This is a genomic window from Candidatus Hinthialibacter antarcticus (genome assembly GCA_030765645.1).
GTDB lineage: Bacteria > Hinthialibacterota > Hinthialibacteria > Hinthialibacterales > Hinthialibacteraceae > Hinthialibacter > Hinthialibacter antarcticus.
This window is the reverse complement of record JAVCCE010000057.1, coordinates 1-115343: the sequence shown is the minus strand read 5'-3', so window position 1 is coordinate 115343 and position 115343 is coordinate 1. Positions and strand designations below refer to the sequence as shown.

The window sequence follows — 115343 nt, the reverse complement described above, 5'->3', positions numbered from 1 at the left end:
CCGAAAGGCGAGTCAGACGCAAATCCTTCCGCATAGGCGGCGCCAATCTGTGCGCCCAGCGAACGATTAAACGCTTCGACTTGCTTCAGATAATCGCTGATGCCGATGTGTTGATAATCCGGCGGCAGATCGGGATTGATAAACTGGCTGGAGTAAGCCGCCATCGCCTGTTGTTTGAGATCGAAGTAGTCGCTGATATCCACGGCGAACGATACGTTGCGCATATCATGGATAAAATAATACAACAACCGCTTCGGCGAAAACGCAGGCGATTCGGTTTCATACTTCGGCAACCGCGCCAAAAAATATGCGCTTTGCACCAGTTTTGATGCGCCCTGATGGTCGGGATGTCGGTCATAAGGCGGGCAAACAAAAATGTGTGGCGCCCGCCATTGGCGAATGACCTCGACGACTTTGCGCCGATTGTCTTCCGTATCCGCAACGCGCCCATCGCCCAGGTCTAAGTTGTCGCGCAGATCCAGCCGTAAAACGTCGCTGGCGGTTTTCGCTTCCTGTGCGCGGATCTCGGCGTTGCCTTTGCTGCCCAGTTCGCCGCGCGTCAAATCAACAATCCCGCAGCGTTTGCCTTGCGCGATTGCTTTGGCCAGCGTTCCGCCCATCGCCAGTTCGGCGTCGTCTGGATGCGGCGCAAAGACGAGCAGGTCTAATGCGTTTGATTTAGTCTGATTCATAGCCTCGCGCCTTCAAATTGCGTCAGTCTCTATCGTATGCCCACGCTGCGGCCCGGCTAAGATAGATTTAAGTTTTAGCGGGTTGCGGCGACGTACGGTTTCGCGCGACGGCGGTTTCAGCCGTCTCTCCCGTTTGCTGCAGCGCGTATTTCATCAGTATCGGGCCAACGATTTGGTTGATGGCAATGCAGGCGATTAACAGCGTCACAACTGGCGGCGCCCAATCAAACCCTTCTTTTTCTAACACCGACGCCAGCCCTAAACTCACGCCCGCTTGCGGCAAAAACGCCATCCAATAGGTTGACGCCTTGGCGTTAGGCACCCGCGCAACCGCCATACTCGCGCTGGTGCAACCCCATAATAACGCCATCCGCACAATGACCAACAAGGCCGCCAACCCCACCATACTCCGCAAGGCCATCAAGTCTAAGGCAGCGCCCGCCACGCAAAAGAAGATCACATAAATCACCAGCGAACCGTGCTGAATAATCGAAAGGAGGCGTTCTCCCTGGTTGGTGGTATTGGTAATCACAAGCCCCGCCGCAACGCAAATCAACACCGGGTCAAGATGGATCGAATGGGAGCCGACATTCACCAGGTACGAAAATGCAAGCAAAAACAACACCGGGTCGCTGCGGACTTTTTTCAAATAAAACGCGACCCCCCAGCCAGCGACGACGCCAAAGGCAATCGAAAAGAACAACTCGCCGCCCAGTTCAACAAACGGCTCCATCGTCAATTCGCCGCCGTCTAATAGATGGTTCATGCTAAGAATTAAGGTGAATAAAATAATCACCAATACATCTTTCAAGACAGCCGAGCCTAAGACCGATTCCGTCGCAGGGCCTTTGGCTTTGAGATCGGTAATAATCGCAATCGTTGTTGCGGGCGACTGGGCGGCGGCAATCACCCCAAAGACCAGCCCGGCCTGCAAGCGCACGATTTGGCTGCCGTCTTCAAAGAAAGAAAACCATCCGCTCAATAGCCAGAAGGCAGCCGTCCCCAACGCAAACAACCCAATCGTTTGAAACAGCGTAATCGAAACCACGCCCTTCCAATGATGTTTCAGCTCGCTGAGGCGCAACTCGCAGCCCGCCGAAATCGCGATAAGAGAGAGCGCGATTTGGTCGATCAAGGTAAGATGCTTAACCGTCTCTTTCGTCAACCAGCCGCCCATATACGGCCCGACCAGCATCCCCGCAATTAAATATCCGGTGATGCGCGGCAATTGGATGCGGACGACGATCTCACCCATCAAAAAGCCTACGATAATCACAAAGCCCAGCGAAAACGCAGTCATGCCCTGAATGCCCGACGCTTCACCGTACGGATAGGTCTGCACGATGCTGACAAAAGCAATCACCAAAAAGAGGGCGCTAATTCTCGTAATCAATATTGTCGTCTCTCTACAGCGTAACAACAGGCTGGCTTCAGCCCGTGACTCCGTCTACCACTGCTGCTGAATTCAATGCGCCATTGCGCTCTTTCGACGAGCGTATCACACGGCCCATCAACGCAGGCCCGATTAGCTGATTAATTAACACGGCCAGGATAATGACGCCCAAGGCCGTTTCCGCCAGGTCGCCGGGGCGGATCAAATGAAAATCGACCGCCATCGCGATCGACAACCCGCCAAAGGGAAACATCGCCAGCCCCAACAAAGCGGGCGGGCGCATGGGGCCTTGCGGCCACCACAGGCGTCCCAACCAGGCGCTGGTGATTAGGCTCACCGCGCGGACCGCCACATAGATTCCTGTCAGCAATAACACCACCGGCGTAACCGGCGGCCACATCGCCCCCACAAGAATCATAAAGATGACAAAGAACGGTTTTTCGGCGGTCAGCAATACTTTCGTAATCCGCCCCAAAGAAAAGTTCGGCAAATTGGCCAAGGTCACGCCCATGACGAGATTCACGAACAGTGGAGATAGGTGCATGTAGGATGACAGCCCGCCCGATAAAATCACCGAACCCGCCACTAGCAAAAGCAGTTCTTTTTCGCGCAGACGCTCGCTGGTGAGATAGTGCAACATCCACCCCAGCGCCAGCCCCAGCAGCAGCGTGACAACAACCCATCCGGCGCCGCTCATCACAGGTTCGATGACGCGAGTCGATTGCGTGTTGTTTGATATCGCGTTTTGTATTTCAGTCGAGGCGTGAAACAACGCATACCACAGCCCCATCCCCGCCACCGCCATGGGAGAACGAAGGTCGGTCAAGAGTTGAAGAAGTTTTGAGGTACGGCTTCGCACCGGAGCGTCCCGTTGGATTAACGCCAACGCCGAGTACGTCGAAACCGTCGCCGCCGCGCCGAACAAACACGCAACGCCGATCAAAACGCTTTGGTCTTGGGTCATTTCAGCAAGACCAATCAACCCCATGTCTCCAGCTGCGTAATAACAGAGGGGAATCAGAAAATAGAGAGAGGCAAAAACAACCACAAACGTAATGCTGGATACGGTGAGCGCCATCTGCCAGGCGCGCAATGATATCGGGGCCAAAATTTTGCGGTCGAACTGCAAGCCGACCAAAAGACCAATCCAGCCCAGACACAAACTTAAAACCGGCGAGAGTTCATGCAACGTCTGTTCGGTCAAAAAGCGGGTCGCGCCCGGCCCCAGCATGAGACCAATAAACAAAAACTCCGTCCCGGCGAGAAAGACATATTGCAGGCCCAGCGAAAAACGCTTTTGGAACAACGCCAAACGCGACCCCGCATAACCAAGCAATACAATCAAAACAAAACCAATGACGACGTTCATATTCGACCGTTTCCGTTAGAGTAAGCAGCCATGATGACGCAACCAGATTTGAATGCAATAGTTAAATCTAAGATTTTTGATTTCATTAAAAAAAGCGGTAGGCAGGCGAACCAACCGATTATCCCCAGCGTTGGGTTAAAGCGATTTGACCAAACTAAAATCGACGGGAATCGTAAAAATAGCCCCAATCGAAGGGTCGCTTAAATCAATCTCGAGTTCAATCAATATCTCAACCAATTGTTGGGCGGTTTCTTTTTTGGGGATCAAAGCGAAGATGTTTTTGTTGTACGCCCGCGAGCCCCGAGTCGATTGAAGCAACCCCGCAAAAATCGGCACGTCTTTCGCCAACACGCGCTCCATCGCAACGCCGTCAATTACGGTCGCGTTCGCAACTTCTAATTCGATGAGTTCAGCGAGAATATCATCAAGAAAGTCTTCTTGGTTCAGTATAATAACGAGAAGGTGCATGGAGGATGGAACTCAGTTCTCTTCGCGGGCTTGAATGAGAGATAGTATATCGACGGCCGTTTTCGCTGCGCATACTTCTTTACGAAATTCTTCTTTTCGGAAAAACCGGGAAATTTTGCTCAAAATACTCAAAAAAGAGGTCTGCAGCCGAGGCTCGCCGCCAAGCAGAAAAATTAAATGGACGGGTTTATTGTCGAGTGAATCATATTCGACGCCCTCGCGGGAAATCCCCATCGCCAAAACCAGCCCGCGAATGCCTTCCGTCGTCGCATGGGGAATCGCCATCCCGCTGCCGATCCCCGTGGTTTGGATGCGTTCACGGTCTAAAATCGCTTTGACGAGTTTGTCCGTATTCGCGATTTTGCCCGATTGCGAAGCCAATTCAACCATCTCTTGAATCGCGCCATTCTTGGTTTGATGGCTCAATTCAAGCGAAATACATTCCTCGATCAGAATTTCAGAAAGATTCATCCCGAAGGCCTCACCGCTTCCATTCCGCATTTTGATCCTAAAGGAATTATTATAGTTACGCTTTCCCGGTCAAGCAAACCGTGTAAGGCAAAAACTTGATTTCTCTGGCATGAATATGCGCGCCAATGAAAAATGTCTTGATTTTTTTCTCTTCGCTGTGAGAATTGGGGTAGAAGGTGAGGAATATGAATTCAATGTTGAAATGGGCAGGCATCATCGTATTACTGATTGTGGTCATCGCGGCGGCAAACGGCGCACGCTATATCTGGGTCAACACCGCCCCCGATTTAGTGTCGCCTGATGGAAAACACACCGTCCTCGACGGTATGACCGGAAAACTCGCGGTTGACAAATATCTTGAAATCAAAGAACAAAAAACAGAGTTTAACTTGCCGACCATTCGCACTGGCGTGATGATGTATCAAGCGCAAAACGGGCGGTATCCAAAATCGCTCGAAGAAGTCGTACAATCCGGTGAACTATCGCCGGACATCATTCGCGACAATAACGGCGTCGTATTTCAATTGAAAATCATGCAAAATCAGATCATCTTGAATGGAGCAGGCAGCGATAAAATTCACAGCACAACTGATGACGTCCAATATGTATTGAAATAAACGCAACCGCCAAGCGAATAAAGTTTTCAGGCGGACCGAATGAAGTTCGCTACGTTGGGGAGGATGGCAATGATGGAAACGGTACTAATCGAAGAAGAACAAATATCGCTTCTTGGTAAGATGCTATATTACTCTGCAGGCCACCTCACCTCGCGCGAACGCGAAGTGTACGACCACTTAGTTGAGCAACAATTGCGCAAGGTCAACCACCATCGCCAGCGCGAACGCGCCACCCAGACCGGCCTCAAAGAAAGCCAATCGGCGGGCGACGCGCAGCTGGTAGCCAAGAAAAACGCCATCCGAACCCTGCGCCCCGACGATGTCTGCAAGACCTTTGTTGACTCGTGGAACAAACAAGATTTTGAAACCGAGTTTTTCTGCCTGGCGCAAACGTTCCCGATTCATAAAAAAAAGACCGATAACATCCGCGAGTATGTGTTGAACCGAATGGGGAAATACCAGGACCGCCTCAACCTTGGCCCCATCACCAAGCGGGTGATGGAAGTTTCGTCTGCAGAAACCCATGGAAACAAGACCGCTGTCTATTGCATCGAAATGCACAAAATGCCGAGCAAGAACTTAACAATGCACCGGCAATATGAGATGATCTTTGAAGATGGAGCGTGGCGTATCGCTGACTTTGAGACGCTGAAAAGCCACGATAGCCCAACAACTGCAAAATCACCTACGTAATTCATTCAAGCCTGTCACTTTGGCGCAATATATTTGTCTCGATTTGATACGAAAGTGTGTCATTTCTCTGTTTTGAGAATTATTTTGATTATTTTCATGCACGACAGAGGTTGGCTTCTCTTTTTGGGGCGTTTTTCTGCGGGTTTGATACCATTGAAAAGAGCTTTCTCTACACCTGAGGCGTCTTAGCATTCGAGAATACATAACCAGTTTAAAGTATTAAACTACTGAGCAATGCAACAAGATGTATATACAACCGAAATAATTAACAACGTAACAAAAACCATCCAGAATCGTACTAGTAGATGGTTTTAACGGTCTAAATGGAATACCAATTGCTTCTTTATATCTCTAAATGAAATTCCTATTATGGAATTAAATGATTGGCAACACACTGAGGGAACAAAATGAACACTGAAAATGCCCCGGTTTCGGCTGCTCCTCCGCCGAAACGCAAGGAAGCCTGGCTAGTCCGCCTTCCCGCCCATTTGGTTTTACTGGTTTTTCTGACGACGGTTGCTTATGCTGGCGGATCCATGTATTGGATCGTCCGCAAAGACAACGAGATCGAAAAGTTTCGTCGTCTTGAGATCGACTTACAGAACCAGATCAAAGAACGCGACCTGAGACTGCAACAAAGCAACCAGAAGATCGAACAACTGGGACGCCGCGTTGAAATTTTAGACGCAATCAAGCAACTCAGCAGCGCGGATGTTTCTGAAGTCGAACAACGAAAAATTGCGTTGTTGGTGGATGAACAAAGCGAACAGTACGGTCACGACCCTTTTTTTCTGCTCGCGCTCATGGCAGCTGAATCATCGCTGCGGCCATGGGCGCGTTCTAACGCAGGCGCCCGCGGCCTCATGCAACTCATGCCAAGCACAGGCAGAGCGCTGGCGCAACAAGTCGCCGACGACCCGACTTTAATCGGTCTCGATGAGAACGAAGAAATCACATCGCTCAACTTTCGCGAGATTGAAGGCAATATCAAATTAGGTACGCTGTATTTGACCCAGTTGATGGTCAAATACCAAGACCTCGAACAAGCGGTCTACGCTTACAACCTGGGGCCGTCGATTTATGACAAGCGCATCAAAACCGGCGGGACTATGCCGCGCCGCTATTACCGCAAAATCATGAAAACCTACCAGCGCTTGCAAGACGTACGCGAACGCAAAGAAAGCGCCCCCATCCCGATGGTCTTTGCGCAAATGCCGCCCGAAGACATCGTCGCGCAAGCATCCAAAAAACTCACGTACGCCAACTAATTACGCCAACCCTCAAAATACAAATCCACCGCTTCGCCGCGCCAACGTATACGAAATTACAAAAAACGCGATACACTATTTGAACTTCCATTTGCTTGATTGGACGCCATGCTTGTATCGTTGCGCATCTCAAATTTCATCCTCATAGAGGAATGCCGCATTGAGTGGCACTCACGCTTCAATGCGCTGACCGGCGAGACCGGCGCGGGAAAATCCGTCGTCATCTCCGCCCTCAGCCTGCTCTTGGGCGAACGCGCCTCGTCTGAATCGGTGCGCGACGCCAAACAAGAATCCGTCATCGAAGCCGAATTTGAACTCCCGCCCAACCACGCGCTGACCCAATCCATCTGCGCCAATTTAGAGCAATGCGGCGTCTCGATTGAAGAAAACCGCGTGCTTATCTCACGGCGCTTTTCATCGAATGGACGCAGCCGGACGTTCATTAATAACAGTTCATGCCTACTCAAAACCTTGCAAGAAATCGGCGAGCGCCTGGTTGACCTTCACGGTCAACACGAACACCAATCGCTATTGCGAAAAGCGGCGTACCTGCCCTTGCTGGACCAATGCGGCGACCTGGCGGCGCGCGTCCAAACCTACCAAGAGGCGTACCAGCAATGGCAAGAGGCCCAACGCGCCCTGCATGAACTTGAAGCCAACGAACGCGAACGCAAACAGCGCGAAGACATGCTGCGCTATCAGCGCGATGAAATTGACGCCGCCGAATTACAACCCGGCGAAGACGCTGAAATCGACAGCCGCTTGAACGTCATCCAATTCGCCGAAAAACTGAGCGAGCGCTGCCAGACGATGATTCAATCGCTGAGTGAAGGCGACGAGGGTCGCGAACCGCTGCTAGACGAGCTCGACCGCCTTGAAGCGGCGCTCAACGAAATGCAGTCGCTCGACCAGCAAGTCAAGACCATCTCTGACGTATGGCAATCCGCCGTCATTTCGCTGCGTGAAGTCTCGCGCGAAATCGAGCGTTACGCCTCCGGGTTGGAGTTTGACCCAAACGAACTCGACCGCCTGCAAGAGCGCCGTTACGTTTTAAAAGAACTCAAAGGAAAATACGGCGAGACCATTGAAGATATTTTGGCCTACCGTGAACGCATTCATGAAGAACTCGACCGCATCGAACACGCAGACGAAGAACGCGAACAGTTAACGCTCGCCGTGAACGAAAAACAAAAAACGGTCGCGTCATTAGGGGCGCAGTTGCACAAGCAGCGAACTAAAACCGCCAAAGCCGTTACGAAATCCGTGCAAAACGAACTCGCCGCTTTGGGAATGAAAAACGCAAAATTCCAAATCGACGCGAACTACCGTTTCTCGCCGGACGGCATTGACGCGGGAGAAAAACAGCCTGTCTTGTTTGGCCCCAACGGAGGCGACGAAATTGATTTCTTAATCACCACCATCCCCGGCAAGCCGTTGCGTCCATTGCGCGACGTCGCGTCCGGCGGTGAAATTTCTCGTATCATGCTGGCGTTGAAATGCGCCTTCGGCGAGGCCGACCCCGTCCCATTGATGGTGTTCGATGAAATTGACGCGGGCGTCGGCGGCGAAACAGCGGAAGCGGTCGCAGACCGGTTGTCGAAACTGGCGCAATGCAAACAGATCATCTGCATCACGCATTTACCTCAAATCGCGTCTAAAGCAGACCGCAATTTGCGCGTGGAAAAATCAGAAAGCGAAGGCAACCTGCAAAGCCAAGTCGTTGCGCTGGAAGGCAAAGCCCGCGAAAAAGAACTGGCGCGTATGCTCGGCGCCCAAGACTCCACCGCCTCTCAACGCTACGCCCGCGAACTCTTACAAAACAACAAGCACTAAGCGCTAAACCGCCGGGTTTCCCAGGTCGAGCACAAACGGCCCGCCTTTTTCTTTGAGAAAATCATAGGTCGCGTCGAGATAGTTTTGAACGTCATCAAAATTGACCAGCGGATCAAAGAACTGCGAACTGTTTTCTAAAAAGAACATTTTATTATCGCGAAAATACGGCTCAATGCGTAAATGAAACGTCGAGCGGTTTTCGTTCGTCGGCGGAAACACCAGCCTCAGCCCCACTCCTGAGGCCGCCCGGCCAAAGCAGGAAAGTTTTGACGACGCTGATGACAACAAGTGTTGCTGAAAATATTCGAAGGTCGTCTCCGCCCCGGCGTGAGGCATCAACAACCGCACCAGCACCTTGCAATGCAACAACACCGGAATCTGAAACACGTCGCGTAGTTCGCGCAGGATGCGCCGCGCATCTTCGCCAAACGTCGAAAACATCGCTTGAGTATAATCGTCGCGATACACCAAACGGTCGTGCGTCACCGTCAGATGGCGGTTGGCGCCTTCAGCGACGCGGGCGCCCTGTCCTTCGCCCAGTTGTTTGTATTCCGTAAAGCGGCAGGGTTCCGCCAAACGAATGTAAAGAGCGCGCAATTGCGCCGCGTTCAATCCCATCGGAGGGAACAAGGCTTCAAAGCCAAAGGCTAAAGGGACGTAGTCCGGCATGGTTTTAAACTCCGTGATCGGTTTGTGTAAGCGTCGGCGTAGTGTTCCGACATTTTCGCGCATCGCATGGCAAGAATGCGGCGCAATTCGAGCGGCTGCATGACTTCGGCGTGCTCGCCGTATTGCATGATCCACCAACTAAATTCATCCAGGCCGGAAACCAGCGTTTGCATATACACCCATTGGTCTTCCTGCCAAACGCGGCCGTGCGCCAATTTTTTTTCGAGAATCAACCGCCCAACGCTCTCGTCAAAACGCGCCAGCACCACATTGGGTTTGCCCGCCATGATGTTCCAACTATACAACAGATAGTCATTCGGGTCATATTCAGGGTCTTGATAAAACTCGTTCGCTGATCGCTCGACCTGCTCCATTCGCGCCGCTTTAAAAGTTCTCGCTTCGCCGCGCAAGTGACAATAGGCGATCACATACCACGAGGAACGGCGATGCACCAACGTATAAGGGCTGATCTCGCGCCCGGTCGTCTCATGGCTCTCGCGGGAACGATACGACATGCGCAAGCGTTGTTGTTTCCACACGGCCTTCCGCAAGAGGCCCAACGCGCCGGGCGCAACCGCCGTATGAATGTGCGCATCATCGCGTATGTGTGCGCGCCCGTCATCACTTTGTGGAAACAACTGCAACCGCAGCGCCTCCAGGGTTTCGCCGTCAACGCCGTCCTGCTCTTCCAGCAGACGCAACCCCATCGACAGGATGATTGATTCACGCAAACTAAAATCCGACTCGCGTTCAATCAGCGCAGAGGGAATACAAAAACCGCTTGGAGTCACATCAACCGGGACGCCAATCTCATTCAGGTCTTGAATGCACGCATACGCTTGTTTGGCGGTTAGATTGAGCGAACGGGCAAGCCGCTCCGGCGTCACAACGGCGTCAGAGAGCAGAAGTTCAAACGCTTGGATGGTTCGTTGCAGGCGGGCGGTTCGCCAAGATGCCATTGTCTCTGTTCCCTTCGCCCGTTCAATCAGAAACGGCGTGAATCAACCGTTCAACGCCGCAGGAGTTTTGATATGGTGCAGCGTCTCGTTCATGCTGCCGCTGCGAAACCCGATCAAGTCCAGCGAAACAAATGTAAACCCGGCGGCCTTGATGAGCCGGTACAGTTCTTCCCGATTCGATAACACCCGCTGCATGTCTTCGGCGGGCACTTCGATACGCGCTAACTGATTGTGATGGCGCACACGGTATTGTTGGAACCCAAAATCGCGCAGCACCGATTCGGCCCGGTCAATCTGCTCGAGTTTTTCGCGAGTCACCTCTTCGCCGTAAGGGATGCGCGACGACATACAAGCGAACGATGGCTTGTCCCATGTCGGGACGCCCAAGCGCTCCGACAACACCCGCACATCATCCTTGCTCAGCCCCGCTTCCGCCAATGGAGCGCGGACGCCCGCTTCTTTGGCGGCCTGTTGACCGGGGCGGTGGTCATCGAGATCGTCAACAATCGTCCCAATCAAAATATGGTCGATGTCGCGTTCTTTGGCCAGCGCAGCCAGATGATGAATCATTTCTTGCTTGCAATAATAACAACGGTTCGACTCGTTTTTCCGGTATTCAGGATTGTCAAGTTCGTTGGTGTTGACTTCGAGATAATTCAATCCCATATCAAGCGCGAATTGTTTGGCTTCCTGGTGTTCATGTTCAGAAAAACTCTCGCTGATCGCCGCCACCGACAAGGCGCGTTCACCGAGAACGTCAGTCGCGACTTTGGCAAGAAAGGTGCTATCAACGCCGCCTGAGTACCCGACGATCACGCTGCCCATCTCTTTTAGGATATCTTGCAATCGCTGATATTTTTGCTCTAATTCGCTCATGGGGGCCTTACCCTTGGATAAAATTGACGCCTCCCCTACAGTCTACGAATGCGTCCAATCAACGTCAAGGAACTGCTAGCGGGCCGTATGTGAGCCGCTAGACAACGCGCCCACAATCATGCCGCTTCCATCCTCTAATATTGTTTATGCAAAGACCATCGCGTTCCGCGTTTTGCTAACGCTGGTTCTCGCCGCCATTTTATTTTGGCTAGGCCAATGGACGCCCTATAGCCGCGACAGCCTTCACATGGCTGACATGGCGGGCTCAGGTTGGCGCGTCACCATGCACTCGGTTCTCACTTCGATTGTTCACCGGACGGTTTACCTCACGCTTTCTCCATTCGGGTGGGACGCATGGAATGCGCTTTCAATGAGTAGCGCTCTCGCGGGCGCGATTGCCTTGCAAGTGTTATTCGCCTTTCGACGTGACCCGCTATTTTTAGCGGCCAATATCCTGGCGGGATCGTTCCTCGTGTTTGTCGGTGAAGTTGAGAACTACGCTTGGGTTAACTTGTTTTTATTATTGACTTTTATTTGGATGCGGCGTTTTTTACAAAACGGCGCCCCGATCTGGCCTGCGCTGACGTGTTTCTTTATCGCGGCGCTGTTTCACATGCTGGCGTTTTTTTATCTGCCTGCTATTTTCTTGGCAATGAGAAAACGTCCCATACGCGCAGGGGAATTTCTAATTCCATTCGGCGCCTACATGCTGCTGCATTTTGCCTGCGTAACATTGCTGCCGCACGAAGGCATCGAACTCTCGCTGACCCGACTGGTACCGCTATTTGAAACTCAACGCAAAGACCAATGGTTTACGTTTTTGAGTTGGGCGCATCTTGAAATCAAAACATATTACCATTTTCAAGCGGGCGTCTTGTTTCTTCCGTTGGGTTGGCCCATTGTGATCGCCTTACGCAAACGCATTAATTCACCATTTCGCCGATTCATGCTGCAATGCGCCCTGTTGGGCCTCGCTTGGAACACGCTCTGGCACCCTGACCTGGGCTGGGAAGACTGGGACCTCTTTAGCCAATCCTCGATCCCCCTCCATTTTTTAGCGGGCGACCTTTTGGCAGACTGGAGCAAACAATATTATCGGTGGAGAAAAACAAAAACGCCCTGAATGAAACCATCCAGGGCGCGAATTGATTTAACGGTTGTGAAATTAACGTTTCTTCTTACCTTTATTGCCTTTATTGCCTTCGCGTTCTTCCAGCGAATTCCGTAAGTGACCGACTTTCTGGTTCAATGAAATCGAAACCTCGTGCCACATATTACGAAACGCACTAATACGGATTGGAACCTCTGTGCGTAAAATTTCAATCGAAGGCGTCTCACCGATTAATTTCTTACAATCTTTCCAAAGGTCGAAAATGCCGTCCGGCACAGCGACCGAAAGAAATTGCGCCCGATGCGTCACTTCGATCATGAGTTTACGAAATTCGACTTCCAACTCAGGATCGACAGCGTCGCTCTCTAAACCTTGCATAAACAATTCCATGTATTTCTGCCAAAGTTTGATAAACTCCTGCATGCGCTGCATGAGTACCTCGGCGGGAACTTCTTTAACCATTGACTCGGTTGCTCGTTTCTAGAGTAGATCGCGCGCCCGTCAGGCGGCGTATTATTCGTCTTTATTAAACAGCCCTAACGATAAGGCAAAGAAAACGACATAGGCCAAAACAGCCAACCCACAGATTATTTCAATGTATTCAACGAAACCCATTATATCTTCCTATGCTCCTGTGGCGACCCGCAACCCTGTGCGGGCCACTGTACAACTCTTGTGAATCAGTTGCTTAGCGAATGACCCAAGAATAATACGAGTCCCAAGCCTTAACTTCAAGTCGCCGGAGATTACGGACAAATTTATCCCATTTGCTCATCTTGCGGGATGTTTCAATCGCAAACGCCAAATCAGAATTGACCGTTTGTGCTTTCAACAAGTATTTATAGCCTTGTTTCAAGGATTCTTCGCGATAACCCAAATCATAAATTTTGCTGCGACCATAGATATCAAAGCCTTCGGCGCTTCGCAAGAAATAGGTAAACGACTTGATTGCGTTTTTGTGGACCGATTCAAGTGTATGCGGAGGCGTGAGGTCTTTCACTCGCTCTAATAAAATTTCAGCGTTAATACGCATCGCCTTGGTGGTCAGTTTTGATTGAAGAGACTTGAACATATCCGTCGCCGTCTCGTCAAGTTTATATTCCGTTGTTCTCGCCGCTAGGAGTTGGTTGGGAGGCATAGAAGAAATTGCACTAAAGTCATGAATCAAGTTGTTGACATCGCGTAAGAAACCATCAAGGTTGGTCAGGTACGCGTCTTCTTCAACCGCCAACTGGGTGGCTTGCAACATTTGAGGCGCTTCTTTTTCTAACTTCTTGAGACGGTTCGCAATCATTTTGTAATCATCGCCTTCGACGGCGTTACGCAACCATTGCAAGTCAGAAGTCAATTCACGGAACTTATCGGGGAAGTAGGTACGGCCTCCCGCGTCTTGGGCTTGTTGAAGAACGACGTTGATTTCTTCGGTGCGTTGCAGCGCTTGTTGGGCGATTTCATCTGGAAGCGTCTCGCTGGCGGCAACGGCTTGTTCATAGGCGTCAACCAATTCGGCATACGTCAGGTCGCCCGGCTGACGCAAAGTTTTAATGGTGTTTTCCACCATTTCTTTTTGGTCAGGCGTAATCGCCAACGCGTTTTCTTCTGTAAACGGTTTGTATGTTTCTTTTAACATCTCGCGGAAACGATAGCGGTTTTGCGTCTGCAACGCGCCTTTGGCGAAGTCAGCCTTTTTACTTACCGCGTCGGCTTTCGCATACGCTGCGCGCCATTCTTTCAATTGGATCAAGCGCTCGAGTTCAGAAACAGAATCCATCAATTCCATTTTCAACTCGCGGCCTTCTTCTACTTCCGCATTTTCGCCTAACCAGTCGGCGGTTTGCGAGGCTTCCATTTTGACGCGGGTCAGGTCAGATTCCATCGCCAACCAAATCTGGTTAATGGTTTGTTCGGCGCCAGCCGCCTGCTTGTAGGATTCGGCGTAATTTTCATCAATCTGTTGTACGCGCGCTTCGGTGAAATGATCGAGCGTCTGACGATACAACGCAGGCGTTTCGATTTGTGCATTCTCGCCTTGCAACATTAGTTCAGCGCCTTCGAGGTTTTTCAAAAGGCTGAATGTGCGTTGTTTCCAGGTGAAGTGCTCTGCGCTTTGAGCGATGCGAATCGCTTCTGCAGCGGCTTGATTCGCGGCGGGGTAATTGCGCGCCGCTTGCGCCGCCTGTGCGTCATTCAATAAGGCCGCTGATTGTTGCGTTTCGGGTTGCGCATAGGTTACGCCCTCAGCGAATAAGAGCGAGTCAACCGATTCCTGCGCGGTCAACACGATATTATTCAGTGCGCGGTCAGCCTTCGCGGCGGCGTCAAGAGAAACCTTGTAGGCTTCTTGATAGGAACCTTTGGAAAGCATTTCCCCGCCGTCCTCGGTCGCATAAAGCGCTTTGCGATACGCATTCGGGCTCAGATCGTCTTGTTGTGCGCGACGCGCTTCGGCAATTAAATCGTTCGCTTTGCGGAGATTTTGCTCAGCCTGTAATTGATAGGCGCGGGATTCTGCGCTTTTGGCGGCTTCGATTGCATCTTCTGACTTCTGAATACTAACCAGGAAACGGTTCTTTTCGAGTTCACCCTGCGCCGCAGATTTCATATTGATTGAATTTGCGAATTGCATCGAAACCCAATCTTTGGCGTTGGCTTTTTCAGCTGCGGTGATGGCTTGTTCGGCGCGACCAATATACTGCTTGGCCGATTGCCCTAATGATTTCAAGCCGGATTCAGCGATTTCAACCGCAGCAGGCACTTTTTCTTCAACCTGAGCGTATTGACCCGCTTGCATAAGAGCGCGAAGTTCTTTGACGGCGTCAAGCGCTTTCTCATACGCTTCGGGCGCATATTTATCGCCGCCCTGGCTGCGGAGGACGCCAAACGGCCCCTCTACTTTACGCAATGTTTGTTCGGCTTTACCGCGCTTTGCGGCTTCGGGAGCGTTCGCGCTGGCTTGGGCCGCTTTTTGCGCGGCGGTGTAAGATTCGGCAAAGCGTTGTTGGCTTTTCAATTCCTGCGCGCTAGCGATTGCGTCGCGCACTTGCGACACAACGGCGGGCGCATAGGTTTCAGCCTGCAACTGGATCGCCTGGTTCAAATTCTCGTTCGCAACCGACAACTGCACATCGGCTTGCTCGCCGAGGGTTTGGTAGCCTTGTTGCAACAACGCCTTGGCTTCATCAGCAGCGGCAATCGCGCCGGAGAAGTTTTCTTGACCCAACAGGTCTTTGCCGACTTGCAACGCGTCTTTGGCTTGCGTGACTAAATCGGTAAACCCGGGCACGTCTTGCACATTCAATTGACCGGCTTGGGTCACTTGATTTTGCGTATCGGCGATAATATCACCTGCGGCGCTTCGTTGCGCGGAGGTGATCGCCTGAGTCAGCGGCTCATTCATTTGAGCAGCGACATCAATAATTTGTTGCCATTGACCATCGCGCTCGGCGGAATCGAGTTGCATTTGCAAGGTAGTAATTTGCGACCACAATTGCGGTTCGGCGGTAGGCGCATTCAGTTCTTGCGCTTCTTCCATCATCGCAACAACGCTATCGCGGGCCTGTTCGGCTTCGGGGCGAAGGTGCGCGGTGGCAAGCGACTCTGACTTTGGCAAGGCGCCCTTGGCTTCTTCCAGGAAGGCGTTGAGGACATCCATATCAACGCCCAAGTCGCCGTCAAGGCGGGAGCGTAGATCATCAACCGACGTCGCAACCGCATTGATTTCTTCTGACGTCAAAAAACCCTGACTGCGAGCGGTTTCCACATTTTGCTCGGCGGTGGTTACGGCATCGCTAATTTCGGCCAATTTATCTTCAACCGCCCGGCGCAATTCAGGCACGGCGGTGATCGCCGAACGAAAACGCGCTTCGGACTGCTGGGCCGATTCGGCGGCTTGTTTATAGTTGCCCGCGTCAAACTCCGACTGCGCGAGACCAAACAGGCGGTTGGCGTCTGAATAAATTGTTTCGGCATACTTTGGCGCCAAGGCGGCTCGCGCCTCATCTTGCGCCTGGACAGCCAAATCAACGGCCTTTTGCGCGTCGCGTTTTGCGCAGCCTGTGAACATTACAACAGTAATGAGAATAAGGCTCGCGAGTTTTATCCAATTTGACTTTCGCGGATTCATCAACCTACTCCTTAGCGATCTTCGCATTGATGCGGATCAAATATCAGTTTGAAATATGCCCTTTACCCAAAAAAACAAACAGACGCAGCCAGTTAATCCAGCGCCGCCTCTAACTCCAAACGCGTACGCAGGTACCCCATCGCTTCATGCAAGCGCAAGAAGGTGTGGTGCCATTGCAAGCTCAATTTTTTATAAAAATCGACGTGAATCCCAATCATTGCCTTCAGGGTCACGGTGTCAGACAGATACGGGGTAATTTGCTCAGCCCCTTTATACTCGACGCCCAAATACTCCATCAGATATTGGTGACGGCGGGCGCATTGGCTTTTCAATTTCAAAAATTCTTCATCCGATTCCGCGTCGGCTTTTTGCTCGTGATAAGCGGTTTGAAACAAGCCGTCGTAACGCGTCCAAAGATCAAGAAACTGCTTTATGAATTTAATCCGGTACTCAATCTCGTCTTTTTCTTTTTCATTCCATGATGCCATCTGTCGCTACTCCATCTCATGGGACCGCCGCCCTGCATTGCTTTTCGCCTTCTATGCGGGCGGCGCCATCACGCGAATCAATCGCTTATTCTGTATATCTACTCACACTGAGTTGCTCGATTATTTTTCACTCGCTCTAATTGAGCGAATTCATTGCTTCTACAGCGCCCAGACTTGGCGCGCCGCCAAGGCCGCCCACCGCGTCGCGGGTATTCTGGACAGGATTATAAGCGCCTGAATCTTCTGTGTCCGCAGCATCTGTGCCGTCATCAACCCTGAACTGGTCGCCGGGTTGAGGCAAACCGGGAGGAGGAGGCAAGTCAGGCAAAAAGCCGCCAGCCCCAAACCCGGAATTCAAACCGCCAAATCCTTCAAGCGATTCAAACAAGGAAGGATCAATTGATTTGATATACGTTGTGTCGTCATAACCCTCAAACTGCGCCACGGTAGCCCGAACATCTACCAATTGGTTTTCAAGCGTCCCGCGCCAATCTTCGAGCGAGGCGACTTTTGATTCGGGATCGTCTGTGGCAACGCCCAAGTTATAAAATGAGAGGGCGCCCATGTCTTCAGCTTTATCAACCGCTTTTGAAATCCAGTGTTTATATTTTATGGCGAAAGGCCCAAGGTATTGATCGCGGATCACATTAATATTGCTCGGCATACCGTCGTAGGAAACTTCATCGCCCATGGTGCCGTCATCGAAATAGTGGACGCCGATCGCATCAGCGGGCACTTGAATGTAATAAACTTTGTAGTCAATCAAGTCGCCGAACATGGCGCAATAGATTTTTTCGCCGTACTTGACCGTAACGGCGCCGGGACCGTCAATGCCGCCGCCGCCGAAACCGCCGCCGCCAAAGCCGCCGCCGCCATAACCCATGCCACCCATACCCATTCCGCCCATGCCGCCCATACCGTATTGAGCATGGCTTATGGCAGGAAACAACAACGCAGCCGCAACGAGAATTGTGGGAACAAGCGATTTGTAAGACATAATATCTATCCCTAATCTTCTTGGATTTTCGGTATTTAGACGCTATTCCCCATCGGGAGACAGTCCGATTGGGGAAAGTATCATGAGACTAAGGCCGTGTCAACTTGCACGACCAAGTATCTGGCCTGGATCAATCGCGGCTTCGACAAGCCCGCAGGCTTAAAATCAGGCCAAAAAAAACACAATTCCCGATTAATATTGGTACACTATAAACCGCTTTTATCCCTGGTTCAATTCGCGGGAGCGCTCAGCGGCGTGATGAACAACATCTATTAAAATTTTTGGAGTTTGATTTTTGTCTAAAACCGACAACCCCGCCTCGGTGGTACCGCCCGGCGTCGCCACTTTTTTGACCAGCGTCTCAGGCGAATCGCCGCCCTGCTTTAATACTTCGGCCGCGCCCACAAACGTATGTATCGCAAGTTGGCGGGCGGTGTCTGCGTCAAGCCCTTCGGCCTTTGCCGCTTCGATAAAATGATGCACTAAATAGAAGACGTATCCCGGCCCGCTGCCCGAGACCGCCGTCACCGCGTCCTGCATCGGCTCCTCGACTTCAACAATCGCGCCGACGGAGCGCAGTATCGTCCGCACCCACTCGCGCTCGTCGTCACCCATTTCATCAGGAAAAGTAATCGCGCTGACGCCATGCCCCACCAATGCGGGCAGGTTTGGCATAACACGAACCATGCGCTTTTTATCGCCCAGCGCCTGACCGAGTTTTTCGCGCGACGCGCCCGCCAGGATCGAAATCACTAGATGCTCACGGGTTAACGCTGCGCGGAGGTCTTCTTTGGCTTCATCTAATTTAAACGGCTTAATCGCCAACACCAGCGTTTGCGCTTGTTGGATCGCGTCTTGGTTTGATTCAACGGCTTCGATTTTATAAACTTCGGTAAGTTCCTGGCGGCGTTCGGGGCGGGGTTCAGAAACAATAATCTCATTCGGATGCAGCGCTTGAGTATGGATCAGCCCCGCGAGAATGGCTTCGGCCATATTGCCGCCGCCGATAAAAGCCAACCGTTTCGGGAACTCAGACATGCGGAGGCGCTCCTAAATTTGCGCGTGATAGTCTTGTAGCGCCTTGACCTGTAGATTATTGGTCAAATCAGCTTCGATGCCGTCGAGCGCCGCTTGAGCGCCCGCAGTGGTCGTCGCATAAGGGATGTTCTGTTCAACTGCGCATCGGCGCAGCGCAAGTTCATCATAAGCCGATTCGCGGTCTAACGGTGTATTAATCACCAGAGAAACACGCCCATTTTTCATCAAATCAACGATATTGGGGCGGCTTTCTTTGACCTTGTATACCTTCTGGCAATCGACAGAATTTTCTTCAAGAAACGTAAACGTACCGCCAGTGGCGTAAAGATCAAATCCAAGTTCGACCAAACGCTTTGCAACAGGCAGAAAGACCGGCTTATCGTGGTCGTTTACGCTAATGATGATTTGTGAATGTTCTTTGGGTGGATTCGGCCCCGGCAAGAACATGCCTGCGCCCGCCTGCGCCTTGGCGTACGCCCGACCAAAGTCGGTATCAATGCCCATGACTTCCCCGGTCGAGCGCATTTCAGGGCCGAGAATGGTATCAACGCCAGGGAACTTCACGAACGGAAGCACGGCCTCTTTGACCGCGACATGCGCAATCTCAAGACGTTCGGGTAGATTAAAATCTTTCAGCGGCTTGCCGGACATGACCTGCGCAGCAATTTTCGCCAGCGGGACGCCCTTCGCCTTGCTAACAAACGGAACCGTACGCGAAGCGCGCGGGTTCACTTCGAGAATATAAACTTTCTCGGTCTCGCCGCCTTTAGAAACAGCGAACTGAATGTTCATCAAACCTTTGACTTTGAGCGCGAACGCCAACCGTTTGGTCTGCTCGATAATGGCGTCAATCGTTTCGGGAAGCAGGGTACGCGGCGGGATTACGCAGGCGCTGTCGCCTGAGTGCACCCCGGCGAACTCAATATGCTCCATGATGCCGCCGATATAGACCGTCTCGCCGTCAGCAATGGCGTCAACGTCAACTTCGATGGCGTCTTCTAAAAATTTATCAACCAGAATGGGGCGCTCCGGCGAGGCGTCAACCGCCTTCTCCATGTAATGGGCCAGGCTTTCTTCGTCGTAGACAATTTCCATGGCGCGACCGCCGAGAACGTATGAAGGCCGTACCAACACGGGATAGGTCAAACGATTGGCGATTTCAACAGCGCCTTCGACGCTGGTCGCGGTGCCGTTGGGCGGCTGGTGGATGCCCAGTTCTTCAATCAAAGCGCCAAAGCGCTTGCGGTCTTCGGCCAGGTCGATGCTATCCGGCGAGGTTCCCAAAATCGGAACGCCCGCTTCTTCAAGCGCGACGGCCAACTTGAGCGGCGTCTGTCCGCCGAACTGCACGATAACGCCCTTCGGTTTTTCGACGTCGATGATGCTCATCACGTCTTCGAAGGTCAGCGGCTCAAAATAGAGGCGGTCGGCGGTGTCGTAGTCAGTCGAAACCGTTTCGGGGTTTGAATTAACCATGATGGTTTCGTAACCCAATTCTGACAGCGCATAGACCGCATGGACGCAGCAGAAATCAAACTCAATCCCTTGCCCGATGCGGTTGGGGCCGCCGCCGAGAATCATAATCTTCTCGCGCTCGCAGGGACGCACTTCGGTCTCTTGTTCGTAGGTGGAATAGTGATAGGGGGTGTAGGCTTCAAATTCCGCAGCGCAAGTGTCCACCGTCTTAAAGACCGGCTCGACGCCCAATTTTTTACGTAGTGCGCGGATTTTTAGTTCATCCACGCCCCAGATATATGCGAGTTGGCGATCGGAGAACCCCATCGCCTTGGCGTCGTGTAATTTGATTTTTAGTTGCGCTTCGTTCATACCACTATCACTTTACTCCCTCTCCCTATGGGAGAGGGTTGGGGTGAGGGGGCGGCATCGCCGCCTTTTGTTTTGTACTTAAATATCTCTAATTAAATTAATACTTTTTTTGTTTCTATCGCTGAGCGCTTCGCGCGCGCTGACACTCAGTTTTTCAGACTACCATGCAATTTTCTTCGGTGGGCTGCTTCGCGAGCCCACCCTACCCGGCTTGCAAAAACGGTGGATCAAGAGCCCACCCGACAAATCATCCGCAGCCTGCTCCCTCTCCCTATGGGAGAGGGTTGGGGTGAGGGGGCGGCATCGCCGCCTTTTGTGTTGAATCAAGCGGGGCTTTTCTTATGCCAACCATTTTTTTACTTACCGCTTGGCTTCGCTACGCTAACGCTGCTTCATCCGGTGGGCTGCTTCGCGAGCCCACCCTACCCTGATTTATTCACCCCTCCCCCAAGTTGGGAGAGGCTGGGTGGGGGTTGTCGTAAATCCCCCCTGCGTCTTCGACGCTTCCCCCCTTAACAAGGGGGACTAGTACAAGCGGTGGGTTAAGAACCCACCCTACAAATCATCCGCAGCCTGCTCCACCCCCCTATGGGAGAGGGTTGGGGTGAGGGCAGAGTATTCTAAAGAAACGCTTGCACTTCGTCTTTCATCGACCGCAGCTCGTCTTCCATAGCGATGATTTCTTCCAGGTTCGCCAGGAACCAGCGGTCAATCTTGGTCAATTCAAAAATATCGTCAATTGAATACCCCGCCTGAAACGCATAACGCAGATAAAACATGCGGTCAGGATTGGGCACAGTCAGTTTTTCTTCGATTTCGCGCCGCATGGCAGCATCACTTTTTTTGCGATAGCGCGGGTGGCCCGAGTCATGGAAAATGAATTTATCTTTGCCATCGGCGCCCAAGCCATAGCGGTCGATCTCAAGCGAACGCAACCCTTTTTGCAGCGATTCCTTAAACGTACGCCCTATCGACATCGCCTCGCCGACGGACTTCATCTGCGTCCCTAACGTCGGGTTGGCGCCGGGCAGCTTCTCGAACGCCCAGCGGGGAATCTTGGTCACAACATAATCAATCGTCGGCTCGAATGACGCCGGGGTTTCACGGGTAATGTCATTCGGAATTTCATCAAGAGTGAAACCAACCGCCAACTTGGCGGCGATTTTCGCGATGGGGAACCCGGTCGCCTTCGACGCAAGCGCCGAACTGCGCGAAACCCGCGGATTCATCTCGATCACCACCATACGCCCATCGTCAGGGTTGACGGCGAACTGAATATTCGAGCCGCCAGTTTCGACGCCGATTTCGCGAATGATATCAATCGAGGCGTCGCGCATCAGTTGGTATTCTTTGTCGGTTAGGGTTTGCGCGGGCGCAACCGTGATGCTATCGCCGGTATGGACGCCCATCGGATCAAAATTTTCAATCGAACAGATGATAACGACGTTGTCTTTCAAGTCGCGCATCACTTCGAGTTCGTATTCTTTCCAGCCCAGCGCCGATTCTTCCACCAAAATGGTGTGAACGGGGCTGCACTCCAACCCCCAGCGCACCGTCTCTTCATATTCTTCGCGGTTATAGGCGGTGCCCGCGCCAGAGCCGCCCATTGTAAACGACGGGCGAATAATCACCGGGAAACCAATCTCGTCAATCGCGTCGAGCGCTTCCTGCATATTGCTGACAAACGCGCTTTTGGGCAAATCGAGGCCGATTTTGGTCATCGCTTCTTTAAATTCTTCGCGATCTTCGGCCTTACGAATGGCGGGCATCTTTGCGCCGATTAACTCGACGTTGTATTTATCGAGAATACCAGCGTCAAATAGCGAAACGGCCGCGTTGAGCGCCGTCTGTCCGCCCAAGGTCGGCAGCAGGCAATCGGGGCGCTCGGTTTCGATGATGCGCTCCAGCGCCTGGGGGATAATCGGTTCGACGTAGGTGCGGTCGCCGAATTCAGGGTCGGTCATAATGGTGGCGGGGTTGCTGTTGACCAACACCACCTCATAGCCTTCTTCACGAAGCGCCTTACAGCCCTGGGTTCCAGAATAATCAAACTCGCACGCCTGCCCGATCACAATCGGGCCGGAGCCAATCACCAATATTTTATGTATATCGTCGCGGCGCGGCATTGCGGGTTGTCTTACCCTTTCTGGTTTTTAATCATGTCGAGAAAACGGTCAAAATGGTGCGAGGCGTCATGCGGGCCGGGTGAGGCTTCGGGATGATATTGCACCGAGAAGCACTGCAAACCGGGCGACTCCAAGCCCTCGACCGTATTGTCATTCAAATTAACGTGAGTCACTCGAACATCTTCTTGCTGAATGCTGTCAAAATCGACGCAGAATCCATGATTTTGCGACGTGATGTCGATTTTTCCGGTATCAAGGTCTTTCACGGGCTGATTGGCGCCGCGATGACCGAATTTTAACTTATAGGTTTTTCCGCCCAGCGCCAGCCCTAAAATCTGGTTGCCCAGGCAGATGCCAAACACAGGGACTTTACCCAGCAGCCCCTTCACCGACTCAGCGGCGTAGGTCACAGGCTCGGGGTCGCCGGGGCCGTTTGAGAGAAAAACGCCGTCAGGCTTTAATTTCATCACATCTTCAGCGGATGTAGTCGCTGGAACGACATGCACTTCTTTAAAGCGCCCTGCGAGGTGGCGCAAGATATTCTGTTTAATGCCGAAATCGTAAGCGACCACGCGAAACGGCGCAGGCGTGAGGTCATATTGACGATAAACCGGGTGCAATGGCTGATCCCAGACGTACGGCTCAGAAGTAGTGACGCTTTTGACCAGATCGGAGCCCGCCATCGACGGAACCGCTTGCGCCTTGGCGACCAGGTCGGCTTCGGAGCCGCCCTCACTGCAAATCACGCCGCGCATCACCCCATGATTACGCAACTTACGAACTAACGCACGGGTATCAATGCCGCATAATCCGGCGATGTTTTGCGCTTTTAGATAGTCTTCGAGGGTGGACGAACTGCGCCAGTTGCTATGCAGCCGCGCCGGTTCTTTGATGATGAATCCCGCCACCTGAATCTTGTTCGATTCGACGTCTTCTTCATTGACGCCGTAGTTACCGATCAATGGATAGGTCATGGTGACGATCTGTCCGTAATAGGACGGATCGGTCAAAACTTCCTGATAACCGCTCATGGAGGTATTAAAAACAACTTCGCCGCCGCTCTCGATGGGAGCGCCGAACGCACGTCCTCGATAGAGCGAACCATCCTCTAAAACGAGAACTGCCGGGGGACGGGAAATGGTGGAATAAGTCGATATAACCATGTTGAGATGACATTATGTCTCGACCCGGCGCAACACGCAAGCAAGACGGCGCCAATTAGACAAATTTGGTGAATTACTCACAACAAAATCCAAGAAAATTGCTTACAAATTGAGATATCCATGATATTTTTACCAAAACGATGGCACGTTGGGGGCAAAAAACAATGAGACAAATCATCTTATTACTAGCCGCTTATTTGTTTGCATTTACGCTGGTTTCATCCGCGCAAGCGCAGCGTCCGGTCTTGGTTTCGGATGGGGGAGTATACATTGCAGACCCAACCAATGATCTAACCTGGTTGTTTCATTACATTGAATTAGACGTTTATCTCTATCCACCAGCAAATATTCAACGCGTCATCGCAACCATTGAACACACAATGGGAGAAGGCGACTTTGAGATTACGCTTGGCGATAATGTGACTGATTCATCCATCATTCCGTCTGCGACGAAAATTTCTTTCGATATTCAGATCACCCCGGACTCAAGCCAGGAGCGAATGGCTCTCTTCACCGCCAAGCCGGTTCTCCACCCATCCATCCGCCGTCCGGGCAGCAACATGTACCCCTATGCGCTACAAAAATGGAAATCGTTTGCTTTTTATGATGCTCTGGGCAATCAGGTATTCGGAGACAGCCATGCAAACCCGATTCGAGGCTCCGGCGACCAACCGATTCAACTTACGCTGGCCTTCGAAGGGTTTTCTCATCCAGTAGAAAATGTCTATCGGATAGCGATAAAGGAAAACAGTATTTATCCGCCGAACCCGATGTATCAATCTGAAGAGGGCCAGTACATGATTTTCGCTGACGGCTCATTTTTGGGAGAAGAAACCTTTCTGGTGCGCTTGGTAGACGGCAGTGAATACCGCATCAAAAGAGAGATCAATTGGTTCCCCAGTGAACTGATTCTCTCGCCCAATTCCAGCGCCGCGCAGTGGGAGATTTATAAGTAAAATTCGCAGAATAGCAAATTCGATGGGCTGCTGAGCGAGCCTAACCTACAACGAGTTTTTCTAAACGTCTCAAGTAGGGTGGTGTTGAGCGAAGCGAAACCCACCAATAAAAATCTATCACAAACCAATGGCGGGATTCATTGCATTCATCCCACCATACATTAGGTTTAAGGCATTCTGAACACTTCTATGAAAATTCATTGTATTCAAAAAATTGACTTACTGAGCGCCTGTGCAAAAGGCAATATCATCGACTTAAGGGGTGGCAAGCCAAGGCGTCGCGAAGTGAGGGCAGACTTTGATGCAACGAAATCAAAAAATATCAGCCCTGTAGGGGCGCAACGTGTTGCGCCCGAATCCCCCCCTGGCGCTTTCAGCGCCGTCCCCCCTTAAAAAGGGGGGCTAAAAGTCTTAAGTCAATGACATTACCACCCAGCCCTGCCTGCGGCACCCAGGCTCCCCCAACTTGATGGAGGGGCGGGTTATCACATTTTCATCCGTACCAACACAGCGCCCAAAGTCAGGCTCTTACCCGTCCGCCTTGCGAAAGCGCATTCCCGCCTCGCGGTCGGCGAGGCCTTTCAGTTCGAGCAACCCCAGCGCAGACGACACCCGCGCAATCGGCCAGTCTAACTCACGGCACAACGCATCAATCTGGACCGCATCCTCCGTCAATTTTTGTAGAATCACATTTTCGTCATCGCTCAGGTTTAACGCCGCGAGATTGACGGCGGCGGGTTTTTGGGTCGGCGCAGCGGGCATTTCTTTCTTTTCTTGTTTTGGTGGCTCCGTTGCCTCAGGCTCGATTGGTTCTTCGTCGTCTTCAATCACAATCGGCGGTTCTTCCGGCGGCGGGACGAATTTCTGAATATCGCCTTTCATCTCGTGCACGTAATACGCAATCTTATCTTCCAACTCGCGCAAGATGTCATCCGCCGAAGTCACCAGCTTCGCCGCGCTGTCAGAAATGAGTTTATTGGCGCCTTCCGCGTTCCATTGGTCGACGGCGCCAGGCAGCGCGAAAATCTCGCGCCCCTGTTCGAGAGCATAGTTAGCGGTGATTAAAGCGCCGCTACGGGCGGGGGCTTCGGCGACTAACACGCCCAGCGAAAGCCCGCTGATGATGCGGTTGCGCGGCGGGAAGTTGCGCTTATCAGGAGCCACGGCAGGAAAAAGTTCCGTAATCAATGCCCCTCGTCTGAACACCTGCTCATAGAGCGACTTGTGCTCTTTGGGGTAAATATATTTCAATCCGTTGCCTAACACCGCCAGCGTACGCCCTGTCTTACATTTCAACGCGCCTTTATGCGCCGATGCGTCAACGCCCCAAGCCAGTCCGCTAACAATCGTCAGCCCGGCTTCAGCCAATTCGCGGGCAATCTTGTTGGTGGTGCGTTTGCCTGCGTCGCTGGCAAGACGGGTTCCGACGATGCCGATGGATAATAAATCCTGCGGGAGAATCTTTCCCTTCACATACAACAACGCGGGCGCTGCGGGAATTTGTTTCAGCGGTTCGGGGAATCCCGGGTCGGATTGCAGCATGATTTTAACGCCGTTGCGCTCGCACCAATTCAGCTCGCGCTCAATCTCATCGTCATATTTCCCCCGGGCCGCTTCGCGCACCGCGCGTCCCATCTCTTCATTAAAACGCGGCACGGACGCGATTGCCTCAACGGACGCATTCAACGCGGCGTTGATCGAACCAAAGCGTTCAACCAAAACTCGCGCCCGACTGCTTCCCATAAATTTAGCGCGTAAAATCGCCAGCCATGGATATAACGTATCACGATCTAACTTGCTCATACCGTCTCCTTGTGCGTGGCGCCATCTTATAAAACGAACGCCGTTCCGGCAAGCACAGCGGCCCGGGCGCCTGAAACCAATAACCAGAGAACCTCTCTTTCATAATGCCCCCTCTACCCAATTGCGCACAGGCGCAGATTGACCTGGAGACCGGTAGCGCATTTAATCGCCGGGATTAGATAAATATCTGACTATGCAAGAGATAGGTAATAAAATATCTGTTGCTATTTTCCCTCAATTCCGTTACCGTTCTGTTACTGCATCATGGAATAACCTCATTGAACAGCGAATTCCTCCAATAAAGGGAGACAATTATGGTTGGAGTTGAAGCGGTGCAACCGCTGCAATGTTTTAATGGACTCAGCGAAAAACAGTTGGCGCAATTGTGTAATATCGCAGAAGAGCGCCGTTTTCAAAAAGGCGATTATGTCCAGAAGGAAGGAACGGAATGCGACGCGATGCATGTCGTGAAAGAAGGCCGCGTGTTAGTCGAAATGACGCTGCCGGGCAACCATGTCATCGCGATCCATACTGTCACACCCGGCGATCTATTCGGCTGGTCGGCGATTGTACCGCCGCATAAAGTGACCGCCGCTTCGCGTTGCCTGGAAGATTGCGTCACCATTGCGCTGCCCGGCCCGGCCTTGTTAGAACTCTTTCAACAAGACGTCGGCATCAAAGCCGAAGTATTCGAGTTTCTCACGCATGCAGTCGGAAGGCGGCTGACCGAAACCCGAGAACAAGTTTCTTACTTATTGGGATAAAAACCCAAACGGCATTCAAGAAGAAAGCGCACTCATTGGTGCGCTTTCTTTCATTTTGACTATCACGTTCGCCTTAGGGTTTCTTATATTCTTTCAGTTCGCTTAGACACGTATGCTCCCCCCACCCCAGGCCGCCAATCTGCATCGCTTTGAAAAAATATTTTTCTTTCACCAGAAAATTCACGCGGGGATGATACCAAACCTGATGGTCAATCGGCAAATGCAGCTCGCCGAAATGGATCTTCATATCAATCTTCACATGGACGCATTGCTCAAACGTCCCGGCGGGGACGACCACGTCCTGGTCGGGCAACCGCTTAGCGGTAACGGTGCATTTCATTGCGCTCTCGCCGAATTTTATCATAATTTCATCGGTCTGTTCTTCGCCCGGTTTGAGTGAGGTGTAATCCATCGGCAAGGCGGGTTCGTAGGCGATATCATCATCGCCCCACAACAGGCGATGGACTTTGCGGTCTGCATCGACCCTAAACGTACGCGGCGCGTCATCGAGGTCACCCCAGTTTTCTTTCAGCGTCCAGCGAACGTCAGCGGCGCCTTCTTCCACATTCAACACCTGCATCACCCGGTCACCAACGACTTTAGATTCTTCACCGCGAAAGGGGACGGGGCCTTCATGCTGATAGTTCCAGGTTTCGCCTTTGACCCAAGGGGCCATTTCTTCTGCGTATGATTGAAGACTGGTGGATATCAGCAATAAAGCACTGAAAAAAATTGAGGCCTTTCTGTTCATCCACTCTCTCCTCTAATAGAAAATTCTAAAGCATTTAAGAAAAAGCCCGATTCTAGTGTATAGCATTGTTCTGTATTGGTTCCTAATTAAAATTCATTGAGCGAAGCAGGCCCGAATGAAAAATCAATCGTCTCAGCCGCTGCAATTATCCGACTCAAAAACTGCATGGGTGGAGCAAACTCTCGCCTCCATGTCAGACAGACAAAAAATCGGACAATTGTTTTGTCCTTACTTAATGCACGAAACGCTGACAGCGCAACAGCAGATCGAAGAATACGCTGTGCGCGTCCGCAATGAAATTGGCGAATACGCCCCGGCGGGCTACTACCTCAACCGCTATTATCTGGGCGCAACGCCATTGTTAATTGATTTGATGCAATTGCATTCAGAGATACCGATGTTCATCGGCGCCGATATGGAATCGGGCGCGGGCGGCGGCTTTGGCGGGGTGATTGCGCCCTGTTTGAGCGTGTTTCCTCCCGCGATGGCGATTGGCGCCACCGGGTTTGAACCCTACGCCTATCTGACCGCTTACCATACGGCGGTCGAAGCGAAAGCAATTGGCGTCAATTGGGTGTTTGCCCCGGTGATGGATGTGAACATAAATCCAGTCAACCCCATCATCAATACGCGATCTTATAGCGGCGACCCTGAATGCGTCGCCGCCATGGCGCAACAGGCGATCCGCGGCTTGCACAAAGGCGGCGTGATTTCTTGCGGCAAACACTTCCCGGGGCACGGCGACACCTCGCTTGATACGCACTTAGTGTTAGACGTAATCGAAGCCGACCGCGAGCGTCTCGACAGCGTCGAACTGCTTCCCTACCGTCGCGCGATTGAACAGGGCGAACTGCCAGCCATTATGACCTCGCATATTTCCGTCCCGGCGCTCGACCCGGGCGAAAAACGCCCGGCAACGGTTTCGCCGCCGATTATTACGGGGTTGTTGCGCGTAGAGATGGGCTTTGACGGCTTGATTGTGACTGACGCGATGTTAATGGGCGGCATCACCACCTTATATGAAAGCGGAGAAGCCGCGATCCTCGCGCTCGAAGCAGGCGTCGATCTGATACTCATGCCCGCAGACTTCGCGGCAGCATACGCAAGCGTTGAGCAGGCGGTTCAATCAGGCCGATTATCGCAAGAGCGCATTGACGCCTCGATTCGACGCATTCTCTCACTGAAAGCGCGCTTCGATCTACACGAACAACCGCCCTGTTCGATGGACGCCATCGACCAGCTCTTACAGTCGAACGAAGCCGACAACGCATGCGCCTCCATCTGCAGCGACGCCGTCACCATCATTGCCAATCAAGACGGCCAGTTGCCGCTGCCCTCTGACCGCCCCACGGCGGCGCTCGCCTTTTTTGATACGACCGATGAATTTAGCGACTTTGGCGAAGCCTTTTTTGAAGAAATGGAAGAACACAGCCAATGCGTCTCAAGCATCGCCATCATGCCGACCAGTAATGAGACCGTCTACGAGACGGCGCGCGAGTGCATTGAAGCGAACGACGTGATTGTCGTTGCAGTCGCGATTGACGTATTGCCCGACAAAGGAACCGTTCAACTGCCGGAAAGCATGGCGGAACTAATTGACGATATCCTCGCCAGCGGCAAGACGGCGGCCATCATCGCATACGGCAGCCCGTACTTGTACAACCGCTTTCCTGACGCCCCTGTGTTTTTGTGTGGATACGGTTATTTGGACCAGATGTGCGCCGCGACGGTTGACGTGTTGTACGGCGCCCGCAAAGCGCGCGGCGAGGCCCCGGTCAAACTCAAATAATCACCCCAAATTGGGGCCGTCCGCTTCGGGAATCAGATATTCCTGAATCCAATTGACTACTATATCGGTCATGCGCTCGTCATAGGCGTGTCCCGCATTCAATAACATCGCATACGCCAGACGGTCGGCGGCGCCCGCGTCGCCATATTCGATTTCTAACTCCTGAAACAAATCGCTGGCAAAGCGCGGCTCGGCGCGTTTGTCTTTTTCTCCCGTGATCATTAACAACGGCTTGGGCGCGAGAGATTTGATGTAATTTAAAGGCTCGAACTCTTTAATGAGCGGGTGCTCTTTCATCGCGCGAAACTCTAACAAACTGCCGATGCTACATACCGGCAATAGCGAAATGCCGCAACGAATGCGCCGCTCATTTTTCAAGGCATATAATACATGCGTCCCGCCCCATGAGAGGCCAATCACGCCGATCTGTTGAGGAAGAGCGATTTTTTTCTCAATCACAAAATCAACGGTGCGCTTTACGTCCGCCAGCGCGCCTTCAAAAGGGTTCTTTTCTTTATCGGACAGCAGCCGGATAAAATTCTCAACCGCTGGCACGTTCTTATCGGCGCGCCGCTCGCCGTGCGCCCGCAAGTCGACCGACAACAGATTGCAATTCAACGCCTGAATCGCTTCGGCTAAAATCAAATAGCGGTCTTGAAACGCCTGATTGCGCGAACCGTTAAGCCCGTGATAATAAATTAACGTCGGCAGGGTACGGTCTTTCGCGCTGGGGCGCGACAATAAACCATGAATGGGCGGTGAAATCTGGCCAATCGTAACAGGATACACATGCAAAGCCATGAGCAAACGTCCCCTCAATTCATATACGCAAAGCGCTAAATCCGCCGGGATGGAACATCGACGGAACCGCTGTCCCGTATGATAGATGAGTCTACACGTTGACGCAAAACATAAAAACCGCTTGTCTGATTGCGGTTTTTCACATACCCGAAGGAGCCGCCATGTACGAAGACATATTGTATACATTGAACAACCACAACAAACGCCTCGAAGAGCTCGGGAGGCATCTTTGACGTCGGGGGAAAACGCGCCGACATCAGCCGCCTCGAAGAAGAGATGAACGCTCCCGGCTTTTGGGACAACCCCCAAAAAGCCCAAGAACACGGCAAAGCCATCCGCCGCATTAAAAACCTGATAGACCCCTATCAAGATTTACACAGCCGTTTTTCTGACGCAATCGAACTGGCGCAAATGGCCGAAGAAGAGAAAGACGAAAACCATCTGTCTGATTTTCAATCGGAACTGGATGCTCTAGTCAGCGAACTCGATGCGCATGAGTTGCAATGTACGCTCAGCGGCGAACACGACGACGCCAATTGTTATCTGAACATTCACCCCGGCGCAGGCGGCACTGAATCGTGCGACTGGGCGTCGATGTTAATGCGGATGTATTTACGCTATGCGGAACGAAAAGGCTGGACGTCCCAAATCGTCGATCTACAAGACGGCGACGAAGCAGGCGTCAAAAACGTCACCATTTTCGTCAAAGGCGAATACGCCAACGGGCGCCTCAAGGCCGAATCCGGCATCCACCGCCTGGTGCGCATTTCGCCCTTCGACGCCAACAAGCGCCGCCACACCTCGTTTGCGTCTGTCCATGTCTTGCCCGAAGTCGAAGAAGACCTCGAAGTCGAAATCGACGAAGGCGACCTGCGCATCGACACCTTCCGCGCATCGGGCGCGGGCGGACAGCACGTCAACGTGACCGATTCCGCGATTCGCATCACTCACCTGCCCACCAATATCGTGGTCAGTTGCCAGAACGAACGCTCGCAACATCAAAACAAATACACGGCGATGAAAATTCTCAAAGCGCGGCTATTTGAATTGATGGAACAAGAACAAGCCCAAAAAGTCAGCGAACTCAGCGGCGAAAAGCGCGACATCGCCTGGGGAAACCAGATTCGTTCGTATGTGTTCCACCCCTATAACATGATTAAAGACCACCGCACCAAAGAAGAACGCGGCGATATTCAAAACGTGATGGACGGCGATCTCGACAATTATGTTGACGCGTTTCTGCGCGCCGCGCTGGTCGGACAAGACCTCACGCCGTCTGATGACGACTTGCCAGACTAACCGTTTTCAAGATTGCCCCGAAAACGGCTTGACTGACACACGTTGCAAGGGATAATGACACAAGCAATAAGGGCGATTAGCTCAGTTGGTTAGAGCGCCAGTATCACAAACTGGAAGTCACTGGTTCGAATCCAGTATCGCCCATTTCTTCTTTTCTGGGCCTACGCGCATCTAGTAGAAGCTAAACGCCCCATCGGGCTGTGATGAGTACATTTGTCCAACACTATAAATCCGGCCTCAACTTCTACTCCGGCGGTCACTACGACCAGGCGCTGATTGCGTTGAAAAAAGCTCTGGTCGAACAGCCCGACTTTCCTGACGTCTACTTTCTGATTGCCCGCATCTACGACGACATGGAACGCCACGCCGATGCGCTCTCCATGTATGAAAAAATCATGGGGCTGTTGCCGAATGACCTTGAGGTCTTGTGCTCATTTGGGCGCACTCTTCTCAAAACCGGCGACGAGCGCAAAGGCGAAAAGATGTTTCGCAAAGCGCTCAAACTCAACGCGCGCGACGTGAAGGCGCGCACCGAGTTGGTGCGGCTGCTCACCCGGCAGCAACAACCCGCCAAGGCGCTGAAAGCCGCCGAACAAGGCATCAAAGCCATGCCCGACTACGCCCCCTTCTATTGCACGGCGGGCGATATTCTGCGCAAGCAAAACAAACTCAACAAAGCGCAGGATTATTACGAGCAGTGCCTCGAACTTGATTCCAGCCAGGAAGCCGCCAAACGCGGCATCGACGCGGTCATGCGCGGGCTGGAGAACGACGGCGCCGACGCCCGCCAACGTACGCCGGAACAAGAAGCGCGCGAAGAGATGCTCGAAGCCGCCAACCTGTTTTCCGCTGGCGAATTCGACCAGGCGATTTTGCGCCTGATGGACATCAAAGACATGCCCGGCATCGAGCGCGAAGCCACCCTGCTGTTAGGATTTGCCTTCGCAAAAAAAGGCCTCTACAAGCGCGCGCACGATGTCTTTGTTTCATATCTCAGCCGCCACGATCCCGATATCCGCGTACTATACAATTTAGGCAAAGCCCTCAACCGCATGGGCCGCTATGAAGAAGCGATGGCCCATTTGCACGACGCCTTAGAGATGGATTCGGATTACGAAGAAGCGCTGGTCGAGATGGGCATCGCCTGCCAAATGACCTCCCATCACAACGACGCGCGCGAATGCTTTGTCCGCGCTCTCAAGATGGACAGAGAAAACCCGCGTCCCTACGCCTATCTGGCGTTGCTCGCGCATGAATATAACGACCCAAAAAAAGTAAAAGAGTTTTTGAAACGCGCTAACGCCAGCGATCCCGATTGCCCGGAAATCGCGTTAGTACGCGGCGCCATCGCCGTGCGCGACTGTGAATACGAAACCGCAGCGGAGCCGTTGCAAGCCTGTTTAGAGAAAGAGCCCGACCATTTTGAGGCGCTCAAACTGCTGGGCTTTATCCGCGCCCAAACCCATGACATCGAAGGCGCCTATGATTGTTACCGCGCCGCCGTTACCCTGAACCCCTCGGACCAGGAATGCAGCCAGGTCCTTGAAGAACTCACAGGACACTTAAACCCATAACTCATGAATGCTAACGATTATTTTCAACTCGCCCTCGGCGTAGGTTTGTTTGGTTTTGGCTGGATGTTGTTTCGCTTCGGCGTCAACGCCGTCGGTTTCGTGATGGGCTTTTTGTTTGGCTACAGCCTCTACAACCTGCTGCAATCGCTGCTGCCCATCTTTGATATGGACCCCAACCAATACATGCCCGACAACCCCTGGATCATCATTTTGTTTAGCATCGTCTTCGCCGTGGTCGGCATCATCCTCGCCAAGCGAATGTATGTTGCGCTGGTGTTCGTCGGCGTACTCGCGGGACTCTTGTATGTGCTATACACAGACCAAACCCAAATGGGATACCTGCGCGGGTTCTTCGCCGAAGTCGGCGTTCTTCAGCACCTCGACCGCGTGTTGGGCAACCTCTGGCCTGCGGTGTTATCATTCATCATCGCCATCCTCGTCATCTATATGGAAAAACAGGTCATTATTTTAGTCACCGCTTGCGTCGGCAGTTACTTGATTGCGAGTTCGGTTGCGCCGATTCTGTTCTTGCCGCTATGCTTCATCGGCTACCTGCTCCAACACAAACAGCGTCCGCTCAAAAAACAACCCGAGAGTTAACATACCGCGTATCCGCAACACCGTTACAATAAACACACCATGATAACCCGCGAACAGATTGCGTTGCTTCCCAATCAACCCGGCGTCTACCTGATGCACGACGCCCAGGGCCGGGTTGCCTACGTCGGCAAGGCCATCGACATTCAGAAGCGCATCCGCTCGCACTGCGCGCGCAAAAACGGCGCCTACGCCTCGCCCTTTGTTGAAGTCATCCAAGAAGTCAAACCCATCATCACCGACAGCGACGAAGAAGCATTGCTGCTCGAATATAACTTGATTAAAAAATACCATCCTGAATTCAACATCAAGCTCAAAGACGACAAGCGCTATCCCTACATCAAAATCACCAATGAAGAATTCCCCCGCGCCTATCTGACCCGCAGCGTTGACTCAGACGGCGCCCAATATTTCGGCCCCTATCCGCACGTCACCCAAGCGCGACGCGCGCTTTCGGCGCTGCACGAAATTTTCCCGATTCGTCCCTGCAAGTATGAATCGAAAAAATTATTGAACGTCCGCCCCTGTCTGGATTACGAAATGGGAAGGTGTTGCGCGCCCTGCGGCGGCGTGGTGACGAACGAAGAGTACGCCAGTTTATGCAACGGCGTTTCGGGATTTCTGCGCGGCAAACATGACGATGTCATCCATCGCCTGAAAGCGCGTATGGAGGAATGTTCGCGCGACCTCTATTTTGAAAAAGCCGCCTTCTATCGCGACATACTGGAGGCAGCCGACCAGTTCGCCATCCAGCAGAAAATGCTACGCAACACGGTCGAGAACCAGGATTTCATCGGCTATACCCGCGTACACGAAACCGCTTGCATCGGTGTGATCCGCCGCCGCAACGGGCGCGTAGTCGGCACGTCAAACCACTTACTCGACGGCGCGTCCCACGCCGAAGCGCCCGAAGCGCTCTATGCGTTTTTGATCCAGTTTTATGCGCGCAACACCGACGTCCCCAGGGAAATATTTCTCCCGGCGTCCATCGGCAAGGAACGCTTGCAGAGTTTAGAAAATTCATTATCGAAGATCAAAGAACGCACCATCGCCATCAAGACGCCCCATCGCGGCATGAAACACGCCATGCTGCAACTGGCGGAAAAGAACAGCCGCCATCACGCCGAAAACCATTATCGAAAATTACACGGCGTCAAACACAGCGTCGCCGACAACGTCATCACCCTGCAAGAATCGCTCAAACTCGAAGTGCTGCCGCTGCGCATCGAAGGCTACGACATCGCCAACACCCAGGGCGACCATTCCGTCGGGGCGATGGTGGTGTTTCAAGACGGCCAGCCGCAGAAGTCGTCCTACCGCCGCTTCAAGATCAAAGACGTCGAAGGCCAAGACGATTACGCCTGTATGCAGGAGATGCTGCGACGCCGTTTCTCTCATGGAGACGGCGACGACGCCGAGAAAAAGCGCTTCGCCAAACCGCCCGACCTCATCATGATCGACGGCGGCAAAGGGCACCTGCACGCCGCCATGGAAGCGCTCGACGAACTCGACATTCCCAACTTCCCCATCTGCGGCCTCGCCAAAAAAGAGGAACTGATTTACCTGCCGGGGCTGAGCGAGCCGGTGCGCCTTGAACGTCGTAACCTAGGCTTGCGCTTGTTGCAATTCGTCCGCGACGAGGCCCATCGTTTCGGTAACGCTTACAACGCCAAACTGCGCGGCAAGCGGGTGCAACATTCGTCTCTGCGCAACATCAAAGGCGTCGGCCCCGCCAAAGAGCGCGCCTTACTCAAACATTTTGGCTCTGTTGCCAAGATCAAAACCGCCAGCCCGGACGAACTATGCAGCGTCCCCGGCGTCACCGAAGAGCTCGCCCAGCGAATAATCAATTCATAACAATTGGCGTCTGAAGACAATGCCGCTGCGAAGGAGGAGCGTGGGCGTTGATTGAGCCTGGCCCTTCTCAGGTTGTTCGTATTGCATTCAATATCCGCCGTTCGGTTGATCAATCAAAAAAATTGGTTAAAAAAAATTGTCTCGTAGACTGCGAATAAAATGGCTTCTTGTGCTATAAATTTTGAAACGCATTAAAGGACGCTTTATGTATATCCGCACCCGCGCCAGCGCCGCGATGGGCGTTGACGCCTACCTGATCGACGTTGAACTCGATATGGCGCCCGGCCAACCCGGGCTGACCATTGTCGGGCTACCTGACCTGGCTGTACGTGAAAGCCGCGAACGGGTCCGCTCGGCGTTGACCAATTGCGGGTTCTCATACCCGGTCAAACGCATGACCATCAACCTCGCGCCCGCTGATATCCCCAAAGAAGGCTCATCGCTCGACCTGCCCATCGCGATTGCATTGATCGCCGCAGCGGGCCTGATTCCTGAAGACGTGTTGAACGATACCCTGCTGCTCGGCGAACTGGCGCTCGACGGTGGATTGCGCCCCATTCGCGGGGCGTTGCCCGCCGCGCTTTCCGCCCACGGCAACGAACTCAAACAGATGCTGCTGCCGTACGACAACGCGCGCGAAGCCGCCGTGGTTGACGGCCTAGACGTATATGGAATCAAGACGCTGCCCGAAGCAGTTGAAATTCTCTGTGGGCAATCCAACGCGGCGCCGGTGTCGGTGGACGTACAAAAACTATTTGAAGCAAGTAAAACCATTGACGCCGATTTCGCCGACGTCAAAGGCCAGGAGCACGTCAAACGCGCCTTGGAAGTCGCAGCCGCAGGCGGACATAACGCATTACTCATCGGCCCGCCAGGCTCCGGCAAAACCATGATGGCGCGACGACTGCCCGGCATCCTGCCGCCGATGTCGTTTGAGGAATCGCTCGAAACAACCAAGATTCATAGCATCCACGGATCGCTGTCAGCAGAGCAAGCGCTGGTCGCGGTGCGTCCGTTTCGTTCGCCGCACCATTCCGTTTCGTATGCAGGGCTGATCGGTGGCGGGGCGTATCCCAAACCGGGCGAAGTCAGCCTGGCCCATCACGGCGTTTTATTTTTGGATGAACTGCCCGAATTTCAGCGCGATATTTTAGAGAACCTGCGCCAGCCGTTAGAAGACGGCGTCGTCACCATCTCACGCGTTGCGGGGTCGCTGACCTTCCCGAGCCGATTTATGATGATTTCTGCGGCGAACCCGTGTCCGTGTGGATATTACGGCGACGGGGCGCACCAGTGCCAGTGTACGCCCAACAAAATCCAACAATACATTTCAAAATTGTCCGGCCCGTTGCTCGACCGCATTGACATTCACGTCGAAACGCCCAGCGTCACCTTTGACGAAATGCACGCGCCGCCCAAAGGCGAAACTTCGACGCAAATCCGCCAGCGGGTGATCCGCGCCAGAGAGCAGCAAAGCCAGCGCTTTAAAGGCGCCAACGTGTTTTGCAACGCCCACATGAATTCAAAAGAATTGAAAACCTATTGCGTGATGGACGAGCCGACGCGAAACATGCTGCGCATCGGGATGGAGCGCCTCAACCTTTCCGCCCGCGCTTATGACCGCGTCATCAAGGTCGCCCGCACCATCGCTGACCTGGAATCTAACCCTGAAATTACCCCCCAACACATCGCCGAGGCGCTGCAATACCGCACGTTAGACCGCAAATTGTGGTTGCGGTGAGGATAGAATTCTAATCTCTTATTTTTTTTACAAATTCATTCAAGCGATTGATCAATGTTGAGTTCTTTTCAACATGGCAAGCATAATAAATCATTGATTCAACAGCAATTCTTTGTTTAGATGGATCCCAAAGGCTGACAATTTGAATTAAATCTGCTAATGACAATGGCTTTAATCCCATATCCAAAAATGCTTGCTTTGAATTAATTTCAAAATTGGGTGCGACAACTAATCCAATCGAAGCTCGCTTATTTATTTCATTGGCAAAATTACTAAATGCTGCTAATTGCTTTTTCTTTAATTCATAACTTTTTACTTCAGCCGAAATTGCTAATCTTTGTCCATCCCAAGCATCAATATCACCTACTCGCTGCAATCTCTTTGATCCAGTACGCACTTTATCAATTTCAACTTGTAAATGTGGATTGTCCGCCCGAATAAAACCAAATATTGCTCCTTGGAAAGAAGCCCCAGTGGGCTCACTTGGAGGTGCTTTAAATTCAAATTTTTCTAAAAGTAATTTGAAAGAATGTACAATATTATCGGCATCTTCTGGATTATAACTTTGGTCAGGTAATTCTAGTAAAACATGGTCAATTATTTCAGAGCGCAATTCAACTAGTTTCTTTCTTGGCAGACGGCAGACATCATCAAAATAATCAACATAATCTGACCATGCCTGAGTTGCATGTGGAGCGCAACTTGGATAATCAAACCTTTTATGCTCTGATCGAATCAAACTTTCAACTGTGTTATAAAATGGTCTAAGACTAATTGTTTTATCATCAAGTTGAACAATTAGAGTATTCGCTTTTTTACCTGTAGATGTATTTTCCACCTTTGGGAATCGTTCAATCATTGAATTAAAAGAAGAAAAATCTGGCTCTACGCTTTTTAGATACTGAACAAAATCTATGATTGAAATCAATAACCCTGCGAAAAACTTCCGTTTCTCAAACTCTAATTTGAATTTCTGAATAATTTCTTCTATCATGATTTTAGCACCAATTAGACGTCAATTTATTGACGTCTAAAGAAGAATCAAGTATAGTCAATCAAATTAGGAGATTTTAATGTCGTCAAGGCCTAAAGGCGATTTGACTACTGAACATGGTATTAAATTTAATGAATTCAAGGTTTGGCTCAGGCAAAATACTGACTTAACTGAACGCACTGTTTGTGACATGATTTCACGCCTTAAAAGATTAACTGCTTTCATTAACCCGTTGTCCGCACCTGATAGCGAAATGCTTTACTATTTAATTCGTACAAATGAACATTTTAAAAATAGCTCTCCATCAGTGCGATCACAGTTGAAAAGAGCGGGCACTTTATATAGAGAATTTTATTTTAAAAAAGGAGTAGAACAGTGAGTAATACTTTTGTTGACCTGTTTTGCGGAGCTGGAGGCTTGAGCCATGGATTAATAAATGCAGGATGGCACCCGGTAGCAGCAATTGATAATTGGCAATTAGCAATTGACACATACCGACATAATATGAATAGTCATTCTGCATACTGCTTAGATATTTCAGATATAGACGAATATGATATCTTTAAAATTTTGAATAGACCGCCTGATTGGGTAGTGGGTGGGCCTCCATGCCAGGGTTTCTCTACTGTTGGAAGGAGAAGGCGCGAAGATCCGCGTAATAGTTTAGTTAAATCTTTCCTCAAATTCGTTCAAGTTGTAAATCCCAAAGGAGTGATAATAGAAAATGTAATCGGTCTAAAAGATATGAAATTTGTTGAGGAAATATGCCTAGCATTTTTGGAAATTGGATTTTACTTAACTCCAACAATTATTAAAGCAGCGGATTACGGGGTTCCTCAACTTCGTAAACGAATTTTTTTTATTGGCACAAAAGAACCATTAGCTTTTGAAATGCCATCGCCACTTTTAAGACCTGAAAGCTATGTTTCTGTTAAAGATGCGATTGGCGATTTACCAGAATTAAGCCCAGGTGGGTGTGCTGACTCTTACAACAAAGAACCTTTTTCTAAATACCAAAAAATGCTGCGCAATGGTTCAAAGTGTATTCAAGGGCATGAAGCGAGCAATCATCCGAAGCATTTAGTCAAAGCAATATCTTTCATTCCTGATGGTGGTAATAGATTTGATATTCCTACAAAATATCAACCGGCGAGTGGTTATCATAATTCCTATTCAAGACTTCATAGCAACTCCCCAGCAGTTGCAGTTACCCAAAATATGGGGAAACCATCAGGAACGAGATGCATTCATCCAATCCAAAATAGAGGTTTAACCGCTCGTGAAGGTGCAAGACTTCAAGGCTTTCCAGATTCATTCCACTTTATGGGAGGCATAACATTACAGCGTCTACAAATCGCAAATGCTGTCTCTCCAATTCTAGCAAAATTTATTGGAGAAAGCATCAGTAAATCAAAATCGTGGCATCCTTTTATATTACAAGACAAAGATAGTTTTGTCCCTGTAGTAAATTTCTAGTTAACAACTTTAAAAAAACGGGGCAGGCGTTTTCGCCTACCCCGTCGTGATCGTTTGATTGAGTGACGCTTAGTACAGCGAGAATTCTCCAACATCGCTAGCGCCGTAAAGCACGATGTCGTCAATCACAACTGCGTTGCCATGAACGTCGCCGTTGCACCAAATCGCGATGCAATTCACGCCCAAGGTTTCTTCCGAAGCGATGCGGCGAAAACCATAGTCATCCGCTAACATGATTTCTTCGCCGCCGTCATAGGATGCATACGCATCATAGATTTCTTCCAAGGCGTTCACTTCAACGCGCATTGAGATTAATTCACCGCCGCGATAATCCAGCGGATTCACCGATGTATACGTACCGCCGCCAGCCCAATCGCCATCACGGGCGTCCAAACTGATTGGGTTCGCGTTCATGCGAATCATCATCCCGCATTCGTTAAAATTAATGGCGGGATTGCCGTCTGTTAACTCAAAATTGACTGAGTCGCTGAAAGTGAAACCAAAGTCAACGGTATCTGACACATCGTCAACATTTTCAGCGGCGCGAATAAACTGCCAGTCCCATGTGGCTGAAAAATCGCCCTGAAGCGTAGGCATAAAGAGATAAATCCATTGGCTGTCGTCAGGGTTCTGCGTTACAACTAATTTTTCATTGACCACTTCAAAGCGAGAGGTTCCGTTGCTCGCCGTACCGGTGATCCATACGCTGTCACCGTCGCCCTGGTCTTCAACGGGGCCGTCGACATAACCAGATGCAGCGGAAAAATCAACAGCCTTAATCACTTGCGCTTGCGGCGAAAAAACAAAAACGGCGGCAATAAGACAGACTACAGGTAAACAAAAATACGTTTTCATACAAACATCCTCCCAAAAGGTTTGGTGAAAAAAGTGTATACAAATCTAATTGTTACGCTATAAAAATGCCGTTACCCTGTCAAGCCTATTAATTAGATTACGATTTAATAATGTTTAGAAATGAAACATTGCATGATATAAGACATTTTTGTAGCCATGGCGTCCTACTCTTACATTGTTTTGTATTGTCTCAAGGATAAATAGCGCTAGGATGCTTGCACTTACCGATTTTTTATATTTTACGCAAAATCAGTAGGAGCCACTCATGCACACCAGATTACAAGGCTCATCATTTCAGGCATTTACCCTTATTGAACTCTTAATCGTCGTCGCTATTATCGGCATTCTCGCCGCCATAGCTGTCCCCAATTTTCTGAATGCACAAATCCGCGCCAAAGTCGCCCGCAGCCACTCCGATATGCAGGCGCTGGGAACAGGGTTTGAGATGTACAATATGGATAATAATTCCTATCCGTATTTCGGCGGCGACCTGTGGTACTCGGCGGTTATTTATCCTGCATTGACCACGCCCATTTCATACATGGGCGGCATCCCACGTGACGGGTTTGTCGATAACGCCCCAAAAGAGACGATCCATCGCTATGGCGGCGGACATCTCGATTTTTATCCGGGTTGGAACATCAAAGAAGTGGTAAAATCCGGCTCCGCCTGGGGCGGCTTGCCCGTGCGCACCGCAGTGAGCAAAGGCACTGCGATGCTGACCGTCAGCCGGGGCCCGGACGGTTTGGAAGACATCGGCGGGGCGCCAGCAACCGGCGTCTTGGTTTATGACACGTCAAACGGCGTCATCTCGGCGGGCGACATCTATCGCCTCACGCCCGGCGGGATACTGACCTCCGCGGATCAATACGGCGGCCGCGACTAACCGCAATTGCATATCGTTTCTTCTTTCTTTATGATAAAGTCTCATCATCTTTTTGGGGAGAATGAATTATGTCTGCGAACCGTCGCTCGTTTTTGAAAGCAACCGCCGCGTCCGGCGCGGGGGTATTGATCCAACGCAAAGCCTATTCCGCCAATGACGTTGTGCGCATCGGCGTGGTCGGCCTCAATGGACGTGGACAAGACCACGTCAAAGAACATGCAAAACAAAAGAATGTCGAAGTCACCGCCATCTGTGACGTAGACGAAAACGTATTGCGCGAACGTCGCGAAAAGCTCGGCGAACATCTTCCCGACAACGTTTCGCTTTATACCGATTTCCGCAAGATGCTCGAGAACAAGGATATCGACGCGGTATCAATCGCCACGCCCAACCACTGGCACGCCATCATGGGCGTGTGGGCCTGCCAGGCGGGCAAAGACGCCTATGTTGAGAAACCCTGCTCGCATGATATTTTTGAAGGCCGCCAACTGGTCGCCGCCGCGCGAAAATATAAACGCATTGTTCAACACGGCACCCAGAGCCGCAGTTGCGACGCGTTCCGCGAAGCGATGGATTTAATCCACAACGGCTACCTGGGCGACGTGTATTACGCCAAGGGCCTTTGCTACAAATGGCGCGACACCATCGGCACAACCCCGTCGCAACCGAAGCCGCCCGAAGGCGTCCATTACGACGAATGGATCGGCCCGGCGCCGGAAAAACCCTTCAGCCAAAACCGCTTCCATTACGACTGGCATTGGCAATGGAACTATGGCAACGGCGACCTTGGCAACCAGGGCGTTCATGAGATGGACGTATCCCGCTGGGGGCTGGGCGTGAAACTGCCGCGCTCGGTGATGGCGCAGGGCGGACATTTCATGTTCGACGACGATCAAGAAACGCCCAACACGCTGGTCGCCGCTTACAAATACCCCGACGACAATAAGATGCAGCAATTTGAAGTGCGCCATTGGATCACCAACGACGAACTCGACGTCGGCGGTGACGGCAACGTCATCGGATGTATGTTTTATGGCGAAGAGGGTTACATCAAAACCTGGGGCTACGGCAACTACAAAGCCTACATGGAAAAAAACCGCCAGGCGGACAAATCCGGCAAGAGCGGAACGCACCATTTTGAAAACTTTATCAAAGCCGTACGCAGCCGCAACCGCGAAGACCTCAATGCGGAAATTGAAGAAGGCCACTTGTCCTGCTCGTTGATTCACCTCGCCAATGCAGCATACATCCTGCAACGCACGCTGCATTTTGACCCGGATACGCAACGCGTCATTGATGACAATGAGGCCAACGATTTGTTATATGGAAAAGTGCGCGGCTTCCGCCGTCCGTATGACATGCCGGACGAAGTGTAGAAAAACGTTCACATAAAAATAAATGTAGGGGCGCAGCGCTACGCCCCTATTTTTATGCTTACTTCAGTCGCCCGATGATTGCGTTTGGATCGCCGAAAGGCGTGTCCAATTTTTCAATCTCAATATCAGGGAATTTTTCACGCAAAAACTCTTCGTAATCCGCCGGCATTAAAAACGTCGCAGGCCTGGTCGGCTCCGACGGCAAGCCCTGCTTAATGTCCTTCGCCATATAACGGGTCGATTCTTTCAACTTGGCCTCGCGCAGGCTTTTGTTTTGCGCTTCGAGAAATAGCATATAGATATTGAATGTGCGGTTTGAATATTTGGGATGCACAATCAAGCGGTCGCGCCCGACATCGTCTTTGGTCAAATGCTGATAGGCCAGGTGTTGTTCTTCGCCATAAGTAACAGGCCAATTTCGATTATCAGGATACTGCACAAAATAGCGGTAATAGTTCAGCCCGATCATCCCCGCAAGCAACACCACAACCAATACAGGTACCCACAGGCGGGCTTTGTCATCATCCTGGTTTTGTTGTTCGCGACGGTGCAAGAGCGACGCCAGCGGCAACGCCGCCCACAGGCATACAATCGGCCCCACCACGCCTAGACGAAATGTATTAGGCGCTTCGACGCTCATGCTGAGAATTCCGCCCGCCATCGCCGCGCCCATCGCGATCAACAACATGCGTTCGCCGGGGCGGTAAAAACGATACGCCGTCAGCAGCAATCCCGCAAATAGCAACCCGCCCGTAATCGGGTCCAGCATCGGTTTGCCAGGGACATTATGCCGCCCGATGCGGTCGCCTTCCCAGTGAAGAGCGACTACATAACGTCGAATATTCTCTTTCAGCGGGTCCCACGAGTCTGCTTGAAATACGTCTTTGGTAATGCCCGCCGATTGCGCCCTGACCATGAATACGCCGGGGTGTGCGCGGTAGTGGGCGAACAGCGGCGCGAACACGATCATGCACAACAACGCCGACAAGACGCATTGTTTCACGCGCAAGCGGCGGTCTTCTTCAAAGAAAGAGATACACCAAAGCAGAGCAATCGTCGCGGTGGTAATCACAATCGGCAGATACGTAAAGAAGCCATAGCCCAGCCATAAACCCGACAACGCCGCCGAGCGCGCGCACTTGTAACGATAAGCGCGAATGAAATACGCCAGCGCGAACAAGGCGCACATAACATAAACCTGTTGCAGCCAACCCCAACGCGCGAAGGTCACCTGCCAACTGTTGACCGCGACCACCAGCGCCGCCAGCCGCCCCACCCAGGCGCCGTACGACCATTTGCCCAGGCAATACGTCGCGAGAACTATTCCCAAACCAGGCAAAATTGAAAACCACTTTACGGTCAGATAAGAAAGACTGAGATACTTCGCCACGCCGCCGATGATGAGCAGATACAGCTGCGTGATCTCAAATTCATTCACGCGCACCAGCGGCATGGTTTCAAACGGGCGCAGGGTATGGTTCTCAAAACTGAGCAGCGCGTTCCACAGCGAATAGACTTCATCCAGCCAGAGGCCGTAAGGGATTTCGTCAATGCGGTAGGCGCGAAAAAACAGCGCCAGCGCTAGAATCGCCGCGCCCCAGGCAATATTGGCGGGACGAAACGCGGCTTGGTATTCTTTCCGCACTGCCAGTACGCACAGCAGCGGGCCAATCAACCACGGCGCCACCGGCCACAACGAAGCGCCCCAATACTGCGACCAGACAAACGCCATCCATGAAAGCAGCAGCCCGGCGATCATCAGCCACGGCCAGCGAATCACGCCTGTTTTTTTGTCTTCGTCTTCCAAATTCTCATCTTCAATGGTTGCGGGCAGCGCGTCAAACCACCACTCGCGGCGACAGCGCGAAAGCCAAACCAATGGCAAGCCAATCACTAAAAACGAGAAACCCAAAACGGCGAAATGATACGCAAACAACAGCGCCGCGCCGATGCACATCAACAGGCCTAAACTCAGCGGCCAGTGCGAATATTCGGCGAGAATGCGAACCGCCCAACCATGCGCAGCGGCGCCCGCCCCGCCTAATGGATCGCGAAAACGGCGCCAGAGCGCGAAGCCGAAAATCAACAACAGCGACGGAACCAGCCAGATCGCGAAGGTCATGCCGTATCCCTGCCAGCGCCCCAGCGTTGAGAGTTTGACTTCTTCGGGCGGATCAAAAAAATTCTGCGCGCCCACGAGCAGGCGTTGCTTGAGCGGATCATACGCAACGCTCAGCGGGCGGTTCAAACCATCCGCCATAGAGAACGTCTGACCGTCCGGCGTCAGCGCCATCACCCGCTTCATGTCAGAGTCAGCGATGACGTAATAGCCTTCCGCCACCCGTTGAATGCGGCGGGGGTGGTTAAAGCCTTCGATCTCTTTCAACACATTGTTGTCGCGGTCGATTTCAACCACGCGGTGACGATCAAAGTTGGCGATCACAATGGTGTCGCGTTCGGTCAGAATCGCCTCGTATGGGTTCAAAAGCGGGACGGTCGAGCGCCAGACTTCTTCTCCGCTCAACGTGACTTCAACGACGACGTTCTCTCGCGCGTCCACCCGCAAGAGGTTGCCGTTGGGCAGCAGGTCAACGTCGTGAACGCCCTGCGGCGCGGGGATTTCCTTCAACGTCCGTCCGTCTTGGTCCAGCAGCCGGACCACCTGTTCAAAATACGAAGCGGTGATGTAGTAAGGATGAACGCCAAGCGCCTCGCGCCCGTCAATCACGTCAAACTCGGTGATGCGGTTATGACCGATGTATTTTCCCGTCTTCCCGGTTTCGGGGTCGAAGATGGTGATGCCAGCGTTGTCCGCCGCGATGGCAGCGCGCCCGTCCGGCAGCCATTCGATATCCATCGGCGCGCCGCGCAAGGGAGGCGACTTACGCAAAAAGGCGCCGTCTGCGGTAAAGACCAACACCTCGTTGTCCATCGAGAATTTGGGATCAATCTCGTTGGGCATACTGCACGATTGCAAAAGCAGCATGACGGTCAAGCCCGCCAGGAGGCTCCAGATTGAATTCGGTCGCTTCATCAATATCCCCTCATCGTTCATTGGGCCGTCAAACTTATTCTGTTCTTCAAACCGATGCTACAATGGCGGCGTTTACAATTCAACGAATGGAGACGGAGGAACCCAACATGCCAGTTGAAGAAGGAAAAGCCGCGCCCGCCTTCACCCTGCCCGCCAGCAACGGCGAAAAAGTATCGCTGAAAGATTTTAAAGGCGAAAAACAAGTGGTGTTGTATTTTTATCCCAAAGACAATACGCCCGGCTGTACGCGGGAAGCATGTAGTTTTCGCGACAATCAAAAGGTGTTAGACAAAGCCGACGCAGTGGTGTTAGGCGTGAGCCGCGACAGCGTGGCCTCTCACGAAAAGTTTATCAACAAGTTTGATCTGCCGTTTCTTTTGTTGAGCGACGAAAAAGAAACCGTCTGCAACAAGTACGAAGTCATCAAAGAAAAAAACATGTACGGCAAAAAATCCATCGGCATTGAACGCAGCACTTTCGTCATCGGCAAAGACGGTAAGATCAAAAAGATTTTCCGCCGGGTGCGCGTCGACGGCCATACCGAAAAAGTGTTAGCCGCGCTGGAAGAGTAAATTCTTATAGTGGTTGCCAGAATTATATGCGGATTGAGTTTGCATATCTGTATTAATCGCTGAGCCCTACGGGCGCGCTTAACGCACAGTTTTTGTCAAACGCTCTAGATGAAATTACCCTATCACAAGTACAAAAAAACGGGTGGTCATAAGACCGCCCGTTGCGTATTGATATCGCTTGCTCTTTTCAATACGACACTGCGCCTTCGTTGCCTTGAAAGCCCTGCCCGAGGATGCCTTTGTCGCATACGACAATGTCGCCGGCGCTGTTTAAACCGTTGCTTGATTCATACGCCATCCATGTCATCAGGCGTTGCGGGTTCACAATATACCAGCGGTCCGGCCCCGGGCTGCGGGCGACATAACGCGCCGTCGGGTCGATGTTGGCCTGTCCGCCTTTACGAATGGTCACAATATTTCGGAAATGGTAAACGCCCACTTTGACCGCTTCCCAGGCGGCGCCGCTGAACTCGTTGGTCTCAGGAACAAATGGATCAAAAAACGCGGAAGAAGAAATGTACCCCGTTGGCGAGGTCAGATAGCGCCACACCCACATACCATCATTCTGTCCGCCAACCACGCCGATTTCGGTCGGGTCGGGAATCACCGAATTATGGTCGAGGCTATACATTTCGAGCGCAGTCCGTATCGCGCGTAAATCCGCCAGCGAACGCGCCGACTTGGCTTTGACCTGCGCATTCAAGAAATTGGGCACAGCAATCGCCGCGAGAATGCCAATAATGGCGACGACGATCAACAGTTCAATCAACGTGAATCCACGTTTCATTTCGCTTCTCCCAAAAAGTAAAAGCACGAATTTCTCGCTTACATGATAGTAAAATTAAAATAACAATTGAATTGCGTTTTTTTGACGCTTTTTCGTAAATCTTTGATCTTTCGCTCTATCAGGCATGGGCGCAACTCTGCTCGCTTCAGTGCGGGCTTTCAAGCCCTTATGCACAGGCGCTCCCAGAGTTCCACCCACGCCTGATTGGTTTGTCAATTTGTGAAATGCCGGAGCCTGTTTCTGAATAAGTATTATGGCCATCCACCAATATCTTTTGCACAATAGCATTCACCATTTATTTCTGATATGTTTACTGCCAATCACATTGAACGGAGCAATTGATACAATGCGCCTAATGATTGGAGACGTAACATGGATCGTCGCCGTTTTTTAAAAACCTCTCTATCGGTATCCGCATCGGCTTTGTGCTCTGTAAAAAGCATCAATCCAGTTGCACATGCGGCAGCGCAATCCACAACAAAATCCCGGCCCAATATTGTATTCATTCTTGCCGACGATCTCGGCGTAAAAGACTTGAGCAACGAAGGCTCGAGTTATTACGCAAGCCCGAACATCGACCGTATCGCTCAAATGGGGATGAAGTTCAAGCGCGGGTATGCAACCTGCCAGGTATGCAGCCCGTCACGCGCATCCATCCTTACGGGCAAGTATCCTGTCAATCACGGCATCACAACTTGGATCGGCGACCCGTCCGGTGAAGCATGGCGCAAGACCAACCGTCACGACAGTCACTTGCCGCCTGAATACAGTCACGCATTGCGTTCCTCGGAACATAACCTCGCCGAGGTGTTGCGGGATGCTGGCTATCAAACCTTTTTCGCCGGAAAATGGCATTTGGGCGACAAAGGTTCCTGGCCCGAAGACCATGGCTTTATGGTGAACAAAGGAGGTTGGAAAGTCGGCAGCCCCAGCGGCGGCTTCTTTTCTCCCTACAAAAACCCGAATTTAGAAGACGGCCCGAACGGCGAACCGCTTCCCATTCGCCTTGGCCAGGAAACAGCGGATTTCATTGACCAAAACAAAGACCAGCCATTTTTGGCGTATTTATCTTTTTACTCCGTACATGGCCCAATTCAAACCACGCAAGCGCTTTGGAAAAAATACCGCGACAAAGCCGCAGCCTCAGGCCTAAGCAAAGAACGCTTTCTCTTTGACCGCAAACTCTCCGTGCGCCAGGTACAAGACTGCCCCATCTATGCAGGAATGATCGAAAGCATGGATACTGCTGTCGGCATGGTGTTGGACAAGTTAGAAGAACACGGCCTGACGGACAATACGATTATATGTTTCACTTCAGACAACGGCGGCGTCTCATCCGGCGACGCTTTTTCGACCAGCAATCTCCCCTTCCGCGGCGGCAAAGGGCGCCAATGGGAAGGCGGCATCCGCGGACCGTTTTATATCTCCGCGCCAGGAGTCACCACCCCCGGCGCCGAAACGAGCGTCCCTGCAAGCGGCATTGACTGGTATCCCACCTTGTTAGAACTCGCCGGCGTTGCCGCACCCAAAGAGCAGGCAGTTGACGGCGTTAGCCTCGTCCCCGTGTTAAAAGGTGGTTCGATTCAAGACCGCCCGTTGTTCTGGCATTATCCCCACTATGGAAATCAAGGCGGCGACCCGTCCTCGATCATTATGGAGGATCAATGGAAACTTATTTATTATCACGAAGATGAACACAGTGAGTTATACAACATTAAGAAAGACGGCGGCGAAAAAAATGATCTCTTCGCCGCCAGGCCGCGCCGGGCAAAAGCCATGCTCGCCAGGCTCAAACAATGGCTCCGTTCAACATCCGCAGCCTTCCCGACGAAAGACCCGCAATTTGATCCGGCGCTAAAAAATGCCTATTTGGAAAGGCAACAAACATCAGGCAAAGAGCGCCTCGAAAAGCAACATGCGAATTTCCTCAGTGAAGACTTCGAACCGAATAAAGACTGGTGGGGCAGCGCACCCGCAGACTGACGCATCACAGGCGCTCATTTTTGCATAAAGCATCGCTGCAATTTTCTTTTTTGGTTCTTTAGAAAATTGGGTACTTTTTATAAATTCAATTGAGATTTCACTGCATTAGGCATCAATGTCATTGACACTTTTAGCCCCCCTTTTTAAGGGGGGACGGCGCTGAAAGCGCCAGGGGGGGATTCGGGCGCAACACGCTGCGCCCCTACAGGGCTGATATATTTTTGTTTGGTTGCATCAAGGGCTGCCGTCGCCTGCGCAAGTCTCACTTTTCGATTGGTGAGATTGCCGCGTCGGCCTTCGGCCTCCTCGCAATGACACTGACTTTATATTTCAAGACAGCCACACGCGATGATTGATATGATATATTTTACAATGTCTTGAAGGCTTTGCCCGCAGCGCGGAGGTAGGGTGGCAAGGGCAAGGCCGCGAAGCGGGCAGCCCTTGAAGTTGGATGAATAATCGTTGAGGTATGGAGCGCCTCTGTCCACAGAGGCGAATGTCATGCGCGTGTGGACACGCGCGCTCCCATACTTACAATGTCTTGAAGGCTTCGCCCGCAGCGCGGATGTAGGGTGGCAAGGGCAAGGCCGCGAAGCGGGCAGCCCTTGCAGTTGGATGAATAATCGTTGAGGTATGGAGCGCCTCCGTCCACAGAGGCGAATGTCATGCGCGTGTGGACACGCGCGCTCCCATACTTACAATGTTTTGAAGGCTTCGCCCGCAGCGCGGAGGGTGCGTTCGGTTTCGATGTTCGAATGGGCGGCTGAGACAAACCACGCCTCAAATGCGGAAGGCGGTAGATACACGCCATGTTTCAACATGCCGCGCCAAAACGCGCCAAAACGCTCGGTATCCGACGCAGCGGCGCTGTCAAAATCGGTCACTGGCGTTTCGCTAAAGAACACCGTCATCATCGACCCCACCCGGTTGATCTGAATGGGGACGCCTGCTTCTTCGGCTTCGTTGAACAAGCCCGCTTCGAGAATGCGGCTTTTTTCTTCCAAGGCGTCATAAAAACCGCCCGGCTTTAACATTTCCAAGGTTGCAAGCCCGCACGCAGTCGCGACCGGATTGCCGGACAGCGTTCCCGCCTGATAGACCGAACCTTCAGGCGCAATATTCTTCATGATATCGGCGCGTCCACCGTAGGCGCCCATCGGCATTCCGCCGCCGACAATCTTGCCCAGGGTGCATAAATCCGGCGTAACGCCATAGAGTTCTTGCGCGCCGCCGTACGACACGCGGAAACCCGTCATTACTTCATCAAAGATCAATAACGCATCATTTTTGGAACACAGCGAGCGCAAGGCTTGCAGATAACCGTCTTTCGGCGGCACAACGCCCATGTTGCCCGCGACCGGCTCAACAATCACGCAGGCAATTGAATCAGCGTATTCATTAAACGCGGCCTCGACCGCAGAAGCGTTATTGAATGGAACCAGAAGGGTATCTTGCACGACCGACGCGGGAACGCCCGGCGTACTCGGAATCGCCAACGTCGCAACCCCCGAACCCGCCGACGCTAAAAGGGCGTCATGATGACCGTGATATCCGCCGACCATTTTGATAATTTTATCGCGGCCTGTGAACCCACGCGCAAGACGAATCGCGGACAGGGTCGCTTCGGTGCCTGAATTGACCAGTCGCACCATCTCGACCGATGGAACGGCGTCAACAATCAACCGCGCCAGCGTTACTTCGCGCTCGGTCGGGCAACCAAAGGTCAGCCCATCGGCTGCGGCTTCTTGCACCGCTTTGACAACGACCGGATGGGCATGGCCCAAAATCAGCGGCCCCCATGAGCAAACATAATCAACGTATTGTTTGCCCTCAGAATCAAACAGCAGGCAGCCTTTGCCCTTCGCCGCAAAAAACGGATCGCCGCCGACCGCATTCCATGCGCGAACGGGACTGTTCACGCCGCCGGGGATGAGTTGTCGAGCTTCTTTGTGTACCGCAGTCATTTTTGTCATTGGGTTGAATGAAAAACGGCGTACTTCATCTAAATGAAGCCGCCGGTTGGTTTTTCTTGGTAGCGGCGCAGGGACTTGAACCCCGGACGCCACGGATATGAGCCGTGTGCTCTAACCAGCTGAGCTACGCCGCCATAGAATCCTGTACTGGCAAGCAATAAGTATAGCCAAACGCCGCGAAAAAGCAGAGAGGCGTCTCGCGATTTTTTGCGTTATCCGGCCAATTCGTTGTCTGAAAAAAACAGCGCAACTTCACGCTTGGCGCTTTCGGGCGAATCGCTGCCGTGCACCATATTGCGGGTGAAGTTGTTCGCCAAGTCGCCGCGAATGGTTCCCGGCGCCGCTTCGATGGGGTTGGTCTTGCCCATCATCGTGCGCATGGCGGTAATCACTTGGTCGCCGCGCCACGCCATCGCAACAATCGGGCCTTCGGTGATGTAGTCGATCAGCTCGCCGAAGAAGGGTTTTTCTTTGTGTTCGCCGTAGTGCTCTTTGGCCAATTCCGGCGTGACGTGCATCAGTTTCATGCCGACCAGGTCCCAGCCGCGATTTTCGAGACGGGAAATAATTTCACCGACGAATTTGCGTTGGACGCCGTCGGGTTTGATTAACAGTAATGTGGTTTCCATGTTTCCTCTTTTTTCGATTTCAATTCTTCATAATCGGTTTATTGCCGAAGGGGAAAATAGCAGCCCCTCTCAGCGCAATCAAGCAGCGTAGGCTACCCCAAGGGTCCATCCGCTACAGGTTACTCATTTTCGTCGTCTTCACTTATTGAATGGTCCGCAATTGACGCCATCTCCACCTTGCGGACCCGATCAATAATTTTCTGCAGCCGTTCATTTGAAACGGGGCGGATCGAAATGATTTCATAGACGCCGGTGTGCATGGGCAATTCGACTTCAATGGTTTCTCCGGCGCTTTGCCCGACAAACATCCGGGCCAACGGCGCCTGGTAGGAAAGCACATTATTGTCAGGGTCAGATTCCCACGGCCCCAACAGGAGATATTCTTCGGTAAGTTCCGCCCCGGCGGGCTTCACGGTAAATTGCATTCCAAAGCCGATGGCTTCATGGTCCATATCGTCAAAATCAAACGATTTGGCGACATGTAATTGCTCTTGCAACTCCGCCGTTTGTGACGCCAGTAGTTTCTGTTTGTCGCGTGCAGCGTGGTATTCCGCGTTTTCGCGAAGGTCGCCGTCTTGGCGCGCGGTTTCAATTTCACGCACCACTTCGGGCAGTTCAATCTCGACCAGACGCTTTAACAGGGCCTTTTTCACGTCAAGCGTTTCACGCAAACATAACAATCCATCGGGCGCAATTGAATTTTCTTCGAGAGTGACGGTCTGCATCAAATTCGGGAAGCGCCCGCGAATGATGGCTGTCAGATCAGACGAGGTGCGGCTATCAAGCCCTTCATTGGCTTGTGCGCGTCGGTAGACGGCTTGCGCCAATCCTTCATCCGCTTCGGCAATATTGGCCTTAAAGAGAGCGTAATGGTTGCGGCGAATAATCTCCCGCGCATCGCCCGCCACTTTGCGCAGATCAAGCGCTTCGTCTTTTTCGCGCCGTTTGGCCTGGCTGGTCAAGAAGTCAACCAACAACAATAAGCGCTCAATAATTTGCGGCCCACTCACTTTTCCGTCTAACCAATTGGCGGAGTTGGTCAATTGGTTCTCTGCCAACCAAATGAAGGAATGGGGATATTCGCGGTAGTTGGCGGTGATTTTTTCGACCAGGACATAATAGTCCGACTCATGGCCGCCTTCGACCAACGCCTGGGCCAGTTCGTCGCGAATCATCAATTCCGGCGACAACAGCCACTCCTTAAACAAGCCCGCCCACTCGTCGGGGTGCAATTCACGCACATACTGGGCGAAGCGATGTTCATGCGACTTAAACCGCAAGCGCTCGACCACGCTGCTTGCTTTCGCTACATCAGACGCAATTGGCTCTAACACGCCTTCGGCGGCGGACTCAATCCCTTCCGCATATTCTTTCAGGTCTTCGTTGGTATACCACATTTCAACCCGCTCGCCAGCGCCTTTGCGCCGGTTGATGAGCGAGATGAGTTTGGCGGAGAAATGTTTAATAATGGCTTCGTTAATATCGTTGCGCTTGGTGGTGCGCAGATATTCATAGATGCGCTCGACTTTAACGTGAGGAATCTTGGCGATATCGAAGCGCTTAATCATATCGTCTTCTTCGCTGAGCGCTTCTTTCCGCATGGTATAGACTTTATTCGAGCCGGAACTAACGGAAATATAGGGGTCTTTGCGTAACGCCGAGTTGGTATTTGACCACCAAGTGGTCCAATGGCGGTCGGCCAAAACCGCAGGCACCATGTGTTCTTTCATCAACTTGCCGTTGAGGCAGCCGCCAAAACTTTTCAAAACAATTTTGACCAATTCAACGGGATTTTCTTCTTTCAGTTTCTGCAGCCCCTCTTTGTCAACCACCGCCAAGACGCGGAAATCGTCCGGCGACAGACGGTCGAGGGCGGTTTGCGCCAATTCCAACCCCATGCGGTGGTTGCGTTTGCGCTGAAAATTAATTTTGACCCGCCGGGTAATGATGTCGAGTTCTTTGACGCGGCCCACGCCCCAATCCGGGTGACGAACGAACCGGTCCGGCAAAAACGCTAATAATGAATCCATCGCTTCGAGCGCTTCTTCGAGCGGACGGTTTTCGAGAATATTGGTATGTTTCACAATGCGGTCAAACAAAGGCGCATCGCCGTGAATGTGTTTATAGGTATCAACAATCGCCTGGCGAATTTCGGCATGTTCGGGCATGTAATGCAGAATGTGCTTGTAGAGAGTAAGCCGCCCCTCCCAGTCTTCGCGTTGTTCAGTCGAAGGCAACAACTGCTCAAGCAACAGCGCCGCTTTTTGTGGATGTTTATGCTCAAAGAGCATATTCGTAATCGAGGTAAAAAAGTAAATGTTTCCCGGCTCGATCTCAATCAGAATCGTCCAGAGTTCATCAATGGCGTTGTAATGGCGGTCTTCAACGGCCGCCCGCAGAGAGACTTGATAATGTCGCAGGGCTTCTTCGTTTTGGTCTTGTTCTAAATAGAGTTCCGCCAGTTTTTGGGCGGTTTCCTGTGCGCGGCTCTTTAAATCAAGCAAGCGCAGCAACGCGGCCTCATATTCATCGCTTTTGTCATCGGCTTTTTCCAACGACTGGACAATGCCCCGCAACGCCGCTTCGGAATTGGGATTTTCTTGCATCATCAAACGCGACTGCGTCCCTAATTCCTCCCAGTGACCACGTTGCCTAAGATCATTCAGTTCATCTACTGTAACCATAAGTTATTCACTCAGTTTCATCCCAGTGTATTTTTTTAGGCTCAAGGAAACGCCCTCACGCTTTTTTCGCCAAAAGCGCGTTAACCTAAAAAATCACACTGGTGAGAGTTGTTTTATGTGAGCCATTTATGATAGCAGCCCAAACAGATACGCCAAAGCCGTTGTAACCACCCCACTTTTGCCAGTAAGATGGCGCTAACCTTGTATGCCGTTGGAGAAAACGGGATGTCCCCCGACCTCACGCCCGAACATTTTATGCGCCTCGCCCTCAATCAAGCCCTGATCGCCCGCGCCCAGGGCGACGCCCCCATCGGCGCGATTGTCGTCCAAAACGGCGCGGTCATCGGTCGCGGGCGCAACCAACGCGAAGAATGGAACGACCCCACCGCCCATGCGGAAATGCTCGCTCTACAAGACGCCGCAGAACAAATCGGTCAATGGCGGCTCGACGGCTGCGACCTTTATTGCACCCTCGAACCCTGCATTATGTGCGCCGGTGGCATTCAACAAGCGCGAATTGCGCGGCTCTATTACGCTGCATCCGACCCGAAATGCGGCGGCGTGGAGAGTTTGTACCAGATTCTTGAAGATGGACGGCTCAATCATCAAACGCAAATTTTTCCTGGAGTTTTGCAAGATGAGTGCGAAGCCGTATTGAAAGATTTTTTTGCGGGGCTACGATAATGATGCTCTGCGGCGTTGAAAAAAACGACTTCGCGCCGTACAAGTACATAAACATGTTGGAGGGGTGGCCGAGTTTGGCTGAAGGCGCTCGCCTCGAAAGCGAGTAAACGGGTAACCGTTTCGTGGGTTCGAATCCCACCTCCTCCGCCAGTTTTATTCAGCCTCTTTTTTTGCTTCTACTTCTTCTTTTCCGTCTTTTTTCTTATCTTTTTTCTTTTTCGAATCTTCCGGGTTATAGCCAAATACTTCGACGACAGCGCCTTTCAAGGCAAAATGGGGCTTGCTGGTTTCATTTTTCACCGTGAACTGGTGCCCCAAGATGTTCACAAACACGCCCGGCCAGGCCTTTTCGCGCGCAATCACACCAACGATATCGTGTTTGGCTTTTTCAACCGCTTTTTCGATCACTTCAATTTCTTCGGTTTTCTTTTTAATTTGCCCCTGTAATTGCAATCCCGCGCGGGTAATTTTCATGCGCAAGGCGTTTTGTTGTTCGTTGATTTTTCCCGCATCCCGAAGTTTATTCAATTGAACTAATGCCAATTGAATGCGTTTCAGGTTTTCTTTAAGCCCAGCGACCTTCTTTTCTTCATCCTGTTTTTGGGTGATAAATTCGCCAACGGGGCCGCCCACAAGAAAGCGGGTTTTCACGCCTAACTCAGACCCCGCCGTGTGTACGTTGATTTCTTTCACGGCTTCTAATTCGCCGCCCAATACAACGCCCTTGTCGCCCGACAGCGTAATTTTCCCGCCTGCTTTGAGATGCGACTGGGTGACGGCGCCATCGATTGTTATGTCTCCGCCCGCTTCGATTGTGGTCGCGTTGACAAATTTCGCGGTCACGTCGCCTTTCGCTTTCAACACGGCTTTTTCGCCGCCCTGAATGCCCGCAGTGCAATAAATTGAGCCTTCCGCCGTTAAGAAAGACGACTCGACCAGCCCCGTGACGTGAATGTCTTGCCCGGCTTCAATTTTGAAATCCGGCAATACCCCGCCTGAAACCATAACGGTCTCTTCAAAGCGGACATTTCCCGTCTCGTAACTCACATCGCCTTGTACGGTGTAGACCGGGCTGACGGAATATTTTTCGCCGTCTTTGCACACGACGCCTTTAATTGCCGCACACATTTCCTTGCCGTCGTCACTGACGCGCACGTTTTTTCCTGAGGGAAGTTTGGCAGGTTTACCCGGCGTAGGAGCGAGTTCTTTGCCCGTAATGGTCTCGCCCGCGTCTCCATCGGTGGGGTCAACTAGGCGCGCTAACAACAGATCCTCGACCACTTCGATCACGTGATGGCGTTCTTTGTGATCGACCCGTCCGCCTTTTTCAGCCAATTCGGCGCCCTCGAGAACCGAGAGATCAATCTGCCAATCAATATAGCCATCTTCACCATTTTTGGCTTGACGGCCCTTGGCGACTTTCACTTTTTGATTAAAGAGACGTTCTTCATGGATGCGGCGCACTTCATCGTCTAACACGCCGCTGACGACGTTGTTTTCTTCTAAATAGCGCAGCAAATCTTCAGAGGTATAATTCTCGGATTGATTAAGAGCAAGCGACATGGTCGCAGACATCTGCTCTGACGACACCTCGAGTTCTAAGCCGTCGCCCCAATTAAATTCGGGAACATTCGTCTCTTCCGCCTGCGCGTCGGCGGCATCGGTTGCCTCTACGACGTCCACTTCCGTTGAAAGGTTTTCTTTCTCAGTCATTATCCGTCAGCCTTGTGCATTACTTTGGGGCTTCTTACCATAGAGAGCCGATTCCGCTGACAACCCCGGATAAAATAAAATTTAACAGTTAACACCTTATATAGTACCCGTTATTATAATTGTGCGTCCCAGAAATTACGAAGAACATCAAAAGTTGAGGATAATAATTATGAATGCAAAACTTTTTTACATGCTCGTCGTGGTCATTACTACATTCTACATCGGATGCGGCAATAAGGAAATAAAAGAATTAAAAAGCACCGTCGGCGTGCTCGAAAATCGGCTAGAGGACTACCAGGAAAGCACAACGACCGGAACCAAAGAGACCAACACCGCGCTGGGTTCCATTAACCAAGCGCTAAACAACCGCTTTTTGCAAATCCAAAACGCCCAGTCGAATTTAGAAAATACCCTACAACAAGTTGCGAACCGTCTCTCGGAACTCGAACGCGCTTCTTCGCAGATACAACAACGAAATGGCCGACTCGAGGAATTCACAACAGAAACCGCCACCCTCACCCAAGACCTCAACCGAACCGCGCTTACCTTGCAGAACTCTTTAACGAGCGAAACCAAAGACCTGCGCCAGCAGATGGAATCGTTGAGCGGCAGCATTTCGTCTCTACAATCCGAAAGCCGACGCGGCGACCAGGACGCGGTTTCGCGCATCCAAACCGCCCAATCCGCCCTGGACCAGCGCATAACCCAAATCGAAACCAACAACAGAACCATTTACGAGAAAATACTCAAAGAGCTGGGCGGCAGCGTCCCCGCGAGCGTTCAGCCCTCACAACCGACCACGCTTGGCAGCGGCGAGTATACTGTCCATGTGGTGGTTTCGGGCGACTCGCTCTCGAAAATTGCGTCGAAATACGGCGTAGAGATGTCAGCCCTCCAAGAGGTCAACGGCATCACCGATCCATCACACATCAACCTCGGCCAGGAAATCAAAATCCCAAAATAAGCGCCAGGTCGAATATCGGTTATACAAACCACTAAAACGGTGTTATAATTGCCGTAATTTGACCGAGAGGAAGTTCAACAATGCAGGGCGCTTTCTTAGCGCAGTTGCCCATCGGGCAAGTCGATGATGCACTCCAACAAATCGCCAGTAGTTCGATTTTAGGCTTGGCGATTTATGTGGTTCTCATCGTTCTTTCGATCTACACCTGGGCGCTGATAATAAAAAAAGTCATTGATTTACGTTCAGAAAAACGTAGCGCGGCCAAGTTCCGCAAGCGTTTCAGCGAACTCGAAGGCAATATTGTTGCGCTGTCGCAAGAGGGCATCTTGCCTTCAAACAGCCCGGCGCGTTTGTTTGTTTCCGCGTATGAAGAACTGCGCCTGTGGGCGACGCTTGACCGCGACCGTAATTGCATTGTTTCAGAGCGCCCGGTCATCAACGCGTTGGAGCGCACTCTCGACCGCTCGATAGAACTCGAAAAAGAATATTGGGAGCGCGGCACCACCACGCTGGCGACCATCGCGTCCGCCGCGCCCTTGCTGGGCTTGCTCGGTACGGTGTGGGGCATCTTCATTTCATTTAACGAAATGGGCGAAATGGCAACCGCCAGCATCTCGACCGTCGCGCCGGGCATCTCCGAAGCGCTGCTGACCACGGTCGTCGGGTTACTTGTCGCCATTCCAGCCGTATTTGCTTATAATGGGATCGTGCGCGCAGTGCGCGTTATCGAAACCCAGCTCGAAAGTTTCGCCTACGAAATTATCAACCGGTTCGACCGGCAGATTGTGGTGGCGCCGACGCAAGCGCAGCCCCAACCGCGTTCGCCCGCCGAAAAACCCGCTGCGAGGAGAAGTCGTGCCGCTACGTAAAAAGCGCTATCGCCGCGAACCCGTTGCTGAAATCAACATGACCAACCTGATTGACATCGTGATGGTCTTGTTGATCGTGTTTATTCTTGTCTCAAATTTTGTGCAGACCGGGCTGGAAATCAGCATCCCGAAAGTGCGCTACGCCGAATCGACCGGAAAAGAAAAAATCATCATCGGCGTCAAAACCGGAGAACTCACCCTAAACGGCGAGAAAATTTTAAAAGAGGAACTGGTTTCCAAACTTGAGGAACTCAAGGCCAGTTTCCCCGATGAGCAGGTGTTTATTCGCGCAGACGAAAAAACCGCCGTCGGCGACTTTATGGAAGTGATGTCTGACGCCAAACTCGCGGGCTTTGAAAATGTGATGGTCCCGCTCGAATTATTACCTCAGGCTAAACTGTAAACGCCATGAGCAACCGCACGTCTTTTATTTTTTCGATTTGCTTTCACGTCGGCTTGGTCCTGCTGCTGGTGATTTCGCCCCAGGCGCGTTTTAAACCCAAAGAGAACTTTGTTTCAATGAAATTAGAGACGCTGGTTCCGCCCCAGCCTCAACAAAAAGAACAACCCAAACCGCCGGAACCCGAACCGGAAAAGCCCAAACCCAAACCAAAAGAAGACCTCGACAAAATCAAAGAGATGTTGAAGAAGGAGTTGGTCAAAACTCCAACGCCGACGCCCAAGAAAAAGACGCCGACGCCAACCAAAAAACCGACGTCAAAACCAACGCAAAAGCCCACGCCGCGTCCGACGCAGCCGCAAGCGACCACCACGCCCATGCCGACGCCAACGGCGCAGGTAACGCCGATGCCGACCCTGCGTCCCATTAGCGACTTACTGAATGACGTCATCAATGCGCTGCCGACGGAAATGCCCAATGCGCCGACCATTCAGGGCGACCCCGAAGCGGGAAATTATGACTTCGGCTCGTATACCTCCCGGCTGGCGGCGTATCTCAAACGCAACTGGCGCATCCCCGCCGGGCGCCGCCCCGAACGCCGCGAATACATTACGCACATCTCATTCACCGTCAAAAAAGACGGCTCGATTGCCGACGTAAAACTTGAGCGCTCATCCGGCTGGGAGCGTTTAGACAAAACCGTGGTGGAATCCGTCAGCAAAACCGACGGCTTCGTCAAACTACCGCCGGATTACCAAGGAAAGCAAGTTCGGGTTTTGTACCCGTTCGTCTTACCGCTAGAATAAGCGCATTCTAGAACTTGCGATTGCAAGTTCTGATCGACTGTTAAGGTTGAGGTGAACACATGAAATTGTTTCTCAAAGGGACGCTCTGTCTCTTCGTCTTATCTGTATCTATTTTCCCGGTTCAATCACAAAATGCCGTCGTCGGCCCGGATATCACGCCCGGCGGTATCCCGCCCGCCGTGGTCATGTTGGCCAAACCGTTCGCAGTGGAACCGTTCGCCAGCCAGGCGCAAATCATTCAGGAACTCTATGACCTGATCGAGTTTGATCTGTCTTTCTCTGGCGGCTTTATCGTAAAAACCGAAAATGACATGCCCCAAGCCGCTTACCAATTCGGCAAAGACCGCGAGCGCCAATCCATCGACTATGCGTCATGGAGAACCTTGATGGTCAAAGACAGCCAGGGGCTGGATGTAGAAGTCGATTATATTGTCGTGCCTGAATTAAAGCCGCGCGGCGAAAACCAATTCGCGCTGCACATGTTGGTCTATAACGTCCAGGAAGGCCAACGCGCCATCGGACGCGCCTACGGCGGCGAGCCACATACGCCCTTCCCCCGCGACGCCCTGCGCCGCGCCGGACACAAAGCCACGGCGGAAATTATCCGCACCTTGCGCGAAGGACGCGAGGTTCCCATCACCGAAAGCCGAATCGCGTTCGTCGCCCACGACAAAGCCAAAAACACCAAAGAGATTTACGTGATTGACTACGACGGCTGGAAAGGCAGCCTGCAGCGCATCACCTTTTTTGATTCTTCCACTTTGTTCCCTGACTGGTCGCCCAAGGGGGACGCGCTGGCGTATACCTCATTAAAAGATGACTGGGCGGACAGTTTCGTCCATGATCTCCGCACCGGAAAAATCACGACACTCGCGAAATTCAAAGGTACCAACACCACCCCGCGTTGGGCCCCCGACGGCGAAAACCTGGCGATCTCGCTTTCGGCTGAGGGCAATGCGGAAATCTACCTGATAAACAAAGCCGGCGGCAAACCCAAACAACGCATCACCCATCACCCCGGCAGCGACATCTCGCCCGACATCAGCCCGTCCGGCGACCAACTCGTCTTTACCTCCGACCGAATCGGCGCACCCAAGATTTATATCAGCGACATCGAAGGCTCAAACCCGCGCCGCTTGACTTACTTTGACCGCAAGTGCGACACGCCCTTCTGGTCGCCGATTTCACCGCCCTGGTATAACGACAAAGATTTTCGCATTGCGTTTTGCGGCTTCTACGACTCGCTGCAGGGCGACATTTACACCATCAAGCCCGATGGAACCGAACAGCAAATGATTACCGACGGACGCTCTGACAATAAAAATCCCAGTTGGGCGCCGAATGCGCGCTATATCGCCTTTGCCAGCAACCGATTAGGAAAATTTGACATCTTTCTCGCCCGCAGCGACGGCAAGCCGTTGCCCACCGGCGAGATGTTTTATCGGGTGACCTATCAAGCCGGTGACAACTTACAGCCGTCCTGGTCGCCAAATTAAGTGATTTCAGAGTTACTTGCTTGCGTTGTTAATAGTTATGTTGTAGACTTTTGAGCAGTTTGGCGCACAAACGCGCTCATTTGCTTATCCAAATGCCACATATATTTTCAAATCAGCACAAGCAGCGTTAAGCCCTGCTTCGCTGGGAGGTTATGGTAGGATGAATCGTCAAAAACCGCTTTACTCCATGTTGTTTTTATCACTGCTCCTCGCTCTGACGGTCGGTTGCGCCAGTCAATCAAAAGGCAAAGGCGCCCACGCATTCGCCCAAAAAGGTATGGACGACGGCGCGAGCGTACAACAACAGCCGGTCGACCCATTTGATGATGGCGGTCGCGTCATCGGCGAACAACCGCTGGCAGGCCTGATTCGCGAAAATCCGAATAGCGGCATGTGCGAACGCGTTCACTTTGACTACGACAAAGCGGGCATCAAAGAAGAATATAAAGCCTGCCTTGACGCCATCGCGAGGTTTTTTAAAGCTAACACCCGTTTAACCTTAGTGATTGAAGGCCATTGCGATGAACGCGGCTCCAATGAATACAACATGGCGCTTGGCGAACGCCGCGCCGTCGCGACCGCGCAATACCTGATCGCACAAGGATTGGGCGAATCGCGCATCAATACACGCTCAATGGGCGAAGAAAAACCACTCGAAACATGCAGCAACGAAAGCTGCTGGTCAAAGAACCGGCGCGCTGATTTTTACTTCGTTCAACAGTCCCGCTAGTATTTTACATTTCTAAAATGTAGCCGCGAGCGTCCTTTTGATGGGTTCTCGCGGCTTTTTTATTGAAATTGATTCAAAGGAATGCATTTACTTGCTTGCGTCTCTTAAAGTAATGATGTAGACTTATTGCACTTAACGGCGTTGAATTCGTCCGTATTCCTACAAATTCAGTGAGAATCGAACCACGTTTCGGCTCACTGGGAGGTTCGCTTAGAATGACTAACCGTAAATCTTTACTCTCCGTGCTGGTACTGACCCTCGCCATTGCCGTAACCGCTGGCTGCGCCTGCAAAGCTCCCAATCAGGGCGCTCACGCTTTCGCCCAAAAAGGCGGAGAAAGCGTAACTGAAGAACCCGATTGGAACCGCGTCGCCGGACAAGAACTGCCTTTAGACCAGATTCCTGGTTTTGCTGAAAGCGGAATGTGCGCCCGCGTTCACTTTGATTATGACAAATCCAACGTCAAACCTGAATGGACTGACTGCTTAGACAAGATCGCAGCGTTCTTCACTCAACACCCGCAATATACGTTAATCATTGAAGGCCACTGCGACGAGCGCGGCTCCAATGAATATAACATGGCTCTCGGCGAACGCCGCGCCACATCCACAGCGGAATATTTGATCCAACGCGGCCTCAACGCCCAACGGATGAACACCCGATCAATGGGCGAAGAACAAGCCTTGGCCAGTTGCCACAACGAAAGCTGCTGGTGGCAAAATCGTCGTTGCGACTTCTACTTCGTCGAAAAAGCCCGGTAACATTTCTTCAACATATGACAAAGCCGCAGGCGCCTTCATGGTTCCTGCGGCTTTTTTATTTGTGCCTTGATATAAATTACAAAAAGGGGTTCTGGCACATCAAAAAAGACAAACCAATGCCAAGGTGAATAACCATCATCGAAGACTTAAGGCCTCTTCATACAACGCTTCAAATCGCTGCGCCATGCGCTGGACTGAAAATTCATGAATGACCCGCTCACGCGCAGATTTTCCCATTTGATTTCTCAATTGGACGTCGGACGCTATACGCACAATCTGTTTCGACAACGCATTGCTATCACCAGGCGCAATCAAAATTCCGCTGGCTCCGTCTTCAATCAAATCAGGTAGACCTCCAACCCGGGTTGCAATCACCGGCAATCCTGCCTCCATCGCTTCCATCACCGAAACGGGGATCCCCTCAACATCCGACGGCAGCGTGAACGCATCCAACCCACGTAAAATCCGCCGCGCATCGCTGCGGTATCCCGCGAAAGAAACAACGTCTTCAAGTTGCAGATCAGCCGTTTGTTCGCGCAACGCCTGCTCACACTCTCCCCCACCAACAACCAACAACCGCAGCCGAGGCGCAGCGGATCGAGCGAGAGAGAAGGCTTCCAACAACAGGTCATGTCGCTTGGCGGGACGCAACTGAGCGACAACGCCAAGCACGATGTCGTCTTCGCCAAATCCAAACTCATTACGGACGCTCTCTCGAATCACATCACTTGGCTCTGAAAATGGATCAATATCAATTCCATTTGGAACCATGCGCACCTTTCCGCTTGGCAATCCAATATTGTTGATCGCGCTCAAGCGGCCTTGCTCAGAATTCGCAATATAAAGCGAATCCAGGCCATGTGTCACGCGTTCCAATACCCCATAGCGCCGCCCGTATTCTTCGACGGTATATACCGTACGGATGCCGGAGATCACTTTTATTTTCGGATTAAAAAGCTTCGTCACTCGCGCCAGCAGATTGGAATGAAATAAGAAACTATGAATCATTTTGGGCTGCGCCTCACCCAACATCCGGCGCCATTCACGCCATCCGTGCAGTTTACCCAACGCATCAAATTGTAGATTGACTGCATGGACGCCTAGCGCTTGCGCCTCCGTGATTAAATCACCGGGGCCTTTCATCGCTACGAGATGCGGCTGAAAGCGCTCACGATCTAATGCGCCCAACAGAGCGAGAACCATTCGTTCGGTTCCACAGATTTTCGAATCCGTGGTAACAATAAGAATGGGGAGTGGATTGGTACGATTCATTATCAGTCGGCTTTGCGGGCGACGGTCAAAAGTTTGTGGCCCAACCAGGCCGCGGCGCCCTCCTGCATCGGGTATGCCATCGACGGAACTAGCCGACATACATTGGCGCGTTCTTTCAATACTGGCAAGCCAACCGGCAACAGCAAATAGTTGCCGTATAGATTAAATTGAGTGGAATGTTTTGCGACCGCCTCGTGCAGCATCGTCGGCGTCGCGAGCGACGTCCGCCCCAGTTCGCGCCCAAACAAGCGGCAAACTTTTCGCCAAACGTGGTTTGAGATTGACGTGATATGGCTGGCATTGAGCATATCAAATAAAACCAAACCGCCCGGCTTGGTAATGCGAAACATCTCATCAACCGCGACCCGGCAATCGGGCAGATAAAACAACACGCTGAGCGAATAGACGGCGTCAAATTCACCGTCGCGATACGGCAAGCGTTCCGCGTCAGCGTGTGTGAGACACACCTCGCGTTTCATCGTCTGAAAGCGCTCCCGGCAACCGTCGATGTTGCCCGCAGACAAATCGCAGCCAAACAATTCGTTGTTGTCTGGAACAAAGCGCGAAAGCAAATCGCCGCGCCCGACCCCAACTTCTAAGACGCGCCCGTTTTGTATTTTCTGCAGCGGCGCCAAACATAGCGTTTGATAACGGACATGGTAATCCAACCCGCTCAGTTCTTGCGCAAAGCCCTGCCAGTGGTCGGCGTATTGGTTGCGGTAAAATGATTTCCAGTCGCGGTCTTTTGTATTCATTAATTTTGTATCGCTTCGGTCCGTTTCGTATAGAGCCTATCCGGCGGGGCGGGAGACCATGCAGCGCCGAAAAAAGGACGAGTGATTTTCTTCACATTGTGATAGAATAGCGTACACCATCGGACTTTTAAGAGCCGCACCAATTTACTCACTTGAGGTTGCGTATGAAAGAGACCATTCATCCGACCGACCAACGATGGAACGACGCCGCACACCTTCGCTATAAAGACGCCTATCCAGAATTGGTCAAACTGTTCCGCTCTTCACTCGGGCGTTCGTTTTTGCGTTGCCATTGGATTCCCGACCCGCTCGCATTGGACTATCTCACCAAAGTGTTTATTCGTTTCTTGCCAATGCAAACTGGTGGAGCCAGCATTGAAAATATCCTTGCCGATTGGGAAGCCAACATTGACGCCGACAATCCGCGTGAAATGATCCGTTTTTACGAGACGGTTGGCGAGTTGATTTTGTGGTGGTCCGGGCTGTATAAAATGCCCGTTTTTCAAGACGAGGGCAAGCGTTCCTATGCCATCGCCTATGAACAACTCACCGAATATGAAACGCCCAGCAATCGCGTGATTTTGATGCCGGGGCAAGAGGCCGACTATGCCTCAAGGAGGCTGAAGGTCAATAAGATGTTCAGCGAGCAGTTCATTGAATATCAAGAAGTGCTTGAAAACGCCGAACTGCTCGACAACCCCGAACACCAACACTTCCGCGAGTTGTTTATGACCGATGACTTCTCGATCAATTAATAAAAACGCGCCGCGACTCATTTGAATCGCGGCGCGTTCTACTTGCGGTAAAACTTCTTACTCTACGGCTGCTTCTTCCGGGAACTGCATCCACACTTCCGAAAGTATATCGCGCTCCTGCGCGTTGTAGACGTACTTGTTCACATACGGCTGCAGCAAACGGTAGCGTTTGCCAAAATACAAGAACAACACCGGCGCGTCTTCGTAAGCGATTTTCTCGGCTTGTTGATAAAATTCAACCCGCCGTTTTTCGTCGGTGATGCGCGTTGCTTCTTCAAACAAACGGTCAAATTCCGGGTTGCTGTAGCGCGAATAGTTGGTGCCTTTGGGCGTGAAGTTTTTGCTCCACATTAACGCAAGATAATTTTCCGGGTCGGGATAATCGCCGATCCACCCCAAGCGAAAGAACGAAGTCTCGCCGTCGTCAATTTTTTGTAAGTGTTGGGTCCATTCCACTACTTGCATGCGAATGGTCACGCCGAGTTGCATCAGTTGATTTTGGATCGCCTCGGCAACCAGTTCATTGATGGTGCCGCCGCTGTTGAGTTCAAGTGTGATATCATCCAGCCCTTCGCCGTTGGGATAGCCAGCGTCCGCCATCAGTTGCTTGGCTTTTTCGAGATCGTAATTAAATCCCGTTGTGATGTTTTCATAGTTGGGCATCGAGTGAGGAACGATTCCGTCGGCGGGCGTACCCCGCCCATGCAAAACAAACTTGATGATGCTTTCGCGATCAATGGCGTAGTTGAACGCTTGCCGAACGCGTTTATCGGTGAACGGCTCCATGGTGACGTTGAAGCCATAATATTGCAGCAGCAATAAATCTTCGGTCAGCAATTGATATTGGTTGTAACCGGGCCGCAGTTGGTTCTCTTCCGTCATCAAGGTGGTGAACAAGTCATCGTGAATGTAATAGAGACGGTCCAAATTGCCCGAATCAAATTCGATGAACTCAATCTTCATGTCTTGAATAAACGTGCAACGCACTCCATCCAAATAAGGCATGGAGACGCCGTCTTTGTCTTTCTTCCAATAGTTGGGATGACGCAGCATGAGGATGTCTTGGCCGGGCTTCCAATGCACAAACCGAAACGCCCCGGTGCCAACCGGGTTTTGAAAGAAATCCGCGCCGTAATGTTCAACCGCTTCGTGCGGCGCAATAAAGCAGTAGGTCATCGCCAGACGCTGCAAGAACGCCGAGAACGGCGTGTGCAAATGAATGTTAAATGTATAGTCATCAACCACTTCAAAGCCTTCGACGTCGCCAGCGGTCTTGTCGCGAAATTCTTTTGCGCCGATGACGTTGTCTACAAATACCCAGGCGCCAGTCGATTGCGTGGTCGGGTCTAACAAGCGCTGAAACGAATACTTCACGTCATGCGCATTTGCTTCGCGCCCTTTACCGTCAGCAAAACACGGGTTGTCATGGAACATCACGCCCTTGCGGATTTTGAAGGAATACAGCAAGCCGTCTTCCGAAATCTGGTGCGATTCCGCCAAGCCGGGCACAATATTTAAATTGGGATCTAAGTTCACCAGGCCGTCATACATCTGAGTGGTGAGTACGGTCGCCGTCGATTCGCCAGTGCGCACCGGATCAAGGCTGCGCGGCTCGGCGGCTTCGTTCATACGAAAAATTTCGCCTAAGGTGATTCCCGACGGCGTCACTTCGCCCGTTCGCGGTTGAAACCATGAGGGAAGTTCATTAGAAGTACCGCAGCCAATGAATAACGCAATTGCAATCAATAAAGCCCAATGGAATCCAAGTTTCATATCGCTCCTCACGAGTCAATATCCGATGTCGTTTGCTTCGATGACGGTTCGTAGCCTTTTTCTCTCAAGCGCTGAAACAGCGCTTTCGCCTGACTGACAGGAACAGCGAAATGGGTCGGCGACACGCGACGCTGCAGGACGTTGCTTGCGTCCGGCAAGTGTGAAATTTCTTCGGCCAAATCGGCGTCATTGCATTCAACCAACACCACTTTTTCAAAGCGAACGCGACCATACTTGGCGCACCATTCCTGAATGCTGAATTGCACCAGGTCGGGGATGCGCCCGCCAGCGCTCTCACTCAAAAACGAATAGATCGACTCCGCTGTCCAGCCGCGCCGCATCGCGCGCAGCAGGCTTTTTTGAGAGAGGTGAAATTCGGTCATCACATCGCGACGGCGAAAGTTAGAGATTTTCTCCATGCGCCATAATTGGTCGTAGGCAAAATCGGGCGGGACCAACACATCAAAATTGGGCTGAATGATGATCGGCGCTTTCTCGGACGGCTGGCTTTCGGGTTCTTCCTGAGTTTGCAGCGAAAGCATCTTGCGCCCCCATGAAGTCAGCCCGGTAATTTGCGGGTCTTTCGCATCATCCAGAATGATCACGCCCGCCGCTTCGAGCAAGCGCAGCCGCGCCGTCAATGATTCGGGCGTCACCACTTTCGACTCTTCGCTCCAAGCGTTAAGTTCTAATTCAGACAAAAGGTCGCGAACAGAAAAACGGGCGCCGGTTTCGGTTTCCGACTCGGCGGCGGCCAACAACACCAATAAGCGCTGAAACGCGCGGCTCGGCTCAATATGTTGATTCAACAAAAACCGCCAGACGTCGCGGCGGCGCGAGGTTTCAGATTTCGCAAACCAAACGGCAGCGTTATCGCTCAGTTTAAACGCGCTGTCGTTGGCGCGAATCAAATGATGATGAAGCGCAAACGCTTCGGCGAAATCAAAGCGGTGCTGGGTCGCCTGGTCTTCGCCAATGCGTTCCACCCAACGCTCATAAATACGTTTATGGAAAGACCCTTTTTGCGTTTGTTTGGCGCGGACATGCAACAACACGCATAATAAATGATACACCGCCTCGACGCTCACATGCCGCGACGCCAGCATGGATTCAGCGGATGTCTGCTTGGGTTCCAGCGGTTTAAATTGAGAAATAAACGCGCTGCGCAAAATCTCGCGCAATTCAAACGGCAACACCACGCGTCCGTTGAGATGAAAATCATTATGGAACAACAGGCCGTTGCCTGCGATTTCTTCGACGAGGTCGCGCAGAGGCGTTTCATGGCGCCATCCTGCCGCGAGTTCGGCGGACAGTGTAAAATCTTCTTGTTGGGGCGGCGTAAAAAATGTCAGCCCGCGCAACAACCCCCGGCATTCATAGGGCAGATCATTGACCAAATCCGCGATAAATTCCGCATCGCGGTAGCGCCCGCTGATCGACTGCAGCAGGTTGCGTTTCGACGGCGAGTACGCGCCCGAGCCGAACGCCTCGGCGATGCGCTGTAAGCGTTCGTGTGGAATATGGGTCAGCATCTGATAGAGGTTCATCAATCGCCCGGCGGCCCTCCAATGGGCGCAACCGGCGCTGGCGCCGACGCCTCGATATTTTCAATCGAATATTGATAGCCTTGTTCAGCCAGAAAGCGTTGGCGTTTTTGGGCGAACTCGCCCTCCGAACTGTCGCGCGTAACGATCGTATAAAAATGCGCGCCGCCCGCATCGCCCTTGGGGCGGAGGATGCGTCCCAAGCGTTGCGCTTCTTCCTGCCGCGACCCGAAGGAACCGGATATCTGAATCGCAACGCTGGCTTCGGGCAAGTCAACCGCAAAGTTCGCCACTTTAGAAACCACCAGGTGCTTCACTTCACCGTCGCGAAATTTTTTAAACAAGGCTTCCCGCTCAGAGTTGGGCGTGCTGCCGGTTAGCAGCGGCAAGTGAAACGCGCTGGCAACGACCCGCAGCTGACGCAGATACTGTCCAATCACCAACACTTGTTCGTTGGCGTGTTTTTTTAACAAATCTTCGATCACATCCAGTTTCACCGAATTCTCAGACGCAATGCGGTATTGCGTTCGCGGCGGCGACATCACGTATTCGCGCCGCGCCTCCATCGGCAGCGGCACCCGCTTTTCGTGGCATTGCGCGGTGGCGATCCACCCCTGTTTTTCCAACACCTTCCAAGGGATATCAAAACACTTCGGCCCGATCAAACTAAACACATCGCTCTCATGGCCGTCTTCACGCACCAGGGTCGCAGTCAGCCCCAGGCGGCGCCGCGCTTGAATGTCAGCCGTGATACGAAACACCGGCGCCGGCAACAAGTGGACTTCGTCATAAATAATCAGCCCCCAGTCTTGGGCTTCAAATAATTTCAAATGAGGATACTCATCAGTTTTCTTCTTGCGATAGGTCAAAATCTGGTAGGTGGCGATGGTGACAGGGCCGATGGTTTTGGTCTCGCCGCTATATTCACAAACCTGATCTTCGGTCAACGATGTTTTTTCAATGATCTCACGTTTCCACTGCCGCAGCGCGACAACATTAGTCGCCAAGATGAGCGTCCGTCGCTGAAGTTTCGCCATCGCGCCCAAACCGATGATGGTTTTTCCTGACCCGCAGGGCAATACGATCACGCCGCTGCCGCCCGCCGCGCTGCCGTCGCGGTGAAACGCTGAAATCGCCGAGCGTTGGTAGTCGCGCAAGCCGAACGGAGCGCCGCTTGGCGTTTGTTCGTTCAGCCCCATTTCTAACACGTCGCCCTCAACATACCCCGCCAGATCGCGGACAGGGAAACCAATCTTGATCAGGTCTTGTTTTAAATGGCCGCGATAAGCGCCGCCAATGACAATGGTGTTTTCATCTAAGCGTTCGCTGACGAACGCATGGGTTTTTTTGTGCCGCGCAATTTCTTCGAGCAGCATGGCGTCATCGCTTTTCAACAACAGCCGTTCGCCGTCGCGCTCTAACACCAGCCGCCCATAGCGGCTCATGTATTCTACGATGTCGGTTTCAACATTCTCCGGCACAGAATATTTAGAATAATCGCGCAGAACACGCAACACGTCTTCGGGCGTACACCCCGCGCTGGCGGCGTTCCATAATGAAAGGGGAGAAATGACATAGGTATGAATGTGCTCAGGACATTTAATCAGTTCAGCGAATGTACCCAGAGCGTCGCGGGCTTCTTCAAAAACGGGCGATTCAACTTCAAGAAATACCGTTCGGTCACTTTGAACGATAATGGGTTTCTCAGAGGACATAGACCATCCTGTCTCGGATAGAGTAGAAACAACCAGTATACCTCTGGCTGGTGTTTTTTTCGAGGCAAAGCAACGCAAACGCTCTCGATTCGCTCGAGCAGGCTTCTTTCCCTAAAACCAAAAGTCCCCGCCGGAAGGTTCCAACGGGGACGGAATAAAAATCTGAATGAGGCGCGTTATTTAATCTGGTTGGTAATGGTAAAGATCGGTAGGTACAACGCGACAACGACCGTACCGATAATGCCCCCAAGACCGACGATCATCAACGGTTCGATCAGTTTCGCCAAACCATCGACCGCATCATCAACTTCGCGTTCATAGGCTTCGGCGACTTTGATGAGCATTTTGTCTAGCGCACCGGTTTCTTCACCGACCGCGATCATGTGAACCACCAGCGGAGGGAAAATCGAGAAGGACTTCATCGGCTCGGAGACGGTATCGCCGTCGCGAATCGAAGCGTGAATATCAATCATCGCCCGCGAAACCACTTCGTTGCCGGATGTGTCTTTAACGATCAACAGCGTCTGCAAAATGGGGACGCCCGTATCCAACAGCGTTCCGAAGGTACGCGCAAACCGCGCCACGGCGGATTTTTGCACAATGGTGCCAAAAATCGGAAGCCTCAATAGCCCGCGATCTATGATATACCGCCCATTGGGGAAACTATTTAAAAAATTAAAGAGGCCGATGATGCTGCCAATGGCAATCAAGGGAAGATACCAATAAATCACCAGCCCGTCGCTGAAGTCGACCAGCAGCTGGGTCAGGAACGGCAATTCGCCGCCGAGGCCTTCAAACATCGCGGCGAAGTTGGGAACAACAAAGATCAAAATGACCGCGACAACGATAAGGGCGATACTAATAACAACAGCGGGATACCACATCGCGCCCTTGACCTTAGAGCGCACCGCCTGGCTTTTTTCCTGGAAGAGAGCGAGACGGTCGAGAACTTGCTCGAGCGCACCGCCGATTTCACCCGCCTTGACCATGTTGACGTACAGGCGGTTAAAGATGCGGGGAAATTTTCCCATCGCTTCCGACAGGGAGCTACCGCCTTCGACTGATTCAATAATTTTCTGCAAGGCGTCTTTCAGGTTGCGGTCTTCGATCTGTTCGCCGAGGATCTGCAAACTACGCAACAAAGGCAAACCTGCGCCGATCAGCGTCGCCAACTGGCGCGAAAAAGCCGACATGTGCTTCAGGGGCACCTTGCCCCGGGAAATAATCTTCCCGATGATGCGGACAATCGGCAGGTCGTTGAGGTCCATCTGACCCATGCCGGCTTTGTGTTTGTTGATTTGGGTAACGTAATACCCCATGCTTCGGAGGCGTTCGACGACAGCGTCCTCGCCGGTGGCTTCGATGTTGCCGCGGACTTCTTTGCCCGCTTTATCCATCGCTTTGTATGAAAACGTCGGCATAAGTGATCTCCACGAAAAACGTTACGCGTTGCCAATGGCCCATGGCCGAGAGTGAAACCTACCACAATGAGCAAATAAAGCCAAGATACAGACCCTTGCATCCTACAGAGTCTACTATAAACAATATCGAATCGCTACGCCAGCGTCAACTGGACACGGGTGTATCCACAACACCCAAGCATTGCCTGATTGTGGATATCGATGACAGGATGAATTTTTACTACCGTCTACTGATACATCTGCCAATCGTGGGCGCTGCTGGTGGGGCTGACGTAGAGTTCGAAGTGGAGATTATGGTTAGGCGGCTGTGAATGGACTTTCATCACTCTTGATTCATAGGGCGAGCCTTCAGGAAAGTCCAAATAAAACCATGCGGGAAACCCGTCGCCGTCATGAAGGATTGAGGGATCGAAGTCTGGGAGAGTAGCAAACGAATAGCCGTCTTCATTCGTATCTAATCCAAACCGCTTGCCTTCATAGGAGAATATAGTTGGCGTATCAGCCAAGCCAACCAGTTGAACATAGACGCCATTTAATGGCTGGTTGTCTATTTTAGAAAACAGATTTACGCTCCATCCATTCATAATGTTATCGTCATAGACATACCAACTGCCGTGGTGAAACTCAGCAATCCTATTTTCAACGCCTTCTCTGAATTCAAAATTCGCGCGTACAATCCGAAATTGCCCAAAGGTTTTTGTGTTCTTTTCCCATCGTGGTTCTGTGTAATTGGGGATGAGTTGTAGCCCTATATTTGCTGAAGATGTCGCAGAATTTTTTCGCTCGATGATAATGGTCACTCTACTACCATTTTGCTCAAAGCGATAAGAGAAACCTGAGTTAAATGTATTGAGAGATTCGATCTTGAATCGCCATACGTCTATTTCAATCGTTGCTCTCTCAACACCTGTCATAGACTCAACAGTTAAAGGAATTGCTGGCCCATCGATAGTGAGTGGTGGGCGAGGGAACAGCCCCCATGTATAACGCAGACCTTCTACAGCTTTTATTGCAATGGTTTCAGAGAAAGATGATGACAAAATTAACAAAAGTAATAATCCAATAATAATCGACCGAAGTACATTCATAACTATTTCTCCTTAAACCAAAAAGAAAACGGTCTATTTCACGAATTATTCAATTACTTTAACTCCATTGCTTCAAGCGAACCATTTTCTTTAATTAAATTAGATTGACTTCTCAGCGCAAATGATAGTTTATTATTACCTAATGATTCCTCATAGTTTGCCACATCCTCTAAAACCAACCTTGCATCTTCGCCGCCAATCCAAGCAAGAACATTGCTTGCTTTTTTCTTAATACGCATATTTACTATCGATTCATCCTGCAATCCATCGGTCACTATTGGAAGACGTTTATTCTCCCAATATTGATCATACAAAATATCAGCAGCAAATTCAAACAAATACTTCCTGTCATCAGAAATTTGAGCGAGAGTATCAAATGAAATAAGCAAGCAACTGAACTCAGCTTTTGACAGTTCTTTACCCATATTACTATCAATATATTTTTTGAGATCATTTACATGCTTCTTTGCATCTTTTTTAAAATGCCTTAACATGAGAAGCAAGTTCTTTTTTTCTAATACAGAAGTGGCTTCGTTAAACTCTTTGCCTATTATATCAATCGCATCTTTACCCAGCGCATCCATCATTACGCTGAAATGCTTCTGATTGTAAGTAAACCTGCTGATTTCTTGAACCGCTTTTGTTTTATCTGTTTTTTCATTAATAACAATTACATGCGAGAAAGCACTAAAAACAGAAGTTGAGAGCAGAATTAAAACCGATATAACTATTAGTCTATTGGCATACATTTTGGAATACCTTTCTTGAAAAAATGAATTAAAGTCCATCATAATAATCACAATGTACGTTTGGGAGCTGATCAGTTACCCTTTTATAACAAGTAGGGCACATCGCATTCGAATCATGCATTCTTTGCACTTGCAATACTCGAGAACCATGAAAGCCACTCCATATATCTGCTGACATGATATTTTGTGGGCAATCATAGTAGGCATCGCCTATAACTAATGTATGTTGAAATTCATGAGCAATTACTATAGAGCGTTGATAACTATTATGGCTTAAGAAGAACTCACCATCATATAATATGGGCCAAGGTAAACCATCAAAACAGTAACATTCACATAATGGATATGTATCTTTTAAACGCTGCAAAGATTGACCAAGTGTTGATGCACCTGGATATACAGTAGTATCATATACCATAAATAATCTTACATAATCTGTTTTAAGACATGTGTAATGCATCCAATTTACAAATTCAGAATATAGATCTACATATTCAGTCAAATTATAATCAATCATCTCCTGAGAAGTAGGAGCGATGAAATCAGATAAGTAAAAATGCACACTTGCTGTTTTATCCCAATCTGGGTTTGTAATCTCTGGCTGTGGTGATTGAATGTAATAATCTGCATTTTCTATTGCAGTTTTTAAATCATTTTGGGTAATACCATAAGTTAAGCAGTGTGGAGAAGCAACAACATCAAAATAGAAGTATTTCGTGTTTCCGAATGATATACTAGAGCACGCTGCCCAGACTTGTTTGATCGCAAATGAGAGAATGAGAATTGATGAGATAACAATAATACCGATACACAACTTTGAAGTCTTCATTTTGCCTCTCCTCAAGTTGTATTGTACGTTTTGTATTGTACGTTCGAAGGAAATAATATGGTGAATATACATTTCTGTCAACACAAAATCTCACTTCTAAATATTACTAGGAATGTCATGCTTTGCCGCATCTACCCAGGAACCACTGCACTAAAGTATTGCATTACATAGGCTTGAAAAATTGACTGAATAAATCGATTTTCAAAAAAGTATTCCAACTTTCTTCCTTCAAATTAGATACAAAGAGGGCAGGAAACTTAACGAAGGGCGGCAAATTGGAGCGCACGTGTCCACACGCGCATAGTAAAAGCGCCTGTGTAAAGAGGGCGTGAAGCCCTGTACCGAAGCGAAGAGAGACGCCCCCCAGTCCGCTGTTTTACGTCATTACAATTAAAAAAGGGCGCAGCACGCTGCGCCCCCTACGGGTGTCCGTTGTTTGTAGGATTAATTTAGAAGCCCAGTTCCAGCTGGGCGGCTTCTGACATCAGGTCGGGGGTCCAGGGCGGGTCCCACACCACTTCAACTTTGGCGTCATCGACGCCGTCAACGGTGCGCACCTTGTCTTCGACTTCACCCGGCAGCGTCCCCGCGACCGGACAGGCGGGCGAGGTCAGCGTCATGGTGACGTCGGCGAACTTATCGTCGGGGCGATAATCAATGGTATAGATCAACCCCAGTTCATAAATATCAACCGGAATTTCAGGGTCGTAACAAGTTTTTAACGCTTCGATGATGCGTTCTTGTACGTCGGCTTGTGAAGTGGAAGCGCCTTCCATAAATAATACCTCTATTTCATTCTATTCTGTCGTTACGGCATCGCGCTGATGGTTCAGCGCGGCATCCAGCGTTTTCCAGGGCAATAATGCGCATTTTACCCGCATGGGAAAATCACGCACACCCGCGAGCGCAAAAAGCAAAGACCCGTTCTCCGGCGGTTGGGACGGTTGCGCTTCGTCCGTTAGCCATCGTTGCAATTGCTCAAACAAACTGAGCGCCTCGGCCTGCGTCTTGCCTTCGACCAGTTGGGCCATGATCGACGCCGAAGCGGTTGAAATCGCGCAGCCTTCATTGGTGAACGCCGCCTGCTCAATCCGTTCATCCGGCATCTGCAAATACACGGTGCAGCGGTCGCCGCATAATGGATTATAGCCGACCGCCGTGCGGTCTGCGCCGTCCATCTCGCGGCAATGATGCGGCTGCCGCGCATGTTCAAGTATAACGGCCCGGTATAATTCTTCCGCCGTTGTTTTCATCTAACGAAACAGACGGACTACTTTACGAATGCCGTCCGCCAGCCGGTCAATTTCTTCTTTGGTATTATAAAACGACATCGACGCCCGCGCAGTCGCGGGGACGTTAAAGCGCTTCATCAGCGGCTCGGTGCAATGGTGTCCGGTGCGCACCGCGATACCGTCTTGATCTAAAATGGTGCCGATATCATGGGGATGCGCGCAATCGAGAACAAAATTCAGGATGGCCGCTTTTTGGGGCGCCGTCCCTATCATCTTCACATCCGCAATGTCGGCGAGTTTCGCGGTTCCATATTCCAGCAGTTCATTTTCATACGCAGCGATGGCATCTAATCCAACCGATTCGAGATAATCAATCGCCGCGCCCAGGCCAATGGCGCCGATGATGTCGGGCGTACCCGCTTCAAATTTATAGGGAATTTCGTTATAGACGGTTTTTTCAAACGAGACGGACGTAATCATATCGCCTCCGCCGAATAACGGCGGCATGGCTTCGAGATGTTCGCGCTTTCCATAGAGCGCTCCCACCCCGGACGGCCCATACACCTTATGCCCGGAGAACACAAAAAAGTCGCAATCCATCGCTTGCACGTCAACGCGCATGTGGGGCGTTGACTGAGCGCCGTCAACTAATACCAACGCACCCTGTTGATGCGCGCGCTTGATAATCTCTTCAACCGGGTTGATCGTGCCCAGCGCATTCGAGACATGAACCACGCCGACCAGTTTGGTTTTTTCATTCAACAATGAATCAAACCCATCTAGATCGAGTTCGCCGTTGTCTAAAACCGGGACCACCTTCAACGTCGCGCCAGTGCGTTCACAGGCCATCTGCCAGGGCACAATGTTGGAGTGGTGCTCCATGTGGGTAATAAGAATTTCATCGCCGGGCTTGAGATTGGCGTCAGCCCATGTACGGGCAACGAGATTGATTCCTTCAGTTGCGTTGCGCACAAAGATAACTTGCTTTTCGTCTGGCGCATTGAGAAACGCGCTGACTTTCACCCGCGCTTCATCGTGCCCCCGCGTTGAGAGTTCGCTGAGTTTATGAACGCCGCGATGAATGTTGGAATAATACGAAGTCATCACTTCGTTCATCGCATCAATGACAACCTGCGGCTTCTGCGCCGAGGCGGCGTTGTCGAGATAGGCCAGCGGCTTGCCATGCACCTGCTGGCGCAAAATGGGGAAATCCTCGCGAATGCGTTCAACGTCAAACACGGCGTTTGGGTCCAATACGGAGTTTGATTGATACACGGCGTTCAGTGCGCAGCACATAGTAGTTCCTTGTCACGCCGGCCTAAAGGCGCGGCGGTTTATACGGGCAGACGGCTGCTGATTAGCGCGTCGAGTTCTTCACGCACTGCTTCCAGCGGAATCTCGTCCACCACTTCCTTGGCGTACGCATAGGTCAACATCGCGCGGGCTTGCGGCTTTGAAATGCCGCGCGTCTGCGCGTAAAAAATCGCCTGTTCGTTGAGCCGACCCGTGGTGGCGCCGTGGGTGCACTTCACGTCGTCCGCGTAAATCTCTAACTGGGGCATCGAGTGAACGCTGGCTTTATCAGAAAGCAATAGCCCCTGGCTATTTTGTTTGGCGTCCGTTTTTTGCGCATCCTGCTGGACAAAAATCTTGCCTTTGAATATCGATTGAGATTCACCGTCAAGAATTGACTTGTACATTTCCCAACTGTGGCAATGGGGCTTTTCGTGGAACAGCGTGGTTTGGTTGTCGACGTGTTGTTTGCCGCGAGCCAACACCAGCCCGTTCAGCGTACAATCAATGCCTTCGGCGTCGAGGACGGCGTCGATGCTATTGCGCGTCAATGCGGCGCCGTAGCAGATGTTGTGGTGTTTCACCACAGCGTCTTTCGCTAACAGCGCCTTCGTGGTCGAGATGTGATAGGCGGTCTCTTCTTCGCGTTGTAAGCGAACCAGGTGCACGTTTACATTCTCGCCCGCGACGATTTCGGTCACGGCGTTGGTGAAGTAAGTCTCGCCGATTCCAGCAAATGATTCGATCACGTTGAATTGCGAATTATTGCCCGCAATCACCAGCGTACGCGGATAACTCACAACAGCGCCTTCGCTGGCGTTGCTCAAATAAATCAAGTGAACCGGTTTATCTAAAATCACGCCCTGCGGTACAAAAACCACCGCGCCGTCCCGCATCATGGCGGTATTCAACGCAGCAAACGGGTTGGCTTCGTAACTACCTAAGCGAGCCAGATGAGGCTCGACCGCCGCCGGGTCGCTGAGTAAGGCTGAGGCCAGCGAGCCGACTTTGATGTTCGCGGGAATGTCGGCGAGATCGGACAATTCTGTCGAGAATAAACCATTCACGAACACAAGACGATAGGCGTCTTGCGCCGGGACGGAAGCAGCCAGAAACGCGTCCTTCGGATAGGACGCGGCCTCTTCCGCAATGGAAAATTCCTGCGCCGCCAAAGCGCGGACGTTGGTAAAGCGCCATTCTTCCTGCCGGGTCGTGGGAAAGCCGAGTTCATCAAAGCGGCTGAACGCCTCTTTGCGAATCTCCGACAACCAGGAGGGTTCCTGACCCGTTATATTTTTTGAAAGGGCCTCAAACGCCGCCTTGTAAGGCGCCTTGGCTTCTTGTAATTCCGTTGTGGATTGTGCGCACATAGTCAAACAGTCTCCATCGAGGTTCGCGTTTCGGGACTTCTTACGCTGCGCCTTCGTCTAACCAGGCGTAGCCCTTCGCTTCGACTTCATGGGCAAGGTCGCTGCCGCCGGTGCGCACAATCTTGCCATTGGCGAGAATGTGAACAATGTCCGGCTCCAGATAATTGAGGATGCGCTGATAGTGGGTGATGCAAATAATGCCGCGCTTGTCGTCGCGCAATTTATCCACGCCGCCCGCGACCGTGCGCAACGCGTCAACGTCGAGGCCGGAATCGGTTTCATCCAGCACCGCCAAAAGAGGGTCCAACACCGCCATTTGGAAAATCTCATTGCGCTTTTTTTCGCCGCCCGAGAAGCCTTCGTTGACATTTCGCTTCATCAGTTTGTCATCAAGATCAACCAGTTTGGCTTTTTCTTTCAGCAATTTGATAAACGTCACCGCATCGACTTCCTCTTGGCCGCGATATTTGCGAATCGCATTGTAAGCGGTCTTCAAAAAGTAATTGTTCTGCACACCGGGAATCTCAACCGGATATTGAAACGCCATAAAGATGCCTTCGCAGGCGCGTTCGTCCGGTTCCAATTCGAGCAGGTCTTTTCCATTGAACATGATTTCGCCCGCCGTGACTTCGTAGGCGTCGTTGCCCGCCAGCACCTGCGAGAGCGTACTTTTGCCGGAGCCGTTCGGCCCCATGATGGCGTGTACTTCGCCGGGGTTTACGGTCAGGTTCACGCCCTTCAAAATTTCCTTGCCGTCGATTGAGGCATGAAGGTTTTTAATGTCTAACAACATGTCTTTGTCTCCGTATGATTTCAATATTTTTGATTGTCTTTCGCTATTTACCCCTGCCCCTGCAGCGCCATTCCCCTTAAAAAGTGGGGCTAAGTCGCACACTCGGCTCCCTCTCCCACTGGGAGAGGGCTGGGGTGAGGGCTTACATTGCACTTTCACAATGCAACTTTTTTAACCCTCATCCTAACCTTCTCCCAGAGGGAGAAGGAACTACGCCATCGCTTAAGAAAGGGTGAAATCACCCGACGCTGCCTTCGAGGCTGATGCTGAGAAGTTTCTGCGCTTCGACGGCGAATTCCATCGGCAATTCGCGAAACACTTCCTTACAAAAGCCGTTAACGATGAGGTTGACCGCATCTTCTTCCGAAAGCCCGCGCTGTTGGCAATAGAAAATCTGGTCTTCGCCGATCTTCGATGTAGTCGCTTCGTGCTCGATGTGAGCGGTGTTGTTGTGTACGTCAATATACGGGAACGTATGCGCTCCGCAGCGGTCGCCCATCAACATCGAGTCGCACTGGGTATAGTTGCGGGCGCCGTCGGCGTTCTTCATGATCTTGACTTGGCCGCGGTAGGTATTTTGTCCCTGCCCGGCGGAAATGCCTTTTGAGATAATGGTGCTCTTGGTGTTCTTGCCGATGTGCACCATCTTCGTCCCGGTATCGGCCTGCTGGTGATTATTGGCCAACGCAACGGAATAAAACTCACCGACTGCGTTATCGCCCTGCAAGATGCAGCTGGGGTATTTCCACGTAATCGCAGAACCGGTTTCGACCTGCGTCCACGAGATTTTCGAATCTTCCAGCGCCTTGCCGCGCTTGGTGACGAAGTTAAGAATGCCGCCGTTGCCGTCTTTATCGCCGGGGTACCAATTCTGTACGGTCGAATACTTGATGGTCGAGCCTTTGAGCGCAACCAGTTCGACCACTGCGGCGTGTAGCTGCTGGGTGCTGCGTTGCGGCGCGGTGCAGCCTTCGAGATAACTGACATACGAACCCTCATCGGCGATGATCAGCGTCCGCTCAAACTGTCCGGTATTTTCGGCGTTAATACGAAAATAGGTCGAGAGCTCCATCGGACAGCGTACGCCCTTCGGCACATACACAAACGAGCCATCGCTGAATGCGGCGGAGTTGAGCGTCGCATAGAAGTTGTCCGTATACGGAACCACCGTACCCAGGTATTTCTTCACCAGGTCGGGATGATTCAAAACGGCTTCTGAGAACGAGCAGAAGATAATGCCCAACTCTGCGAGTTTCTCTTTATACGATGTATGGACAGACACACTGTCAAACACCGCATCCACAGCAACCCCCGCCAGCACTTCTTGTTCTTTCAGCGGGATGCCGAGTTTGTTGTAGGTTTCTAAAATCTCAGGATCAACTTCATCCAGGCTTTTGGGCTTGTCTTTGTCTGATTTAGGCGCGGCGTAGTAGTAGGCGTCCTGGTAGTCGATAGGGCCGTACTTAAAATGGGGCCATTGCGGCTCTTTCATCTCCAACCAATGGCGAAAAGCCTTCAAACGCCACTCCAACATGAATTCCGGCTCGTTTTTCTTGGCCGATATCATGCGGACGATGTCTTCGTTGATCCCTTTTGGGAACGCTTCCACTTCGACATCGGTGACGAAACCGTATTTATATTCTTGTAGCGCGTCCTGGATGGTTTCGTTAGATGAGGACATCAACTGACTCCTTTATACGTTACTATTATCTGAATTTTCTTGGTTTAAGTGGTCAAGCGCGATACCGGTCCATCGTGAATCTCTTGTGGATCAGCCTGGGGCGTCTAAAAAAAACTTGACCATGTCAACTATTTTGGCTGCATTAGTTGACTCTGTCAAGTATTTTCCGCCAAATTCATGACAATCTTTAGCAAGTTATAAGGTTTATTTTAGTTTTTCCGGTCTTTCCAATAACCGGGTTCCCGGTGAAGGTGCATCACGGCGACGACAATAATCTTGCCGGGCATATCTCGATACATGACGCCGAAGGGAAATGGACGAACAAGACACCGCCGGACATCAAGTTCAATTACAGGATATAACACAGGATTGATTTGGACGCGATGGATGCTGTCTTTGACGGAGGCGAGAAAGCGTTTGCCGAGGTTTTGTTGGAGAGATTCGTAATAGATCGCCGCTTCAGTCATTTCTGTTTGGGCGTCTGGATGAAAAACGGTTTTCTTCATGGCAACGACTGAGCCGCTTGCTTAAACACGTCATCTACATCGCGAAGTTCAACCGCGCCGCGATCAATTTCTTGACAACGTTTTTGAATCTCGGCTTTCCATTCGGGCGAAAGTTCAGTCGTCGGGGCGGCGTCTAAACTCTCGATCAGTTTTTCCACAATCAGCGCGCGAACGCCAGGGGGCAACTCGAGCGCTTCTAACATAATTTTTTCTGCATTCGCATTCATATCGGCAAGTCCATTCAACTGTTTACTTCATGAGTTGATTATACACAAAAAAAGCCTACCGCGAGAAGTTGCCTTAAAGTCACTCATCTTCCGGCGACGGCTCCATGAATGCAGGTTTCTTTTTAGGCCAGAACGGCTCCGTACTCGAAAGAAACTCGCCATAACTGTCGAGACCATTTGACGGGCTATAGGGAATATGGGTCCTATTTAATTGCATGAATTCATCATCGCCGACTTCCACATTAAAAAACTTGCGCGGCGGAAACTTCAGTTCTCTTCCAACACAAATTGCAACCCAAACTAAAAAAGGTTCTTGTTCAAAATCAGATTCATGCTTAATACCGTTTGATTCATAAGGATATGCACACACAACCGATATCCCAATATTGCTATAGTCCCAATTCAATTTCTCAATATCAGGAAACACATCAGCCACAAAATTGTTTTCTATATAAATCCCATACGTTTTTGAATAATGTTGCCCTCTACTAGCATTTCTTTGATGGTAAGTAGAACTCCCTTCAAAAACCTGCCCCTGACTCATTTTATTCATCAATTGATGTAAATGAGTTTTGTCTTTTACAATCGAATCAATGATTTGGTTCCCAAACGCTTGCATCGCGGCTGCCTTACCTTGCGCTTGAACATGAAGAAAATGCGGGATCGTTAAGGCAAATATAATAGCAAGCACAACTCCCGCGATGCTGGCTTCGATGATGTACTTTCGTTTCATGGTGAACTCTCCCATTGCGGAAGATATCACCAAATAACGACTCGCGTCAAATGGAATACCATTTCAGATTCTTCTATCGTAAAAAAATAACAGGCTTGGGTGCGTCTCTTGCTTAAGGGCATGAAAGCCCTCACGGAAGATGCGCCCAAGCCTGATGATTTAACCAGCGCCTAAGAGGGTTTGACAAAATACTGTGCGGTAAGCGCACCCGAAGCCTCACTGCCCAAATCCTCTTTCAAACAATCATTTACCAAACGCCCATAAGGCGGTTTCGGTTCTCACATAGATTGCGTCGTCTGCAATCATCGGCGTCGCGTTGACGCCTTCGCCCAAATCGTTCGTCCCTAAAACTTCCGGCTCGCGACCTGTTGTGAATGCGGTGATTTTTCCAGCCTGTGATGAGATATAAATACGCCCGTTCGCGGAGACAGGAGACGACGAATAATTTTCCTTGACGCCCAATCGTTTTCGATAGACCTCTTCGCCGGTTTTTGCGTCCAGGCATGTAACAACCCCGCCCGCCTTGCAGAGATAGACGAGACCGTCGACATAGATGCTGGAAGGCATGTAAGGAATCGAGCGTTCATATTTCCAAACCACTTCGTTCTTCCCTTTGCCGTCAGACTTCACCGCTTTGATTGACGAGCGCACATTCAATGAAACCAGGTTAATAAAATTGGTCAGTTCTTCTTCTGACATTGAACGGCTCTGGTCGCGATCCACCCATTCAATAATGCCTTCGGCGGGCATTTTACCCTCAGGCAAATCGGGGTCCATTGTAATCATAACGTCATCGGGAATCTCTTCGGCGGAAACCAACTGGTCGCCATTCTCATCGAATTTCACAAAATAGTTCCACGAAAAATAATTTACTTTTGAGTCAGATTCTGTGGCAGACAACGTACTGGCTAACAAATAGTCGCCGCCCACGATTGGGATGGGGATCGCCGCGCCGAACCCGTCCACCGTCCAATGTTCTTCGCCGGAAAGCGGGTCGTACGAAGTCAGGCGCCCGCCGCCTAAGACAATCAGTTCATCGCCGGAGCCTTTGCTCCAGAGCAAGGGCGTCGACCAGTTGGGGTTATAGACTTCGCGCTTGGCTTTCCATGCCTCTGAGCCGTCGTTTTTGTTTAACGCTAAGAGATACGAGTCGCCGTCGAGGCTGTCGTGAATCAAGTAGACGAAATCTTTGTACAGTACCGGAGAGGTCGCCGTACCGTGCATGTTCATCGGCGTACGGACCGGCGTCGTCCAGACTTCGGCGCCGTCATGGTCGTAACACAGCATTCCATAAGACCCGAAATAGATATACACATGTTCGCTATCAACGGCGGGCGACGAACTCGCCGGGCTGTTTTGAGAATGATGAGATTCAACCTTGTCGACGGCAAAGGCTTTCTTCCAAAGCGCATTGCCTGTTTTGCGGTCAATACAAACAGTGATCAATTTTGAATCTTCGAATCCGGTGATAAAAATCTTATCGTTCCACATCACAGGCGACGATTGGCCTTTGGGCAACTCGGCCTTCCACTGAAGATTTTTGTCTGCTCCAAATTCGACAGGCGGGTTCGCACCTTCTGCTACGCCGCTTCCATTCGGCCCGCGAAAACGGTCCCATTGATTGCTTGCGTCGGCAGTAAGACAAACGGCCACGATTAAAAATGTCATTGCTGTAAAAAGCATATTGCGAGTAAGGGCAAGGTTCTTCATTTACTATCCTTTAATTTGTTCGGAATATTTTGGTTACACGGGTGAGAACGACCAGGATGGGTAAGAGCATCATAAATGATGCATCAAGTAAGTCAAATGAAAATCCCTAGTGATTAACGAGGCGGGGCGATAAGCCCGCACCGAAGCAATAAAAGACGCCTCCATCTCTACAAGACCGAATGAAACAGCGATGACTAAAACCGCGAGCGTTCTTTTTCTTTGAGGTAAGTCAACGCGGCTTTTGCGGCGTTATTGCCGCTGCGCACGGCGCCTTCGATGGTTGCGGGCAGTCCGGTCTGCGTCCAATCGCCCGCCAGGAAAAAATTCTTCAACGCCGTCTTGGCCGCTGGGCGTTTTTTGTTGTTCTCCGGCGTACAAGAGAAGGTCGCTTCTTTTTCCCAAAACACCGTCGCTTGCGTCGGCTGTTCGGGGACGCGCGTCCCATACGCGCGGCGCAGGTCGTCCATGCCGCGGCGGATGATCTCCTCGCGTGAAAGCCCGTCCAGGCGCCGGGCCGCGCTGGCGACCAGGCACACGCAAGGCTTCGCGTGTTCGCCCTCGTTCATAAATCGCTTGCGGTGAAACGCCCATTCAAAGGTCGATTGTTGAAGACAGCAGAAATCTTCATCAGCGACTTCTTCATCAAACCAGAGATACAAACTCAAGATCGGCGACGTCCCCAGGTCCGGCGCTGAGATCATGGTTTCGAGTCCTGAAGCCAACAGCATTTTTTGTAACGCGCTGGGCGGCGTGGCATTAATGCACAAGTCGCATTGAATATGCTCGCCGTTCGCGAGCGCAACGCCTTTGATGCGCGATTGGTCCCAGTCGAAGGCTTTGGCTTTGGCGTTGAGTTCGACGCGGCCTTCGTGTTTGAGCAGATAATTGATCGCTGACTCGCCGTGCATTTCGCTTAGCGGCTTTATGGGAAGCCCCAAGCGCGAGTCGCGCGCCTTACCAAAGAAGGCGTCTTTCAATACGCGCGCAAACACCCCCGCGTCGGCGGAGGCGGTTTCTTCATTCATCGCTGAGAGCGCAATCGGGTCCCAAAGCCGCTGGCGAATCGCCGAGGGTTGGCGCAGGCGCGATGACATTTGATGGATGGTTTCGTCTTTGCGAGCGCCGTGTAATTTCAGCGACAAGCCATAGCGCAACGCCGCCAGTTTGTCGCTAAAACTGAGCGACTGCATTTTTTTCAGCCCGGCCAATAAATGAAGCGGGCCCGGCAAGACAGGGCAATGCAGCAGGTCGGCGCCTGCGTCCATGCCGCGATAGGAAACTGATAATGTTTTTTGGAACCGCACTGACTCGAGAGTCCCGATGCGGCGCATGAGTTCTAGCGTTTCGTGATAGCAACCCATCAACACATGTTGGCCATTATCGATCCAATCGCCGCTTTCGCGGTCTGGAATGGAATAGACCCGACCGCCGAGGTGCGATTTTTTTTCGAGCAACGTAACGCGCAAGCCCGCGTCAACCAATTGAACGGCGGCGGAAAGTCCCGCAAATCCCCCACCGATAATAAGTGCGCTTACGACCATTGAAATGCACCCTGGACGCGCGCGCCCAACCATTCGCGCAGCGCAATCGTCATCTTGCGCGAGTTGGAAACGCGAATGCGCTGCTGATACACGTTGAAATCAGCGGCGACAATACGGACAAGCAATGAATGATAAATTTTGCCCATGATTTCTGCGGGAAACAGCATGGGATGATCGTGACGGTCATAACAACTACGCGCTTTTTGGTAATACGCCGAAGCGCGTTGTTGCTGATGTCGCATCAACGCAATAAATTCGTCAGAATAGGTTTCGTTCATCAATTTTTCTTCTGGATAGTTGAACCGCTCCAGGTCTTCTCCCGGTAGATAGATGCGGCCATTGCGCGCATCTTCTCCCACATCACGCATGATGTTGGTCAGTTGTAGGGCCATGCCTAAATTCACGGCGTATTCTTTGGCTTGTTCGCTGCGATAGCCGAATATTTCGATGCAAATTAGCCCGACCACCGAGGCGACATGATAGCAATATTGATACAACTCATCGAAGGTCGCATAGCGTTTCTTGACCAGGTCCATCTCGCACCCTTGGATGAGCAAATGAAAATACTCTTTGGGTAAATGAAAGTGCTGATTCATTTCTTGCAGCCCAATCAGGATGGGGTCTTTGGCGTCGCCTTCATAACACTGGTCGAGTTGACGGCGCCAGTCGTCTAACACGCGGCGGGCTTCGTCTTTGTCTTCGATTTCATCGACGATGTCGTCGGTATGGCGACAGAACGAATACACCGTGAACATGGCGCGGCGTTTCACTTCCGGCAAGAACAGGAAGGAATAATAAAAATTGGTCTTGCTCTGTTTTGTCTTTTCTTCGACTGTTTCAGCGACGCCCAAAACCCATGCTCCAGTTTATAATTTCGTAAATGTATTATGCCAACGTTTGCGTACGCCGCCGATAGGCAGCGCCGCCCGCGCGGCAAGTCGCATGAAATCCCATTTCGAATGCGCGGGGCGGTTTTCGACGACGTTGAAGCCGTTGTCAACCACGCCTTTTAAAATGGTCACGCCTCCCATCCAGGTAAAGCGCAGTTCCGCCGATAGAGGCCAGGCGACGCGCTCCACTAACGGATACCCCTGGTCGAATAAATCCCAGGTGCGCTTGACCAGACTGCGCATGATTCCTTCCAGCCGATCATCGTACACCCGCGCGAACAATTCGTCCACGCTATAGCCTGCCGCTTTGATTTCCCGGATCGGAATATAGATGCGGTCTTTCTTGAGATCGACCGCAACGTCCTGCCAGAAATTGGCGAGTTGTAAGGCCGTGCAGATGTGGTCAGAGAGAATGTGCAATTCTTCATCGCGGTAATCAAACAAATGAAGGATCAACCGACCGACCGGGTTCGCTGAGTAACGGCAATACATTTCGTTGACGTCGTCCAGCGTTTCATAGCGCTTGACGGTGACATCCCGTTTGAAGGCGTGCAACAGATCGCGAAACAATTGCACGGGCAAATCGAGTTGTTTGAGCGCGTCCGCCAGAGCGATAAACACTGGGTCATCGGCCTCGCCTTCGACGCAGGCCGACAGGCGGCGCTCCCACTCGTCGAGAAAATCGAGCCGCTTGCCTTCGTATTGGTCTTCATCGGCAAAGTCGTCGGAAATGCGGGCGAAGGCGTAAATCGGATACACAAAGCGCCGCTTGGCCTTGGGCAGCATCATCGAACCGACCGGGAAATTCTCGTAATGCGAGGTGGTCAGGTTGCGGCAAAATTCATACGACTCCTCCAGCGTCCACCGCGGGCCGGAAGGCTTGCTGGGGATGCGGTAAAACGCGCCGATGGATTCGATAGATAAATGCGCCGCCGTCATGATGGCGTATGGTATCACCAGCCGCGCCCGTCTGGTAGAAGCGAAGGGCGGGATCAGCGGGGAAAGTCATTTCAACTCATTTCATTCTATACGCAATCTATGAAACAGGTGCGGGTGCGCCTCTATGAGCGCCTGTGCATAAGGGCATGTAAGCCCGCACCGAAGCGAAGAGAGACGTACCCGCACCTGTATTCGATTTGTGATCGTGACAAATTGATCAAGGACTGGATTGCACGGCTTTTTCAATCGGCAGCCCGCGAAAGTCAGGATAATACTCGGTCACGCTGACGACCGGCCCGGCGGGAGAACGATAGACCACATAGCCGTGGCTGCGAATGCCGTTAGTTGGATCGTACTCTACATAATGCGTATCGCTGACGAGACGGGCTCGATGATACATTACGCTTCCACGCCCAAAGGTAAATGAGGTTTCGGCGGTTGCGACTTTGCGCTCGCCGATGTGGGCGTCAAAATAAGGCCCGCGGGCGATGCCCACATAGGGGAGTTTGGCTTCGCGGTCGAACGCGATTGTGTCTAATCGCGATGGTGAATGAGGGTTGCGGCCCACCTCGCGAGTGAATGTTCTCCAAACGCCCGTCTCAATCAGATATTCATTTTTAAAAATATAATTGTTCACCAATAACATGCCGGGCGGCGGACGGTAATCGAAGGTTAGCAGCGCCTTCAGTTCTTTGTTTGGATAGGGACCCCACCCCACGATCCGACTCATCTGCCAAGAATTCATGGCGGAGTCTTGGACGCCTGTAAGCGGCGTCACTAACACCTCGGGTTTTGCGTCTTCTCTATTGTCTCGCACATAAACTTGATGAACTTCCGTCAGCCGTTTTTCGCCGGTGACTTGCTGGTTGACTATTTCGATTGCTTTTGAAATCTCACTGAGATCATGCAGCGCTTTCGTCACGCCTGCGGTGTGTTGCGCTTTTTGAAACTTGGGCAACATCACGACAGATAAAAGCGTGATAACAACGGCTGCAGCGAAAAGTTTAATCACATGATGTCTTTTCATGGTTGCGTCCTCTCTTGTTCATCCCACCACTGGCGGGCGCGGCGGTCGTAGGCGATATAGTCTGGCGTGACAATCGACGGCGTTCTTACCACCGTGAATCCGTGGCTGACGAGACCGTTGCTGACGTCATATTCCACATAATAAAATCCCGCGTCATCGCCGTCGCTGGCGCCCGCCGCCCGCGCCGCCGGACACAACGCCGTCGCGATATACCCCGTGAAGCCTTCGACGCCAAACTCGTCTCCCCGCGAAGACTCGGGAAAGCCATGCCAACGGATGCTGTACGAACCCGTACGCTCCGTCCTGCCGGGCACTTCAAAATACGGCTGCGGCTTGGGGATTGCATCCAGGGAGGCGGCGTATGCGTCCTGATTAAACGTAAGGATGTTCCAGCGCGGGTCGCCGCCGTCGAGGTCTTTCAACACTTGCACTTTTGTGGTCAGGTTTGGATATTTGGCGCCGTCCATGGTCAGAGACCGCACCACTGTATTAGGCCAGTCGAGCGCATAGCCGTCCATCGCGCCGATCAGCGTGGTTAAATCTTGCCGCGCATGGGCGACGCGCGTACGCACCTGTGCGTTGTGGAACTTTGGCACCATGACGACGAACAATATCACCAACACGACCAGCGCGACGGCGGCTTCGATAACATAACGACGGCGAATGCGATGGATCATGGCGCAAGTCCCTATTCACGTGGGGATTACCCCTAATCTATCACAACCCCACCCCAGTTGTAAATAAAAGATCGTTATTTGGACAAATATTCCCCTGCATAAAAAAAAAATTAAAATCCGCTAAAGAATTCAGTACCGCTTGACGATAACGATAGCGAGGGAGTCTTCCTGATCCCCAAAACGCCCGAAAAGGCTTGATGAAATGGATATCGCAGCGCTTTCGTCCGCCATGGCCGCCCAGTCGATCATGGGAGAATTATTGGTCAGGACGCTTGACCAGACCCAGGCGATCATCGTCGGGTCAGGCCAGTTAGAACTATCTGCGTCTGCCGATAAAATCGCCGCCTCAATCGACGGCCTCGGCGAAAACCTCGACGTAACCGCCTGAATTAAAACTCCTTACAGATTTTCGCCCTAGTCATTTTTCACGGTTCTTCCGTAAATTGGATTTTTTTTCTCTGCATGTGGAATGGGTACAATTCTGCTCGCTTCAGATCAAATGGTGGGTTAAGAATTCACCCTACAAAAACTAGAAAAGCCCCTTTTTTTAAGGGGGGGGACGGCGCGTAAGCGCCAGGGGGGATCAAGCGGTGGGTTAAGAACCCACCCTACAAAAACTTATTTGTTTATTGCAACTCATATCGTTCTTCTGCTTCGCATTGAATATTTCCCCAGATGGTTTCGAGGTCGTCCAGCGCGTTGAACACGCTGATGCGTTGCGGTTCGCGTTTGGCGAGCGCGAGAAACCCCTGCCGGACGCGTTCCATAAACGAAACCGCTTCCGACTCGAAGCGGTCAGGGTTCTCCGCCTTGGCCTGATCGCGACGGGCGCGGGACAGCCCGGTCTCGGCGTCTAAATCAAGCAGCAACGTCCAGTCGGGAACGCGGCCCCGGGTTGCGAATAGGTTAATTTGTTTGAGATGAGCGAGATCAAGGCCGCGTCCATGGCCCTGGTAGGCGAGAGTCGAATCGGTGTGACGGTCGAGGATCACCGTCTGGCCTCGCTGCAACGCAGGCAGGATCAACTCGTGCATCAATTGGACGCGGGCGGTCTCAATGATGAACAACTCGGCTTCGGGCGTGAGGTTGAGTTTCTCATGCAGCAGCAGGTCGCGCATCCGTTCCGCCGTGGGGACGCCGCCGGGTTCGCGGGTGCGCAGACACACATGCCCGCGCTGGGTAAACCACTCGTCCAGGCGCTGCGCGAGCGTCGATTTGCCCGCGCCTTCGATGCCTTCGATGGTGATGAATAATCCTGATGCGCTTGGTTTCGCCATGCCGTTAGACTGCCGCCGCTTTCTCGACTGGCTGCACCTTTTCGAGGACATCGTCCAATATGCGGTCGGCGGTGATCCCCTCGGCCTCGCCTTCAAAGTTGAGAATCAAACGGTGGCGCAACGCCTGTTTGATCGACGAGCGCAGGTCGTCAAAACTGACGTTGTAGCGGTCATCGAGCAGCGCGCGAATCTTGCCCGCCAAAATCAGCGCCTGGGCGCCGCGCGGGCTGGAACCGTATCGCACAAAACGGTTGGTCATGTCGGTGGCGAACTCGCCGCCGGGATGGGTCGCCAGAATGCAGCGCACCGCGAAATCGCGCACATGCGACGCAATCGGCACCTCGCGACACAAGGCGCGCATTTCATTGACCGTTGCTCCGTCCATAATTTTTTCGGGCGTGAATTCCACTTTATCAGTGGTTCGAACCAGAACTTCGGTGAGTTCTTCGCGGCTGGGATATTCAACAATCAACTTCAACATAAAGCGGTCGAGTTGCGCTTCGGGCAGCGGATAGGTGCCTTCCATTTCCAGCGGATTTTGGGTCGCCAGCACCACGAACGGCTGTTCGAGGGTGTAGGTATGCCCGCCGGAGGTGACGCGGTGTTCCTGCATGGCTTCCAGCAGCGCCGATTGGGTTTTCGGGGTGGCGCGGTTGATTTCGTCTGCGAGAACCACGTTCGCGAAGATGGGGCCTGCTTCAAAACGGAATTCGCGACGCCCGGAATCATTCTGGTCGATGACGTTGGTGCCGACGATGTCAGCAGGCATGAGGTCGGGCGTAAACTGGATGCGTGAGAATTTCAGGTCGAGCGCCTGGCTCAGCGTACGCACCAGCAGCGTCTTGCCCAGGCCGGGAACCCCTTCGAGCAGCGCGTTGCCGCCCGCGAAAATGCAAATCAATGAACCTTCGACGATTTCATCGGCGCCGACCACCACTTTGCCGACTTCTTCCCGCAATCTCATAAATTGATTTCGGAACTGCTCCGTCCGTTGTTCAATGCTCATATCGCGCCTCGCATCCGCCTGGTCTTCGCGGGGATTATTTACGTATAGAATAACACTATCATAGAGCGTGTGTCAAAATTTCGTGCAGTAATCGCGCCTGTAGCCTGCCAGCCGCAGGCAGAGGCCCAGCGATAGATACAGTGACAAAAACTCAATCCGCACAGTATTCTGGCAACCACTATAAAACAAAAGCGAACGACCAGGGCGCAAGGTAACATGGAACCCAAACAAAACGCAAATACGCTGAAATTGAGCAGCGGGCAATTTCTAAAATTTCTTTTCTATTTTCTCGCCGCATGGACGGTGGTGCTGTCGATGTGGCTGTATACCTATTCGGTCCGTGAGGGCGGGCTGCCCTGTTGGGACGGCTTTGACCGCTGCGCCTGGGGCGCGTCGCTGATGACCGCCGTTCAAGACGGAGACTTTTATATCTTTTGGAACTACACCAACCAGCAAGTGGTTTGGCCGTTTCTCCATTCGTGGGCCACGATGGCGATGTTTTTGCTGTTCGGGGCAACGCTACCCGCTGCGCGGCTGATTGCGTTGTTTTCGTATTTCGGCTCGGCCTGTTTGATCCTCTTTTGGTTTGTCCGGGCGCGTCGCATCGACGCGGCGAAAGACAATACGCATCCCCTGCTCTACGCCGCCGGAGCAAGCGTCGCCTGGGCGCTGTTCACCACTTCGCCGTTGGTCGCCGCCCACGCGGTGAGCATTATGAGTGAGATCACAGGATTATTTCTGGTACTGGCGGCGCTGTGCGCTTTGCCGAATGATAAAAAAGCGCCCCTCTGGCGCACAATACTCGCGGGCTTCTTTTTGGGATTGTTGTTTTATTACAAATACAATTTCGCGGTCTTGACCTTCGCGGGGGTCGGGTTGGCGCGGCTGGCGCAACATCGCTGGAGCATCGCCCGCCTTTTTCATAAGCAAGATTTAATACTCTTCGGCATCCCGATGTTTATGCTGGCGGCTTGGCTAGCGCCCTTTATGATGGCGAAACTATACGGCCTGGTAGGTTTTGTCGTAAACAATCCCGATGCGCGTACGCCGTTCAGTCTTTCCAGCCTGCTCTATTACCCGCGCCTCGCGCCTTCGGACTATTTTGCGCACCCGCTTTTCTTATTGTTGTTATTGGCGCCGATCATTCTGACGTTGATTTTCTCCCGGCGGCTAAGAATCTCGAATCCTGCTGTAGCATGTTTTTTGATTCACTTCACTGCCGCCGTGATTCACCCCATGAAAGACACGCGCTTTATTTTTATTCCAATGGGCTTGTTCTATCTGATGGCGGGCGAGTCGATCATCGGCATGATGCAACAATGGCGCGTTGATGAGCAACGCAGCCGAAAATTTGCACTCGCGGCGGCAACAATCATATTGATAGCTGGAACGCTGGCTTACCAAAGCCATTTCAACCGCCAAGCCCACGCATCGCGTTACCAAAATTATCTGGCGCCGATTTATGCGTTTCTTGACCACGTGACGCCGCAAGACCACATCGCGCTGCTGGTTTCGCACGATCTGTCCAACCCACCCGCGCTCAGTTTTCATCTGGTCAAATCGCTACATACCCAACAAAATCCGCTTGCCGATGCGCCTTGGCGCTGGCGGCATTTATTCTTATTTGAAAAAGGCGAACCCGTACGACAAATTCCCGAAGAAGAACGCTTCAAAGATTTGCGACATGAATTTTATATTGGAAAAACCGACACGGTGGTGACGCTGCAATCGACCGCGCCGTGGAAGATCGCCCGCTTTGACGATCTCTTCGGCGGCGCCCATGAATACGCCAACCTGGTTCCCTACATGGGAGAATTCGAGATGGTGTTCGAGCGCACCTTCTTCAAAACCGACGCGCTGCTGCGGGTGTATCGCTTGAAGAAGGAGTGATTTCTCAACTCCTCTTTTTGAAATTTCACAAAGGCGCGGGCACGTCTCTTTTCGCTTCGGTGCGGGCTTCACGCCCTTATTGCACAGGCGCTCAACGAGTCGCACCCGCGCCTTTTTTTGTTATGCGCTGAGTTCTAAGAGAAGAAAGGGTTGCGCTGCTGCGGGTGTATTGGTTATAGAAAGACGGGTGATAAAAAGTAGCAACAAATCATGCTATAATTTTGGCAAGTTAATGAATTTGGAATGAGTATGGTTTCATTATGAACAAAGTCGCTGAATTAGAAAAAACGGTCCGTGAATTAAGCCAACAAGAATATCGCGAATTTCGCCAACGATTTCTTGAACGGGATGGAGAATTGTGGGACGGACAAATTGAACAAGACGCAACGACGGGAAAGTTAGATTTTTTAGTACAAGAAGCCATTGAAGAAAAAAACGCCAATCAATTAAAACCATTGTAATGCATCAAACGACGCAACGGTTCTGGAATTGCTATAACAACCTTCCAACTACAGTTCGTGAACGCGCGGACAAATGTTTTAGCCTTTTAAAAGAAAACTCCAGGCATCCTTCTCTGCATTTAAAAAAGGTAAATGCCTTTTGGTCTGTCCGTATAGATTTAACACATCGCGCTCTTGCTGTTGCGGATGGAGATGATTTTATTTGGGTATGGATTGGCGTCCATGATGAATATGAGCGCTTGATTGGACGGTGAAGTCGTCCGCACAATGAATCACTGATGACCAGACGCGCTGCTGCGGGTGTATTGTAGGGTAAGTATACTTAACCCACCAACCGAAGTATCACAAAGGCGCGGGCACGTCTCTTTTCGCTTCGGTGCGGGCTTCACGCCCTTATTGCACAGGCGCTCAACGAGTCGCACCCGCGCCTTTTTTTGTTATGCGCTGAGTTCTAAGAGAAGAAAGAGTTGCACTGCTGCGGGCGTATCGTAGGGTGAGTTTTTAACCCACCAATGCGCGTTGATTTCTTTTTCTGAGGCTGGCAAACACAACAGCGCTATCAATACCTTCACCGATTTTCGCTAATGGCCTGGACGTGTTGCTGGATGACCTCTTGGGGAGAGTCGGTCATCAGCTTATTAAAGGCGAGATAAACCAAGACCACGTCTTCGACGTATCCAAAGCCAAACATGGCGAGGTCAGGCAGCAAGTCAAACGGCAGGATGACGTAGGCAATCGCGCCATAGCAGAACAACTTGAGATGCAGCGGCACCCGCGGGTCGCCCAACAGGCGAAACGACAGGCGCACAAAATTGGGCAGGTGAAGAATAAAGCGCAACACCGTCATCGGGTTGCGCCCTTTGGCGAGATCAAACACGCGGCCAAAGCGAGAACGAATCATTTATAGCCCCAGACGCTGCCGCAGGGTATTGCGCGAGATGCCCAGCAGCTTGGCGGATTTGACCTGGTTTCCGCTGGTCTCTGTCATGGCGCGCTTAGCCAGTTCGGTTTCCAACCATTGATACACTTTAATCGAGCGGCTCTGCTGCTGTGAAATGATCTGGCTCCACAATTGGTCGAGCGCATAATCCAGCCCCTCGCGTACTTCATGCGAAGCGGGGCCGTTCTCGCCGCTCTTGTCGCGGGCGCCGCCTTGGGCGTGCAGATGGTCGATAGTAATCACGCTGCCGCGCGACAACAACAAGGCGCGCTGGATCGAATTTTCCAACTCGCGCACATTGCCCGGCCATTCGTGGTTCATTAAAAATTCTTCGGCTTCTTTCGACAGCGGCAGCGTCTCGAACCCCGCCCGTTTGGCGAAATAGCGCGCTAGCAATGGGATGTCGCTGCGGCGTTCGCTCAGCGCCGGCAATTGAATGGTGACGACCTGCAAGCGGTAATAGAGGTCTTCGCGAAATTTGTTGTCTTTCACCATCGCGGCAAGGCTGCAATTGGTCGCGGCGATCACGCGGGCGTTGGATTGAATGAATTCCTTCCCGCCGACGCGCTGGAAGTTTTGGTCTTGCAACACCCGCAACAGTTTGCCTTGGGTCACCATGCTGAGTTCGCCGATTTCATCGAGAAAAATGGTGCCGTTGCGGGCTTGTTCAAACTTGCCGATGCGGCGTTCGTGGGCGCCCGAGAACGAGCCTTTTTCATGCCCGAACAACTCGCTTTCGAGCAGCGTCTCGGGGATGGCGGCGCAATTGACTGGCAGAAAGATTTGGTTTTTGCGCTGGCTGTGGCTATAGATGGCGCGGGCCACGAGTTCTTTCCCCGTCCCGCTTTCGCCTGTGATTAACACCAGCGCGTCGCTGTCGGCGACTTTGCCGATGAGTTTATAAACCTCTTGCATGGCCGACGCATTGCCGATGAGCACGTCATCGTCGACCGCCATGCCTTCATTGGCGCCCCAAACCACCGACTTCTGCATCATGCGGCGGGTAGAAAGCGCCGACTGAATGACCTCCATCATCTTGGGAGGATCAAACGGCTTCAACACATAATCAAACGCGCCCAGACGGGTGGCTTCAATCGCCGCCGTGGTGGTCGAGAAGGCCGTCATCATAATCACCGGCGATTGATGATGAAGTTTGTTGACCTCTTTGAGCGTAGACAGCCCATCCATGCCGCCCATTTTGATATCCATAATAATCAAATCAGGCGTCTCATATTTGAGCACTTCGAGGGCTTCCTCGCCGGAGGTCGCCTTGAGCAGCGTGCACTGCAACGGCGACAAAAAGCGGCCAAAGGAATAATGAACGTCTTCTTCATCGTCAACAATTAAGATCGTTGACTTTCCCAGCAATGGATCGGTAACCATATATTCTTCCAATAAAAAAACAATTGAATAAATTATAACCCAAGCGGATAGGGTCGTAACTCCCCTGGAAAACAACTGACGGAAAAGAATTTGCGCTTGACGGAACCTCGAATGTTGTTCATAGTAATTTAACTTGGTATGAGGAGCGCAGTTAGATGTCGGACTTTTCGTTTACTGAAGACGATCTTGAAACCCCAATCGGAGACGACGGCGACCTGGAAGAGGCCGAAGAGAACCCCTCCCGCCTTGGCGCCGACGTTGAGATGCAAGGCCGCCTGTTGGTGCGCCGCTCGCTCGATATGGCGGGCGAATATAAGGGCAACCTGGTCTCGAACAGTACGGTCCGCATTCTGCCCACCGGGAAACTCAATGGCGACATTGATGCGTTCAACGTCATCGTCGAAGGCGAAGCCCATGTAAAAATGTTGGCGCGCAAAAAGTTAGAGATTCTCAAGGGGGGAAAATTCGTGGGCGACTTACAAATACAGCCCGAAGTGATTGTCCTCTCCGAGTTCGCTTCGTTCGGCAAAGACGACGCCTCCGCTGACGAGTTTTATAAAGAATACGCTCGCAAAGATCCCGCCGACAAAACAAAAAACGCCAAAAAATCGTAGTATCGCTGAGTCGTTGCATGAGTGAATAATAGCGCCCCCTTTTTCGTGGCGAATAAGTGAGAAATGCCCGCCTCGCGGCCTTGGTTTGTTACCCTGTCTGGCTGATCCCCCAGGTGATTCAAAATTCAATATCCTCGAGGTAAAAGCCCCCCTTGAAAAAAGGGGGGCTTTTGAAAGAAGGCCAACGACTGGCGGATTCATCTGTCACGGCGGACACCCTACTACACTGCCCTAAGGGAAATATTCATTTTCAGCGCTATAATACGTCATAAGAAAGTATGGGAAACGTACAATGGCGCTGGCGAAGAAAAACGAAAAATACACCATCCACGATTATTTCTCATGGGACGACGGCGAACGCTGGGAACTCATCGGCGGGTTCATCTATAACATGACCCCTGCGCCTAGGCTGAGACATCAGGACGTAGTCTTAAACTTTGGTTCTGTACTCAATCGAATGTTAAAAGGCCAAACATGCAAACCATTTGTTGCGCCGACGGATGTTGTCTTGTCTGACGAAGATGTTGTCCAGCCGGACGTGCTTGTTGTATGCGACCCCAAAAAAATGGAAGGCGACCGCATCGAAGGCGCGCCCGATTTCATCGCCGAAGTGCTCAGCCCATCCACCGCCGCCAAAGACCGCCGCGAGAAACGCGCACTCTATGAAGCCCACGGCGTGAAAGAATATTGGCTAGTTGATCCTGATGCGCGACTGGCTGAACGCTATCTGCTCAAAAAAGGCAAGTACGGCGTGAGCGAAGTCCTGCTGCCCGACCAAACCGTTGATCTGCCGTCGCTCAAAGGCGTTTCGGTTGCGTTGATCGAAATCTTTGGCGAAGAAGAACCCAAGAAGCCCGTCAACGGTCCGCCCAAAGCCTGACCCCCCTGCTGACTCACACGCAGGGCAGGCTCTTACTTCGCTTCCGCCTGTTGCTTGTCCGCCAGTTCGCGCAGCATGAGAATCGACTTGCCCAACACGCCCGCCGAACCGCGATAATTTTTCGCGCCGCGCGGCTGGTTGTAGATGTCGTACCATTCATAAAAATCATCGTTAGCGATTACCCGGTCTAGCATGGGCTTTAATTCGTCATAGGCTTCTTGCACCCGCCCATATTGAATCATCGCCTGGATCATGCGTCCGCCAAACCAGGTCCAGTCGCCGCCGTTCTGGTATGAATAGGGCCTCATGCTGGGGTTTTTGAAATAGCCGTCAGGATAAGGCGGATACATCGTCAGCCCCAAGGTCGCGGCGCCGCAACTCGCCTGGCGTTCTTTCATCTGAAGCAGCGTCTGCTGGAGTTCGTCCTGGCTGAGAGCGCCCGCCAACGCCGCGCAGGCGGTCCCGCCGAAGTAAAAAATTTCATTTTCGTTAAACGAGTCAGGAAAAGCCGAGCCGTCGATGTAACGGTGGGGATAATATTTTTGATTGTCTGCGTCCCACAGGTGTTTTTGCAGGTTCGCGGCGATTTGATCGCGGACGGCCTGCCATTTTTCGGCCCGCTGCGCGTCGTCGTCGAGCAGCGCGATAAAATTGTCAATCGCGGTCAGAAACATGGCGTTGTCATACACATCCACGCAATATTTTGTCGATTCATCAATCACCACGCCCCAAGGGTGCCCGGGCTGCACGTCGCCCCAATCCGCCGTAGTTGCGCCCCAGAGCAAACCGTACTTATCGGTAAAGCGATGGGTGAGTAGAAAGTCCAAGGCGAATTCCATGCGGTCAAGCACCGTCTTGCCGCCGATGGTTTCATCAAGAATCGAACGGTCGCCGGTGGATTTGACGTAGAGAAACACGGCTTGGACCAGCGAGGTTTCCTGGTCGGTTTCGACGGTGTTTTTATGCGCTCTATATTCGAGCGCTAAGGGAGACTCGATGTAGTCATACCCGCCAGTGGCTTTTTCAACCGGGATGTACCCGTCAATGATGTTGCCGTCTTCGCCCTGGAATTTGAAGAAGATGAGCAAATCATCTTTGATGCTTTCGGCGCCACGCACCCGGCAGGCGATTTCGATAAAGGTCGCGTAGTCGCGGATCCAAACTTCGCCGTAGGAGGTTCCCGCCGTGGCGCCGCTTTTGAGCACCTCTTCGGCTTTTTTAAGTACGATGTCCAATCGTTCGTCTTCTAGAATCGCCTTTGCATAGGTCGGGGACATGCTCGATGCGAAGGTTGAAGTCGAAACGGAAAGCAAGAGTAGTAGTGTGAGTAAGCGAGTGAATAGATTCATGGTGTCGTCTCCAAAATGGGATTAGATTTAATGTAGCATGAAATGGTTGTGTAAATACAGATGGGGACGATGGATTGATCTACGTTTAATAAAAGCGCGGGTGGAACTCTCTGAGCGGCTGCGCCCGTCACAAGCGGTCACTGAAGCGAAGAGAGATGTCCCCGCAACTTTAAGATATATTGCCATCCGGTGGGTTAAGAACCCACCCTACAATTCTTATCCAACACTTACTTCGTCAGCGTTGCCAGTTGTTCCTCTAACTTATCGCACTCGTCTTTGTCTTGTGCATAGCGGGCGCGTTCAGCGTCGACCACCTCGGCGGGCGCTTTGTCGACGAAACCCTTATTCGAAAGTTTTTTATCGCGGCGTTCGAGTTGTCCGCGCAGGTTCTCGACCTGCTTTTTGAGGCGTTCGATCTCTTTCTCCTGCACCTCGGCAGGCCAATGTACGCGAATTTCGCAGCCGTCCACCACGCCGACTGATACAGCGGGGTTGGCGTCGAGGTCGCGCCCGGCGGCCAAGTCAGCATTCACTTTGCAAAGCGATGTGATGTGTTGGTAATACTCCTGCAAGAATGCATCGTGCGCGTCTGTCGCGGTTTTAAACTCGATGCGGGTTTCAACATTGGGCGCAATCGACAGTTCGCCGCGAATATTACGGATGGTATACACCATCTCTTGAAACAATTTGACCTTGGCTTCGAGCGCGTCGTCAATACGCACTTCTTCGGCCTTGGGATATTCAGTCTGCGAAATGCTTTCGAAGTCGCCTTCGGTGACGCCGAGTTTCTTGAGCGTCTGCCAGAGTTCTTCGGTAATGAAGGGAACCAGCGGATGGAGCATACGCAGGCTGATTTCCAACACCTTGAACGCAACCTGCTTGACAGTGCGCGAAGCAGCGGGGTCGTCGCCGTACAGGCGCGGCTTGATGAGTTCGAGATACCAGTCGCAATACTCGCCCCACACAAATTGATAGAGCGACTCGGAGGTCTCGTTGAATTTATATTCTTCCATGCCATGACGGGCGGAAGCGATGGTGTGTTGCAGCCGCGAGAGAACCCAACGGTCGGCCCACTCAAGGTTATCGGGCAGGTCAGCGCCCAGCGTCTCGCCGTCTTCGACGGTGGTGAGAATCAAGCGCGCCGCGTTCCAAATTTTATTGGTGAAATTGCGGTAGCCTTCGATACGGTTTTCGGCGAGATTGATGTTGCGTCCCTGCGCCGCCATGATCGCCAACGTGAAGCGCACCGAGTCGCAGCCGTATTCGTCGATCACGTCGATGGGGTCGATGGCGTTGCCCAGCGACTTCGACATCTTGCGGCCCTGTTCGTCGCGCACCAACGCGGTGATGTACACGTCGCTGAAGGGGATGTCTTTCTGCACATACAGCCCCATCATAATCATGCGCGCCACCCAGAAATAAATGATGTCGTGTCCGGTGACCAGTACGCTGGTGGGGTAGAATTTTTTCAGTTCATCGGTTTCTTCGGGCCAGCCCATGGTTGAGAAAGGCCACAGCGCTGAGGAAAACCAGGTGTCGAGTACGTCATCGTCTTGTTTGATCTTTGCGCTGCCGCAGTGATCACAGGCGTCGGGGTCTTCGAGCGGCACCGTCATCTTGCCGCAGTCGTCGCAATACCACACCGGGATGCGGTGCCCCCACCAAATCTGGCGCGAGACCGGCCAGTCGCGCACGTTTTCCACCCAGGAAAAATAGGTGTTCTCCCAGTTTTTGGGAACGAACTTAATGCGCCCGTCGCGCACCGCTTTGATGGGTTCCTCCATCAGCGGCTCCATCTTGACGAACCACTGTTCGGAGAGATACGGCTCGACGATGGTGGTGCAGCGATAACAGGAGCCGACGCGGTGTTTCATCTCGTCGATCTTTTCGAGTGAGCCTTGTTCTTTCAGATCGGCGACGATTTTCTTACGCGCAACGAAACGGTCGAGGCCCTGATACGGCCCGCCGTTTTCATTGATGGCGCCGTCGTGAGTGAGAATGTTGATCTCTTCCAGGTTGTGGCGCTTGCCGATTTCAAAGTCGTTGATGTCATGGCCGGGGGTGATTTTCAGCGCGCCGGTACCGAATTCGCGGTCAACGTATTCGTCGGCGATGACGGGAATCTTGCGTTCTAACAACGGCAGGATGACTTCCTTACCGATGATGTCTTGATAGCGTTCGTCTTCGGGGTGCACCGCCACAGCAGTATCGCCCAACATGGTTTCGGGCCGGGTGGTGGCGATGGTGAGATGTCCGCTGCCGTCGGCTAGCGGATAATGGACATGATAAAACGCGCCGTTTTTGTCGATGTGTTCCACTTCGTCGTCTGACAATGTCGTGTGGCAGCGCGGGCACCAGTTGACTAAATAATGCCCGCGATAGAGATAGCCGTCATCGAACAATTTTTTAAACACGCGGCGCACTGCATGAGAGCAGCCTTCGTCCATGGTGAAGCGGGTGCGCGACCAGTCGCATGACGACCCCAGGTAGCGCAGCTGGTGAAGAATGGCGTTGCCGTATTCTTCTTTCCATTCCCAGATGCGTTCGAGCATCTTCTCGCGGCCCAGGTCGTGGCGGGTGATATTATCTTTGGCGAGGCTCTTTTCCACCACGTTCTGGGTGGCGATTCCGGCGTGGTCGGTGCCGGGCATCCACAACACTTCGAAGCCTTCCATGCGCTTCCAACGACAGAGGATGTCTTGCAGGGTGTTGTTGAGCGCATGGCCGATGTGCAGCCGCCCGGTGACGTTGGGCGGCGGGATCACAATCGAAAAGGGCGGCTTGTCGGAATTCGGGTCGGCTTTGAACAGGTCGCGGTCGAGCCAGAATTGATACCAGGTTTCACGCGCGGCGCGCGGGTCGTAGCGTTTGGAAATTTCCATGAGAGTTCTCGGTAAGCCCTGACTTTCTTTATTTAAAAATGAACTATTTTGCTGTATTTGCAGTATTGCAGAGTATACGAAGCGGGGCGGCTTCCGCAAAGGGTCTTACTTTTGTGATAGACGGGGCCTTTGACGATATGATAGGCTGTGTTAGTTGACAACATACAATAAAAATGAATGAGAGGCGTTGTCCAATGAAATTTGTGCGGATGGCATTTTGGATCATCTTTGTGCTATTCGTTATCGGATTCATGCTCTACCGCAGCGACGTGTTTTTTCGTTTTTATCAACTGCGCAGCATCGCGTCGACGGTGCCGATGCCGTATAAATTAAACGACAAGATCATCTGGGACGAAGACAAAGAACTGCTGGTGCAGCGGGTGCGCTTCAATCATACCGAACTATCGAAGTTTTCATTGCTGATAACGGTCACAAATAAAAGCAACAAGACACAGTATTTAGGCGTTGAAGTGAATACGAAAGGAACATACAACGAAGACGGAAACGACAGCGTGTTTACGGCGGGCGCAACCCAAGACGCCGAAATCTTCACGCTGGATGCGGGCATGACCTACGATCTCGAACGCGAATTTACATTAACCTCAAGCGTACGTAATGAAATACGATTAAAACTGTGCAAGTGCAAAAACAAAAAACTGCATACTCAAACATCGGGCGGGGTGTTTCTTCCATATGACGCGGAAATTATTTGGGAGAAAGAATTCATCCTTCCAATGGATGAGGGAGTCAAACAATAGAATTGCATTATCCGCTTGTGTGATGGAACAAACGTCATTTCTCGTAACGACCAATCAACTGCGCGAACCTTCCCTTGCGCGATCATCCGTCGTATGTTCATTCGTTCTTTAGCGTAAGCGTAGAAGAAGCCATGCAAATGTTCTTACAAAATTAAGATGTTTATCATTGTTAAAGGAAAAGGAGATTCGTTATGAAGAAATTTTCGTTGTACCTGGTCGCATTCGCCTTGCTCGCCGCCCCCGCCTTCGCGCAAGACGGCTGGCATTCGCTGTTTGACGGCAAGTCGTTAGACGGTTGGAAGTTCTCAGATAAAGAGGGTTCGTTTAAAGTCGAAGACGGCGCCATCGTGGTCAACGGTTTACGTTCGCACTTGTTTTACGTCGGAGACGTTGAAAAACACAATTTCAAGAATTTTGAACTCAAAGCCAAGGTCATGACCTTCGCCAGCGCCAATTCGGGCATCTACTTCCACACCGAATTTCAACAAGACGGCTGGCCCAGCAAAGGCTTCGAGTCGCAGATCAATAACTCGATGAAAAAAGAGCCGCGCATGACCGGCAGCCTCTATCAGGTTGACGACGTGAATACCGACAAGTTGAAAGAACTCGGCGCCAAAGATGAAGTCTGGTTTGATTACTATATTAAGGTGCAGGGCGACAACGTCTTGATTAAGATCAACGATAAGGTCGCAGTCAATTGGACGCAGCCCAAAGGCTTCGGTGGTCCCGACGGCAGCACCGGGCGCGTACTTTCCAGCGGAACCTTCGCCATCCAGGCGCACGACCCCGGCAGCAAGGTGCTTGTCAAAGACATCATGGTCAAACCGCTGAAGTAAGAATTGCGCTACTTCGATCCCTCCCCCATCTTGGGGGAGGGATCGGCTAACAGAACATTTTATAACTTCTTCACCGCTGACTGCGTTCGTATCGTTTTTCTAGCATCGCCGTTGCGGCGCGGCTTGGTTTGCTTTTTCACCAGGGATGTCTTTTCAATGAGCAATGCGCGCGGTTGCGTCACCAGTTTGGCAGCGCTCTTCTGATACAACCCGCCGCCCGGCGCTTCCACCATACGCGCAGCGGATTGCTTCCGTACGCCCTCAGCGTTCACGACCATCGAAATCGAGGTCACCTCACTCAATCCCTCAAACAGGTTGTCCCAGACAGAAACCACCCGGTTGCCGCCGACCGCTACCGCCGTATTGGCGACGCCATCCATATTGTCCGTTAAGACGACGGGGTCGGTCAGATAAGCGTTTTCGCGCGCATCATAAAATTCGACGAACATCTCGCCCGTCGCTTCGTCATACCAGGTGATAACGAACTGGTCCTCGTCCCACTTGGCGACCGACGGCGCGGTTGCGCGCGCGGTGGATTCGCCCAGGTCGATGATGAACTCGGTCACGCGGATATCGGCGTCGTCTTCTAACACCGCGCCGTGAATGTTTCGTTGATGGGTGTCGGGGTTTTCATTCACCCATACGGCAAGAAAATAGCGCCCGCCAAACGCGATGCGCGGCGTCGTTGCGTGGTCAAACACTTCATCCGTGAGGCTCACGCGAATCTCTTTGTTCGAATCAGGAACCACACCGTCTTCGCTGGCGTCGGTTTTCATCTTGAAATAACGCGCGTAGACATCGTTTCGGCGCTGTCCCTCAACAGCAATGCGGTCGTCTGACCAAACCACGACAATACGTCCGTCATCGCCCAGCGCGACGTCCGGGTCGGCGGGGGCCGTGTCTTCAAAGGTAATATTCGCTAATAGATCAACATCATCTTTTGAAGTCAAATCGGCGCCGTCCCAATTGAAGCGGCGCGCAAAAATCGCCGTATCAAAAAAGCGGTCATCTTGCCAGACAACAACCATCTCACCCGCATCGTTCAGGTCGATGGATGGATTGATCGCATCGGTATCGTCAAACGCTTCGTTGATCCACACGTCCTCAATGAACAACCGCTCGGAGGTTTCATTCACCGAGGTCAAGAAAATACCCTCGTGCTTATCGAGCCGACGGTCGTCAGACCACACCACCATGCGATTCGCACCGGGGCCGATCTCAATCGCCGTGTCATTCACCCGCGTATCTTCAAACGGTTCGTTGACTGCGACGGCGTCGCTCACGGTTTCGGACTCAGCGTCGAAATCATAGAGAATGGCGTCACGAAAACCCAATGTGCTGTCCGCCGCTGAATAGACGTACTTGCCGTCGCGATCAAACGCAACGTCCGCGTCCGACGCCGCCGCGCCGTCGTCAAGCGGCGATACGTCGATGAAAAATTCCAACTCAAAATCGGGAACTTCACCCGGCGTCGGGGTCGGGTCTATTGGCGGCTGGGTTGGAGTGGGAGTCGGCGTAAGCGTGGGCGTGGGTTCAACACCGCCTTCGACGCCGAACAGCGATTGCAGGGCCGGGTCGCTCACCGTAGCGGCGTCCAACGGAAATATCTCGAAGTCTTCAAACATGCCCGTGACCGGTGCGTCGCCGCCGGGCTGTACGGCAAACTGAATCAGCGGAATCACCGCATTGCTTTTGGGATTATAAAACGCCGTCAGCCGCACATAGCCGTCAACAAACTCGGCGCTGTCGTTTTCAAACAGAAAGAACCCAGTGTTGTCAGTATCAAAAATAGAGCCGTCCGGCGCCACGTCAAACACGCCCATCGCAATCACCGCGCCCGGCGCACTCGCCAAAACCGAAAGCCGCAACAAAACGGGGTCGTCGCCGACGGCAACCACCGGGCCAAACGCTAGCGTTCCCTGCCCCGGCGCCGCAGTCACCAAAACCCCACGCCCCGGTTCGCCGGACTGATCGTTTGGGTTGGTCGGAACCAAACCGATCCGCGTATCGGCGGGTTCAAATCCGCTCGCGGGCAGAGTGGTCCAACCGGCGCCTGCGAAATCAATATCGTTCCAATTGGCGCGAAACAACGGCGCGGGTTCTTGCGCAAAAGCGAAGAGAGTAAAAATTAAAACACTGAATAGCGGTAGAATACGGATTAAAGTTCTCATGAATACAACCTCCCGGGGCGCTCCTGCTGCAACGCCTTCATCTATACACGTTATCGCGAAATTGGAAGGTTTGGCTAATGGGAATGGATATCACACGCGCATGAGATTCAGAGAAAACAACAATGCAGAGCGGATTTCATAGTGGTTGCCAGAATTATGCGCGGATTGAGTTTCCGTAACGGTATCTATCGCTGAGCCCCTGCCTACGGCAGGCAGGCTACGGGCGCGCTTTACGCACATCTTTTTGACAAACGCTCTAGCCTTGGATGTTTAAACGCGGACGTTCTTCTTCAGAACTCGTAGGCGTTGGGGATGAAAACGCCGCTGGTTGATAAGCCGGGGGTTTAGGTTTCATCGCGGAGGGCGCGGTCGCAGCAGGCGCTTTCGGCTTAGTTAATTTGGCCGCCATACTATCAAACTTGGCCGCCGTTTTTTCATTGGGAACCATGGGCGCGTCGCCCTGTTGTTCCTGAGTATATTTCTCGACTGCTTCCGTCCAGGCCGAACGCAAGTTCTCCACAATCGGCATGGCTTCGTCAATCATGGCAATATCTTGCTTAATATTGGCTTTGACCAGATGGTGATATAAAAAATCATAAATCCGCAAAAGGTTCGTACCCAGTTCGCCGCCTTTTTCGAGGTCCAGGGCGATCATCAGTTCGGTGAAAATTTTTTGGACTTTGGTCAGTTCGGTATGGGCTTTTTCGATGTTTTTTTCTTGAATGGCTTTCTTTGATATATGCAACTTTTTCACGGCCGCATCAAAAATCATCACCAACAACTGTGGTTGGCTTGCGGTTTCGATCTGGGTTTTCAAATACCGTTGTTGCGGATTATCCACTTGCGCCGCCACTGGCTCCTCCTTTCAATTTCTAAGCGTTCAAACGACAAGCGCTTCGTAAATGCTTACTATATTATATCGGAAGCAAACTCATTTTATTGAGCAAAAATTAACGGCCGCTGCTAAACGCCTGGGTCAGCGTCTGAGTAATCTGTTGTGATTGAGACAACGTGACCTCGAGCGCAGTGAAGCGTTTTCTTAAAACTTGTTCTTGAATAGCAGCGCGTTCTTCGATACCTTCAATGCGAACAATCTGCCGTTCGATGTTATCGACAATCGCTTTTTCAGCCGAATCGAGAATACCGGTGCCAAAGGCGGTAAACGTTTTTAGTGAATCTTGAAACACGTTGCCAAAACCAACCTTGCTAGCCGTAAACAGGTTTTTCACCAGTTCAGGATTATCATTCAAGGCTTGGCTTAATTTCGTGGTATCAAACGTCAACTCGCCCGTCGCCGACAATTCGATGCCAATCGAGGCAAGCGATGTTCGTCCGGCGCCGGCGCCAATAATTCCGCCTGCGATGCGGTTGGTTGACACCTGGCGCAAGAGGCCCAGATCAGCCGCAGTCGTGCCATCCACTTCCTCTACGGAAAATTTCAAAAACCCGCCGGATTCATCGCTTAAGTTAATTGAATCTCCCGCTTGGTTGATTGACGCTTTGACTTTGATATCTTCGTTTAAGTTAATCGCGTCGAGAACATCTTGAACCGTTCTGGCATCATTCAAGTTGATCTCTGCGCTGGCGCCCGAACGGTCCGTAATTTTGATTTTGCCAAGATCAATCCCCGCGCCTTCGTTAAGTTTGGATAGGCTTAATCCCGGCAAGTTGGGAATAAAGGAACTGATTGAGTTCGCCAACGAGTTCGACAACCGGCGCACAGTATCATTACCGAAAAGAATGCCGTTCGCGCCGTCAGGATCAAACACCGTCTGTTCGTCAATAAAACCCATGACCGTATTGAACGAATCGACAAAACTCTGCACCGTATTTTCGACTTGTGAATAATCTTCGTTAACTGAAATCGTAACAAACGAAGAACTCTCTTCTTTCATCGCAATCGATATGCCTTCAACCAAGTCGGTCACAATATTACTTTTCCGATTGACCGTGATTCCGTTGTAGGTAAATTGCGCGTCTTCGCCTTGTTGGTCGTAGTTTTTAAAATCAGAGTCAATCACGCCCAAGGTGCTTAGCGCGTTATTGGCGTCGTTACTGAAGATGGCATTGCCCGACGCGCTGCTGATCTCCAACCGGGAGATGCCGCCGACGGTGATAACCTGAGCGCTGATATCTGAACCCGGCGGCGGAGGCGTGGCGGCCGTATTAATTTTATCAGCGATATCGACCAATGAATCCGTACCGAAATTGACGGTGACGTCAATGAAAGTAGAACCGTCGCCGTTGGTAATCCGAAACGTAGAATCCGTCGAGCCTTCTAAGTCTAAAATGTCTGCAACAGACAGAACAGAAGATGTAAAATCTTCGCTCTGGACCCCGCCGACAATGCCTAAATCAAATAACACATTATCTGGATCGTTAAAATTGCTGGGGATGCCGGTGGCGCTGCTGATTTGCAGACGCTCTTCGGAACCTTCAGTCACGACCGTTGCGCTAATATTCGCGCCTGCCGTCTGAGAGGCCGCGTTAATTTCACTCGCGACGCCTGTCAGGTCTAACACGCCGCTGAAGTTCACGTCCAGCGCAAATTGTCCGCCCGAATCATTGATGGTGATGCTTTTTCCGGTGAAATCAAACGTGTCGGTCAGCGGATCGAACAAGTCGCTCAGTGCGCCGTTGTTGTCAGCGTTTACTGTATAATCAACGCTCGCGCCCGAACCAATCAAGCCAAGGTCGTCTAAAATAGATGACGTGCCGACTTGGCGAAATTCCAACCGGTTCACGCCCGTATCAGCAGCAGAAATCACCAGTTTGGTTTGGTTTGCGGCGGTTTGAATCACTGAAGCGTTTGCGCCTGAGCCGGATGCGTTGATCTGAGTTGAAATGGTCTGCAACGTATCGCTAGCGCTAACGCTGATTTTTTGTCCATTAATTAAAAAATCGCCGGAAAAACCCATCTCTTCATTGGCATCGAGAAATATGTCGGAAGAAACCTGGTCAGCTTTGGCAAGATTATCGACGCGCACCTGAAATGCGCCTTTTGATGCAGAACTGTTGGCGCTGGCTGACAAAATCGATTCATTCGACGAATTCGCCGATTTGGTATCAAACAATGCGGTAGAACGCAGCCCTTGCGAGGTAACGTCAAGCCCTAACACATTGGCATTCAACGTTTGAAACGAGCCTAATTTCTGCTGCTCGCCTTCTACGCGTCTTTCGATTTGTGAGATCGGCCCTCGAACCTGAATGTCGAGAATGGCGTCGATCAACGCGGTTGTGTCAAAACCGGATATAAGACCCTCAATCGCGAAATTGCTCATCGCTGGTTACCTCTTTCGCCCAAAAAACCTATGCAACCGTAATAAAATAATACAAATTGAAACAAGAGAATTACTTCTTCTTGTTTTAGTATCGGCGAAAACCCTAAAAAGTTGAGAGTTTGCTTCATGATTCTCGTTGCACTTTCTACGAACAGGCACTTTTTACCTACTTCACTGAATTGTCGATTTTATCCACCAAATCAATCAAAATGATTAAGTGAATAAAAACGAACAGGTTACATCAAACCAGTTCCGTTCAAGCGAATGTTCGTGACTAGATTAAATGCAAAGGAAAGACCAAAAATGGAATGGGAGGGAATACTGCTAAGCCTTCCCCCTCTCTTCTCGATGCAAGAAAGGGGGAGCCCTTAGACTTCGCGATCAAAAAATACGCCCATGATTGACTTCATTCTCTCGGTAATTTCGAGAATTTGGTTGCGGGGAAACTCTTGCAGCACTTCATGGGTTTTTGAATCAACCACGCGAATGATGGTGCGTCCTGACCCTTCGTCAAACCGGAAATTGACCCGGTGGTCAGCCAATCCACTGGCTGCTTCGATGCGGTTCACCGGCTTGTCGGCAGGTTCCGCAGCGGGTTCGCTTTTCTCAACGGTGGGTGTTTCCAGTGAAAAGCGCGACGAGTGAAGCGGCTCTTCGTGTAAGGCGGACAGCGTAAAAACGTGGTCGAGATTGGGTTTTATGGGTTCCACGTTCATGGTCGTCTCCTGCGTTGCGAACTACCGTCATGCGGCCAATGCGCCTTCGGAAGCGAAACCGGGGAGCGAAGCGTTCGCTCCGCTCCCCATACTTGTTCGCATTAAGTGATCGAAGTGACCGATTACCCGATAAGTCCCAAGAACGACTGGCTTTGGAAGTTGGCCTGGGCCAAAATCGATACGCCTGCCTGTAAGAGCACCTGGTTCTTGGTAAAGTCACTGGATTCACGGGCAATATCTGCATCACGGATTCGCGATTCAGCCGCCGTCAAGTTTTCAGCACTGACGCTCAAGTTTGAGATCGTTGCTTCGAGACGGTTGGTTGCCGCACCGAGGATTGAACGGGTCTTGTTGACCTGCCCTAACGCTTCGTCCACGATTCGGATGGCTTCATTCGCGCCGTCGATGGTGGTGATATCAATATCAGAAACCGTACGCCCGCTGCCCTGGCCGAAGCCGAGGTTTTCAGAGCGCAAGTCACCGATACTGGCCCTGAACGCCTGGCCTGCATTCGCGCCGACCTGGAAGTTCAGCGAACTGTTGACAGTCGAGATGATGACCGTACGGCCCGCATCAGGCAAACCATCAGCCCGTTGGGTAACGTCAACCACGTTATCGAAGTCAACCGTCACAAACTTGGCCACGCCTCGCGTGCCGCCGCTGTTACCGTCGATAAAGACAACGTCCTGGTCGCCGTTAGTGAACGTAACTTCAGAACCACCGTTCAACTTACCAACAAACTGGTCTTGCGACGTTTCTAACTTATCGACGCCGGCTGAGAAGCCGCTGCCGACGCGGAATGTGAGTTGCTCTTGCGGAACGCCTTCAACCGTCGCTTCCGCCGCCGCCAGTGTGATTACGTCGCCCGCCTTGGCGCGTACGGCGTCGCCGCCGTCGACACGGAACGCAGCCGATTCAAAGAAGCCTTCTTGTTGTAGAAGGGCGTCATCCTGAACCGTGCTTTGGTTACGAGTTACAACACCTGCACCATCAATTTTCTGTTGGAAATCAAAGGTCAGGGTAAAGGCGGTTTCTGAATCGTCCTTACCAGTATCATCAACCAATTGCATTGAGCCATTGGCTGTAAAGGTAAAGAGCGCATCCTCAAAGCGTGTTTGGTTACCGTTCTCTAAGCCGCCAGTCAGAGTAGAAGCGCCCAATGTACCCGCCGCGCCATAATTACTGGTGCGGAAGTTCATTTCGCTCACAAGACCGGAGATGCTGGAGAAGGTGAAGTCATTGAAACTGGCGTCAAAGTCACCAGCGCCCGGAACGGTGTTAAACGTAAAGGAGCTCTGGAAGGTGGTTCCATCCGAGTTGCTTCCGGTCAACGTAACGGTGTCGCCGCTAGCCAACGTGGTACCGCCTGTGTAAACACCGTTAACGAATGAACCGTTTAATTCCAGCGTACGGCCTGAACCGGCGCCGTCCAACGAAACGGTACGATTAAGAATCGCGCCGTTACCATCACGGAAGGTAACAGTGCTTTCAACTTTACGCTGTTGCGCCGCCTGGACGTCTTCGACTTGAATATCAAATTGCCCTGCGCCGAAGGTTGAACCAGTGATCGCAGTAATCGAGTTGCCGACCTGGCCTTGTCCAGCCAATGCAGAGTCAGTACCGATTTCGCCAGAACGGGTTACGCCGTTGGCTGACGTATTGATTGTACCAACGGAACTGACCAATGTGATATTCAAACTGGCTTGGTTAATCAATTCGCCGTTTTCACTGCTTAAGCGAATACGACCAGCATTGCTTGCATTTCGACCCGCGGCCCCAACTTCAGCAGTCGCCAAGGTGCGATACTCATCAGGAACAGACGCAGAGTCGCCAAACAAGGCGGCTTCAGCAGCGTTAATGGATGAATTGATCGATGAAGTAAAGCCAGCGAAGGTAATAGCAGCGCCAACGTGCGTCGCGCTAATAGAACCGTTGAATTGGGTTACGCCGTCTGACAACACGCCGCTGTAAACAAACACGTCAGTACGGGAAATTGAAACGCCGTTAAAGAACTTACTCGCGGCGCCGCCGCCAGTGTGAACCATGACATCCGTCGTGGCGTTTATGCCCGTAGACGAACCAACCGCTGAACCCACGCCCAAGTTGCCTTCTGAGAAGAACGCCATACTAACGGCGAAGTCAGTTTGGTTGGTGATGCCTGTGTTCAATACCTGCGTTTCGCCTTTTTTGTCGCCCGCGATAATCTGCGAGGATCCGTCAATTGTTTTAATAATGTTCAAAAACGATTTGCCGCTACCTAAAGTCGAAGCAACGGGAGACGCATCGACGCTCAGACCAATGTCTTCCTGACCATCAATCGTTTCAGATTGAATGGAGAAGTCGCCATTCAACAAGAAGTTGCTTGAGAATTGGGTGGTGTTCGCAATACGGGTAACTTCGTCGATGCTCTGGAAGACTTCGTCCTGCAAAGCGCGACGGGCGCCGAGATCGTTAACCGCCGTGTTCGCCGACTGAACGGCCAACTGACGGATACGATTCAAGCGTGTTGTGGTTTCTTCCAACGCGCCTTCTGCGGTGGCGATCAAGTTGATGCCCTGCGAAGCGTTGGTAACCGCCTGGTTCAAACCTTGAACTTGCGTACGTAAACGGTTGGCAACGGTCAAACCCGCTGCGTCGTCGCCGGCGCGGTTGATGCGTAAACCTGATGACAAGCGTTCAATTGATTTAGACAGCGCCCGTTGGGAGTTGTCCAAATTTCGGTTTGCATTGACGGATGCTACATTGTTAACGATTCTGGAAATAGTCATTCTTTTCTTCCTCCATGAACTTTCCTTAAGGCATCCTTGCCGAAAGGCGTGGTCTCGGGTGCGAAGCGGACCACGAAGTTTTGGTTTTTAGAGTTTGGTTGCCGTCTTTTAGCCGCTTCTGGTTCCGCCGGGTGCGAAGCGTCGAAACCATCGTCTGGCTAAAAGAGTTTCGGCTGGTGGGGCAAGGCCCCGATTTCCATCAAAACATTCATCCCATAATCTCTAGGGCGTCAACCTAGGGCGCCATGCGGCGCGAATGGGCTATGTAAGAACTCGACCTACCGGTACTCCTTTCAAATATTAAACTTATGGTCGTTAAAGCAACCTTATTTTTAGAATTTGGGTAATACTGCTGCTTTCAGATATCGTCGCCTTTACAAAAAACCTTGAGCAAAAGGCGGAAATTTTTTCTCTCAAAATGAAAGACGCGGCAAAATCTGCCGCGTCTTTGCGCTCTAACTCATTTAAAAAAGTTGATTTTGGGGTATATCCCGCCCGGGCAGCCTCTTATAAGAACGAACTGAGATGGCCAACCACGGTTTGGCTCGATTTAAAGATATTCTTACACAAATGCTCGGCGTCTTCTTGTGTGAAGTATTTCTTGAAGTACTCCGCTTCTGAAACATAAATCATTTTTTCATTCAGATAAAACCGGTTCATTGGCGCCAAAAGGCCCATGTTTTCCATCGGTTCCAATTGCAGCAGGTCGAATAGAACCAAGTCATCTTTCAATATTGTGAAGATGCGCGCCATGGTTTGGTGCCAGTCGCCGGACAGCGATTGCTGTAAAGTTTGGACTTCTTGCGCAAAGAGCAACATCACGCCGCAGGCCTCACGGACAATCTGCATATGTTGCGGGTCATGGCGCAACTGGTTGCGAGCCGTATCTAACGCGTTGGCGTCTACTTGGCGCGATTTCATAAAATTGACTAAAAAACGCAGCACCCATGAGAACCAGTAATTCCGCTCACAGCGGTAGGTCACATACGACCAATAATCTTTCGATGACACTTCGCTTAGCGAAACCGTGTCAGGAACATCAATTTTCTTCATATAACTACGGGCGCTGCCAGTGACTTCCCCGATCATATTGCGGAAGCCATTTTTGTAGGTGAGATACATGAGCGTTGGAAACGTCAACAACGTTCGTTGGCTGCCGGTGAAACACATTTGGTTGGCGCGGGGCAACACCAGAGGGTTAACCACATCCACATACAATCCGCCATCGTCTTTCAAAACCGAATGGGCCTTTTGAACGATCCCGTTTGGATCGCTGGTTTCGTTCAAAACCTCAAAACAAAAGACGATGTCGTAGGGTTCATTTTGGCTAAAATCCTTTTCAAGAAACTCTTTGGCGGAAACCGCAGTCACATCGCAGTTTTTGGCCTTGAGCGCTTCCTCTAATTTTGAGGATTTCGTATAGAGTTCTAATGCCCGAAACGGTTCTTGTCCCCGCCCGGAAAATTGACTGAGCCAATCCAGCGCTTCATTCGCCTGAACAGACTGTTCCGCGTTTGTATCCATGATGGAGTCCATCGCAAACGAATCTTCACCTAAGGGCGCAGGCGGGTTTTGAAAAATCGCAGCGCAATGACGGCAGATGGAGAAATGCAGGCGGCAATCAGGAGCCCATTCACGCATCAAGACGTCTTCGTTCTCCCAAAACCAGAATGAGTGAGAACTTTCGCTATGGCAAATGGGGCAGGAAACGGTTTCCATTGTGCGTCCTTTCTAATTCGGAGGGTCGAACATTGAGGCCAGCGGCGGTAAACCAAACGGGGGCCGGGACGACCAAGCGGCCCAGCCCCCATCTATCATAAAGTAAT

General features: G+C 51.7%; 98 protein-coding genes, 3 tRNA genes and 1 pseudogene (1 of these 102 running past the window's edge). 38 read left to right on the top strand and 64 right to left on the bottom strand.

Annotated elements, in window-relative coordinates; genetic code table 11:
- The 5 genes from bshB1 to P9L94_13390 form a co-directional block, all read right to left on the bottom strand.
- Positions 1 to 692, bottom strand: partial view of a bacillithiol biosynthesis deacetylase BshB1 gene (gene bshB1 / locus P9L94_13410; GenBank protein MDP8245075.1) — the 5' portion only. The gene continues 28 nt to the left of window position 1, outside the view; only the first 692 of its 720 coding nucleotides appear in the window; the start codon lies at positions 690 to 692; its stop codon lies beyond the left edge, outside the window.
- A gap of 67 nt (positions 693 to 759) precedes the next feature.
- A complete protein-coding gene (locus P9L94_13405) occupies positions 760 to 2085 on the bottom strand; it encodes a cation:proton antiporter (GenBank protein ID MDP8245074.1) in 1326 nt (441 codons plus the stop codon).
- Between the two features lie 37 nt (positions 2086 to 2122).
- Complete coding sequence (locus P9L94_13400) at positions 2123 to 3454, bottom strand: hypothetical protein (protein MDP8245073.1); 1332 nt, start codon at positions 3452 to 3454, stop codon at positions 2123 to 2125.
- 135 nt (positions 3455 to 3589) lie between these two features.
- Positions 3590 to 3922 (bottom strand): hypothetical protein, encoded by a 333-nt coding sequence (locus P9L94_13395; GenBank protein ID MDP8245072.1) that lies wholly within the window; start codon positions 3920 to 3922, stop codon positions 3590 to 3592.
- A 12-nt stretch (positions 3923 to 3934) separates the two neighbouring features.
- The gene (locus P9L94_13390; GenBank protein MDP8245071.1) at positions 3935 to 4393 is read right to left on the bottom strand and encodes a PTS sugar transporter subunit IIA; all 459 of its coding nucleotides are present in this window, start codon (positions 4391 to 4393) and stop codon (positions 3935 to 3937) included.
- A 194-nt stretch (positions 4394 to 4587) separates the two neighbouring features.
- Here P9L94_13390 and P9L94_13385 point away from each other — a divergent pair, with 194 nt between their 5' ends.
- The 4 genes from P9L94_13385 (at position 4588) to recN (ending at position 8804) form a co-directional block, all read left to right on the top strand.
- On the top strand, positions 4588 to 5010 hold the full coding sequence (locus tag P9L94_13385) for a hypothetical protein (protein ID MDP8245070.1): 423 nt from the start codon (positions 4588 to 4590) through the stop codon (positions 5008 to 5010).
- A 69-nt stretch (positions 5011 to 5079) separates the two neighbouring features.
- A complete protein-coding gene (locus P9L94_13380) occupies positions 5080 to 5703 on the top strand; it encodes a hypothetical protein (GenBank protein MDP8245069.1) in 624 nt (207 codons plus the stop codon).
- Positions 5704 to 6110: 407 nt separating this feature from the next.
- Complete coding sequence (locus tag P9L94_13375) at positions 6111 to 6971, top strand: lytic transglycosylase domain-containing protein (protein MDP8245068.1); 861 nt, start codon at positions 6111 to 6113, stop codon at positions 6969 to 6971.
- A 108-nt stretch (positions 6972 to 7079) separates the two neighbouring features.
- Positions 7080 to 8804, top strand: coding sequence for a DNA repair protein RecN (gene recN / locus P9L94_13370; GenBank protein MDP8245067.1), 1725 nt, complete (start codon positions 7080 to 7082; stop codon positions 8802 to 8804).
- A 3-nt stretch (positions 8805 to 8807) separates the two neighbouring features.
- Here the strand turns inward: recN and P9L94_13365 are convergent, their stop codons facing one another.
- The 3 genes from P9L94_13365 to larE are packed head-to-tail and all read right to left on the bottom strand — an operon-like array spanning position 8808 to position 11308.
- Positions 8808 to 9473: a hypothetical protein gene (locus tag P9L94_13365; GenBank protein MDP8245066.1), complete on the bottom strand. Its 666-nt coding sequence runs from the start codon at positions 9471 to 9473 to the stop codon at positions 8808 to 8810.
- A complete protein-coding gene (locus P9L94_13360; protein ID MDP8245065.1) occupies positions 9452 to 10432 on the bottom strand; it encodes a WYL domain-containing protein in 981 nt (326 codons plus the stop codon). The genes P9L94_13365 and P9L94_13360 overlap by 22 nt, the downstream gene beginning before the upstream one ends.
- 42 nt (positions 10433 to 10474) lie before the next feature.
- Positions 10475 to 11308: an ATP-dependent sacrificial sulfur transferase LarE gene (gene larE / locus P9L94_13355; GenBank protein MDP8245064.1), complete on the bottom strand. Its 834-nt coding sequence runs from the start codon at positions 11306 to 11308 to the stop codon at positions 10475 to 10477.
- Positions 11309 to 11426: 118 nt separating this feature from the next.
- Between larE and P9L94_13350 the strand changes: the two genes are divergently transcribed.
- Complete coding sequence (locus tag P9L94_13350; GenBank protein MDP8245063.1) at positions 11427 to 12431, top strand: hypothetical protein; 1005 nt, start codon at positions 11427 to 11429, stop codon at positions 12429 to 12431.
- A 42-nt stretch (positions 12432 to 12473) separates the two neighbouring features.
- Here P9L94_13350 and P9L94_13345 read toward each other — a convergent pair whose 3' ends face one another.
- The 8 genes from P9L94_13345 to carA all read right to left on the bottom strand — a co-directional run bounded on the left by P9L94_13345 (position 12474) and on the right by carA (position 24181).
- Positions 12474 to 12881 carry a hypothetical protein gene (locus tag P9L94_13345; GenBank protein MDP8245062.1) on the bottom strand — a complete coding sequence of 136 codons (408 nt, stop codon included), beginning with the start codon at positions 12879 to 12881 and terminating at the stop codon, positions 12474 to 12476.
- Positions 12882 to 13107: 226 nt separating this feature from the next.
- The gene (locus P9L94_13340; GenBank protein MDP8245061.1) at positions 13108 to 16542 is read right to left on the bottom strand and encodes a hypothetical protein; all 3435 of its coding nucleotides are present in this window, start codon (positions 16540 to 16542) and stop codon (positions 13108 to 13110) included.
- A 92-nt stretch (positions 16543 to 16634) separates the two neighbouring features.
- A complete protein-coding gene (locus P9L94_13335; protein MDP8245060.1) occupies positions 16635 to 17030 on the bottom strand; it encodes a hypothetical protein in 396 nt (131 codons plus the stop codon).
- A gap of 136 nt (positions 17031 to 17166) precedes the next feature.
- Positions 17167 to 18027, bottom strand: a complete 861-nt coding sequence (locus P9L94_13330; protein ID MDP8245059.1) for a hypothetical protein — start codon at positions 18025 to 18027, stop codon at positions 17167 to 17169.
- 219 nt (positions 18028 to 18246) lie between these two features.
- On the bottom strand, positions 18247 to 19065 hold the full coding sequence (gene proC, locus P9L94_13325; protein MDP8245058.1) for a pyrroline-5-carboxylate reductase: 819 nt from the start codon (positions 19063 to 19065) through the stop codon (positions 18247 to 18249).
- Between the two features lie 12 nt (positions 19066 to 19077).
- A complete protein-coding gene (carB, locus tag P9L94_13320) occupies positions 19078 to 20892 on the bottom strand; it encodes a carbamoyl-phosphate synthase large subunit (protein ID MDP8245057.1) in 1815 nt (604 codons plus the stop codon).
- Between the two features lie 620 nt (positions 20893 to 21512).
- On the bottom strand, positions 21513 to 23018 hold the full coding sequence (gene carB, locus P9L94_13315; protein ID MDP8245056.1) for a carbamoyl-phosphate synthase large subunit: 1506 nt from the start codon (positions 23016 to 23018) through the stop codon (positions 21513 to 21515).
- Between the two features lie 11 nt (positions 23019 to 23029).
- Positions 23030 to 24181, bottom strand: a complete 1152-nt coding sequence (carA, locus tag P9L94_13310) for a glutamine-hydrolyzing carbamoyl-phosphate synthase small subunit (GenBank protein ID MDP8245055.1) — start codon at positions 24179 to 24181, stop codon at positions 23030 to 23032.
- Positions 24182 to 24345: 164 nt separating this feature from the next.
- Here carA and P9L94_13305 point away from each other — a divergent pair, with 164 nt between their 5' ends.
- The gene (locus P9L94_13305; GenBank protein ID MDP8245054.1) at positions 24346 to 25137 is read left to right on the top strand and encodes a hypothetical protein; all 792 of its coding nucleotides are present in this window, start codon (positions 24346 to 24348) and stop codon (positions 25135 to 25137) included.
- Between the two features lie 528 nt (positions 25138 to 25665).
- Here the strand turns inward: P9L94_13305 and dprA are convergent.
- Entirely contained in the window at positions 25666 to 26940 is a 1275-nt protein-coding gene (gene dprA, locus P9L94_13300) for a DNA-processing protein DprA (GenBank protein MDP8245053.1), read from the bottom strand.
- A gap of 314 nt (positions 26941 to 27254) precedes the next feature.
- On the opposite strand from dprA, the gene P9L94_13295 reads away from it, so the two are divergent.
- A complete protein-coding gene (locus tag P9L94_13295) occupies positions 27255 to 27704 on the top strand; it encodes a cyclic nucleotide-binding domain-containing protein (GenBank protein ID MDP8245052.1) in 450 nt (149 codons plus the stop codon).
- A gap of 73 nt (positions 27705 to 27777) precedes the next feature.
- Here the strand turns inward: P9L94_13295 and P9L94_13290 are convergent, their stop codons facing one another.
- Positions 27778 to 28455, bottom strand: a complete 678-nt coding sequence (locus P9L94_13290) for a hypothetical protein (protein ID MDP8245051.1) — start codon at positions 28453 to 28455, stop codon at positions 27778 to 27780.
- A gap of 115 nt (positions 28456 to 28570) precedes the next feature.
- Between P9L94_13290 and P9L94_13285 the strand changes: the two genes are divergently transcribed.
- Positions 28571 to 30244 (top strand): glycoside hydrolase family 3 protein, encoded by a 1674-nt coding sequence (locus P9L94_13285; GenBank protein MDP8245050.1) that lies wholly within the window; start codon positions 28571 to 28573, stop codon positions 30242 to 30244.
- On the opposite strand, the gene P9L94_13280 is transcribed toward P9L94_13285, so the two are convergent.
- Complete coding sequence (locus tag P9L94_13280) at positions 30245 to 31045, bottom strand: alpha/beta fold hydrolase (protein MDP8245049.1); 801 nt, start codon at positions 31043 to 31045, stop codon at positions 30245 to 30247.
- Between the two features lie 219 nt (positions 31046 to 31264).
- On the opposite strand from P9L94_13280, the pseudogene prfB reads away from it, so the two are divergent.
- From prfB to P9L94_13250, 6 genes and pseudogenes are all read left to right on the top strand, one after another.
- Positions 31265 to 32344: pseudogene (gene prfB / locus P9L94_13275) on the top strand (peptide chain release factor 2).
- 70 nt (positions 32345 to 32414) lie between these two features.
- Positions 32415 to 32488 (top strand) — tRNA-Val (locus P9L94_13270).
- Positions 32489 to 32547: 59 nt separating this feature from the next.
- Entirely contained in the window at positions 32548 to 33918 is a 1371-nt protein-coding gene (locus P9L94_13265) for a tetratricopeptide repeat protein (protein ID MDP8245048.1), read from the top strand.
- 3 nt (positions 33919 to 33921) lie between these two features.
- On the top strand, positions 33922 to 34518 hold the full coding sequence (locus tag P9L94_13260; protein ID MDP8245047.1) for a hypothetical protein: 597 nt from the start codon (positions 33922 to 33924) through the stop codon (positions 34516 to 34518).
- A 39-nt stretch (positions 34519 to 34557) separates the two neighbouring features.
- Positions 34558 to 36372 carry an excinuclease ABC subunit UvrC gene (uvrC, locus tag P9L94_13255; GenBank protein MDP8245046.1) on the top strand — a complete coding sequence of 605 codons (1815 nt, stop codon included), beginning with the start codon at positions 34558 to 34560 and terminating at the stop codon, positions 36370 to 36372.
- 181 nt (positions 36373 to 36553) lie between these two features.
- Complete coding sequence (locus tag P9L94_13250) at positions 36554 to 38113, top strand: YifB family Mg chelatase-like AAA ATPase (protein MDP8245045.1); 1560 nt, start codon at positions 36554 to 36556, stop codon at positions 38111 to 38113.
- Positions 38114 to 38123: 10 nt separating this feature from the next.
- Here the strand turns inward: P9L94_13250 and P9L94_13245 are convergent, their stop codons facing one another.
- Positions 38124 to 39107, bottom strand: coding sequence for a hypothetical protein (locus P9L94_13245; GenBank protein MDP8245044.1), 984 nt, complete (start codon positions 39105 to 39107; stop codon positions 38124 to 38126).
- A 79-nt stretch (positions 39108 to 39186) separates the two neighbouring features.
- On the opposite strand from P9L94_13245, the gene P9L94_13240 reads away from it, so the two are divergent.
- Together P9L94_13240 and P9L94_13235 are read left to right on the top strand one after the other, a co-directional pair.
- Entirely contained in the window at positions 39187 to 39486 is a 300-nt protein-coding gene (locus P9L94_13240) for a hypothetical protein (GenBank protein ID MDP8245043.1), read from the top strand.
- The gene (locus P9L94_13235) at positions 39483 to 40583 is read left to right on the top strand and encodes a DNA cytosine methyltransferase (GenBank protein MDP8245042.1); all 1101 of its coding nucleotides are present in this window, start codon (positions 39483 to 39485) and stop codon (positions 40581 to 40583) included. Before P9L94_13240 ends, P9L94_13235 begins: the two co-directional genes overlap by 4 nt.
- 69 nt (positions 40584 to 40652) lie before the next feature.
- Here P9L94_13235 and P9L94_13230 read toward each other — a convergent pair whose 3' ends face one another.
- Positions 40653 to 41438, bottom strand: a complete 786-nt coding sequence (locus P9L94_13230) for a hypothetical protein (protein ID MDP8245041.1) — start codon at positions 41436 to 41438, stop codon at positions 40653 to 40655.
- A 265-nt stretch (positions 41439 to 41703) separates the two neighbouring features.
- Here P9L94_13230 and P9L94_13225 point away from each other — a divergent pair, with 265 nt between their 5' ends.
- Complete coding sequence (locus P9L94_13225; protein MDP8245040.1) at positions 41704 to 42324, top strand: prepilin-type N-terminal cleavage/methylation domain-containing protein; 621 nt, start codon at positions 41704 to 41706, stop codon at positions 42322 to 42324.
- A 68-nt stretch (positions 42325 to 42392) separates the two neighbouring features.
- Complete coding sequence (locus P9L94_13220; GenBank protein ID MDP8245039.1) at positions 42393 to 43700, top strand: Gfo/Idh/MocA family oxidoreductase; 1308 nt, start codon at positions 42393 to 42395, stop codon at positions 43698 to 43700.
- A 58-nt stretch (positions 43701 to 43758) separates the two neighbouring features.
- Here the strand turns inward: P9L94_13220 and P9L94_13215 are convergent, their stop codons facing one another.
- Entirely contained in the window at positions 43759 to 46734 is a 2976-nt protein-coding gene (locus tag P9L94_13215) for a glycosyltransferase family 39 protein (protein ID MDP8245038.1), read from the bottom strand.
- A gap of 107 nt (positions 46735 to 46841) precedes the next feature.
- Between P9L94_13215 and bcp the strand changes: the two genes are divergently transcribed.
- Positions 46842 to 47306 carry a thioredoxin-dependent thiol peroxidase gene (gene bcp, locus P9L94_13210; GenBank protein MDP8245037.1) on the top strand — a complete coding sequence of 155 codons (465 nt, stop codon included), beginning with the start codon at positions 46842 to 46844 and terminating at the stop codon, positions 47304 to 47306.
- Between the two features lie 187 nt (positions 47307 to 47493).
- Here bcp and P9L94_13205 read toward each other — a convergent pair whose 3' ends face one another.
- Entirely contained in the window at positions 47494 to 48093 is a 600-nt protein-coding gene (locus P9L94_13205) for a type II secretion system protein (GenBank protein ID MDP8245036.1), read from the bottom strand.
- A gap of 372 nt (positions 48094 to 48465) precedes the next feature.
- Here P9L94_13205 and P9L94_13200 point away from each other — a divergent pair, with 372 nt between their 5' ends.
- Together P9L94_13200 and P9L94_13195 are read left to right on the top strand one after the other, a co-directional pair.
- Complete coding sequence (locus tag P9L94_13200; GenBank protein MDP8245035.1) at positions 48466 to 50076, top strand: sulfatase; 1611 nt, start codon at positions 48466 to 48468, stop codon at positions 50074 to 50076.
- 501 nt (positions 50077 to 50577) lie between these two features.
- Complete coding sequence (locus P9L94_13195) at positions 50578 to 50706, top strand: hypothetical protein (GenBank protein MDP8245034.1); 129 nt, start codon at positions 50578 to 50580, stop codon at positions 50704 to 50706.
- Between the two features lie 65 nt (positions 50707 to 50771).
- Here the strand turns inward: P9L94_13195 and hemL are convergent, their stop codons facing one another.
- The 4 genes from hemL to P9L94_13175 all read right to left on the bottom strand — a co-directional run bounded on the left by hemL (position 50772) and on the right by P9L94_13175 (position 55362).
- Positions 50772 to 52040: a glutamate-1-semialdehyde 2,1-aminomutase gene (gene hemL / locus P9L94_13190; GenBank protein ID MDP8245033.1), complete on the bottom strand. Its 1269-nt coding sequence runs from the start codon at positions 52038 to 52040 to the stop codon at positions 50772 to 50774.
- Positions 52041 to 52106: 66 nt separating this feature from the next.
- A tRNA-Met gene (locus P9L94_13185) sits at positions 52107 to 52183 on the bottom strand.
- 78 nt (positions 52184 to 52261) lie between these two features.
- On the bottom strand, positions 52262 to 52678 hold the full coding sequence (gene ndk, locus P9L94_13180; protein MDP8245032.1) for a nucleoside-diphosphate kinase: 417 nt from the start codon (positions 52676 to 52678) through the stop codon (positions 52262 to 52264).
- Positions 52679 to 52797: 119 nt separating this feature from the next.
- Positions 52798 to 55362 carry a GreA/GreB family elongation factor gene (locus P9L94_13175; protein MDP8245031.1) on the bottom strand — a complete coding sequence of 855 codons (2565 nt, stop codon included), beginning with the start codon at positions 55360 to 55362 and terminating at the stop codon, positions 52798 to 52800.
- A gap of 225 nt (positions 55363 to 55587) precedes the next feature.
- Between P9L94_13175 and P9L94_13170 the strand changes: the two genes are divergently transcribed.
- Positions 55588 to 56046 (top strand): nucleoside deaminase, encoded by a 459-nt coding sequence (locus P9L94_13170; protein ID MDP8245030.1) that lies wholly within the window; start codon positions 55588 to 55590, stop codon positions 56044 to 56046.
- Positions 56047 to 56104: 58 nt separating this feature from the next.
- A tRNA-Ser gene (locus tag P9L94_13165) sits at positions 56105 to 56196 on the top strand.
- A 3-nt stretch (positions 56197 to 56199) separates the two neighbouring features.
- Here P9L94_13165 and P9L94_13160 read toward each other — a convergent pair.
- Entirely contained in the window at positions 56200 to 57759 is a 1560-nt protein-coding gene (locus P9L94_13160; protein ID MDP8245029.1) for a FapA family protein, read from the bottom strand.
- 169 nt (positions 57760 to 57928) lie between these two features.
- Between P9L94_13160 and P9L94_13155 the strand changes: the two genes are divergently transcribed.
- From P9L94_13155 to P9L94_13125, 7 genes are all read left to right on the top strand, one after another.
- On the top strand, positions 57929 to 58723 hold the full coding sequence (locus P9L94_13155; protein MDP8245028.1) for a LysM peptidoglycan-binding domain-containing protein: 795 nt from the start codon (positions 57929 to 57931) through the stop codon (positions 58721 to 58723).
- A gap of 80 nt (positions 58724 to 58803) precedes the next feature.
- Positions 58804 to 59592 carry a MotA/TolQ/ExbB proton channel family protein gene (locus P9L94_13150; protein MDP8245027.1) on the top strand — a complete coding sequence of 263 codons (789 nt, stop codon included), beginning with the start codon at positions 58804 to 58806 and terminating at the stop codon, positions 59590 to 59592.
- Positions 59579 to 59995 carry a biopolymer transporter ExbD gene (locus tag P9L94_13145; GenBank protein MDP8245026.1) on the top strand — a complete coding sequence of 139 codons (417 nt, stop codon included), beginning with the start codon at positions 59579 to 59581 and terminating at the stop codon, positions 59993 to 59995. Before P9L94_13150 ends, P9L94_13145 begins: the two co-directional genes overlap by 14 nt.
- A gap of 5 nt (positions 59996 to 60000) precedes the next feature.
- Positions 60001 to 60798, top strand: coding sequence for a TonB family protein (locus P9L94_13140; protein MDP8245025.1), 798 nt, complete (start codon positions 60001 to 60003; stop codon positions 60796 to 60798).
- Between the two features lie 59 nt (positions 60799 to 60857).
- Entirely contained in the window at positions 60858 to 62294 is a 1437-nt protein-coding gene (locus tag P9L94_13135; GenBank protein ID MDP8245024.1) for a hypothetical protein, read from the top strand.
- A gap of 160 nt (positions 62295 to 62454) precedes the next feature.
- Entirely contained in the window at positions 62455 to 63024 is a 570-nt protein-coding gene (gene pal, locus P9L94_13130) for a peptidoglycan-associated lipoprotein Pal (protein ID MDP8245023.1), read from the top strand.
- Positions 63025 to 63239: 215 nt separating this feature from the next.
- Positions 63240 to 63785: an OmpA family protein gene (locus P9L94_13125; GenBank protein ID MDP8245022.1), complete on the top strand. Its 546-nt coding sequence runs from the start codon at positions 63240 to 63242 to the stop codon at positions 63783 to 63785.
- 135 nt (positions 63786 to 63920) lie between these two features.
- On the opposite strand, the gene P9L94_13120 is transcribed toward P9L94_13125, so the two are convergent.
- Together P9L94_13120 and P9L94_13115 are read right to left on the bottom strand one after the other, a co-directional pair.
- The gene (locus P9L94_13120; protein ID MDP8245021.1) at positions 63921 to 64988 is read right to left on the bottom strand and encodes a glycosyltransferase; all 1068 of its coding nucleotides are present in this window, start codon (positions 64986 to 64988) and stop codon (positions 63921 to 63923) included.
- A gap of 71 nt (positions 64989 to 65059) precedes the next feature.
- Positions 65060 to 65812, bottom strand: coding sequence for a class I SAM-dependent methyltransferase (locus P9L94_13115; protein MDP8245020.1), 753 nt, complete (start codon positions 65810 to 65812; stop codon positions 65060 to 65062).
- Between the two features lie 164 nt (positions 65813 to 65976).
- Between P9L94_13115 and P9L94_13110 the strand changes: the two genes are divergently transcribed.
- Positions 65977 to 66567, top strand: a complete 591-nt coding sequence (locus P9L94_13110; GenBank protein ID MDP8245019.1) for a hypothetical protein — start codon at positions 65977 to 65979, stop codon at positions 66565 to 66567.
- 57 nt (positions 66568 to 66624) lie between these two features.
- On the opposite strand, the gene P9L94_13105 is transcribed toward P9L94_13110, so the two are convergent.
- The 22 genes from P9L94_13105 to P9L94_13000 all read right to left on the bottom strand — a co-directional run bounded on the left by P9L94_13105 (position 66625) and on the right by P9L94_13000 (position 90305).
- Positions 66625 to 68340 (bottom strand): ABC transporter substrate-binding protein, encoded by a 1716-nt coding sequence (locus P9L94_13105; GenBank protein ID MDP8245018.1) that lies wholly within the window; start codon positions 68338 to 68340, stop codon positions 66625 to 66627.
- A gap of 8 nt (positions 68341 to 68348) precedes the next feature.
- A complete protein-coding gene (locus P9L94_13100) occupies positions 68349 to 69887 on the bottom strand; it encodes a helicase-associated domain-containing protein (GenBank protein MDP8245017.1) in 1539 nt (512 codons plus the stop codon).
- Positions 69887 to 71599: a DEAD/DEAH box helicase gene (locus P9L94_13095; GenBank protein MDP8245016.1), complete on the bottom strand. Its 1713-nt coding sequence runs from the start codon at positions 71597 to 71599 to the stop codon at positions 69887 to 69889. The genes P9L94_13100 and P9L94_13095 overlap by 1 nt, the downstream gene beginning before the upstream one ends.
- 176 nt (positions 71600 to 71775) lie before the next feature.
- Positions 71776 to 73020 carry a type II secretion system F family protein gene (locus P9L94_13090; GenBank protein ID MDP8245015.1) on the bottom strand — a complete coding sequence of 415 codons (1245 nt, stop codon included), beginning with the start codon at positions 73018 to 73020 and terminating at the stop codon, positions 71776 to 71778.
- 227 nt (positions 73021 to 73247) lie between these two features.
- On the bottom strand, positions 73248 to 74108 hold the full coding sequence (locus P9L94_13085; protein ID MDP8245014.1) for a hypothetical protein: 861 nt from the start codon (positions 74106 to 74108) through the stop codon (positions 73248 to 73250).
- A 53-nt stretch (positions 74109 to 74161) separates the two neighbouring features.
- Positions 74162 to 74899 carry a hypothetical protein gene (locus P9L94_13080; GenBank protein MDP8245013.1) on the bottom strand — a complete coding sequence of 246 codons (738 nt, stop codon included), beginning with the start codon at positions 74897 to 74899 and terminating at the stop codon, positions 74162 to 74164.
- On the bottom strand, positions 74886 to 75686 hold the full coding sequence (locus P9L94_13075) for a hypothetical protein (GenBank protein ID MDP8245012.1): 801 nt from the start codon (positions 75684 to 75686) through the stop codon (positions 74886 to 74888). The genes P9L94_13080 and P9L94_13075 overlap by 14 nt, the downstream gene beginning before the upstream one ends.
- Before the next feature lie 449 nt (positions 75687 to 76135).
- Positions 76136 to 76462 carry a DUF59 domain-containing protein gene (locus P9L94_13070; protein ID MDP8245011.1) on the bottom strand — a complete coding sequence of 109 codons (327 nt, stop codon included), beginning with the start codon at positions 76460 to 76462 and terminating at the stop codon, positions 76136 to 76138.
- Positions 76463 to 76483: 21 nt separating this feature from the next.
- Complete coding sequence (locus P9L94_13065) at positions 76484 to 76939, bottom strand: SUF system NifU family Fe-S cluster assembly protein (protein MDP8245010.1); 456 nt, start codon at positions 76937 to 76939, stop codon at positions 76484 to 76486.
- Positions 76940 to 78214, bottom strand: a complete 1275-nt coding sequence (locus tag P9L94_13060) for a cysteine desulfurase (GenBank protein MDP8245009.1) — start codon at positions 78212 to 78214, stop codon at positions 76940 to 76942.
- 38 nt (positions 78215 to 78252) lie between these two features.
- A complete protein-coding gene (gene sufD / locus P9L94_13055) occupies positions 78253 to 79581 on the bottom strand; it encodes a Fe-S cluster assembly protein SufD (GenBank protein MDP8245008.1) in 1329 nt (442 codons plus the stop codon).
- Positions 79582 to 79621: 40 nt separating this feature from the next.
- Positions 79622 to 80374, bottom strand: coding sequence for a Fe-S cluster assembly ATPase SufC (gene sufC, locus P9L94_13050; protein MDP8245007.1), 753 nt, complete (start codon positions 80372 to 80374; stop codon positions 79622 to 79624).
- A 238-nt stretch (positions 80375 to 80612) separates the two neighbouring features.
- The gene (gene sufB, locus P9L94_13045; GenBank protein ID MDP8245006.1) at positions 80613 to 82055 is read right to left on the bottom strand and encodes a Fe-S cluster assembly protein SufB; all 1443 of its coding nucleotides are present in this window, start codon (positions 82053 to 82055) and stop codon (positions 80613 to 80615) included.
- Between the two features lie 209 nt (positions 82056 to 82264).
- The gene (locus P9L94_13040) at positions 82265 to 82561 is read right to left on the bottom strand and encodes a hypothetical protein (GenBank protein ID MDP8245005.1); all 297 of its coding nucleotides are present in this window, start codon (positions 82559 to 82561) and stop codon (positions 82265 to 82267) included.
- Positions 82558 to 82788 (bottom strand): addiction module protein, encoded by a 231-nt coding sequence (locus tag P9L94_13035; protein MDP8245004.1) that lies wholly within the window; start codon positions 82786 to 82788, stop codon positions 82558 to 82560. Before P9L94_13035 ends, P9L94_13040 begins: the two co-directional genes overlap by 4 nt.
- Positions 82789 to 82867: 79 nt before the next feature.
- On the bottom strand, positions 82868 to 83521 hold the full coding sequence (locus P9L94_13030) for a hypothetical protein (GenBank protein ID MDP8245003.1): 654 nt from the start codon (positions 83519 to 83521) through the stop codon (positions 82868 to 82870).
- A 243-nt stretch (positions 83522 to 83764) separates the two neighbouring features.
- The gene (locus P9L94_13025) at positions 83765 to 85231 is read right to left on the bottom strand and encodes a PQQ-binding-like beta-propeller repeat protein (GenBank protein MDP8245002.1); all 1467 of its coding nucleotides are present in this window, start codon (positions 85229 to 85231) and stop codon (positions 83765 to 83767) included.
- 194 nt (positions 85232 to 85425) lie between these two features.
- Entirely contained in the window at positions 85426 to 86772 is a 1347-nt protein-coding gene (hpnE, locus tag P9L94_13020; protein ID MDP8245001.1) for a hydroxysqualene dehydroxylase HpnE, read from the bottom strand.
- The gene (gene hpnD / locus P9L94_13015) at positions 86763 to 87623 is read right to left on the bottom strand and encodes a presqualene diphosphate synthase HpnD (GenBank protein ID MDP8245000.1); all 861 of its coding nucleotides are present in this window, start codon (positions 87621 to 87623) and stop codon (positions 86763 to 86765) included. Before hpnD ends, hpnE begins: the two co-directional genes overlap by 10 nt.
- A gap of 15 nt (positions 87624 to 87638) precedes the next feature.
- A complete protein-coding gene (gene hpnC, locus P9L94_13010) occupies positions 87639 to 88619 on the bottom strand; it encodes a squalene synthase HpnC (protein ID MDP8244999.1) in 981 nt (326 codons plus the stop codon).
- 199 nt (positions 88620 to 88818) lie between these two features.
- A complete protein-coding gene (locus P9L94_13005; protein MDP8244998.1) occupies positions 88819 to 89628 on the bottom strand; it encodes a hypothetical protein in 810 nt (269 codons plus the stop codon).
- On the bottom strand, positions 89625 to 90305 hold the full coding sequence (locus P9L94_13000; GenBank protein MDP8244997.1) for a hypothetical protein: 681 nt from the start codon (positions 90303 to 90305) through the stop codon (positions 89625 to 89627). Before P9L94_13000 ends, P9L94_13005 begins: the two co-directional genes overlap by 4 nt.
- Before the next feature lie 202 nt (positions 90306 to 90507).
- Here P9L94_13000 and P9L94_12995 point away from each other — a divergent pair, with 202 nt between their 5' ends.
- The gene (locus tag P9L94_12995; protein ID MDP8244996.1) at positions 90508 to 90693 is read left to right on the top strand and encodes a hypothetical protein; all 186 of its coding nucleotides are present in this window, start codon (positions 90508 to 90510) and stop codon (positions 90691 to 90693) included.
- A gap of 238 nt (positions 90694 to 90931) precedes the next feature.
- Here the strand turns inward: P9L94_12995 and tmk are convergent, their stop codons facing one another.
- Together tmk and P9L94_12985 are read right to left on the bottom strand one after the other, a co-directional pair.
- The gene (gene tmk, locus P9L94_12990) at positions 90932 to 91582 is read right to left on the bottom strand and encodes a dTMP kinase (protein MDP8244995.1); all 651 of its coding nucleotides are present in this window, start codon (positions 91580 to 91582) and stop codon (positions 90932 to 90934) included.
- A gap of 4 nt (positions 91583 to 91586) precedes the next feature.
- On the bottom strand, positions 91587 to 92588 hold the full coding sequence (locus P9L94_12985) for a MoxR family ATPase (protein ID MDP8244994.1): 1002 nt from the start codon (positions 92586 to 92588) through the stop codon (positions 91587 to 91589).
- A gap of 216 nt (positions 92589 to 92804) precedes the next feature.
- Here P9L94_12985 and P9L94_12980 point away from each other — a divergent pair, with 216 nt between their 5' ends.
- On the top strand, positions 92805 to 94478 hold the full coding sequence (locus P9L94_12980) for a hypothetical protein (GenBank protein ID MDP8244993.1): 1674 nt from the start codon (positions 92805 to 92807) through the stop codon (positions 94476 to 94478).
- 260 nt (positions 94479 to 94738) lie between these two features.
- A complete protein-coding gene (locus P9L94_12975; protein ID MDP8244992.1) occupies positions 94739 to 94939 on the top strand; it encodes a hypothetical protein in 201 nt (66 codons plus the stop codon).
- Positions 94940 to 95507: 568 nt separating this feature from the next.
- Here P9L94_12975 and P9L94_12970 read toward each other — a convergent pair.
- Together P9L94_12970 and P9L94_12965 are read right to left on the bottom strand one after the other, a co-directional pair.
- Complete coding sequence (locus P9L94_12970; protein ID MDP8244991.1) at positions 95508 to 95840, bottom strand: DUF1232 domain-containing protein; 333 nt, start codon at positions 95838 to 95840, stop codon at positions 95508 to 95510.
- Positions 95841 to 97262 (bottom strand): sigma-54 dependent transcriptional regulator, encoded by a 1422-nt coding sequence (locus P9L94_12965; protein ID MDP8244990.1) that lies wholly within the window; start codon positions 97260 to 97262, stop codon positions 95841 to 95843.
- A gap of 155 nt (positions 97263 to 97417) precedes the next feature.
- On the opposite strand from P9L94_12965, the gene P9L94_12960 reads away from it, so the two are divergent.
- Both P9L94_12960 and P9L94_12955 read left to right on the top strand, forming a co-directional pair.
- On the top strand, positions 97418 to 97876 hold the full coding sequence (locus tag P9L94_12960; GenBank protein MDP8244989.1) for a polymer-forming cytoskeletal protein: 459 nt from the start codon (positions 97418 to 97420) through the stop codon (positions 97874 to 97876).
- 292 nt (positions 97877 to 98168) lie between these two features.
- A complete protein-coding gene (locus tag P9L94_12955; protein ID MDP8244988.1) occupies positions 98169 to 98756 on the top strand; it encodes a Uma2 family endonuclease in 588 nt (195 codons plus the stop codon).
- A gap of 32 nt (positions 98757 to 98788) precedes the next feature.
- Here the strand turns inward: P9L94_12955 and P9L94_12950 are convergent, their stop codons facing one another.
- Entirely contained in the window at positions 98789 to 100105 is a 1317-nt protein-coding gene (locus P9L94_12950; protein ID MDP8244987.1) for an amylo-alpha-1,6-glucosidase, read from the bottom strand.
- A gap of 227 nt (positions 100106 to 100332) precedes the next feature.
- Positions 100333 to 102987 (bottom strand): valine--tRNA ligase, encoded by a 2655-nt coding sequence (locus P9L94_12945; protein MDP8244986.1) that lies wholly within the window; start codon positions 102985 to 102987, stop codon positions 100333 to 100335.
- Between the two features lie 194 nt (positions 102988 to 103181).
- Here P9L94_12945 and P9L94_12940 point away from each other — a divergent pair, with 194 nt between their 5' ends.
- Together P9L94_12940 and P9L94_12935 are read left to right on the top strand one after the other, a co-directional pair.
- Positions 103182 to 103745, top strand: a complete 564-nt coding sequence (locus P9L94_12940; protein ID MDP8244985.1) for a hypothetical protein — start codon at positions 103182 to 103184, stop codon at positions 103743 to 103745.
- 191 nt (positions 103746 to 103936) lie between these two features.
- Complete coding sequence (locus P9L94_12935; protein MDP8244984.1) at positions 103937 to 104581, top strand: DUF1080 domain-containing protein; 645 nt, start codon at positions 103937 to 103939, stop codon at positions 104579 to 104581.
- A gap of 59 nt (positions 104582 to 104640) precedes the next feature.
- On the opposite strand, the gene P9L94_12930 is transcribed toward P9L94_12935, so the two are convergent.
- From P9L94_12930 to P9L94_12905, 6 genes are all read right to left on the bottom strand, one after another.
- On the bottom strand, positions 104641 to 106752 hold the full coding sequence (locus P9L94_12930; protein MDP8244983.1) for a hypothetical protein: 2112 nt from the start codon (positions 106750 to 106752) through the stop codon (positions 104641 to 104643).
- 256 nt (positions 106753 to 107008) lie between these two features.
- The gene (gene fliS / locus P9L94_12925; GenBank protein MDP8244982.1) at positions 107009 to 107605 is read right to left on the bottom strand and encodes a flagellar export chaperone FliS; all 597 of its coding nucleotides are present in this window, start codon (positions 107603 to 107605) and stop codon (positions 107009 to 107011) included.
- A gap of 97 nt (positions 107606 to 107702) precedes the next feature.
- The gene (fliD, locus tag P9L94_12920) at positions 107703 to 110033 is read right to left on the bottom strand and encodes a flagellar filament capping protein FliD (GenBank protein MDP8244981.1); all 2331 of its coding nucleotides are present in this window, start codon (positions 110031 to 110033) and stop codon (positions 107703 to 107705) included.
- 368 nt (positions 110034 to 110401) lie between these two features.
- The gene (locus P9L94_12915) at positions 110402 to 110749 is read right to left on the bottom strand and encodes a flagellar protein FlaG (protein ID MDP8244980.1); all 348 of its coding nucleotides are present in this window, start codon (positions 110747 to 110749) and stop codon (positions 110402 to 110404) included.
- A gap of 122 nt (positions 110750 to 110871) precedes the next feature.
- Positions 110872 to 113517: a flagellin gene (locus tag P9L94_12910; protein MDP8244979.1), complete on the bottom strand. Its 2646-nt coding sequence runs from the start codon at positions 113515 to 113517 to the stop codon at positions 110872 to 110874.
- A 507-nt stretch (positions 113518 to 114024) separates the two neighbouring features.
- Positions 114025 to 115158: a methyltransferase domain-containing protein gene (locus tag P9L94_12905; protein MDP8244978.1), complete on the bottom strand. Its 1134-nt coding sequence runs from the start codon at positions 115156 to 115158 to the stop codon at positions 114025 to 114027.
- Positions 115159 to 115343: the final 185 nt, after the last annotated feature.

What these genes read in the sequence shown, in the direction of transcription:
- dprA (MDP8245053.1), bottom strand. Translation starts at nt 26,940, where the DNA reads ATGAGCAAGTTAGATCGTGATACGTTATATCCATGGCTGGCGATTTTA.
- P9L94_13040 (MDP8245005.1), bottom strand. Translation starts at nt 82,561, where the DNA reads ATGAAGAAAACCGTTTTTCATCCAGACGCCCAAACAGAAATGACTGAA.
- P9L94_13065 (MDP8245010.1), bottom strand. Translation starts at nt 76,939, where the DNA reads ATGAAAACAACGGCGGAAGAATTATACCGGGCCGTTATACTTGAACAT.
- P9L94_13155 (MDP8245028.1), top strand. Translation starts at nt 57,929, where the DNA reads ATGAATGCAAAACTTTTTTACATGCTCGTCGTGGTCATTACTACATTC.
- carA (MDP8245055.1), bottom strand. Translation starts at nt 24,181, where the DNA reads ATGGTTATATCGACTTATTCCACCATTTCCCGTCCCCCGGCAGTTCTC.
- P9L94_12930 (MDP8244983.1), bottom strand. Translation starts at nt 106,752, where the DNA reads ATGAGAACTTTAATCCGTATTCTACCGCTATTCAGTGTTTTAATTTTT.
- sufC (MDP8245007.1), bottom strand. Translation starts at nt 80,374, where the DNA reads ATGTTGTTAGACATTAAAAACCTTCATGCCTCAATCGACGGCAAGGAA.
- recN (MDP8245067.1), top strand. Translation starts at nt 7,080, where the DNA reads ATGCTTGTATCGTTGCGCATCTCAAATTTCATCCTCATAGAGGAATGC.
- P9L94_13205 (MDP8245036.1), bottom strand. Translation starts at nt 48,093, where the DNA reads ATGAAACGTGGATTCACGTTGATTGAACTGTTGATCGTCGTCGCCATT.
- P9L94_12945 (MDP8244986.1), bottom strand. Translation starts at nt 102,987, where the DNA reads ATGGAAATTTCCAAACGCTACGACCCGCGCGCCGCGCGTGAAACCTGG.
- P9L94_13285 (MDP8245050.1), top strand. Translation starts at nt 28,571, where the DNA reads ATGAAAAATCAATCGTCTCAGCCGCTGCAATTATCCGACTCAAAAACT.
- P9L94_13195 (MDP8245034.1), top strand. Translation starts at nt 50,578, where the DNA reads ATGCGCGTGTGGACACGCGCGCTCCCATACTTACAATGTCTTGAAGGC.
- P9L94_13140 (MDP8245025.1), top strand. Translation starts at nt 60,001, where the DNA reads ATGAGCAACCGCACGTCTTTTATTTTTTCGATTTGCTTTCACGTCGGC.
- hpnE (MDP8245001.1), bottom strand. Translation starts at nt 86,772, where the DNA reads ATGGTCGTAAGCGCACTTATTATCGGTGGGGGATTTGCGGGACTTTCC.
- P9L94_13335 (MDP8245060.1), bottom strand. Translation starts at nt 17,030, where the DNA reads ATGGCATCATGGAATGAAAAAGAAAAAGACGAGATTGAGTACCGGATT.
- larE (MDP8245064.1), bottom strand. Translation starts at nt 11,308, where the DNA reads ATGAGCGAATTAGAGCAAAAATATCAGCGATTGCAAGATATCCTAAAA.
- P9L94_13265 (MDP8245048.1), top strand. Translation starts at nt 32,548, where the DNA reads ATGAGTACATTTGTCCAACACTATAAATCCGGCCTCAACTTCTACTCC.
- sufD (MDP8245008.1), bottom strand. Translation starts at nt 79,581, where the DNA reads ATGTGCGCACAATCCACAACGGAATTACAAGAAGCCAAGGCGCCTTAC.
- P9L94_13365 (MDP8245066.1), bottom strand. Translation starts at nt 9,473, where the DNA reads ATGCCGGACTACGTCCCTTTAGCCTTTGGCTTTGAAGCCTTGTTCCCT.
- P9L94_13000 (MDP8244997.1), bottom strand. Translation starts at nt 90,305, where the DNA reads ATGATCCATCGCATTCGCCGTCGTTATGTTATCGAAGCCGCCGTCGCG.
- P9L94_13240 (MDP8245043.1), top strand. Translation starts at nt 39,187, where the DNA reads ATGTCGTCAAGGCCTAAAGGCGATTTGACTACTGAACATGGTATTAAA.
- P9L94_13345 (MDP8245062.1), bottom strand. Translation starts at nt 12,881, where the DNA reads ATGGTTAAAGAAGTTCCCGCCGAGGTACTCATGCAGCGCATGCAGGAG.
- P9L94_13340 (MDP8245061.1), bottom strand. Translation starts at nt 16,542, where the DNA reads ATGAATCCGCGAAAGTCAAATTGGATAAAACTCGCGAGCCTTATTCTC.
- P9L94_13385 (MDP8245070.1), top strand. Translation starts at nt 4,588, where the DNA reads ATGTTGAAATGGGCAGGCATCATCGTATTACTGATTGTGGTCATCGCG.
- P9L94_13245 (MDP8245044.1), bottom strand. Translation starts at nt 39,107, where the DNA reads ATGATAGAAGAAATTATTCAGAAATTCAAATTAGAGTTTGAGAAACGG.
- fliD (MDP8244981.1), bottom strand. Translation starts at nt 110,033, where the DNA reads ATGAGCAATTTCGCGATTGAGGGTCTTATATCCGGTTTTGACACAACC.
- P9L94_13360 (MDP8245065.1), bottom strand. Translation starts at nt 10,432, where the DNA reads ATGGCATCTTGGCGAACCGCCCGCCTGCAACGAACCATCCAAGCGTTT.
- P9L94_13175 (MDP8245031.1), bottom strand. Translation starts at nt 55,362, where the DNA reads ATGGTTACAGTAGATGAACTGAATGATCTTAGGCAACGTGGTCACTGG.
- P9L94_13170 (MDP8245030.1), top strand. Translation starts at nt 55,588, where the DNA reads ATGTCCCCCGACCTCACGCCCGAACATTTTATGCGCCTCGCCCTCAAT.
- P9L94_13215 (MDP8245038.1), bottom strand. Translation starts at nt 46,734, where the DNA reads ATGAAGCGACCGAATTCAATCTGGAGCCTCCTGGCGGGCTTGACCGTC.
- P9L94_13160 (MDP8245029.1), bottom strand. Translation starts at nt 57,759, where the DNA reads ATGACTGAGAAAGAAAACCTTTCAACGGAAGTGGACGTCGTAGAGGCA.
- P9L94_12955 (MDP8244988.1), top strand. Translation starts at nt 98,169, where the DNA reads ATGGCGCTGGCGAAGAAAAACGAAAAATACACCATCCACGATTATTTC.
- P9L94_13350 (MDP8245063.1), top strand. Translation starts at nt 11,427, where the DNA reads ATGCCGCTTCCATCCTCTAATATTGTTTATGCAAAGACCATCGCGTTC.
- P9L94_12960 (MDP8244989.1), top strand. Translation starts at nt 97,418, where the DNA reads ATGTCGGACTTTTCGTTTACTGAAGACGATCTTGAAACCCCAATCGGA.
- P9L94_13125 (MDP8245022.1), top strand. Translation starts at nt 63,240, where the DNA reads ATGACTAACCGTAAATCTTTACTCTCCGTGCTGGTACTGACCCTCGCC.
- P9L94_13150 (MDP8245027.1), top strand. Translation starts at nt 58,804, where the DNA reads ATGCAGGGCGCTTTCTTAGCGCAGTTGCCCATCGGGCAAGTCGATGAT.
- P9L94_13220 (MDP8245039.1), top strand. Translation starts at nt 42,393, where the DNA reads ATGTCTGCGAACCGTCGCTCGTTTTTGAAAGCAACCGCCGCGTCCGGC.
- P9L94_12940 (MDP8244985.1), top strand. Translation starts at nt 103,182, where the DNA reads ATGAAATTTGTGCGGATGGCATTTTGGATCATCTTTGTGCTATTCGTT.
- P9L94_12985 (MDP8244994.1), bottom strand. Translation starts at nt 92,588, where the DNA reads ATGAGCATTGAACAACGGACGGAGCAGTTCCGAAATCAATTTATGAGA.
- P9L94_13290 (MDP8245051.1), bottom strand. Translation starts at nt 28,455, where the DNA reads ATGAACAGAAAGGCCTCAATTTTTTTCAGTGCTTTATTGCTGATATCC.
- uvrC (MDP8245046.1), top strand. Translation starts at nt 34,558, where the DNA reads ATGATAACCCGCGAACAGATTGCGTTGCTTCCCAATCAACCCGGCGTC.
- P9L94_13030 (MDP8245003.1), bottom strand. Translation starts at nt 83,521, where the DNA reads ATGAAACGAAAGTACATCATCGAAGCCAGCATCGCGGGAGTTGTGCTT.
- P9L94_13060 (MDP8245009.1), bottom strand. Translation starts at nt 78,214, where the DNA reads ATGTGCTGCGCACTGAACGCCGTGTATCAATCAAACTCCGTATTGGAC.
- P9L94_13085 (MDP8245014.1), bottom strand. Translation starts at nt 74,108, where the DNA reads ATGAATGTACTTCGGTCGATTATTATTGGATTATTACTTTTGTTAATT.
- P9L94_13105 (MDP8245018.1), bottom strand. Translation starts at nt 68,340, where the DNA reads ATGAAACTTGGATTCCATTGGGCTTTATTGATTGCAATTGCGTTATTC.
- P9L94_13025 (MDP8245002.1), bottom strand. Translation starts at nt 85,231, where the DNA reads ATGAAGAACCTTGCCCTTACTCGCAATATGCTTTTTACAGCAATGACA.
- P9L94_12950 (MDP8244987.1), bottom strand. Translation starts at nt 100,105, where the DNA reads ATGAATCTATTCACTCGCTTACTCACACTACTACTCTTGCTTTCCGTT.
- sufB (MDP8245006.1), bottom strand. Translation starts at nt 82,055, where the DNA reads ATGTCCTCATCTAACGAAACCATCCAGGACGCGCTACAAGAATATAAA.
- P9L94_12970 (MDP8244991.1), bottom strand. Translation starts at nt 95,840, where the DNA reads ATGATTCGTTCTCGCTTTGGCCGCGTGTTTGATCTCGCCAAAGGGCGC.
- hemL (MDP8245033.1), bottom strand. Translation starts at nt 52,040, where the DNA reads ATGACTGCGGTACACAAAGAAGCTCGACAACTCATCCCCGGCGGCGTG.
- carB (MDP8245056.1), bottom strand. Translation starts at nt 23,018, where the DNA reads ATGCCGCGCCGCGACGATATACATAAAATATTGGTGATTGGCTCCGGC.
- P9L94_13115 (MDP8245020.1), bottom strand. Translation starts at nt 65,812, where the DNA reads ATGAATACAAAAGACCGCGACTGGAAATCATTTTACCGCAACCAATAC.
- tmk (MDP8244995.1), bottom strand. Translation starts at nt 91,582, where the DNA reads ATGGCGAAACCAAGCGCATCAGGATTATTCATCACCATCGAAGGCATC.
- P9L94_13395 (MDP8245072.1), bottom strand. Translation starts at nt 3,922, where the DNA reads ATGCACCTTCTCGTTATTATACTGAACCAAGAAGACTTTCTTGATGAT.
- P9L94_13200 (MDP8245035.1), top strand. Translation starts at nt 48,466, where the DNA reads ATGGATCGTCGCCGTTTTTTAAAAACCTCTCTATCGGTATCCGCATCG.
- P9L94_13005 (MDP8244998.1), bottom strand. Translation starts at nt 89,628, where the DNA reads ATGAAAAGACATCATGTGATTAAACTTTTCGCTGCAGCCGTTGTTATC.
- bcp (MDP8245037.1), top strand. Translation starts at nt 46,842, where the DNA reads ATGCCAGTTGAAGAAGGAAAAGCCGCGCCCGCCTTCACCCTGCCCGCC.
- P9L94_13070 (MDP8245011.1), bottom strand. Translation starts at nt 76,462, where the DNA reads ATGGAAGGCGCTTCCACTTCACAAGCCGACGTACAAGAACGCATCATC.
- P9L94_13295 (MDP8245052.1), top strand. Translation starts at nt 27,255, where the DNA reads ATGGTTGGAGTTGAAGCGGTGCAACCGCTGCAATGTTTTAATGGACTC.
- P9L94_13280 (MDP8245049.1), bottom strand. Translation starts at nt 31,045, where the DNA reads ATGGCTTTGCATGTGTATCCTGTTACGATTGGCCAGATTTCACCGCCC.
- carB (MDP8245057.1), bottom strand. Translation starts at nt 20,892, where the DNA reads ATGAACGAAGCGCAACTAAAAATCAAATTACACGACGCCAAGGCGATG.
- P9L94_13095 (MDP8245016.1), bottom strand. Translation starts at nt 71,599, where the DNA reads ATGTCCTCTGAGAAACCCATTATCGTTCAAAGTGACCGAACGGTATTT.
- P9L94_13260 (MDP8245047.1), top strand. Translation starts at nt 33,922, where the DNA reads ATGAATGCTAACGATTATTTTCAACTCGCCCTCGGCGTAGGTTTGTTT.
- P9L94_13100 (MDP8245017.1), bottom strand. Translation starts at nt 69,887, where the DNA reads ATGAACCTCTATCAGATGCTGACCCATATTCCACACGAACGCTTACAG.
- pal (MDP8245023.1), top strand. Translation starts at nt 62,455, where the DNA reads ATGAATCGTCAAAAACCGCTTTACTCCATGTTGTTTTTATCACTGCTC.
- P9L94_13080 (MDP8245013.1), bottom strand. Translation starts at nt 74,899, where the DNA reads ATGATGGACTTTAATTCATTTTTTCAAGAAAGGTATTCCAAAATGTAT.
- P9L94_13390 (MDP8245071.1), bottom strand. Translation starts at nt 4,393, where the DNA reads ATGAATCTTTCTGAAATTCTGATCGAGGAATGTATTTCGCTTGAATTG.
- P9L94_12935 (MDP8244984.1), top strand. Translation starts at nt 103,937, where the DNA reads ATGAAGAAATTTTCGTTGTACCTGGTCGCATTCGCCTTGCTCGCCGCC.
- P9L94_12915 (MDP8244980.1), bottom strand. Translation starts at nt 110,749, where the DNA reads ATGAACGTGGAACCCATAAAACCCAATCTCGACCACGTTTTTACGCTG.
- P9L94_12965 (MDP8244990.1), bottom strand. Translation starts at nt 97,262, where the DNA reads ATGGTTACCGATCCATTGCTGGGAAAGTCAACGATCTTAATTGTTGAC.
- P9L94_13120 (MDP8245021.1), bottom strand. Translation starts at nt 64,988, where the DNA reads ATGGTTCTCGCTCTGTTGGGCGCATTAGATCGTGAGCGCTTTCAGCCG.
- P9L94_12975 (MDP8244992.1), top strand. Translation starts at nt 94,739, where the DNA reads ATGAACAAAGTCGCTGAATTAGAAAAAACGGTCCGTGAATTAAGCCAA.
- P9L94_13110 (MDP8245019.1), top strand. Translation starts at nt 65,977, where the DNA reads ATGAAAGAGACCATTCATCCGACCGACCAACGATGGAACGACGCCGCA.
- P9L94_13225 (MDP8245040.1), top strand. Translation starts at nt 41,704, where the DNA reads ATGCACACCAGATTACAAGGCTCATCATTTCAGGCATTTACCCTTATT.
- ndk (MDP8245032.1), bottom strand. Translation starts at nt 52,678, where the DNA reads ATGGAAACCACATTACTGTTAATCAAACCCGACGGCGTCCAACGCAAA.
- P9L94_13035 (MDP8245004.1), bottom strand. Translation starts at nt 82,788, where the DNA reads ATGAATGCGAATGCAGAAAAAATTATGTTAGAAGCGCTCGAGTTGCCC.
- P9L94_13090 (MDP8245015.1), bottom strand. Translation starts at nt 73,020, where the DNA reads ATGCCGACGTTTTCATACAAAGCGATGGATAAAGCGGGCAAAGAAGTC.
- proC (MDP8245058.1), bottom strand. Translation starts at nt 19,065, where the DNA reads ATGTCTGAGTTCCCGAAACGGTTGGCTTTTATCGGCGGCGGCAATATG.
- P9L94_13135 (MDP8245024.1), top strand. Translation starts at nt 60,858, where the DNA reads ATGAAATTGTTTCTCAAAGGGACGCTCTGTCTCTTCGTCTTATCTGTA.
- P9L94_13075 (MDP8245012.1), bottom strand. Translation starts at nt 75,686, where the DNA reads ATGAAGACTTCAAAGTTGTGTATCGGTATTATTGTTATCTCATCAATT.
- P9L94_13400 (MDP8245073.1), bottom strand. Translation starts at nt 3,454, where the DNA reads ATGAACGTCGTCATTGGTTTTGTTTTGATTGTATTGCTTGGTTATGCG.
- P9L94_13330 (MDP8245059.1), bottom strand. Translation starts at nt 18,027, where the DNA reads ATGTCTTACAAATCGCTTGTTCCCACAATTCTCGTTGCGGCTGCGTTG.
- P9L94_13305 (MDP8245054.1), top strand. Translation starts at nt 24,346, where the DNA reads ATGAGACAAATCATCTTATTACTAGCCGCTTATTTGTTTGCATTTACG.
- P9L94_12910 (MDP8244979.1), bottom strand. Translation starts at nt 113,517, where the DNA reads ATGACTATTTCCAGAATCGTTAACAATGTAGCATCCGTCAATGCAAAC.
- P9L94_12905 (MDP8244978.1), bottom strand. Translation starts at nt 115,158, where the DNA reads ATGCGTGAATGGGCTCCTGATTGCCGCCTGCATTTCTCCATCTGCCGT.
- P9L94_13230 (MDP8245041.1), bottom strand. Translation starts at nt 41,438, where the DNA reads ATGAAAACGTATTTTTGTTTACCTGTAGTCTGTCTTATTGCCGCCGTT.
- P9L94_13375 (MDP8245068.1), top strand. Translation starts at nt 6,111, where the DNA reads ATGAACACTGAAAATGCCCCGGTTTCGGCTGCTCCTCCGCCGAAACGC.
- P9L94_12980 (MDP8244993.1), top strand. Translation starts at nt 92,805, where the DNA reads ATGGAACCCAAACAAAACGCAAATACGCTGAAATTGAGCAGCGGGCAA.
- P9L94_13380 (MDP8245069.1), top strand. Translation starts at nt 5,080, where the DNA reads ATGATGGAAACGGTACTAATCGAAGAAGAACAAATATCGCTTCTTGGT.
- P9L94_12995 (MDP8244996.1), top strand. Translation starts at nt 90,508, where the DNA reads ATGGATATCGCAGCGCTTTCGTCCGCCATGGCCGCCCAGTCGATCATG.